The sequence below is a fragment of the Vibrio campbellii CAIM 519 = NBRC 15631 = ATCC 25920 genome (assembly GCF_002163755.1).
Classification (GTDB): Bacteria; Pseudomonadota; Gammaproteobacteria; order Enterobacterales; family Vibrionaceae; genus Vibrio; species Vibrio campbellii.
In genome coordinates this window covers 2,766,539-2,881,881 of sequence record NZ_CP015863.1, presented here as the reverse complement: position 1 = coordinate 2,881,881, position 115,343 = coordinate 2,766,539, and the positions used below count along the sequence as shown (strand labels likewise).

General features: G+C 46.2%; 102 protein-coding genes, 17 tRNA genes, 4 rRNA genes, 1 other RNA gene and 2 pseudogenes (2 of these 126 running past the window's edge). 68 read left to right on the top strand and 58 right to left on the bottom strand.

The window, feature by feature from the left end; all coding sequences use genetic code 11:
• Positions 1–144 carry the 3' portion of a 1-acylglycerol-3-phosphate O-acyltransferase gene (locus A8140_RS13865; RefSeq protein ID WP_005535403.1) on the top strand. The gene continues 582 nt to the left of window position 1, outside the view, so only the last 144 of its 726 coding nucleotides appear in the window; the start codon falls outside the window, past its left edge; it ends in the stop codon at positions 142–144.
• An 85-nt stretch (positions 145–229) separates the two neighbouring features.
• Here the strand turns inward: A8140_RS13865 and A8140_RS13860 are convergent, their stop codons facing one another.
• The 6 genes from A8140_RS13860 to arcA all read right to left on the bottom strand — a co-directional run bounded on the left by A8140_RS13860 (position 230) and on the right by arcA (position 4,861).
• Positions 230–619 (bottom strand): RidA family protein, encoded by a 390-nt coding sequence (locus A8140_RS13860; protein ID WP_005432832.1) that lies wholly within the window; start codon positions 617–619, stop codon positions 230–232.
• Positions 620–784: 165 nt separating this feature from the next.
• Positions 785–1,246: an aspartate carbamoyltransferase regulatory subunit gene (pyrI, locus tag A8140_RS13855; RefSeq protein WP_005448817.1), complete on the bottom strand. Its 462-nt coding sequence runs from the start codon at positions 1,244–1,246 to the stop codon at positions 785–787.
• Between the two features lie 17 nt (positions 1,247–1,263).
• The gene (gene pyrB, locus A8140_RS13850; protein ID WP_005441998.1) at positions 1,264–2,193 is read right to left on the bottom strand and encodes an aspartate carbamoyltransferase; all 930 of its coding nucleotides are present in this window, start codon (positions 2,191–2,193) and stop codon (positions 1,264–1,266) included.
• A gap of 90 nt (positions 2,194–2,283) precedes the next feature.
• Positions 2,284–2,409: a hypothetical protein gene (locus A8140_RS25895; RefSeq protein ID WP_005432831.1), complete on the bottom strand. Its 126-nt coding sequence runs from the start codon at positions 2,407–2,409 to the stop codon at positions 2,284–2,286.
• Between the two features lie 69 nt (positions 2,410–2,478).
• The gene (locus A8140_RS13840; protein ID WP_005534268.1) at positions 2,479–3,483 is read right to left on the bottom strand and encodes an ornithine carbamoyltransferase; all 1,005 of its coding nucleotides are present in this window, start codon (positions 3,481–3,483) and stop codon (positions 2,479–2,481) included.
• Between the two features lie 157 nt (positions 3,484–3,640).
• Positions 3,641–4,861, bottom strand: coding sequence for an arginine deiminase (arcA, locus tag A8140_RS13835; protein ID WP_005432859.1), 1,221 nt, complete (start codon positions 4,859–4,861; stop codon positions 3,641–3,643).
• Between the two features lie 583 nt (positions 4,862–5,444).
• Here arcA and rraB point away from each other — a divergent pair.
• The gene (gene rraB, locus A8140_RS13830) at positions 5,445–5,861 is read left to right on the top strand and encodes a ribonuclease E inhibitor RraB (protein ID WP_005432867.1); all 417 of its coding nucleotides are present in this window, start codon (positions 5,445–5,447) and stop codon (positions 5,859–5,861) included.
• A 171-nt stretch (positions 5,862–6,032) separates the two neighbouring features.
• A complete protein-coding gene (locus A8140_RS13825) occupies positions 6,033–6,833 on the top strand; it encodes a glycosyl hydrolase 2 galactose-binding domain-containing protein (protein WP_005534266.1) in 801 nt (266 codons plus the stop codon).
• A 16-nt stretch (positions 6,834–6,849) separates the two neighbouring features.
• On the opposite strand, the gene A8140_RS13820 is transcribed toward A8140_RS13825, so the two are convergent.
• The 5 genes from A8140_RS13820 to pepA all read right to left on the bottom strand — a co-directional run bounded on the left by A8140_RS13820 (position 6,850) and on the right by pepA (position 13,522).
• Complete coding sequence (locus A8140_RS13820) at positions 6,850–7,755, bottom strand: bifunctional helix-turn-helix transcriptional regulator/GNAT family N-acetyltransferase (RefSeq protein ID WP_005534264.1); 906 nt, start codon at positions 7,753–7,755, stop codon at positions 6,850–6,852.
• A 115-nt stretch (positions 7,756–7,870) separates the two neighbouring features.
• Complete coding sequence (locus A8140_RS13815) at positions 7,871–8,269, bottom strand: DUF2061 domain-containing protein (protein WP_005432839.1); 399 nt, start codon at positions 8,267–8,269, stop codon at positions 7,871–7,873.
• A gap of 226 nt (positions 8,270–8,495) precedes the next feature.
• The gene (locus tag A8140_RS13810) at positions 8,496–11,354 is read right to left on the bottom strand and encodes a valine--tRNA ligase (RefSeq protein ID WP_005534261.1); all 2,859 of its coding nucleotides are present in this window, start codon (positions 11,352–11,354) and stop codon (positions 8,496–8,498) included.
• A gap of 94 nt (positions 11,355–11,448) precedes the next feature.
• Positions 11,449–11,898 (bottom strand): DNA polymerase III subunit chi, encoded by a 450-nt coding sequence (locus tag A8140_RS13805; RefSeq protein WP_005534259.1) that lies wholly within the window; start codon positions 11,896–11,898, stop codon positions 11,449–11,451.
• A 115-nt stretch (positions 11,899–12,013) separates the two neighbouring features.
• A complete protein-coding gene (pepA, locus tag A8140_RS13800) occupies positions 12,014–13,522 on the bottom strand; it encodes a leucyl aminopeptidase (protein WP_005534257.1) in 1,509 nt (502 codons plus the stop codon).
• 199 nt (positions 13,523–13,721) lie between these two features.
• Between pepA and lptF the strand changes: the two genes are divergently transcribed.
• Positions 13,722–14,822, top strand: coding sequence for an LPS export ABC transporter permease LptF (gene lptF / locus A8140_RS13795; RefSeq protein WP_005534255.1), 1,101 nt, complete (start codon positions 13,722–13,724; stop codon positions 14,820–14,822).
• A 3-nt stretch (positions 14,823–14,825) separates the two neighbouring features.
• Positions 14,826–15,896, top strand: a complete 1,071-nt coding sequence (gene lptG, locus A8140_RS13790; protein ID WP_005534252.1) for an LPS export ABC transporter permease LptG — start codon at positions 14,826–14,828, stop codon at positions 15,894–15,896.
• 89 nt (positions 15,897–15,985) lie between these two features.
• Here the strand turns inward: lptG and A8140_RS13785 are convergent, their stop codons facing one another.
• On the bottom strand, positions 15,986–16,465 hold the full coding sequence (locus tag A8140_RS13785) for an RDD family protein (protein WP_005534251.1): 480 nt from the start codon (positions 16,463–16,465) through the stop codon (positions 15,986–15,988).
• Between the two features lie 236 nt (positions 16,466–16,701).
• On the opposite strand from A8140_RS13785, the gene A8140_RS13780 reads away from it, so the two are divergent.
• Positions 16,702–17,367, top strand: coding sequence for an SDR family NAD(P)-dependent oxidoreductase (locus tag A8140_RS13780; RefSeq protein WP_005534250.1), 666 nt, complete (start codon positions 16,702–16,704; stop codon positions 17,365–17,367).
• Positions 17,368–17,544: 177 nt separating this feature from the next.
• Positions 17,545–17,629 (top strand) — tRNA-Leu (locus A8140_RS13775).
• A gap of 598 nt (positions 17,630–18,227) precedes the next feature.
• Here A8140_RS13775 and cod read toward each other — a convergent pair.
• Positions 18,228–19,511 (bottom strand): chitin oligosaccharide deacetylase, encoded by a 1,284-nt coding sequence (cod, locus tag A8140_RS13770; RefSeq protein ID WP_005534249.1) that lies wholly within the window; start codon positions 19,509–19,511, stop codon positions 18,228–18,230.
• A gap of 248 nt (positions 19,512–19,759) precedes the next feature.
• On the opposite strand from cod, the gene A8140_RS13765 reads away from it, so the two are divergent.
• The 16 genes and pseudogenes from A8140_RS13765 (at position 19,760) to A8140_RS13690 (ending at position 34,512) form a co-directional block, all read left to right on the top strand.
• Positions 19,760–20,065 carry a PTS sugar transporter subunit IIB gene (locus tag A8140_RS13765; RefSeq protein ID WP_005534247.1) on the top strand — a complete coding sequence of 102 codons (306 nt, stop codon included), beginning with the start codon at positions 19,760–19,762 and terminating at the stop codon, positions 20,063–20,065.
• 88 nt (positions 20,066–20,153) lie between these two features.
• Positions 20,154–21,488: a PTS sugar transporter subunit IIC gene (locus A8140_RS13760; protein WP_010450374.1), complete on the top strand. Its 1,335-nt coding sequence runs from the start codon at positions 20,154–20,156 to the stop codon at positions 21,486–21,488.
• Positions 21,489–21,535: 47 nt separating this feature from the next.
• Positions 21,536–21,847 carry a PTS lactose/cellobiose transporter subunit IIA gene (locus A8140_RS13755; protein WP_005432874.1) on the top strand — a complete coding sequence of 104 codons (312 nt, stop codon included), beginning with the start codon at positions 21,536–21,538 and terminating at the stop codon, positions 21,845–21,847.
• Between the two features lie 10 nt (positions 21,848–21,857).
• Positions 21,858–23,180 carry a 6-phospho-beta-glucosidase gene (locus tag A8140_RS13750; protein ID WP_038862576.1) on the top strand — a complete coding sequence of 441 codons (1,323 nt, stop codon included), beginning with the start codon at positions 21,858–21,860 and terminating at the stop codon, positions 23,178–23,180.
• Between the two features lie 17 nt (positions 23,181–23,197).
• Positions 23,198–23,953, top strand: coding sequence for a chitin disaccharide deacetylase (gene chbG, locus A8140_RS13745; RefSeq protein ID WP_005534245.1), 756 nt, complete (start codon positions 23,198–23,200; stop codon positions 23,951–23,953).
• Between the two features lie 105 nt (positions 23,954–24,058).
• Complete coding sequence (locus tag A8140_RS13740) at positions 24,059–25,057, top strand: LacI family DNA-binding transcriptional regulator (protein ID WP_005534243.1); 999 nt, start codon at positions 24,059–24,061, stop codon at positions 25,055–25,057.
• A 141-nt stretch (positions 25,058–25,198) separates the two neighbouring features.
• Positions 25,199–26,449: pseudogene (locus A8140_RS13735) on the top strand (HD-GYP domain-containing protein).
• Positions 26,450–26,934: 485 nt separating this feature from the next.
• A 16S ribosomal RNA gene (locus A8140_RS13730) occupies positions 26,935–28,487 on the top strand.
• A gap of 67 nt (positions 28,488–28,554) precedes the next feature.
• Positions 28,555–28,631: transfer RNA gene (locus tag A8140_RS13725), tRNA-Ile, on the top strand.
• Between the two features lie 43 nt (positions 28,632–28,674).
• Positions 28,675–28,750, top strand: a tRNA-Ala gene (locus A8140_RS13720).
• A 295-nt stretch (positions 28,751–29,045) separates the two neighbouring features.
• Positions 29,046–31,935: ribosomal RNA gene (locus A8140_RS13715) — 23S ribosomal RNA — on the top strand.
• A 94-nt stretch (positions 31,936–32,029) separates the two neighbouring features.
• A 5S ribosomal RNA gene (gene rrf / locus A8140_RS13710) occupies positions 32,030–32,146 on the top strand.
• 101 nt (positions 32,147–32,247) lie between these two features.
• Positions 32,248–32,323, top strand: a tRNA-Thr gene (locus tag A8140_RS13705).
• A gap of 57 nt (positions 32,324–32,380) precedes the next feature.
• Positions 32,381–32,497 (top strand): 5S ribosomal RNA (gene rrf, locus A8140_RS13700).
• The 16S, 23S and 5S rRNA genes sit together here with 4 tRNA genes alongside, the layout of an rRNA operon.
• Before the next feature lie 31 nt (positions 32,498–32,528).
• A tRNA-Asp gene (locus A8140_RS13695) sits at positions 32,529–32,605 on the top strand.
• 470 nt (positions 32,606–33,075) lie between these two features.
• A complete protein-coding gene (locus A8140_RS13690) occupies positions 33,076–34,512 on the top strand; it encodes an NAD-dependent succinate-semialdehyde dehydrogenase (RefSeq protein ID WP_080619588.1) in 1,437 nt (478 codons plus the stop codon).
• Between the two features lie 147 nt (positions 34,513–34,659).
• On the opposite strand, the gene A8140_RS13685 is transcribed toward A8140_RS13690, so the two are convergent.
• The 16 genes from A8140_RS13685 to mutY form a co-directional block, all read right to left on the bottom strand.
• Positions 34,660–34,735, bottom strand: a tRNA-Asn gene (locus tag A8140_RS13685).
• A 21-nt stretch (positions 34,736–34,756) separates the two neighbouring features.
• A tRNA-Thr gene (locus tag A8140_RS13680) sits at positions 34,757–34,832 on the bottom strand.
• A gap of 40 nt (positions 34,833–34,872) precedes the next feature.
• Positions 34,873–34,948 (bottom strand) — tRNA-Asn (locus tag A8140_RS13675).
• 21 nt (positions 34,949–34,969) lie between these two features.
• Positions 34,970–35,045, bottom strand: a tRNA-Thr gene (locus A8140_RS13670).
• Between the two features lie 51 nt (positions 35,046–35,096).
• Positions 35,097–35,172, bottom strand: a tRNA-Phe gene (locus A8140_RS13665).
• Between the two features lie 233 nt (positions 35,173–35,405).
• Positions 35,406–37,031 carry a methyl-accepting chemotaxis protein gene (locus A8140_RS13660; RefSeq protein ID WP_005537198.1) on the bottom strand — a complete coding sequence of 542 codons (1,626 nt, stop codon included), beginning with the start codon at positions 37,029–37,031 and terminating at the stop codon, positions 35,406–35,408.
• A gap of 292 nt (positions 37,032–37,323) precedes the next feature.
• Positions 37,324–37,399, bottom strand: a tRNA-Asn gene (locus A8140_RS13655).
• A 42-nt stretch (positions 37,400–37,441) separates the two neighbouring features.
• A tRNA-Phe gene (locus A8140_RS13650) sits at positions 37,442–37,517 on the bottom strand.
• 7 nt (positions 37,518–37,524) lie between these two features.
• Positions 37,525–37,600 (bottom strand) — tRNA-Thr (locus A8140_RS13645).
• A gap of 69 nt (positions 37,601–37,669) precedes the next feature.
• Positions 37,670–37,745, bottom strand: a tRNA-Asn gene (locus A8140_RS13640).
• A gap of 43 nt (positions 37,746–37,788) precedes the next feature.
• Positions 37,789–37,864: transfer RNA gene (locus A8140_RS13635), tRNA-Phe, on the bottom strand.
• A gap of 7 nt (positions 37,865–37,871) precedes the next feature.
• A tRNA-Thr gene (locus tag A8140_RS13630) sits at positions 37,872–37,947 on the bottom strand.
• Positions 37,948–37,998: 51 nt separating this feature from the next.
• Positions 37,999–38,074 (bottom strand) — tRNA-Phe (locus A8140_RS13625).
• Positions 38,075–38,183: 109 nt separating this feature from the next.
• Positions 38,184–39,314, bottom strand: a complete 1,131-nt coding sequence (gene mltC, locus A8140_RS13620) for a membrane-bound lytic murein transglycosylase MltC (protein WP_038863707.1) — start codon at positions 39,312–39,314, stop codon at positions 38,184–38,186.
• Between the two features lie 86 nt (positions 39,315–39,400).
• Complete coding sequence (locus tag A8140_RS13615) at positions 39,401–39,673, bottom strand: oxidative damage protection protein (RefSeq protein WP_005425792.1); 273 nt, start codon at positions 39,671–39,673, stop codon at positions 39,401–39,403.
• Between the two features lie 19 nt (positions 39,674–39,692).
• Positions 39,693–40,769: an A/G-specific adenine glycosylase gene (gene mutY, locus A8140_RS13610; protein ID WP_005534934.1), complete on the bottom strand. Its 1,077-nt coding sequence runs from the start codon at positions 40,767–40,769 to the stop codon at positions 39,693–39,695.
• Between the two features lie 203 nt (positions 40,770–40,972).
• Here mutY and trmB point away from each other — a divergent pair, with 203 nt between their 5' ends.
• From trmB to glsB, 3 genes are all read left to right on the top strand, one after another.
• Entirely contained in the window at positions 40,973–41,692 is a 720-nt protein-coding gene (trmB, locus tag A8140_RS13605) for a tRNA (guanosine(46)-N7)-methyltransferase TrmB (protein ID WP_005534932.1), read from the top strand.
• Positions 41,693–41,703: 11 nt separating this feature from the next.
• Positions 41,704–42,732, top strand: a complete 1,029-nt coding sequence (locus A8140_RS13600; RefSeq protein ID WP_005534930.1) for a TRM11 family SAM-dependent methyltransferase — start codon at positions 41,704–41,706, stop codon at positions 42,730–42,732.
• 102 nt (positions 42,733–42,834) lie between these two features.
• Positions 42,835–43,755, top strand: a complete 921-nt coding sequence (gene glsB, locus A8140_RS13595) for a glutaminase B (protein WP_005425799.1) — start codon at positions 42,835–42,837, stop codon at positions 43,753–43,755.
• A gap of 206 nt (positions 43,756–43,961) precedes the next feature.
• Here the strand turns inward: glsB and hemW are convergent, their stop codons facing one another.
• The 7 genes from hemW to A8140_RS13560 all read right to left on the bottom strand — a co-directional run bounded on the left by hemW (position 43,962) and on the right by A8140_RS13560 (position 48,912).
• Positions 43,962–45,134, bottom strand: a complete 1,173-nt coding sequence (hemW, locus tag A8140_RS13590; RefSeq protein ID WP_005534928.1) for a radical SAM family heme chaperone HemW — start codon at positions 45,132–45,134, stop codon at positions 43,962–43,964.
• An 18-nt stretch (positions 45,135–45,152) separates the two neighbouring features.
• Entirely contained in the window at positions 45,153–45,755 is a 603-nt protein-coding gene (locus A8140_RS13585) for an XTP/dITP diphosphatase (protein WP_005534926.1), read from the bottom strand.
• Positions 45,756–45,860: 105 nt separating this feature from the next.
• Positions 45,861–46,292, bottom strand: a complete 432-nt coding sequence (locus A8140_RS13580) for a DUF4426 domain-containing protein (protein WP_005534924.1) — start codon at positions 46,290–46,292, stop codon at positions 45,861–45,863.
• Positions 46,293–46,351: 59 nt separating this feature from the next.
• Positions 46,352–46,642 carry a DUF167 family protein YggU gene (gene yggU / locus A8140_RS13575; RefSeq protein ID WP_005425805.1) on the bottom strand — a complete coding sequence of 97 codons (291 nt, stop codon included), beginning with the start codon at positions 46,640–46,642 and terminating at the stop codon, positions 46,352–46,354.
• The gene (locus A8140_RS13570; RefSeq protein ID WP_005534922.1) at positions 46,642–47,199 is read right to left on the bottom strand and encodes a YggT family protein; all 558 of its coding nucleotides are present in this window, start codon (positions 47,197–47,199) and stop codon (positions 46,642–46,644) included. Before A8140_RS13570 ends, yggU begins: the two co-directional genes overlap by 1 nt.
• Before the next feature lie 53 nt (positions 47,200–47,252).
• Entirely contained in the window at positions 47,253–48,071 is an 819-nt protein-coding gene (gene proC, locus A8140_RS13565) for a pyrroline-5-carboxylate reductase (protein ID WP_005534920.1), read from the bottom strand.
• Between the two features lie 130 nt (positions 48,072–48,201).
• The gene (locus tag A8140_RS13560) at positions 48,202–48,912 is read right to left on the bottom strand and encodes a YggS family pyridoxal phosphate-dependent enzyme (protein WP_005534918.1); all 711 of its coding nucleotides are present in this window, start codon (positions 48,910–48,912) and stop codon (positions 48,202–48,204) included.
• A gap of 28 nt (positions 48,913–48,940) precedes the next feature.
• On the opposite strand from A8140_RS13560, the gene A8140_RS13555 reads away from it, so the two are divergent.
• Both A8140_RS13555 and A8140_RS13550 read left to right on the top strand, forming a co-directional pair.
• Positions 48,941–49,981 carry a type IV pilus twitching motility protein PilT gene (locus tag A8140_RS13555; RefSeq protein WP_005534915.1) on the top strand — a complete coding sequence of 347 codons (1,041 nt, stop codon included), beginning with the start codon at positions 48,941–48,943 and terminating at the stop codon, positions 49,979–49,981.
• A 31-nt stretch (positions 49,982–50,012) separates the two neighbouring features.
• Entirely contained in the window at positions 50,013–51,119 is a 1,107-nt protein-coding gene (locus A8140_RS13550) for a PilT/PilU family type 4a pilus ATPase (RefSeq protein ID WP_005425812.1), read from the top strand.
• A gap of 224 nt (positions 51,120–51,343) precedes the next feature.
• On the opposite strand, the gene ruvX is transcribed toward A8140_RS13550, so the two are convergent.
• The 8 genes from ruvX to metK all read right to left on the bottom strand — a co-directional run bounded on the left by ruvX (position 51,344) and on the right by metK (position 57,996).
• Positions 51,344–51,769, bottom strand: coding sequence for a Holliday junction resolvase RuvX (gene ruvX, locus A8140_RS13545; protein WP_005425820.1), 426 nt, complete (start codon positions 51,767–51,769; stop codon positions 51,344–51,346).
• A 47-nt stretch (positions 51,770–51,816) separates the two neighbouring features.
• Positions 51,817–52,380, bottom strand: a complete 564-nt coding sequence (locus tag A8140_RS13540) for a YqgE/AlgH family protein (RefSeq protein WP_005534912.1) — start codon at positions 52,378–52,380, stop codon at positions 51,817–51,819.
• Positions 52,381–52,508: 128 nt separating this feature from the next.
• Positions 52,509–53,459 carry a glutathione synthase gene (gene gshB / locus A8140_RS13535; RefSeq protein ID WP_005425823.1) on the bottom strand — a complete coding sequence of 317 codons (951 nt, stop codon included), beginning with the start codon at positions 53,457–53,459 and terminating at the stop codon, positions 52,509–52,511.
• Positions 53,460–53,473: 14 nt separating this feature from the next.
• A complete protein-coding gene (rsmE, locus tag A8140_RS13530) occupies positions 53,474–54,205 on the bottom strand; it encodes a 16S rRNA (uracil(1498)-N(3))-methyltransferase (RefSeq protein WP_005534910.1) in 732 nt (243 codons plus the stop codon).
• Positions 54,206–54,351: 146 nt separating this feature from the next.
• Entirely contained in the window at positions 54,352–55,047 is a 696-nt protein-coding gene (endA, locus tag A8140_RS13525; RefSeq protein WP_005534908.1) for a deoxyribonuclease I, read from the bottom strand.
• Between the two features lie 150 nt (positions 55,048–55,197).
• Positions 55,198–55,695 (bottom strand): SprT family zinc-dependent metalloprotease, encoded by a 498-nt coding sequence (locus A8140_RS13520; protein WP_005534907.1) that lies wholly within the window; start codon positions 55,693–55,695, stop codon positions 55,198–55,200.
• A 67-nt stretch (positions 55,696–55,762) separates the two neighbouring features.
• Positions 55,763–56,560, bottom strand: coding sequence for a DUF2189 domain-containing protein (locus tag A8140_RS13515; protein WP_005534905.1), 798 nt, complete (start codon positions 56,558–56,560; stop codon positions 55,763–55,765).
• A 281-nt stretch (positions 56,561–56,841) separates the two neighbouring features.
• Positions 56,842–57,996 (bottom strand): methionine adenosyltransferase, encoded by a 1,155-nt coding sequence (metK, locus tag A8140_RS13510; RefSeq protein WP_005534903.1) that lies wholly within the window; start codon positions 57,994–57,996, stop codon positions 56,842–56,844.
• Positions 57,997–58,364: 368 nt separating this feature from the next.
• On the opposite strand from metK, the gene tkt reads away from it, so the two are divergent.
• Complete coding sequence (gene tkt, locus A8140_RS13505) at positions 58,365–60,374, top strand: transketolase (protein ID WP_005534901.1); 2,010 nt, start codon at positions 58,365–58,367, stop codon at positions 60,372–60,374.
• A gap of 50 nt (positions 60,375–60,424) precedes the next feature.
• On the opposite strand, the gene A8140_RS13500 is transcribed toward tkt, so the two are convergent.
• A complete protein-coding gene (locus A8140_RS13500) occupies positions 60,425–60,661 on the bottom strand; it encodes a hypothetical protein (RefSeq protein ID WP_005534899.1) in 237 nt (78 codons plus the stop codon).
• 198 nt (positions 60,662–60,859) lie between these two features.
• Between A8140_RS13500 and epd the strand changes: the two genes are divergently transcribed.
• The 4 genes from epd (at position 60,860) to mscS (ending at position 65,767) form a co-directional block, all read left to right on the top strand.
• Positions 60,860–61,897, top strand: a complete 1,038-nt coding sequence (gene epd / locus A8140_RS13495) for an erythrose-4-phosphate dehydrogenase (protein ID WP_005531601.1) — start codon at positions 60,860–60,862, stop codon at positions 61,895–61,897.
• Positions 61,898–62,050: 153 nt separating this feature from the next.
• On the top strand, positions 62,051–63,211 hold the full coding sequence (locus tag A8140_RS13490; protein ID WP_005436484.1) for a phosphoglycerate kinase: 1,161 nt from the start codon (positions 62,051–62,053) through the stop codon (positions 63,209–63,211).
• Between the two features lie 152 nt (positions 63,212–63,363).
• The gene (fbaA, locus tag A8140_RS13485; RefSeq protein ID WP_005531604.1) at positions 63,364–64,440 is read left to right on the top strand and encodes a class II fructose-bisphosphate aldolase; all 1,077 of its coding nucleotides are present in this window, start codon (positions 63,364–63,366) and stop codon (positions 64,438–64,440) included.
• A gap of 460 nt (positions 64,441–64,900) precedes the next feature.
• Complete coding sequence (gene mscS, locus A8140_RS13480; protein ID WP_005531607.1) at positions 64,901–65,767, top strand: small-conductance mechanosensitive channel MscS; 867 nt, start codon at positions 64,901–64,903, stop codon at positions 65,765–65,767.
• Between the two features lie 62 nt (positions 65,768–65,829).
• Here mscS and A8140_RS13475 read toward each other — a convergent pair whose 3' ends face one another.
• Together A8140_RS13475 and A8140_RS13470 are read right to left on the bottom strand one after the other, a co-directional pair.
• Positions 65,830–66,312, bottom strand: a complete 483-nt coding sequence (locus A8140_RS13475) for a YbaK/EbsC family protein (RefSeq protein ID WP_005531609.1) — start codon at positions 66,310–66,312, stop codon at positions 65,830–65,832.
• A gap of 24 nt (positions 66,313–66,336) precedes the next feature.
• Positions 66,337–66,966: a LysE/ArgO family amino acid transporter gene (locus A8140_RS13470; protein WP_005531611.1), complete on the bottom strand. Its 630-nt coding sequence runs from the start codon at positions 66,964–66,966 to the stop codon at positions 66,337–66,339.
• A 142-nt stretch (positions 66,967–67,108) separates the two neighbouring features.
• Between A8140_RS13470 and A8140_RS13465 the strand changes: the two genes are divergently transcribed.
• A complete protein-coding gene (locus A8140_RS13465; RefSeq protein ID WP_005531613.1) occupies positions 67,109–68,005 on the top strand; it encodes a LysR family transcriptional regulator ArgP in 897 nt (298 codons plus the stop codon).
• Between the two features lie 254 nt (positions 68,006–68,259).
• Entirely contained in the window at positions 68,260–68,955 is a 696-nt protein-coding gene (locus tag A8140_RS13460) for an oxidative stress defense protein (RefSeq protein ID WP_005531615.1), read from the top strand.
• Between the two features lie 76 nt (positions 68,956–69,031).
• Here the strand turns inward: A8140_RS13460 and serA are convergent, their stop codons facing one another.
• From serA to A8140_RS13435, 5 genes are all read right to left on the bottom strand, one after another.
• Entirely contained in the window at positions 69,032–70,261 is a 1,230-nt protein-coding gene (gene serA / locus A8140_RS13455) for a phosphoglycerate dehydrogenase (RefSeq protein WP_005531617.1), read from the bottom strand.
• A gap of 259 nt (positions 70,262–70,520) precedes the next feature.
• On the bottom strand, positions 70,521–71,177 hold the full coding sequence (gene rpiA, locus A8140_RS13450; RefSeq protein WP_005531619.1) for a ribose-5-phosphate isomerase RpiA: 657 nt from the start codon (positions 71,175–71,177) through the stop codon (positions 70,521–70,523).
• 58 nt (positions 71,178–71,235) lie between these two features.
• Complete coding sequence (locus A8140_RS13445) at positions 71,236–71,829, bottom strand: 5-formyltetrahydrofolate cyclo-ligase (protein ID WP_005531620.1); 594 nt, start codon at positions 71,827–71,829, stop codon at positions 71,236–71,238.
• 5 nt (positions 71,830–71,834) lie between these two features.
• A non-coding RNA gene (gene ssrS / locus A8140_RS13440) (6S RNA) lies at positions 71,835–72,019 on the bottom strand.
• Positions 72,020–72,027: 8 nt separating this feature from the next.
• Positions 72,028–72,336, bottom strand: coding sequence for a cell division protein ZapA (locus A8140_RS13435; protein ID WP_005531622.1), 309 nt, complete (start codon positions 72,334–72,336; stop codon positions 72,028–72,030).
• Positions 72,337–72,586: 250 nt separating this feature from the next.
• Here A8140_RS13435 and A8140_RS13430 point away from each other — a divergent pair, with 250 nt between their 5' ends.
• The 3 genes from A8140_RS13430 to A8140_RS13420 are packed head-to-tail and all read left to right on the top strand — an operon-like array spanning position 72,587 to position 75,621.
• Positions 72,587–73,165: a YecA/YgfB family protein gene (locus tag A8140_RS13430; protein WP_005531624.1), complete on the top strand. Its 579-nt coding sequence runs from the start codon at positions 72,587–72,589 to the stop codon at positions 73,163–73,165.
• A gap of 40 nt (positions 73,166–73,205) precedes the next feature.
• Positions 73,206–74,384 carry a 2-octaprenyl-6-methoxyphenyl hydroxylase gene (ubiH, locus tag A8140_RS13425; protein ID WP_005531626.1) on the top strand — a complete coding sequence of 393 codons (1,179 nt, stop codon included), beginning with the start codon at positions 73,206–73,208 and terminating at the stop codon, positions 74,382–74,384.
• 28 nt (positions 74,385–74,412) lie between these two features.
• The gene (locus tag A8140_RS13420) at positions 74,413–75,621 is read left to right on the top strand and encodes an FAD-dependent 2-octaprenylphenol hydroxylase (protein WP_005531628.1); all 1,209 of its coding nucleotides are present in this window, start codon (positions 74,413–74,415) and stop codon (positions 75,619–75,621) included.
• 79 nt (positions 75,622–75,700) lie between these two features.
• On the opposite strand, the gene A8140_RS13415 is transcribed toward A8140_RS13420, so the two are convergent.
• The 3 genes from A8140_RS13415 to ygfZ form a co-directional block, all read right to left on the bottom strand.
• Entirely contained in the window at positions 75,701–75,907 is a 207-nt protein-coding gene (locus tag A8140_RS13415) for a DUF1107 domain-containing protein (RefSeq protein WP_005531630.1), read from the bottom strand.
• 653 nt (positions 75,908–76,560) lie between these two features.
• Positions 76,561–77,034 (bottom strand): aminoacyl-tRNA deacylase, encoded by a 474-nt coding sequence (locus tag A8140_RS13410; RefSeq protein WP_005531632.1) that lies wholly within the window; start codon positions 77,032–77,034, stop codon positions 76,561–76,563.
• Complete coding sequence (ygfZ, locus tag A8140_RS13405; RefSeq protein WP_005531634.1) at positions 77,027–77,995, bottom strand: tRNA-modifying protein YgfZ; 969 nt, start codon at positions 77,993–77,995, stop codon at positions 77,027–77,029. The genes A8140_RS13410 and ygfZ overlap by 8 nt, the downstream gene beginning before the upstream one ends.
• Positions 77,996–78,231: 236 nt before the next feature.
• On the opposite strand from ygfZ, the gene A8140_RS13400 reads away from it, so the two are divergent.
• Positions 78,232–78,492 carry an FAD assembly factor SdhE gene (locus tag A8140_RS13400; RefSeq protein WP_005429937.1) on the top strand — a complete coding sequence of 87 codons (261 nt, stop codon included), beginning with the start codon at positions 78,232–78,234 and terminating at the stop codon, positions 78,490–78,492.
• A 136-nt stretch (positions 78,493–78,628) separates the two neighbouring features.
• The gene (locus A8140_RS26110; protein ID WP_079400975.1) at positions 78,629–78,880 is read left to right on the top strand and encodes a hypothetical protein; all 252 of its coding nucleotides are present in this window, start codon (positions 78,629–78,631) and stop codon (positions 78,878–78,880) included.
• 34 nt (positions 78,881–78,914) lie between these two features.
• Here the strand turns inward: A8140_RS26110 and nadB are convergent, their stop codons facing one another.
• Entirely contained in the window at positions 78,915–80,522 is a 1,608-nt protein-coding gene (nadB, locus tag A8140_RS13390; RefSeq protein WP_005531639.1) for an L-aspartate oxidase, read from the bottom strand.
• Positions 80,523–81,080: 558 nt separating this feature from the next.
• Between nadB and rpoE the strand changes: the two genes are divergently transcribed.
• The 11 genes from rpoE to acpS all read left to right on the top strand — a co-directional run bounded on the left by rpoE (position 81,081) and on the right by acpS (position 90,285).
• Positions 81,081–81,659: an RNA polymerase sigma factor RpoE gene (rpoE, locus tag A8140_RS13385; protein WP_005449784.1), complete on the top strand. Its 579-nt coding sequence runs from the start codon at positions 81,081–81,083 to the stop codon at positions 81,657–81,659.
• 26 nt (positions 81,660–81,685) lie between these two features.
• Positions 81,686–82,312, top strand: coding sequence for a sigma-E factor negative regulatory protein (locus A8140_RS13380; protein WP_005449785.1), 627 nt, complete (start codon positions 81,686–81,688; stop codon positions 82,310–82,312).
• Positions 82,309–83,274 (top strand): sigma-E factor regulatory protein RseB, encoded by a 966-nt coding sequence (gene rseB / locus A8140_RS13375; RefSeq protein WP_005531641.1) that lies wholly within the window; start codon positions 82,309–82,311, stop codon positions 83,272–83,274. The genes A8140_RS13380 and rseB overlap by 4 nt, the downstream gene beginning before the upstream one ends.
• Positions 83,271–83,741, top strand: coding sequence for a SoxR reducing system RseC family protein (locus A8140_RS13370; RefSeq protein WP_005531643.1), 471 nt, complete (start codon positions 83,271–83,273; stop codon positions 83,739–83,741). Before rseB ends, A8140_RS13370 begins: the two co-directional genes overlap by 4 nt.
• 127 nt (positions 83,742–83,868) lie before the next feature.
• On the top strand, positions 83,869–85,662 hold the full coding sequence (gene lepA / locus A8140_RS13365) for a translation elongation factor 4 (RefSeq protein ID WP_005531645.1): 1,794 nt from the start codon (positions 83,869–83,871) through the stop codon (positions 85,660–85,662).
• 104 nt (positions 85,663–85,766) lie between these two features.
• Positions 85,767–86,666 carry a signal peptidase I gene (gene lepB, locus A8140_RS13360; protein WP_005531647.1) on the top strand — a complete coding sequence of 300 codons (900 nt, stop codon included), beginning with the start codon at positions 85,767–85,769 and terminating at the stop codon, positions 86,664–86,666.
• 21 nt (positions 86,667–86,687) lie between these two features.
• Positions 86,688–87,365 carry a ribonuclease III gene (gene rnc, locus A8140_RS13355; protein ID WP_005531649.1) on the top strand — a complete coding sequence of 226 codons (678 nt, stop codon included), beginning with the start codon at positions 86,688–86,690 and terminating at the stop codon, positions 87,363–87,365.
• A complete protein-coding gene (era, locus tag A8140_RS13350; RefSeq protein WP_005531651.1) occupies positions 87,358–88,320 on the top strand; it encodes a GTPase Era in 963 nt (320 codons plus the stop codon). Before rnc ends, era begins: the two co-directional genes overlap by 8 nt.
• Positions 88,321–88,432: 112 nt before the next feature.
• On the top strand, positions 88,433–89,164 hold the full coding sequence (gene recO / locus A8140_RS13345; protein ID WP_005426504.1) for a DNA repair protein RecO: 732 nt from the start codon (positions 88,433–88,435) through the stop codon (positions 89,162–89,164).
• Complete coding sequence (gene pdxJ, locus A8140_RS13340) at positions 89,161–89,892, top strand: pyridoxine 5'-phosphate synthase (RefSeq protein WP_005426507.1); 732 nt, start codon at positions 89,161–89,163, stop codon at positions 89,890–89,892. Before recO ends, pdxJ begins: the two co-directional genes overlap by 4 nt.
• Before the next feature lie 12 nt (positions 89,893–89,904).
• Positions 89,905–90,285, top strand: a complete 381-nt coding sequence (acpS, locus tag A8140_RS13335) for a holo-ACP synthase (RefSeq protein ID WP_005531654.1) — start codon at positions 89,905–89,907, stop codon at positions 90,283–90,285.
• Positions 90,286–90,374: 89 nt separating this feature from the next.
• Here the strand turns inward: acpS and barA are convergent, their stop codons facing one another.
• Positions 90,375–93,173, bottom strand: a complete 2,799-nt coding sequence (gene barA, locus A8140_RS13330; RefSeq protein WP_005531656.1) for a two-component sensor histidine kinase BarA — start codon at positions 93,171–93,173, stop codon at positions 90,375–90,377.
• Positions 93,174–93,365: 192 nt separating this feature from the next.
• Between barA and rlmD the strand changes: the two genes are divergently transcribed.
• The 13 genes and pseudogenes from rlmD to rpoS all read left to right on the top strand — a co-directional run bounded on the left by rlmD (position 93,366) and on the right by rpoS (position 107,537).
• On the top strand, positions 93,366–94,685 hold the full coding sequence (gene rlmD / locus A8140_RS13320) for a 23S rRNA (uracil(1939)-C(5))-methyltransferase RlmD (protein WP_005531659.1): 1,320 nt from the start codon (positions 93,366–93,368) through the stop codon (positions 94,683–94,685).
• 127 nt (positions 94,686–94,812) lie between these two features.
• Positions 94,813–97,032 (top strand): GTP diphosphokinase, encoded by a 2,220-nt coding sequence (gene relA / locus A8140_RS13315; protein ID WP_005531661.1) that lies wholly within the window; start codon positions 94,813–94,815, stop codon positions 97,030–97,032.
• A 204-nt stretch (positions 97,033–97,236) separates the two neighbouring features.
• The gene (gene mazG, locus A8140_RS13310) at positions 97,237–98,034 is read left to right on the top strand and encodes a nucleoside triphosphate pyrophosphohydrolase (protein WP_005531663.1); all 798 of its coding nucleotides are present in this window, start codon (positions 97,237–97,239) and stop codon (positions 98,032–98,034) included.
• 151 nt (positions 98,035–98,185) lie between these two features.
• On the top strand, positions 98,186–99,826 hold the full coding sequence (locus A8140_RS13305) for a CTP synthase (RefSeq protein WP_005531665.1): 1,641 nt from the start codon (positions 98,186–98,188) through the stop codon (positions 99,824–99,826).
• 78 nt (positions 99,827–99,904) lie between these two features.
• Positions 99,905–101,206, top strand: a complete 1,302-nt coding sequence (gene eno, locus A8140_RS13300) for a phosphopyruvate hydratase (protein WP_005531667.1) — start codon at positions 99,905–99,907, stop codon at positions 101,204–101,206.
• A gap of 355 nt (positions 101,207–101,561) precedes the next feature.
• Positions 101,562–101,843 (top strand): cell division protein FtsB, encoded by a 282-nt coding sequence (ftsB, locus tag A8140_RS13295; RefSeq protein WP_005452106.1) that lies wholly within the window; start codon positions 101,562–101,564, stop codon positions 101,841–101,843.
• 1 nt (position 101,844) lies between these two features.
• Positions 101,845–102,555: a 2-C-methyl-D-erythritol 4-phosphate cytidylyltransferase gene (gene ispD, locus A8140_RS13290; protein WP_005531669.1), complete on the top strand. Its 711-nt coding sequence runs from the start codon at positions 101,845–101,847 to the stop codon at positions 102,553–102,555.
• Between the two features lie 14 nt (positions 102,556–102,569).
• Positions 102,570–103,046 carry a 2-C-methyl-D-erythritol 2,4-cyclodiphosphate synthase gene (gene ispF, locus A8140_RS13285; protein ID WP_005425365.1) on the top strand — a complete coding sequence of 159 codons (477 nt, stop codon included), beginning with the start codon at positions 102,570–102,572 and terminating at the stop codon, positions 103,044–103,046.
• A gap of 45 nt (positions 103,047–103,091) precedes the next feature.
• Positions 103,092–104,135 carry a tRNA pseudouridine(13) synthase TruD gene (gene truD / locus A8140_RS13280; RefSeq protein ID WP_005531671.1) on the top strand — a complete coding sequence of 348 codons (1,044 nt, stop codon included), beginning with the start codon at positions 103,092–103,094 and terminating at the stop codon, positions 104,133–104,135.
• Positions 104,135–104,911, top strand: a complete 777-nt coding sequence (surE, locus tag A8140_RS13275) for a 5'/3'-nucleotidase SurE (protein WP_005531673.1) — start codon at positions 104,135–104,137, stop codon at positions 104,909–104,911. Before truD ends, surE begins: the two co-directional genes overlap by 1 nt.
• On the top strand, positions 104,911–105,537 hold the full coding sequence (locus A8140_RS13270; RefSeq protein ID WP_005531675.1) for a protein-L-isoaspartate(D-aspartate) O-methyltransferase: 627 nt from the start codon (positions 104,911–104,913) through the stop codon (positions 105,535–105,537). The genes surE and A8140_RS13270 overlap by 1 nt, the downstream gene beginning before the upstream one ends.
• Before the next feature lie 14 nt (positions 105,538–105,551).
• Positions 105,552–106,475 carry a peptidoglycan DD-metalloendopeptidase family protein gene (locus tag A8140_RS13265; protein WP_005531677.1) on the top strand — a complete coding sequence of 308 codons (924 nt, stop codon included), beginning with the start codon at positions 105,552–105,554 and terminating at the stop codon, positions 106,473–106,475.
• A gap of 80 nt (positions 106,476–106,555) precedes the next feature.
• Positions 106,556–107,537: pseudogene (gene rpoS, locus A8140_RS13260) on the top strand (RNA polymerase sigma factor RpoS).
• Positions 107,538–107,625: 88 nt separating this feature from the next.
• Here the strand turns inward: rpoS and mutS are convergent.
• The gene (gene mutS / locus A8140_RS13255) at positions 107,626–110,187 is read right to left on the bottom strand and encodes a DNA mismatch repair protein MutS (RefSeq protein ID WP_005531681.1); all 2,562 of its coding nucleotides are present in this window, start codon (positions 110,185–110,187) and stop codon (positions 107,626–107,628) included.
• An 85-nt stretch (positions 110,188–110,272) separates the two neighbouring features.
• On the opposite strand from mutS, the gene pncC reads away from it, so the two are divergent.
• The 4 genes from pncC to alaS all read left to right on the top strand — a co-directional run.
• Positions 110,273–110,755 (top strand): nicotinamide-nucleotide amidase, encoded by a 483-nt coding sequence (pncC, locus tag A8140_RS13250; RefSeq protein WP_005531683.1) that lies wholly within the window; start codon positions 110,273–110,275, stop codon positions 110,753–110,755.
• A 200-nt stretch (positions 110,756–110,955) separates the two neighbouring features.
• Positions 110,956–111,999 carry a recombinase RecA gene (recA, locus tag A8140_RS13245; RefSeq protein WP_005531686.1) on the top strand — a complete coding sequence of 348 codons (1,044 nt, stop codon included), beginning with the start codon at positions 110,956–110,958 and terminating at the stop codon, positions 111,997–111,999.
• 206 nt (positions 112,000–112,205) lie between these two features.
• Positions 112,206–112,673 (top strand): recombination regulator RecX, encoded by a 468-nt coding sequence (recX, locus tag A8140_RS13240; RefSeq protein ID WP_005531688.1) that lies wholly within the window; start codon positions 112,206–112,208, stop codon positions 112,671–112,673.
• Between the two features lie 142 nt (positions 112,674–112,815).
• Positions 112,816–115,343, top strand: the 5' portion of a protein-coding gene (alaS, locus tag A8140_RS13235; protein WP_005531690.1) for an alanine--tRNA ligase. Its footprint extends 70 nt past the window's final position; only the first 2,528 of its 2,598 coding nucleotides appear in the window; its start codon is at positions 112,816–112,818; its stop codon lies beyond the right edge, outside the window.

Here is a 115,343-nt window from a genome sequence, read left to right as displayed (position 1 = left end):
GTGATAATTGAGATGTTGCCACCAGTTAGCACTGAAGGTTATGGCAAAGAGGGCGTACGTGAGCTAGCGAATATTTGCCGCGAGCAAATGAAAGAGAAGTTGGCTGAGTTGGATGAAGAAGTAAAACAGCGCGACGCAGCTTAAGTTTTACAGCGACATCATCGCCAAAAGACAATAAAAAAACGGGTAGCCTGAGCTACCCGTTTTTTATGTTAGTCAGCCTGCGCAATTATTTGCGAACTGCGATTGCTTCAATCTCGATGCCAACATCTTTAGGTAGACGAGCGACTTCTACACAAGAACGTGCAGGGTAGTTTGCTACTTCGTGCTCATCGAAGAACTTACCGTAAACTTCGTTTACTGTACCGAAGTCGTTTAGGTCTTTCACGAATACTGTCATTTTAACGATGTCAGTCACTTTAAGGCCTGATGCTTCAACAACAGCTTTTACGTTTTCTAGAGATTGACGAGCTTGCTCTGCGATGTCTGCAGACACTTCACCTGTCGCTGGGTTTACTGGGATTTGGCCAGAAGTTAGAACCATGTTGCCTAGATCTACGCCTTGAACGTAAGGACCGATTGCTGCTGGTGCAGACTCAGTGTGAAGTACTTTCGTCATTTGAATTGTTCCATCTGTTTAGGGGAATAAAGAGTTTACTTAAGCATCTTGAGCGTTCTTAAGAAGAGTCAGTTTGCCTTTAAACATGAAGTACGTAAAGAGCAAAATACCCCGCAATAGCGGGGTATCAGTTAATTTATCGTTAGCAAGATTCGAAGCGGGAAATTAACGCTCAGTCACGATCTCACGCGCGAAGACTTTCTCACAGTATTTACACTTCAGGCGTATTTCTTCCTTCTTCTCGAACACTTGGAAGCTGCTCGCAACCGGCTCATTGTGTGTAATACAGTTGCTGTTCGGACATTCAAACACGTTGTTGATTCGCTCAGGAAGTTCCAGCGCTAGCTTCTTCACCACTTCGTAGTTTTCGATTTGGTTTACGGTCGCATGTGGTGCGTAAAGTGCTAGCTTGCTTGCCTGCTCTTCGTTGATGAACACGTTCTCAATCTTCAGCAAGTCTTTATGACCGAGTGCAGACGAAGGCAGGTTCAGACCGATGGTGACGCGTTGAGAAGAGTTGTGCATATCGAACAGCTTCAGCACCTTGATACCAATTTGTGCAGGAATGTGGTCGATTACCGTGCCGTTCTTGATTGCTTCTACCTGCAATTGAGTTTCTTTAGCCATGTCTTTTTCTCCCTCGATTACAGAGTTTCGTTAAGAACCAGTGCCAACAACGCTTGGCGTGCGTAAACGCCGTTTTCTGCTTGTTGGAAGTAGTAAGCGTGTGGTGTGACGTCGACGTCTGTGGTGATTTCATCCACACGAGGCAGTGGGTGCAGTACTTTCAAGTTCTCACGCGCGCCTTCTAGTAGTGCCGCTGTTAGGATGTAAGCTGACTTGATGTGCGCGTATTCAGATTCATCGAAGCGCTCTTTCTGCACGCGAGTCATGTACAGGATATCTAGCTCAGGAATCACGCTTTCCATGTCTGTGTGCAGACTGTATTGGATACCTGCTTCATCAAGTTCTTCACATAGGTAATCAGGCATCGCAAGTGCTTCTGGTGCAACGAAGAAGAAACGGATGTTATTGAACTTCGCCAATGCTTGCGTCAATGAGTGTACGGTGCGGCCGTACTTTAGGTCACCAACGAACGCAACGTTCAGGTTGTCTAGACGACCTTGTGTTTCTGCGATGGTGTATAGGTCGAGTAGCGTTTGCGTTGGGTGTTGGTTTGCGCCATCACCTGCGTTGATAACGGGTACGCCGTTAGAAAACTCAGACGCCAAGCGCGCAGCGCCTTCTTGAGGGTGGCGCATTACGAATGCATCAACGTAAGAAGAGATCACTTGAACTGAGTCAGACAGCGTCTCGCCTTTTTTCGCCAGAGAGGTGTTACCACCGTTATCAAAACCAATAACATCACCACCGATACGTTGAATCGCTGTTTCGAACGACAGACGAGTACGCGTGGATGGCTCAAAGAAACAGCTCGCTACAACCTTGTTTTTAATCAGTTCTGGACGAGGTTCTTTTTTTAGCTGACCTGCAGTTTCTACAATCAGTTCCAGTTCTTCACGTGAAAGCTCTGGAATAGAGATGATGTGCTTCTGGTAAAGCGAGTTCGCCATGATCTTCTTCCCTATAACAGTGGTGACTATCCCCAAAATTCACCGCGATGGAATTTTAGGCATAAAAAAACCTCCCCAATTGGGGAGGTTTTAAAATTCAATAGAATTAACGAAAATAACAGCACGTAAGCGTAGTCGCTTAGCTAGAGCAAATCGCGTTTTTACGTCAGCAATCGGCGTGGTCATTTCGTAATCCTCAGACAAATTGCCGAGCATTATACGCTTAACTTTCGTGAGCGCAAGCGATTACATCATGGTTTTTGTTACCATTTTTAATGCTTTGGTTTAGCTGCCTAAGGTTGCCACCATCACCGCTTTAATCGTGTGCATGCGGTTCTCGGCTTCGTCGAATACGATAGAGTATTCAGACTCAAACACCTCTTCGGTGACTTCAAGCCCTTTCATTCCGTATTTCTCTGCTACCTCTTTACCCACGGTTGTTTCATCGTTGTGGAAGGCTGGCAGGCAGTGCATGAACTTCACATGAGGGTTACCCGTTTGCTTAATCAGATCCATATTGATTTGGTAAGGTGTCATCAGCGCAACACGCTCATCCCAAGCCTCTGCAGACTCACCCATCGAGACCCAAACGTCGGTGTATAGGAAGTCACAGCCTTTAACACCTTCTTCAACGTTTTCCGTTAGCGTGATTTTCGCGCCGGTTTGTTGGGCAATTTCTTGGCAAGTTGCCACTAATGCTTCTTCTGGCCAGAACGCTTTTGGTGCCACAAGGCGGATGTCCATGCCCATTTTTGCTGCGCCAACCATGAGTGAATTACCCATGTTATTGCGAGCATCACCAAGGTAGGCAAACGTCATATCATGCAGTTGTTTCCCACGTCCGTGCTCTTTCATGGTCAGGAAGTCTGCAAGGATTTGGGTCGGGTGGAACTCATCCGTTAAACCGTTCCAGACAGGTACACCAGCATAAGTACCAAGCTCTTCAACGATCGATTGACCAAAGCCACGGTATTCGATGCCATCGTACATGCGACCAAGAACGCGAGCGGTGTCTTTCATCGACTCTTTATGACCGATCTGCGAGCCAGAAGGACCGATGTAAGAGACTTGAGCGCCTTGGTCAAAGGCCGCGACTTCAAACGCACATCGGGTACGAGTAGAAGATTTCTCAAAGATTAGTGCGATGTTTTTACCTTGAAGTTTCTTCTGCTCTGTTCCTGCATATTTAGATTTTTTTAGCTCTGCAGACAGTTCGAGCAAAAACTGGATTTCTTTGGTTGAGAAGTCCAATAGCTTCAAAAAGTTGCGATTACGTAGATTGAAAGCCATAGCTCGTCCCTTAGGTCGTTTGGTTGATAAAGAATAAAAGCATTAAAACATATAAATGCTCTTATTGTGAATAATTATTTCAGTTGAAAACAAAAAAAGGTTGATGCATTCACATCAACCTTAGTCTCAATTGGTTTTATTTGGTGGGAGAGGTTTCTCAAATATCGTCACGTTCGATTGGACAGCTCATACAGCGTGCACCACCACGACCGCGACCAAGTTCGTTACCCGGAATAGTCAGGACTTCAATGCCAGCTTTGTCGTACTTCTCGTTAGTGTAGACGTTACGTTCGTAACCAATCACAACACCAGGTTTCACCGTCAGTACGTTGTTGGCATCGTTCCATTGCTCTCGTTCAGCTTCGTAGCTGTCACCACCGGTTGTGATGATCTTCAATTGGTCTAAGCCAAGTGCCGATTCGATGGCATGCAGATAGTTGTGTGATGCTTCGACATGCATTTCACCGTTGCCTTTAGGTGTTAGGCGCCAAGTATCTAAATCTTTACGCATGATTTCTGGGTATACCGAGAAAGTGTCCACATCCATATGCGTCATGACCGTATCAAGGTGCATGCACGAGCGGTGTTTTGGTAGGTCGATAGCAATCACTTCTTTCGCCTGACCAGATTTAAACAGGCTTGCCGCTAAGTTTTCGACACCTTGCGGAGTTGTACGCTCAGACATACCAATCAGAACGGCACCTTTACCGATAACCAGTACATCACCACCTTCAACGTTGGCATTGTCGTAGTGCTGGTCTTCATCACCAAAGTAGTTAATGAAGTCTTGACCAGCGAAGGTTGGGTGCCAGCGATAAATCGCACGCAGATGGTTGGTTTCGCGTTGACGTGCAGGCATCATCATTGGGTTAAGAGAAACGCCGCCGTATACCCAGCATGACGTGTCACGGGTAAAGAGGTGGTTTGGCAGAGGCTCGATCACGAAATCCAGTGGGCGCTTCATCTTCGGCAACATTGATGAAGATTTGATTGGCAGTTCGGAGTAAGCCAAGCCGCCAAGAAGAATGCTTGCTAGGTGCTCATCGTCCATCTCTGCGAAGTACTGACGTAAGTCACGAGCGAAAGTCGGACCGTAACGGAAGTCAGAGATCTGAGTGTTCAACAACCATTGTTTTGCTTCTGGAACCGCAAGGGTTTCAACCAGTAGATCATGAAGCAATAGTACTTCGACATCTTGTTCACGCAGTGTGCGCGCAAATGCGTCGTGTTCTTCACCTGCTGCTTCTACCGCCAATACGTCATCAAACAGTAGCTCATGGCAGTTCGATGGCGTTAGGTGGGTGAGGGCGCGCTCTGGGCGGTTTAATAGAACTCGTCTTAGTTGACCAACTTCTGATCCAACGTACAGCTTACTCATTTTGCATCCTTACAAATATTCCAGCCGTTAGTTATGACAAGCTTGGTGCAAAGATGCAAGTCCTAGAACTTTGCTTATATATTGCAAAAATATCATTTTTTGGCGTTATATTTTGTAAATGGTTCCTTGGTGTATTTTAATTCTATATTTTGTTGTTTGTTCATGATTTTAAAAAGTGCGTTTTTATTCTTTTTCGTTCGAGAAAGGAGTCATACATCAATAGTGCATAAAAAGTGCATAACCATTCTGAAATATGCAGTTTTTAGCTTTCTTTTATTCGTTAGGTCAGAATTACCGAGCCGTTGCTGTATTCACTCCAAGATCATAAACACGCAAACAAGTCTAAAATTACTCGTCTTAGGTTCAATTAGGATCTTCTGAATATTAAAGATTAGCTGTTTTTGTTAATTTTTTGTTTCTGTGAGCGGGGTTTAGATTTGCGAGCAAAAATTATCATCAAGAATCACCGCAGTTTGGTGTTTGTTTGTGGCTTTTCATCGCAATCCGTGCCATATTTCACCGCATTAACGTACTCAGTTTAGAGTATAGTGTTTCCATCAAGTAACTAATCTGGAGCCAAAACATGTCTCACGAAGATGAATATCTATCAGTAGAAGAATTAATTGAGATTCAAAAGGAAGAGACTCGCGATATCATTGCAGCATTGCTAGAAGACGGCAGCGATCCAGATTCACTATACGAAATCGAGCACCACCTATTTGCTGAAGACTTCGACACACTAGAAAAAGCGGTTGTTGAAGCGTTCAAGATGGGCTTTGAAGTTCTTGAAGCTGAAGAAACAGAAGATGAAGACGGCAACAAGCTACTTTGCTGTGATGCAACAATGGAATCTGCACTAAACGCAGAAGCGATTGATGCTCAGGTTGAGAAACTGGTTCATCTTGCAGAAAAATACGACATCATTTACGACGGTTGGGGGACTTACTACGAAGGCGAAGATGCGCTTTACCCTGAAGAAGATGATGAAGACGAAGAGTAATCCTCTTACTCAATCTAAGAAGCCAGCGTTTATCGCTGGCTTTTTTGTGCCTTAAAAATGATAACTGTGGCTAACGATAAATAATTCTCATTTAGTTTCTAGGCATATTGCCTATAACCCTAAGCAACTTGAGTATATAATGCGTGAAAATTGATCTAGCTCAAGGTGTATATGCAACTCTCACTCGCCGGTTTATGGCAAGTCTCTCCACTGACGGACCTTTCTATCCCACAGGATGACATTACTTTCCCTGCTCCTTTGAGTCAGGTATTGCCTACTGAACTGACTGAAGAAGCGATTCGTCAGCAAGAGTGGCACCTGATGCACGACATTGAAGTGGACGAATCCATGCTGGCATTCCCAGCGGTAGAAATGGTGTTAGGTGGTGTGGATTACCATGCTGAAGTGCGTTTGAACGGAGTAGCCTTGTTCGACTGTGACGGTTCACAAAGCGTGTACAAGAAAGACATTCGTCCGTTCATGCAGATGGGACGTAACCGTTTTGAGATCCTGTTCCTTGAGGAAGAAGAAGATCTTCTGCTGGATGAGGATAAACCAGAGTTGTGCTCACTTGCGGATCATGAATACCAACAGAGTGATGAGCGCTTAGGGGTATGGCAAGAGCCGTATCTGCAGTTTATTCGCAATGTGCGTTTAGACCGTGTAGCAACCGAGCAGATTTGGCACCACGGTGGTGGTTGTGAGTTTAAGGTAGACTTGTACTATCAAACTTTTGCGCCGGGCTTAGTATCGGCATCGGTTAAGTTTAATGGCATGACTTACCATATTCCTATCGATGTCCGAGCGGATCATGCGAGTGCTTTATTCCAGATCGAAGCACCAAAGTATGCCGATCTTAATGATCCCGATCCAAAAGATCTCTACGAACTCGTGGTGGATTTGGATGGGCAGCGCCAAGCATTTACAGTGGCGCTTAGCCAAGAGCTCTGTGTTACCCATCTTGTACTTTAAGTTTGGGGATAAAACGCTACATCGTCTTAAGCATCACGACTTCACATGCATCATGCCCTGTTTGTCCTAGCGGGGCATCGAGATGCTCAAAGCCTAGTTTTTCATACAAGCCTACCGCTTCTCTTAGACATTCTGTCGTTTCTAAATAACACTGCTGATACCCAAACTGTTTCGCCAGTTGTAAGCTCAATGCGACGATGCGTTTGGCTAAACCGTGCCCTCGTGTTTGAGGTAAGAAGTACATCTTTTGCAGCTCACACACATCTGGCTCACCAGCTAATGGTGCAAAGCCGCCACCACCCACAATCTCGCCTTGGTATTCGACCACCCAATAAGCCGCACCTTGTTGGTCGTAAACCGAGTACATGTCATCAAGCGTTGGATCGGCCACACCATAACCTTTGTCTGCGGTTAAACCGTATTCTGCAGAGACTTTACGAATCACATCTGCAACTTGCGAGTTATCTGCTTTGGTAAGAGGCCGAAGAACGTATTCCTCAGCCTGACACACTTTTGTTAGCCCTTTTAGGTAAGTCTCTAGACCAAGTTTGAGTTGCTCTTGCTCGCTGTCATCGAGTTGGGTAAGCAGTTGTTCAAAGAAGCTGTTTTGCTGTTGGTCTAGTTGCGATAACGCCTGTCGCCCTTGCTCTGTAAGCGCGACAAGTTGGCTACGTTTGTCTTTTGGGTTTTCGATGCTCTCAACCAAGCCTAATTTAATCAGACCAGTAACGGTTCGGCTCGCATTGGACTTGTCGACATTAAGCTGCTGTGCCAGTTGATTTATGGTCAACGGCTGCAGCTGGATTTCACCTAACGCGTGCGCTTGCACTGGAGTGAGAGCGACATCGCCGCATTGTTTATCGAGCATACCAAGCAATCGGACGGCTTGACGGGAATAGTGTCGAAGTTGACGAGCATTCATTATTACTTACCTCTAAAAATAAAGTTGCGCACCGCAATTAAATTAATTGCGGTACGCAACTTTGTCAATGGTAAATGTTATTTTGCTCGTTAGGAGGCGTATTGGGCCTCCATGTTTAAGCGTGTTGGTGCAAACAAAACTGTGGTGCTTGGTTATCTGATTTACGCATCCATACTTTCTCGTGGAAGTAGTAAGCCACTGTGTTCAAGCTTGGCTCTAGCATCGCCATGATACCGCCGACAAACGCATCACCTGTTAGTAAGTAAACCACACTAAAGGCAACACTGAAGTGGATAGTAGCAAAGCTTGCGGTTTTTAATTTGGTCATCCACTGACGAGCTTTAAGCGCTGGAACTTTTGCCCATGCCTTTTCATGAAAATAGAAAGCGACGGTGTTCACTGAGGGCTCAATCATGGCAATTAAACTACCAATTAGAATGTCGCCAGTAAGCACGTAAGCGACACTAAACGCGATAGTAAAATGGAGTGCTGCAAAGGTTAGTGTCTTTTTCATGATAATTACTCAATCGTTGTGTTGTTTCGATAGGTCTATTATTGAGAATTATTATCATTAAATCTAATGGGCAGTTAAGATTAGTTTGATAGGTAAAAACTATTGAACAGGAAGCAGAGCAGGAGAGAAGAGTGAATATATTTGAAAGCTTTCCGAGCAATAAAATGCAAAAAGGGTTGATGCTTTCACATCAACCCTTTGATTCTTTTACTCTAGTCTTTAGCGATTAAAGTGCAGCGATCGTTGTCTTCTGCTCTTCTAGCTTAGCTAGTGTTTCTTTGTAGCCTTCAAGCTTCTCACGCTCTTTAGCAACAACTGCTTCAGGTGCTTTCGCTACGAAGCCTTCGTTACCTAGTTTGCCTTCGATACGCTTGATTTCGCCGTGAGTTTTCTTAATTTCGCCATCCAGACGAGCAAGCTCAGCGTCTTTGTCGATCAGACCCGCCATTGGGATCATCAGCTCAGACTTAGCAACCAAGGCTGTTGCACACGCTGGCGTTTCTTCGTCAGCAGCAAGTACGCGTACAGATTCTAGTTTCGCTAGAGACATCAGTACTTGTTTGTTTGCTTCAAGACGCGCTGCGTCTTCTGCGTTTGCAGCTTTCAGCATAACGTCAAGCGGCTTACCAGGGTTGATGTCGTATTCAGCACGTAGGTTACGGATGCTGGTAATGAACGCTTTCACCCATTCAATATCGTCTAGCGCTTCTTGGTTGAAGTTTGCTTCGTCGAATTGAGGCAGTGCTTGAAGCATGATTGTCTCACCTTCTACACCTTCAACTAGTGGCTTGATGCTTTGCCAGATAGTTTCAGTGATGTAAGGAATCACTGGGTGAGCCAGACGTAGAGTCTTCTCAAGAACCGTGATTAGTGTACGGCGAGTACCACGCTGTTGCGCTTCAGTTCCTTTCCATAGAACTGGTTTAGTTAGCTCTAGGTACCAGTCACAGAATTGGTTCCAGATGAATTCGTAAAGCGTGTTAGACGCCATATCTAGACGGAAGTTGTCGATATGGTTGTTAAACGCTTTCGCTGCAAGTTCAAACTGAGACTCGATCCACTTGTCCGCTAGTGAGTATTCAATCTCACCACCGTTGAAGCCACAATCTTGCTCTTCTGTGTTCATCATTACGTAACGGCTTGCGTTCCATAGTTTGTTACAGAAGTTACGGTAACCCTCAAGACGCTTCATATCCCAGTTGATATCACGACCTGTTGATGCCATTGCTGCAAGAGTGAAACGTAGTGCGTCTGTACCGTATGCTTCAATACCGTTTTCAAACGTCTTACGAGTGTTCTTCTCGATCTTCTTCGCTAGCTGAGGCTGCATCATGTTGCCACAACGCTTCTCTACTAGAGACTCTAGGTCGATACCATCGATCATGTCGATTGGGTCAAGTACGTTACCTTTCGACTTAGACATCTTGTCGCCGTTTTCGTCACGGATTAGGCCAGTAACGTAAACCGTCTTAAATGGTACTTGTGGTTTGCCGTTTTCGTCTTTCACGAAGTGCATGGTCATCATGATCATGCGCGCAACCCAGAAGAAGATGATGTCGAAACCCGTTACTAGTACGTCTGAAGGGTGGAATACTTTCAGGTCGTCAGTTTGCTCTGGCCAACCTTGAGTACCGAACGTCCATAGTGCAGAAGAGAACCATGTATCCAGTACGTCTTCGTCTTGGTGAAGTTCAATTACTGACTCTAGGTTGTTGTTCTTACGTACTTCTTCTTCGTCACGACCTACGTAAACATTGCCTTGGTTATCGTACCAAGCTGGGATGCGGTGACCCCACCATAGCTGACGAGAGATACACCAGTCTTGAACGTCACGCATCCAAGAGAAGTACATATTTTCGTATTGCTTAGGAACGAATTGGATGTCGCCGTTTTCTACTGCTTCAACTGCTGTTTTCGCTAGAGGTGCAGTACGTACGTACCATTGGTCAGTTAGCATTGGTTCGATAACCACGCCACCACGGTCGCCGTAAGGAACTTGTAGATCGTGATCTTTCACTTCTTCAAGTAGACCTAGCTCGTCGAATTCAGCAACGATAGCTTTACGAGCGGCAAAACGCTCAATACCGTGATACTTAGCTGGTAGCTCAGTGCTGTAAGCGTCGCTTGCTTCGCCGTTGGTGTTGAATACTTCAGAAGCGTCACGGATGTTCGCGTCGAAAGTCAGAATGTTGATCATTGGTAGCTGGTGGCGCTTACCAACTTCGTAGTCGTTGAAGTCGTGCGCAGGTGTGATTTTCACACAGCCAGTACCTTTTTCCATATCTGCGTGCTCATCGCCCACGATTGGGATGCGACGATCAACGATAGGAAGGATGATTTCTTTACCGATAAGATCTTTGTAACGTGGATCTTCTGGGTTAACCGCAACACCAGTATCGCCTAGCATGGTCTCTGGACGAGTGGTTGCAACAACGATGTAGTCTTTGCCATCCGCTGTTTTAACGCCATCCGCTAGTGGGTAGCGGAAGTGCCACATGTTGCCTTTGGTGTCTTTGTTCTCTACTTCTAGATCTGAAATCGCTGTGTGTAGTTTTGGATCCCAGTTAACTAGACGCTTACCGCGGTAGATTAGATCGTCTTCGTATAGACGTACGAATACTTCTTGAACAGCGTTAGATAGACCATCGTCCATCGTAAAGCGCTCGCGATCCCAGTCTACAGATGCGCCAAGACGACGAAGCTGCTTAGTGATAGTGCCGCCAGATTCGCCTTTCCATTCCCAGATTTTGTCGATGAAGGCTTCACGACCGTAATCGTGTTTTGTTTTGCCTTCTTCTGCAGCGATCTTACGCTCAACAACCATCTGAGTTGCGATACCTGCGTGGTCCGTACCTACTTGCCAAAGAGTGTTTTTACCCTTCATGCGCTCACAACGGATAAGCGTATCCATGATCGTATCTTGGAACGCGTGGCCCATGTGTAGGCTACCAGTGACGTTCGGTGGCGGGATCATGATGCTGTATGATTCTTTAGTAGTGTCACCGTGTGGCTTAAAGTAGCCTTTCTCTTCCCAAGTCTGATACAGAGCTTGTTCGATTGAAGTTGGGTTGTATGTCTTTTCCATAGCGCTCTTTTAATGGATACGTTGATGGTTGAATCTAAGTCAATCTTTATAAGTGAACTCTCTGAGTGGAGAGCTTAACTATAAGGATTGACCGTTAAGGATATTGAATTTCGATCGTTTGCAGTTGATAACCTGCCTGACGGTAAATTTTATACCTTTCTCTTGCGAGCTGTTTAGCTTTTTCTTCGCAAGGCACGAAGTCTACCACTTGAGCAAACTTGTTCGCAAAGGTTGTCTCATTTTCCGCCAAATTAATTACCAGCTTACGATTCCAGTTAGGTTTTACACCTTCATGGCCGATTTCAATATTGGTGGCGTATTTCGGTCCTTCGCCTACAAGATTATGTGCCATGAACTTGTCTGCATCAATTTGCCAAAAGGCTTCAGCGAGCTGCTCGGCATGCGGTTTGTCTTTGCAGTTCAGATACACTTTTGCGCCTTGGCGAGCAAAGTGCTGAGCCAAAAAAACAATGTATTCCTCAAAGCCAGCCACCGTTGCTTGCGGGCTCTCTTCGTTAATGATGTAGAAGGTTGCAGTTTGCATCATTCTCTCACTTGCAGTTGGTCTCTTCCTTAAACCATATTAAATCCGATTTTCAATCAAGAAAATCGAGGTAATAAAAAAGGGCCTTGCGGCCCTTTTAGATGTTGTTCAGAAATTACTCTTCTGTTTCTTGGCCGCTGCGGTTCAAAAGGAATTGGACAAGCATTGAGACAGGACGGCCCGTTGAGCCTTTCGCTGCGCCTGACTTCCACGCAGTACCTGCGATATCAAGGTGTGCCCAGTTGTACTTTTTAGCAAACTTAGACAGGAAGCAACCTGCAGTAATAGTACCAGCAGGACGACCACCAATGTTTGCCATATCAGCAAATGGGCTCTTCAACTGCTCGTGGTACTCGTCTGCCATTGGTAGACGCCATGCACGGTCACTTGCTTGCTCAGAAGCGTTTACTAGCTCATGAGAAAGTGGGTTGTGGTTAGAGATTACGCCGCTGATATGGTGGCCTAGTGCAATAACACAAGCACCAGTTAGCGTTGCAACGTCTACTACGCAATCTGGTTCGAAACGCTCTACGTAAGTCAGTGCGTCACAAAGAACAAGACGACCTTCCGCATCCGTGTTCAGAACTTCTACCGTTTGACCTGACATGGTTGTTAGGATGTCACCTGGACGGTAAGCGTTGCTGCCTGGCATGTTTTCACAGCCTGCTAGAACACCAATAACGTTAATTGGTAGGTTTAGCTTCGCTAGCGCTTTCATTGTTCCGAATACAGATGCTGCACCACACATGTCGTACTTCATCTCATCCATACCTTCACCAGGTTTTAGAGAGATACCGCCTGAATCGAACGTAAGACCTTTACCGACAAGTACGATAGGTTTTGCTTCTGACTCTGGGTTACCTTTGTATTCGATAATCGACATCATTGATTCGTTCTTCGAACCACGACCTACGGCTAGGTAAGATGTCATGCCCAGTTTTTCCATCTCTTGCTCACCAATGATCTTGGTGGTTACGGTTTCGTAATCGTCAGCAAGGCGGCGTGCTTGAGAAGCAAGGTACGCAGGGTTTGCGATGTTTGGTGGCATGTTGCCAAGATCTTTTGATGCTTTCACACCAGATGCGATAGCTAGACCGTGAGTGATTGCTTTCTCACCTAGGTTTAGTTCACGACGCGTTGGTACGTTGAATACTAGCTTACGCAGTGGACGACGAGTTTCTGGCTTAACGCTCTTGAACTGATCGAATGTGTAAAGACCATCTTTAGTCGCTTCTACTGCCTGGCGAACTTTCCAGTAAGTATCACGACCCTTAACGTGCAGTTCAGTTAGGAAACACACTGCTTCCATAGAACCTGTTTCGTTAAGTGTGCTGATCGTCTTTTGAATGATTTCCTTGTACTGGCGCTCGCCTAGCTCACGTTCTTTACCACAACCTACAAGCAGAACGCGCTCTGACAAAACACCTGGTACTTGATGCAGTAGCAGCATCTGACCAGGTTTACCCTCTAGATCACCACGGCGAAGTAGTGAACTGATGTAACCGTCACTGATTTTATCAAGTTGCTCGGCTACTGGAGAAAGGCGACGTGGTTCAAACACACCAACAACGATACATGCGCTACGTTGTTTCTCTGGACTGCCACTTTTAACACTGAACTCCATGCGTACTCCTACATCCTGAAGACAAATTGCTCTAAATGTTAGATAATGATCGCTTACTTGTTGAATTTAAGCTCAGGTCTTACCAACAGAGCTGATTTAAGCGCTAACATCTAGTTTATAATTTTAAAAAAATAAATGGTTCAACGGGAAACTATAGTGATTCGACCAAAAAAACAAGTTTTGTATAGGTAATTTCAGCGTGATTATTGTTAGATATTTGATCCGCGAAACACTCAAGAGCCAATTTGCGATTTTCTTCGTGCTTTTTTTGGTATTTTTGAGCCAGAAGTTTATCAGTGTTCTTGCGAAGGCTTCTGACGGGGATATTCCTGCTGGATTAATTTTCTCAGTGGTTGGTTTAAACATGCCAGCAATGGGACTATTAATGCTGCCATTGAGTTTATACATCGGCATATTGATCACATTTGGTCGCCTATATGCGGAAAGTGAAATCGTGGTGATGAACGCGACAGGCATCGGAAACAAGTTCTTGGTGCAGGCCGCGCTGTGCCTGGCAATCATTACTTCCGGTGTGGCGGCGTTCAATGCTCTTTGGCTATCGCCTTGGTCGCAAGACCGCGTAGAGCAACTTTACGATCAAGTTGAAGCCGAAAACAGCGTAGACTTACTTCAGAAAGGTCAGTTCCAAGGGACACCGGATGGATCTTCTGTTGTCTTTATTGATGACATCAAAGACAGCACGCTCAGCAATGTGTTTGTCGCACAGATGCGCCCTCGTGACTCTATCTTGCCTAGCGTCATGTTCTCTTCTTCTGGTGAAGTAAAAGAACTGGCGGATGGTCGTCAGATCATCACCATGCATGAGGGGACGCGTTATGAAGGTGTGCCGACTCGTGTTGAGTACATGGTGACTAAGTTCGATCAATATGAAGGGGTGATTGGCCAGCGAGAGGTGAAGCAAAAGGGACGTGATTGGGAGGCGTACCCAACGCTAGACTTGATTGGTCACCCAGATCCTGAAGCACAAGCTGAGCTGCAATGGCGTATTTCGCTGTTCGTTTGTATTCCACTGTTAACCATGCTGGTCATTCCTTTGTCTGCGGTAAACCCGCGTCAGGGACGCTTCGCTAAAATGGGCCCGGCTATCTTGATTTACCTCGCGTACTTCCTGGCAATCAGTGCGACGAAATCTGCGCTCGAGGAAGGCACTTTTCCTGCAGCTATTGGTATGTGGCCAATCAATGCGATGTTACTGATTGTCGCTATCTTAGCCAACATGATGGACAGTGTTCCCGTTCGAAGAATGAAAGACAAATTTCGCAAGAAGAGGCTCGCATAGGCAGTGTTTAAACTCTTAGATCTTTACATCGGTAGAACCATCATCTCTACCACCGCCCTTGTCCTGGCGACCTTTGTCGGCTTGTCGGGCATCATTAAATACGTCGAGCAATTACGCAAAGTGGGGCGTGGTGCTTACGACTTAATGCATGCGCTTTATTTTGTATTGTTAAGTATTCCCCGCGATATCGAAATGTTCTTCCCAATGGCGGCGCTACTGGGCGCTTTGATTGGTTTGGGCATGTTGGCATCAAGCTCTGAACTTGTGGTTATGCAAGCGGCGGGCTTCTCTAAGTTGGATATCGGTTTATCAGTGCTTAAGACCGCGGTGCCATTGATGCTTATCGTCATGACGTTGGGTCAATGGGGCGCACCTGAAGCGCAAAAGATGGCGCGTGACCTACGTGCATTTGCTTTGTCTGGTGGTAGCATTGTATCAGTGCGGGCTGGGGTATGGGCTCGTGATGCCAATGACTTCATCTTTATCGGAAAAGTGGAAGATGACAAACTCTACGGTTTGAACATGTGGCGTTTCGATGAAGATAAGAAACTAGATAAAGTCATCTTTGCTGAAGAAGTGGATTACCAGCAAGACAACAACTGGTTGATGCGTTACGTACAGGTCACGGATATGGAGAATGAGAACGTCATTACCAAGCGTGACGTAGAGCAGATGGAATGGCACACCTCGCTCGCGCCAGATAAGCTTGCGGTTGTAACGGTAAAGCCAGAAGAGCTTTCTCTAAGCGGTTTGTATGATTATGTGAGCTACTTGAAAGCGACAGAACAAGATGCTTCACGTTATGAACTGGCATTTTGGCGTAAGCTTTCTCAGCCGCTTTCCATCGCGGTCGTGATGCTGATGGCGCTGTCCTTTGTATTCGGACCATTGCGTAGCGTGACTATGGGAGCGAGAGTGCTCTCGGGGGTAGTTGCAGGTTTTACCTTCTACATATCCAGTGAGTTCTTTGGACCGCTAACCTTGGTATATGGCATTCCGCCTGTATTCGGTGCATTAGCCCCTAGCATGGTGTTCCTAGCAATCGCGGTATCCTTGCTAAGAAGAAAACTGTAGGTTTTCAAAAGCGATAAACATAAAAAAGGAAGGCATAGTGCCTTCCTTTTTCTATTCTGCTTTTGCTGTTTCGCTATTTTGCTGTTTCGCTATTTTGGTTTCGGTAAGACAACAACTTCGGTTTTTGCCCAAATATCGTGGAAACCACGCTTTTGTGGGTCAATTGGCACCGTTAAGTTTGCCAAGCCGAAGCCAGATGTCGCTAAGCGAATTAGTGCCTGAGTAATCGTAATTGGTGCGCCATCTTTACTGTTACGGATTTGCATTTTCCAAGCTCGCATCCCTAAGGTTTGGCCCGCGCGAGTCCAGAAGAACACAAAGAAGTAGATCCACACCACTGCAAGATACAGTGTAAATAGTGGGCTTAATACTGGATGCTTTCCTAGCATGTCTGCTGCATCCACATATTCTCCGTAGCTCAACAAGCCTGCCGCGTTAAGCGCAAAAACAATCGCCATTACCACGCCTGCAGCCATCATCTCAATCGCGAGGATAATCAGTGTGTCGTAAAATAACGCTGCGAGTCGGCGGAAAAAGCCTGCTGGTGGAAGAGTTGTAGAAGTAGTCATAGTTCCATCACTTACCTTTAAAATTGTGCGTCAGAATATAGATTCCATCAGCTTGTGAAAAGAGAGCTAACGCACAGAGTCTCTAATTACGGGCAAATCACAAGTGCTTTATCGCTAATCAAGCACTCAATAAAGCAACCGAGTTCAAACTTCCTACCATGCAACCTGTGAAAGCCCCAAGCATGGGTTACCTTGCTTAGAACACAAGATTACGAATGATGTGATAGAGGTACAAGATGATCGTAATTACAGGCGCAAGCAGTGGTTTAGGTGCACAGCTCGCTAAGTTGTATGATGCCCAAGGCGAAGAAACACTGTTAACTGGCCGCAGCGAAAAGAAGTTAAATACGCTTGTTCAATATCTCTCAAGTAAAGCTCAGGTGCGAAGTTGTGATCTGATCGACGCATCGCAAGTGGAGAATTTATTTGATGAGTTACCTCAAGCGCCTACTACCGTGATTCATTGTGCGGGAAGTGGTTATTTTGGTTTGTTGGCCGAGCAAGACCCACAAGAGATTCAAAAGCTGATTGAAAACAATCTCACCTCCGCAGTTCATGTCCTAAAAGAGTTGGTAAAGCGTTATCAAGAGCAGCCTGTAAATGTTGTGATGGTGATGTCGACAGCGGCACAACAGCCAAAGGCACAAGAATCGACTTATTGTGCGGTGAAGTGGGCAGTTAAAGGTTTGATTGAGTCTGTTCGTATGGAGTTAAAAGGTAAACCAATGAAAATTGTTGCCGTATATCCAGGTGGTATGGCAACCGAGTTTTGGGAAACGAGTGGTAAGTCATTAGATACGAGCAGCTTTATGAGTGCCGGTGATGCGGCGAGAATGATCCATGGTGCGCTATCTAATATTGGTAATGGTTACGTTTCGGATATTACCGTTAATCGTTTATAGGGTTTAATGGTTGGTGTTATAACAAAGTGAAATGGCAGACTTAGCTAAGATGAGATCTCCTTTGTCACACTTTGTGGCGAAATTATCAGCAAACGATAGTTATTTAAGGTTTTTCTGCTTGCGCAGGTCAAAAGCTTCCGTATAATGCCAACCATCAAAGGGCAATAGTCCAGAGATGCCGGTGTGGTGAAATTGGTATACACGACGGATTCAAAATCCGTTGCCTTCGGGCGTGGCGGTTCAAGTCCGCCCACCGGTACCATATTTTAAGACAGAGCCTCGACGAAAGTCGGGGCTTTGTTGTATCTGAGGTTTGTGAATTCAAATCCAGCGTGGCGGCAGGAGTGCCTGCCCAGTCAAGTCATCCTCCGATACCATACATAGAAAGGTCGCTTTTATGGCGGCCTTTCGTCTTATTGGGCGTTTGAAAATAGTAGAAGAATGCTAGTTAGCGTTGCCTTCGCGGTGGCGGCAGGAATGCCTGTCCAATCAACTCCGCCCACCAGTACCATATTTTCAGACAGAGCCTCGACGAAAGTCGGGGCTTTGTTGTATCTGAGGTTTGTGAGTTCAAATCCAGCGTGGCGGCAGGAGTGCCTGCCCAGTCAAGTCGCCCACCGGTACCATACATCGAAAGGTCGCTTTTATAGCGGCTTTTCGTCGTTTTGGGCGTTTGAAAATAGTAGAAGAATGTTAGTTAGCGTTGCCTTCGCGGTGGCGTCAGGAATGCCTGTCCAATCAAGTCCGCCCACCGATATCATATGTTTAAGGCAGATCCTCAACGTTATGATTCCTCAAAATAAAAAAAGCGCGAGGGGTATGCCTCGCGCAAACTACTACATGGTGATAGTAGGAACAGCCTATAGAGTTGTGAACAAGGTGTTCTGAGTGCTTGGAGTCCAATCCGCTTGCGATACGTGTGGTACGTTGACTAGGTAGCGGAGACCTTGGTAAGTCACGACATCACCAGCTTCATAAGCAACGTTTAGTGTCCAGTTAGTTGCAGGATCGGCATTTGTCCAAAGGCTAGACGTTGAAGACGGTGCCCAATCCTGTTGTGCGACGTGCGTTGTAACCGCTTTATAAACAGTACCTGAGTGCGTTACGTAATCACTAGCAACGTATGCCTGGCCAACTTGCCAAACTGGTGTGTAGTTATCCATGGTATCGAAAATGTATCCTGCTTCTTTTGCGATTTGGATAAACTTAGCCAGCCTCGGTAAGTTTTTGGTTGCTCCCATGCCGCGTTTGCCATCTTCGAATAAGAACTCATGTGTTAACACGATAACTTTGTCTGCGTGTAGCGGAGTACCACAAGGGAATTCCTGCGCTTTGGAGTTGATAGGATTGATCGTTGTTGGCGCACAGCTGTTAAGAGCGGCGTCGACATAGCCTAGGAAAGGTTCTGCTTCCGTCAAACTGTTTGCTGGCATTGCAATGCCCCAGTTCTCCGGTGCCCAGTCGAGATCCCACCCATGAGTTTGATAGCCTTTATTCGCAAGAATATTTTGTACTTCAATGGAAGCTTTTACACTGTTTGATGGATTATCGGTGTCACACACATAGCCTGGTTCCCAAGGCTTTAGATCGTCAGAAGTTGCACACAAGCCATCCGCTTTGAAGTTCTTTGTTACACGCCAACCATTGGTGTAAGGCAATCGTGCAAACTCTTCACCGCGATAGTTTGGATAACTGTTGATATTCGGCAAGTATCTTTCCAATACAGCTAAGTTCTCGGCAAACGTACCCGCATCATAAACAGGATCTTGGTAAGAGTTAATTTGATGATCGCCGGTTGCATTACACTCAGCACCGCTATTTGGGCCAAATTCTTCGACACAGTTATGGATCATGTGGGCGTAACTATGGTTAGCAACGATATGCCCAGTATCTAGAGCAAGTTTAAGTGCTTCTAAAGCACGATCCTCATTCTCATCTCCAATACCGTCCAAGTGCCAAGCGTTAAAGTAGAAAGTACCTTTAACTCCTTGTTGATTAAGCACATTAATAACGTCGATAGACGCATTAATCGGACCGTCATCAAAGGTCAAATAAATGGTGCCTTTGGGTGCTTCTTGGGCATAAGAGAATTGAGATAGCGCAGAGCCTAAAAGTGTAACCATAGCCAGTTTTGTTAATTTCATTTTCTATTCCTTTGTTGAAATTAATTATGACATTGTCAGTAGTGAAATATTGATAGTTATAAATGTAATTAAGTGATTTTTGTTATTTTGTTGGCTTTTATCCTAGACCTAATTAATTAATAAAAAATAGGCTGTATTTTTCAAAATGGGATTTGGTTCACGAACAATGCAACCGGTTGCGCTTTTTTGCGTTGGTTATTTTTGCTACAGTTTTTGTAGATTGAAATTTACACAACGGGAGTAAGGCTATGAAAAAAATTCTTTTATGCTGTAGTGCTGGTATGTCGACCAGTATGCTTGTAAAGAAAATGGAGCAAGCTGCTGAAAAGCAAGGGCTTGAGTGCAAGATTGATGCGTTGTCGGTAAACGCATTTGATGAAGCGATCAGAGAGTACGATGTGTGTTTGCTTGGTCCTCAGGTGCGATTCCAACTAGAAGAACTGCGTAAAACCGCACAAGAGCATGGCAAAAATATTGATGCTATTTCTCCACAAGATTATGGAATGATGAAAGGGGAAGAAGTATTACAACAAGCATTAGAAATGATTAACTAATTCAATAACTTTAAATAGAAAGAAGAATATCCACTAAATATAAATGTTTGGTGTGGGATTCTTTTGTCTAAAAATAAGGATGGACTCTATGAAGCTTTATGATGCGATTATAGGAATAGTCGAAAAGCATATAGCCCCTATTGCGGCAAAAGTGGGAAATCAACCCCATGTTAGAGCAATGAGAGACGGATTTATTGTGGCAATGCCGTTTATTATTGTTGGTAGTTTTATCTTAATTTTTGCTTTCCCACCATTTGCTGAAGACACCACATTTACACTCGGGCGAGTCTGGTTAGACTTCGCCACCACACATTTCGATACCATTATGATGCCCTTTAATATGTCGATGGGGATCATGACTATATTTGTCTCGCTTGGGGTTGCCTATAGCTTAGCCAAAGCGTACAAAATGGATGGGATCACCAGCGCGGTATTATCACTGATGAGCTTCCTTTTGGTTGCTGCTCCAGCTAAAGATGGCGCACTAGCTATGAAGCACATGGGCGGTACCGGAATCTTTACCGCGGTAATGTGTGCCTTCTTTGCGGTTGAGCTCTACCGCTTTATGAAAAAGCACAACATTACGATCCGCATGCCAGAGCAAGTACCACCTGCAATCGCTCGCTCTTTCGAGGTCCTTTTGCCTGTACTCGCTATATTCCTAACCTTGTATCCGCTGAGTATTTTTGTTCAAACTCAATATGACATGCTGATCCCTGATGCGGTTATGGCAATGTTCAAGCCACTGATCAGTGCATCGAATACCTTACCTGCAATCATTGGTGCATTGCTGGTGTGTCAGCTACTTTGGTTTGCTGGTATTCACGGTGCGGCGATTGTGGTGGGTCTTCTATCGCCAATCTTCCTTACCAACATCAGCGCTAACATTGATGCGTTTGTTGCGGGCCAACCAATTCCAAACGTATTCACTCAACCATTCTGGGATTTCTATATCTTTATTGGTGGTTCGGGCGCAACACTTGCGCTAGTGATGCTGATGTCATTTAGCCGTTCCGCGCACCTTAAGAGTATCGGCCGAATGAGTGCTGTGCCGGGTTTCTTCCAAATCAATGAACCTGTGATTTTTGGTAGCCCAGTAGTAATGAACCCAATCCTGTTTATTCCCTTTGTATTTGCGCCAATCGTTAACGCAACTATTGCTTACTTTGCAGTACAGCTTGGCTTTGTGGGCATGGGGGTTGCGACTACACCTTGGACAACGCCTGCATTGATTGGTGCTTCATGGGGTAGTGGTTGGACGTTCTCACCAGTGCTGTTGGTGATTGGCCTACTGATTCTTGACCTCTTTATTTATTTGCCGTTCTTCAAGATGTTTGAGAAGCAGGTGATGGAACAAGAGTTACCTACTAGCAAAGAAAGTAAGGATGCTGAACAGCCTTCTGGCGAAGGCGTGACTGCTTAATAGTAATTGGGCTGTCACATGGCAGCCCATGTTTCTGGAGAGAAAAGATGGAACAAGAATTAGTCGTAATGGAAATTATCTGTAATGCAGGTGAAGCCAGAAGTTTGAGCTATGAGGCATTGCGTTTATCGAGAGAGAAGGATTTTTCAGCCGCAGAGGAAAAGCTTTCTCAAGCAAGAGAGTGCATCAACAAAGCCCACCTGATTCAAACCCAACTAATTGAAGAAGATCAGGGTGAAGGCAAAGTGCCAATGACCTTGGTTATGGTACACGCTCAAGATCATTTGATGACGACCATCTTAGCGCAAGAAATGGCAGTGGAAATTGTCGCGTTGAATAAGCAGTTAGCAGAAAAATAAGGACGTCGCTATGCCAAGAAATGCAATTAAACTCGCCATTATTGGTGGTGGCAGTAGTTATACCCCAGAGCTTGTTGAAGGCGTAATAAAACGTTTGGAGTTCTTGCCTGTAAAGCAAATGCACTTTGTGGATATTGAGTCTGGCGCGGAGAAATTGGAGATCATTAAAGGCTTAGCACAACGAATGGTCGACAAGGCAGGGGCGGATATTGAAATCAAAGCGAGCTTTGATCGCCGAGATGCGATTAAAGACGCTGATTTTGTTATGACTCAGTTCCGCGTTGGTGGCTTGGCTGCGCGAGCGAATGATGAGCGCATTCCGATTAAATATGACGTTATAGGTCAGGAAACAACAGGGCCGGGTGGCTTTGCCAAAGCGCTGCGTACTATTCCGGTTATTCTTGATATTTGTAAAGACATTGAAGAGCTAGCGCCTAATGCGTGGATGCTCAACTTTACTAACCCTGCAGGTTTGGTATCAGAAGCGGTCAGTAAATACACCAACGTAAAGAGCATTGGTTTGTGTAACGTTCCGGTGTCTATGGAAATGATGATTGCTGAAATGATGGATTGCGAGCCGAAAGAGCTTCAACTTGAGTTTGCAGGTTTAAATCATCTTGTTTGGGTATTGAAAGCGTGGCTTAAAGGCAAAGATATTACTCAAGCCGTACTGGAGAAAGTTGGGGATGGCGCTAACTTCAGTATGAAGAATATCTGGGAAGAACCGTGGGATCCGGCATTTCTTAAAGCGCTTGGAGCCATTCCTTGCCCGTATCATCGTTACTTCTATCAAACCGATGCGATGTTAGCAGAAGAAAAGCAGAGTGCAGGTGAGCAAGGCACGCGAGCAGAGCAAGTTATGGCGACAGAGAGTGCTCTATTTAAGCTGTATCAAGACCCGAATTTAGACTACAAACCAAAAGAGTTGGAAGAGCGAGGCGGTGCCTATTACTCAGATGCGTCATTAAACCTCGTCGACTCAATTTATAACAACCGTAACAGTATCCACGTAGTGAATGTGTTAAACAATGGGTCTATCAATGGCTTACCTGATGATGCAGTGATCGAGTGTAGTGCTGTAATTGGAAGTTGGGGAGCGAAGCCGCTTGCGGTTGGTGAGCTATCAAGCAATATCAAAGGCTTACTTCATCAAGTTAAAGCTTATGAGCAACTCGCTATCGAAGCAGCAGTTGAAGGAAGCTACGACAAAGCACTAATGGCGTTAACCAATAACCCACTTGTTCCAGATATTAGTCGAGCCAAGTCCATATTGGATGAGATCTTAGCAGTGAACGCCCCTTATCTACCTCAATTCAAATTAACAACGTTATAGAGCGAGGAGACACGCCAATGAAAGTAATCTTTAATGCCGATGATTTTGGTTTAACTCCCGGTGTGAATAAAGGCATTGTTAAAGCCCATCAACAAGGAGTGGTTCGTTCAACCACTATGATGGTGGGTATGGATGCTGAACAACATGCCGTGGAATTAGCAAAGCAAAATCCGAACTTAAAGATTGGCGTGCATTTGCGTTTTACTGCAGGTGCCCCGGTAACAGGGCACCTGAATCTTACCAATGGTCAAACGCAGTTTGTTAGTTACGATGAGCTATGGAAGAAACAAGATTTTGAAGAAGAGGTGGTTTACCAAGAGGCAATCGCCCAAGTTGAGGCATTTCTAAAATTGGGATTGTCTCTGAGTCATTTAGATAGCCATCACCATGCGCATACACACCCACAGTTGCTTCCTGTGATTCGCAAAGTTGCTCAGATATATAAAGTGCCTTTGCGCGGCAGCGGCTTGTGCCATACAGAGAGTAAGGTGAAGTACTACTTTACCGATGAGTTTTATGATCAAGGAGTTAGTTTGGGTGGCATCATGAAGCATTTGTTGGGCTTGAAAGCTAGATATGATGTGGTTGAAGTGATGTGTCATCCGGCTGAGGCGGATCAATCCTTATTATTGAAAAGTAGCTATGCCTTGCAAAGAGAGCTGGAACTTCAAGTGCTGACTTCTCCAATACTGAAACTAGAATTTGCTCAGCATGGTATGACAGTCACGGATTACTCGGCTCTCATTTCTTCAAGTAAAGTCGTCAGTGTATGATTAAGGCTGTCAGCATCGACCCCTATACACCTTACGATTTGCTGGCAGCCACTTTTTTGTATTATCACCACGAATAAAACATAAGTAGTTGGATCTAGTTGTATTATGGCAAGGATAAAAGATGTAGCCGAACTTGCGGGAGTAAACCGTTCCACCGTGTCTCGCATTATTAATGGGGAAGGCAAGTTCCGCGATGAGACGAGAAAGAAAGTTGAAGCTGCTATGGCGGAGCTTAACTATCGCCCAAGCGCTATTGCTCGTTCACTGGCGACTTCATCTAGTAACATGGTCGGCCTCTTGGTTACTTACTACACGGGTGGATTCTTTGGTGAGATGATGGAACAAGTGCAGACCGAATTGGACATGCATAAGAAATTTCTGATTACTGCGCAAGGCCACCATTCTGCTGAAGGGGAACGAGAAGCGATCCAACGCTTTAATGACCTACGTTGCGATGGCTACGTGCTTCACAGTCGTTACCTATCTGATGATGACTTGCGAGAACTTGCAAAGCTGCCAACACCATTTGTGTTGCTCGATCGTTATGTCGAAGGCCTAGAGGAGCGTTGCGTCACCTTCAACCATCACCACGCCAGCCGAATTGCCGTTGAACATTTAATTGCTGGTGGTCATAAAAATATTGCCTGTATCACAGGCCCCTCTCAACGTCATAACAGTTTATTGAGAAAGCTCGGCTATGTTGATGCGATGAAAACTGCTGGTATTGATATAGACGAGAGCTGGTGTGAAGAAGGCAATTACGGACGTCAAAGTGGCTATGACGCAATGGCCGCTATTTATCATCGACATCCTGAAGTGACGGCTGTGTTTTCATGTAGTGAAGAGATGACGGTCGGAGCAATGCAGTTCTTGCATGAAAAACGCATATCAGTACCAGAGCAAATCTCATTAGTAAGTTTCGATAGTGTGGATTTATGTGAAAGTCTCTACCCTACGGTATCAGCTGTTCATTTTCCTATCAGTGATATGGCAAGAGTCGCTGTACAAACGTTAATGGGTTTAATTAAAGACCAGCAATTACATACCAAGCCAGTATTTGAAGCGGAACTAAAACTTCGTAAAGCAGACCGAACACTTTCGTAACTCTATTTCTAACTCTAATCTTTGCAAGTTTGTTGATGGCATGCACAGAGCTGCTTTATTCACTCCCCTTATTGGTGAATTCATTTATAAAATCTAATAGTATTAGATGCTTATCATCAAACTCTTATCAGCAGTGGAACAGTGGCAGCAATTAAACTTACAGTGGATCGTATTCAGCCCGGGTTACATATCCGTCTTCCGCTAAAGTGGAACGATCACCCGTTTCTACTCAACAGCTTCAAAATTAAAGACCAAGAACAAGTGGAGATGATCCGTCATCTTGGCGTGAAGTTCGTATATTTTAGTCCTGATCAAAGCGATGCCTCCCCTTTACCGGCGAATCAACCTCAAGCAGAAATAAAGCAAGACCATGCGTTAGATCTTGAAGCGCAAAAACTATGGCAAGAAAAACAAAAGCGAATTGAAAAGCTGAGTGCTTATCGTCGTCGCGTCATCCAATGTGAAAAAGAATTCGAACGCTCGCTTGCTCGCATGCGTTCAGTTATGACCAAGATTCGCAACCGTCCTACTGATGCAGTAGGGGAAGCGAAGCAACTCATCGATGATATCGTTGAGAAGTTAATGTGTGATGACAATGTGACTCTTCATTTGATGAGCGGAAAGAATGAATTTGAAGGTATCTATTTCCACTCTCTTAACGTTGCTGTTATTGCGATGATGATTGGGCGAGCTAAGGGTTAATCTGCAGAGCAACTCAAAGCGCTTTCTTTTGCGGCTTTGTTCCATGATATGGGCAAAATCAAAATTCCAACAGCCATATTAAGGAAGCAAGTTCCCCTCAGTGAACCTGAAAGCAACTATCTAAAGCTGCACACCAAGTATGGCTTAGATATGGCTAATCAGATTGAAGGCTTTCCAGAAAGTGCAAAGACGGTAATAGTACAGCATCACGAGCTTCGTGATGGCTCAGGTTACCCTGAAGGTCTAAAAGGAGATGAGATTGATGAACTTGCACAAGTGATTATTGTAGCTAAGGCTTTTGATAATCTGTGCCATACCCCGGTTCCTGCTGAGCAAAAAATCCCATATACGGCACTTTCCCACTTATATAAGAACTGCAAACACCTATATAAAGAAGAGAACCTTAATATCTTAATTAAGTTTATGGGGGTGTTCCCTCCAGGGACTGTGGTTCAGCTTTCTAATAATATGGTGGGTTTGGTTATCTCAGTGAATGCATCTCATCTATTGTTTCCGAATGTACTGGTCTACGATCCAGAGGTTCCAAGAACTCAAGCGCCAATTATTGACCTTGCATCAAAGGATATAAAAATAGTTAATGCGATTCATCCATCTAAATTGCCGGAAAAAATCAAAGAGTACCTCAATCCGCGTTCACGCATTTCTTACTTCTTCGATAGTGATGAGTAGTTATCCACAGCTTTTTGTGGGTAAATTGTAGAGATCCTGAGTTTTATTACTGGGTAATTTTAAGGTTGGATGGAAAGTATCCATTTGGCATGTTTTTTTAGAAAAAATGCATTTTTAGTATTGCCAAAGAAAATCTTCTCCCTATAATGCGCATCCATCGACACGGCAGACGCCATAAGGCTTCAGCAGAGTCGGAGAGGTAAAAAGCTTCTACGAAAAATTAGTTGAAAAAGTGTTTGACACTCTCAATTATCTCGTTAGAATGCACCTCCGCTTTGAGAGAAAAACTTCTTGATAAGCAAGCTCTTTAAAAATATAGACCTATCAATCTGTGTGGGCACTCGTTGATGATAATCCAATTAGAAGCTTCGGCTTCAAATTAGGTTTCAATGAAACGAAGTGACCATTGAATCGAAAGATTCAGCACAGTCAATTCAAACATTACTTATGTAATGTTCAGTATTCATTGAGCCGAACAAAATCTTAAATTGAAGAGTTTGATCATGGCTCAGATTGAACGCTGGCGGCAGGCCTAACACATGCAAGTCGAGCGGAAACGAGTTATCTGAACCTTCGGGGAACGATAACGGCGTCGAGCGGCGGACGGGTGAGTAATGCCTAGGAAATTGCCCTGATGTGGGGGATAACCATTGGAAACGATGGCTAATACCGCATAACGCCTACGGGCCAAAGAGGGGGACCTTCGGGCCTCTCGCGTCAGGATATGCCTAGGTGGGATTAGCTAGTTGGTGAGGTAAGGGCTCACCAAGGCGACGATCCCTAGCTGGTCTGAGAGGATGATCAGCCACACTGGAACTGAGACACGGTCCAGACTCCTACGGGAGGCAGCAGTGGGGAATATTGCACAATGGGCGCAAGCCTGATGCAGCCATGCCGCGTGTGTGAAGAAGGCCTTCGGGTTGTAAAGCACTTTCAGTCGTGAGGAAGGTAGTGCAGTTAATAGCTGCATTATTTGACGTTAGCGACAGAAGAAGCACCGGCTAACTCCGTGCCAGCAGCCGCGGTAATACGGAGGGTGCGAGCGTTAATCGGAATTACTGGGCGTAAAGCGCATGCAGGTGGTTTGTTAAGTCAGATGTGAAAGCCCGGGGCTCAACCTCGGAATTGCATTTGAAACTGGCAGACTAGAGTACTGTAGAGGGGGGTAGAATTTCAGGTGTAGCGGTGAAATGCGTAGAGATCTGAAGGAATACCGGTGGCGAAGGCGGCCCCCTGGACAGATACTGACACTCAGATGCGAAAGCGTGGGGAGCAAACAGGATTAGATACCCTGGTAGTCCACGCCGTAAACGATGTCTACTTGGAGGTTGTGGCCTTGAGCCGTGGCTTTCGGAGCTAACGCGTTAAGTAGACCGCCTGGGGAGTACGGTCGCAAGATTAAAACTCAAATGAATTGACGGGGGCCCGCACAAGCGGTGGAGCATGTGGTTTAATTCGATGCAACGCGAAGAACCTTACCTACTCTTGACATCCAGAGAACTTTCCAGAGATGGATTGGTGCCTTCGGGAACTCTGAGACAGGTGCTGCATGGCTGTCGTCAGCTCGTGTTGTGAAATGTTGGGTTAAGTCCCGCAACGAGCGCAACCCTTATCCTTGTTTGCCAGCGAGTAATGTCGGGAACTCCAGGGAGACTGCCGGTGATAAACCGGAGGAAGGTGGGGACGACGTCAAGTCATCATGGCCCTTACGAGTAGGGCTACACACGTGCTACAATGGCGCATACAGAGGGCAGCCAACTTGCGAGAGTGAGCGAATCCCAAAAAGTGCGTCGTAGTCCGGATCGGAGTCTGCAACTCGACTCCGTGAAGTCGGAATCGCTAGTAATCGTGGATCAGAATGCCACGGTGAATACGTTCCCGGGCCTTGTACACACCGCCCGTCACACCATGGGAGTGGGCTGCAAAAGAAGTAGGTAGTTTAACCTTCGGGAGGACGCTTACCACTTTGTGGTTCATGACTGGGGTGAAGTCGTAACAAGGTAGCGCTAGGGGAACCTGGCGCTGGATCACCTCCTTACACGATGATTACTCACGATGAGTGTCCACACAGATTGATACGGTTTATACGAAAAAGAGACGATACTGGGTCTGTAGCTCAGGTGGTTAGAGCGTTCGCCTGATAAGCGAGAGGTCGGTGGTTCGAGTCCACTCAGACCCACCAATTCCCTTCCCAAGGAATTGGCATACAGTATCGACACCTTGATGGGGCTATAGCTCAGCTGGGAGAGCGCCTGCCTTGCACGCAGGAGGTCAGCAGTTCGATCCTGCTTAGCTCCACCATCTTTAAGCGCATTCGATGAGTGCTTTTAAAAATGGTTTTCATTAGAAAATCTAGCTCTTTAACAATTTGGAAAGCTGACAAAACAAACTTTTAAGTTTGTTTGTAAAGTTCTCAAAGTATTCTTAATTGAATACTCCAAACAACACATTCAAGTGTTCTTGGGTTTTGTTTTACTGTTTAAGTAAAACGAAACATATTTGAGTCCGGCAAAATCGAAAGCTATCTCGCTCATTCAAATAATGAGATAGCAACTTTGGTTGTTTAACTTCAATTCGAAACTCCTTCGGGTTGTATGGTTAAGTGACTAAGCGTACACGGTGGATGCCTTGGCAGTCAGAGGCGATGAAGGACGTATTAACTTGCGATAAGCCCAGATTAGGTAGTAAAAACCATTTGAGTCTGGGATTTCCGAATGGGGAAACCCACTAGCATAAGCTAGTATCGCTGCGTGAATACATAGCGCAGCGAGGCGAACCGGGGGAACTGAAACATCTAAGTACCCCGAGGAAAAGAAATCAACCGAGATTCCGAAAGTAGCGGCGAGCGAAATTGGACTAGCCCTTAAGCTTTTTATGCGTCAGGTGAAACTTCTGGAAAGTTGTGCGATACAGGGTGATAGCCCCGTAACCGGCAACGCATTTAAAGTGAAATCGAGTAGGGCGGGACACGTGATATCCTGTCTGAATATGGGGGGACCATCCTCCAAGGCTAAATACTACTGACTGACCGATAGTGAACCAGTACCGTGAGGGAAAGGCGAAAAGAACCCCTGTGAGGGGAGTGAAATAGAACCTGAAACCGTGTACGTACAAGCAGTAGGAGCACCTTCGTGGTGTGACTGCGTACCTTTTGTATAATGGGTCAGCGACTTATATTCAGTGGCAAGGTTAACCATCTAGGGGAGCCGTAGGGAAACCGAGTCTTAACTGGGCGTTCAGTCTCTGGATATAGACCCGAAACCAGGTGATCTAGCCATGGGCAGGTTGAAGGTTGAGTAACATCAACTGGAGGACCGAACCGACTAATGTTGAAAAATTAGCGGATGACTTGTGGCTAGGGGTGAAAGGCCAATCAAACCTGGAGATAGCTGGTTCTCCCCGAAAGCTATTTAGGTAGCGCCTCGGACGAATACTACTGGGGGTAGAGCACTGTTAAGGCTAGGGGGTCATCCCGACTTACCAACCCTTTGCAAACTCCGAATACCAGTAAGTACTATCCGGGAGACACACGGCGGGTGCTAACGTCCGTCGTGGAGAGGGAAACAACCCAGACCGCCAGCTAAGGTCCCAAATTACTACTAAGTGGGAAACGATGTGGGAAGGCTCAGACAGCCAGGATGTTGGCTTAGAAGCAGCCATCATTTAAAGAAAGCGTAATAGCTCACTGGTCGAGTCGGCCTGCGCGGAAGATGTAACGGGGCTAAGTAGTAAACCGAAGCTGCGGCAATGCACTTTAGTGCATTGGGTAGGGGAGCGTTCTGTAAGCGGTTGAAGGTGTGTGGTAACGCATGCTGGACGTATCAGAAGTGCGAATGCTGACATGAGTAACGATAAAGGGGGTGAAAAACCCCCTCGCCGGAAGACCAAGGGTTCCTGTCCAACGTTAATCGGGGCAGGGTAAGTCGACCCCTAAGGCGAGGCCGAAAGGCGTAGTCGATGGGAAACGGGTTAATATTCCCGTACTTCTTACAATTGCGATGGGGGGACGGAGAAGGCTAGGTGGGCCTGGCGACGGTTGTCCAGGTTCAAGTGCGTAGGCTGAGAGATTAGGTAAATCCGGTTTCTCTTAAGGCTGAGACACGACGTCGAGCTACTACGGTAGTGAAGTCATTGATGCCATGCTTCCAGGAAAAGCCTCTAAGCTTCAGATTGTAAGGAATCGTACCCCAAACCGACACAGGTGGTCGGGTAGAGAATACCAAGGCGCTTGAGAGAACTCGGGTGAAGGAACTAGGCAAAATGGTACCGTAACTTCGGGAGAAGGTACGCTCTCGACGGTGAAGTCCCTCGCGGATGGAGCTATTGAGAGTCGCAGATACCAGGTGGCTGCAACTGTTTATTAAAAACACAGCACTGTGCAAAATCGTAAGATGACGTATACGGTGTGACGCCTGCCCGGTGCCGGAAGGTTAATTGATGGGGTTAGACTTCGGTCGAAGCTCTTGATCGAAGCCCCGGTAAACGGCGGCCGTAACTATAACGGTCCTAAGGTAGCGAAATTCCTTGTCGGGTAAGTTCCGACCTGCACGAATGGCGTAATGATGGCCACGCTGTCTCCACCCGAGACTCAGTGAAATTGAAATCGCTGTGAAGATGCAGTGTACCCGCGGCTAGACGGAAAGACCCCGTGAACCTTTACTACAGCTTGGCACTGAACATTGACCCTACATGTGTAGGATAGGTGGGAGGCTTTGAAACTAGTACGCCAGTATTAGTGGAGCCGTCCTTGAAATACCACCCTTGTAGTGTTGATGTTCTAACGTCGACCCCTTATCGGGGTTGCGGACAGTGCCTGGTGGGTAGTTTGACTGGGGCGGTCTCCTCCCAAAGCGTAACGGAGGAGCACGAAGGTGGGCTAATCACGGTTGGACATCGTGAGGTTAGTGCAATGGCATAAGCCCGCTTGACTGCGAGAATGACAATTCGAGCAGGTGCGAAAGCAGGTCATAGTGATCCGGTGGTTCTGAATGGAAGGGCCATCGCTCAACGGATAAAAGGTACTCCGGGGATAACAGGCTGATACCGCCCAAGAGTTCATATCGACGGCGGTGTTTGGCACCTCGATGTCGGCTCATCACATCCTGGGGCTGAAGTCGGTCCCAAGGGTATGGCTGTTCGCCATTTAAAGTGGTACGCGAGCTGGGTTTAGAACGTCGTGAGACAGTTCGGTCCCTATCTGCCGTGGGCGTTGGAAGATTGAAGGGGGCTGCTCCTAGTACGAGAGGACCGGAGTGGACGAACCTCTGGTGTTCGGGTTGTGTCGCCAGACGCATTGCCCGGTAGCTAAGTTCGGAATCGATAACCGCTGAAAGCATCTAAGCGGGAAGCGAGCCCTGAGATGAGTCTTCCCTGATACTTTAAGTATCCTAAAGGGTTGTTCGAGACTAGAACGTTGATAGGCAGGGTGTGTAAGCGTTGTGAGGCGTTGAGCTAACCTGTACTAATTGCCCGTGAGGCTTAACCATACAACACCCAAGGGGTTTTGATGGACTCAAAGCAAGAACGAATTGAATGTGTATAAATAGAACTTAAAATCAGCTTTCCGAATTAAAGAATTTGCTTGGCGACCATAGCGATTTGGACCCACCTGACTTCCATTCCGAACTCAGAAGTGAAACGAATTAGCGCCGATGGTAGTGTGGGGCTTCCCCATGTGAGAGTAGGACATCGCCAGGCTTTAAATTTAGTTTTTACCTTTCTAAGAAGGTGAAGACAAAAGTTAAGAGAGCCCGTTTGAAAAAGCGGGCTTTTTTAGTCCTCAAGGACACAGATAATGTGCTGATATGGCTCAGTCGGTAGAGCGCATCCTTGGTAAGGATGAGGTCCCCAGTTCGATTCTGGGTATCAGCACCATTTACTGTTTGTTTTACGCTTTAAGTTAAAGCTTAAAACAAAACGTAAAGAATTTTGCTTGGCGACCATAGCGCTTTGGACCCACCTGACTTCCATTCCGAACTCAGAAGTGAAACGAAGTAGCGTCGATGGTAGTGTGGGGCTTCCCCATGTGAGAGTAGAACATCGCCAGGTTCTTATTTAGACTCCAGAGTCTAACCAGTGCGGAGCGGTAGTTCAGTTGGTTAGAATACCGGCCTGTCACGCCGGGGGTCGCGGGTTCGAGTCCCGTCCGCTCCGCCACTTATTCAGACAAAGCCCTAGCAGAAATGCTAGGGCTTTTTCGTTTGCGCTATTATTTTGGTCTACGGCCAACGAGTCCCGCTCGTGTGCGAGTCCAATTGCGTGCAAGCCCAGCCGCTCCGCCACTTATTTAGAAACCCAGTCTCCGGACTGGGTTTTGTCGTTTTAGAGAACATGATTTTCTCTTGTTGGAAATTAAGTCTCACAAGGCTTTGTCTGTAGTCTACAAGCTTAACCATTTATTCAGATAAGGCTCTGTATACGCATTCCAGCCTTTTGAACAGCTACTCCGTCATTTTGGTTACCTTCTTCAATAGTAGCTATCTCAGTTGGCGTTCTCTTATCGGCGTCACCAGTTAACCCAACTGGGTCATAACTTCTCATATTTACGCTGAAGAAAACTTTGTTTGCTTTACTCTTATTTGTCAGAAGGATTAACCTAGTAAAGGTTCTTATGGGAGTACAACCTAGTGATGCAGCAGATAAAAAGTGAAACGCTAAGAGTCTTATTCGAAAGCCTGTCTTCTCAAGATGGGATTGCCGTTATTAATCCTGCGACTGAGCAAGAACTGATTCGCTTAAAGCCTAGCTCTTTGGATGAGTTAGACGTGCAAATAGAAGCGTGTAAATCGGCTCAGCTCGACTGGGCAAAACTCAGCGCTAAAGCACGCTCCGCTTCCTTGAAAAAGTGGTTCCAATTGCTTGTAGAGCATACGGAAGACATCGCGAACATCATTACTTTAGAACAAGGTAAACCTCTTACTGAAAGCCGTGGAGAAGTCGCATACGGCGCATCTTTTGTTGAATGGTTCGCAGAAGAGGCTAAGCGTGCCTATGGTGAGGTTATTCCTGCTCCTTCGGTAGATAGACGTCTCTCTACCATCAAACAGCCTGTCGGCGTGTGTGCGGCGATTACGCCATGGAACTTCCCTATTGCAATGATCACACGAAAAGCGGCGCCTGCTTTGTCTGCGGGGTGTGGGATGATCATTAAGCCTTCTGAATTAACACCTTTAACTGCGCTGGCTGTGGTGGAGCTTGCTCACCAGGCTGGTATCCCTAAAGCTCTATTGTCTACTGTTGTTTCTGAACAGGCTGCAGAGTTTGGTGTCGTTTTGAGTACCGATCCTCGTATTAAGAAGATCTCTTTCACTGGTTCTACACGTGTCGGTAAGATCTTAATGAAGCAGGCAAGTGATACGGTTAAAGCCGCTTCTATGGAATTGGGTGGTAACGCACCTTTTATTGTTTTTGACGATGCAGATTTAGAAGCAGCAGCGAATGGCTTGATTGCGTCTAAGTTTCGTAATGCCGGACAAACCTGTGTGTGTACCAACCGCTTGTATGTGCATCAGAGCGTGAAAGAGGCGTTCTTAACTAAGCTTCTTGATAAAGTGGGAAGCCTAACGGTCGGCAATGGTCTTGAGGAAAATACAACCCTTGGTCCTGTGATCACAATGGCTTCTAAGCATCGTCTAGAGGCAGTGATCGATCAGGCAGTACAAGAAGGAGCAACGATGCTTAACCAGCCTCAAAAATGCTCTGGGCGCTTTATGGAGCCTGTTATCTTAGATAATGTGGAACAGGGCATGGCGATCGTGCAACAAGAGCTGTTTGGCCCAGTTCTGCCAGTTATTAGTTTTGATGCCGATGAACAAGTGCTCTCGATGGCGAACGACACAGAATATGGTTTAGCTTGTTACTTCTACACCGACAGCTTGAAGCGCATCATCAAATTTAGTGAAGGTTTGGAATATGGCATGGTGGGGGTAAATGAAGGAATTATCTCTACGGAAGTGGCCCCCTTTGGTGGGATCAAAGAATCAGGCATTGGTCGTGAAGGGGCTAAACAAGGCATGGATGAGTATCTAGAGACGAAGTACATCTGCCTTGGTGGTTTGAGCTAGCCTTCTGTCTAGAGACGATACAAAAGAGAAAGCTAGGTATATCACCTGGCTTTTTTGTTTATTGAGATAAAGTGGGATGAAGAGGGGAGCTGCGAGTTTTCTTCAGATGCAAAAAAACCGCATCAAGTGATGCGGCTTCTTCTAATTTGGCTCCTCCTACTGGACTTGAACCAGTGACCTGCGGATTAACAGTCCGTCGCTCTACCAACTGAGCTAAGGAGGAATTATCTTGTTTAAGAATAAATGGTGCCGACTACCGGAATCGAACTGGTGACCTACTGATTACAAGTCAGTTGCTCTACCTACTGAGCTAAGTCGGCACATTTTCGTTAATAAGTAATCGACTTACTAACAGAAATATGGCTCCTCCTACTGGACTTGAACCAGTGACCTGCGGATTAACAGTCCGTCGCTCTACCAACTGAGCTAAGGAGGAATTATCTTGTTTAAGAATAAATGGTGCCGACTACCGGAATCGAACTGGTGACCTACTGATTACAAGTCAGTTGCTCTACCTACTGAGCTAAGTCGGCGTACCGTTATTCTTTCTATTGTTCGTGTTAGACACCAACAATTTTAAATTGTGGTGCCCGGAGGCGGAATCGAACCACCGACACGAGGATTTTCAATCCTCTGCTCTACCGACTGAGCTATCCGGGCGACGAGGTGTATTAAAAGGCTTTTCGGCTTTCAGGTCAACAATAAAATTAAAATAAAATATCGTTTGATGAATTTGTGCTCGGAGTGGGCTGTTTTTATGCATTTTGAGCAGCAATGCGCCATGTTTTAAGCGCTGTTTTAATAATGATAGGGCGCTCACCTTCAGAATAAAGGCGATAAAAACAAAAAAGCACGTCTGAAAACGTGCTTTTTATTGAACAATTGACTTTAAACTAGTGCTTTACTGAGAACTTGTTCACCCAACCTTCAAGTTCATCCGCTAAAGATGCCAATGTTTGCGTGCTTGATTGACTCTCTGTTACTACCGCATTTAGCTGACTACCACTTTCTTCAATCAGGTTAATGCGGTGTGCAATGTCATCACTCACTTGCGTTTGTTCCGCTGCAGCCGTAGCAATTTGTTGACTCATGGCTGTAATAGACTCTAGAGCTGTAACTATTTGTTGTAGCGCTTCTGAGGCGTTCATAGACTCAGTTACCGTGCTTTCACTGGTTTCGGCACAGATTTCCATTGTATGGATAGCATTGCGCGAACCTTCTTGAAGGTTAGAGATCATCTGTTGAATCTCTTTTGTGCTGTCTTGTGTGCGTCCTGCTAGGTTTCGCACCTCATCTGCTACTACCGCAAAGCCTCGACCTTGTTCACCTGCACGAGCTGCTTCAATGGCGGCATTCAACGCCAGTAGGTTAGTTTGCTCAGCAATATCGCCGATTACGTCGAGAACTTTCACGATGCTATTTACATCTTGGTCAAGATCCGCAACCGCTTTGCTGGCCGTATTTAGCTGAGTAGCCAAGCCTTGAATATTATCTACCGTACTATGGATCAATGATTGCGTGTGTTGGCTTTGTTTGTCTGCTTCATCGGTGTTATGTGCAGTGTCACTTGCCGAGCTTGCAACATGGTTAGCTGAAGAAGCCATTTCTGTCATCGCTGTTGCGATCATTGCCGTCGACTGCTGCTGAGACATGGTTAGATCAGCGATCGAATTAGAGCGAGACTCTACGGCTGATAGCTCTGAACGTAATGCGCGCATTGATTCGTCTAGGTTCGTTACCATCTTAGCCAGAGATTGACTCATCTCTTGCACTGCGCCATAGATGCTGTCTTTAGGGGCTGTGTGTTCAAAGCTGGCTTGGATATCTCCCTGAGCAACGGCTTGAACCGCTTCACGTACGTCATTTGGCTCGCCGCCGAGTAGATTAAGCATTTTACGGATAGAGATAATTAGGCCGCTTAGAATCGCGCCTGCAATCGCTAAACACAGTGCCAGCTGCCAGTGCGCCGTTGACCAGAAGCGAGCATTGACTTCATTAAACCCGATACCAGTGCCTACCACCCAGTTCCAATGTGGTGTTTTCTCTGCGATAGAGTGCTTTTCTTCGACCGTTCCATCTGGTTGTTTCTGTGTCCAGGTGTATTCAACGATTTGACCTGTCTTACGGCCCAGTACATCCAAAATCAATTGGCCGACACTGTTGCCATCACCATCGCGGAAATCGTGGAAACTGGTACCGTGCAGTTGCGGATCAAGCGGTGCCGCCACGAAAATCATGTTCTCGTCTGCAACATAAACGTATTCGTTGTCTTTGTAGATATTGTTACGAAGTAGGCGGGTCGCCAGCGCTTTGGCTTCATCTTCTGGCATCTTGCCTTCCACGGCCATTTGTTCAACTTCAGTCAGAATGCTGTAGGCACTCTTAAATAGCTCAGTAACTCGAGCTTTGTTATCAAGATTACTTGCTACGCGCAGTGTCCATAGACCTGTCGCGGTTAGAGCAAGCAGGGCAACCAATATGATTGCAGATAATAAATAGGCTTGAGTTTTTAATTTCATAGTTAGCTCACAAGGCGTGTTACGTACTATGCAATGCATAGCTTATTAGGGGGCGTAATAATAAATTCATCATATTGAACTTGTATACAAGCGCCTATGCGGTCGTGCTGAAACTATGATTTAGATTAAATTTTTAGCGTGAAATAAGTGTTTTTTATCAATGGTGTCTGAGTTTATAACGAAGTTTCGAGAGGGGATTGATAGTAAAGGAAGGGAGGGAAGTGAAAGTAGAGGGAGATTTTAGAATTGCAGATAAGAAAAAAGCCAAGTCCGAAGACTTGGCTTTCAAAGTTGGCTCCTCCTACTGGACTTGAACCAGTGACCTGCGGATTAACAGTCCGTCGCTCTACCAACTGAGCTAAGGAGGAACTATTCTGTTTGTGTCTTGCTTTAAGCAAGTGCACCAAATATGGTGCCTCGAGGCGGAATCGAACCACCGACACGAGGATTTTCAATCCTCTGCTCTACCGACTGAGCTATCGAGGCAAAAGAATGGTGCCGACTACCGGAATCGAACTGGTGACCTACTGATTACAAGTCAGTTGCTCTACCTACTGAGCTAAGTCGGCGTACCGTTTTCTTTTTTGAAGAGTAAACTCTTCTTTTTTAGAATCTCATTTACATGAAACTCTAGAATTTGGCTCCTCCTACTGGACTTGAACCAGTGACCTGCGGATTAACAGTCCGTCGCTCTACCAACTGAGCTAAGGAGGAACTATTCTGTTTTGTGTCTTACTCTAAGCAAGCGCACCAAATATGGTGCCTCGAGGCGGAATCGAACCACCGACACGAGGATTTTCAATCCTCTGCTCTACCGACTGAGCTATCGAGGCAAAAGAATGGTGCCGACTACCGGAATCGAACTGGTGACCTACTGATTACAAGTCAGTTGCTCTACCTACTGAGCTAAGTCGGCGTACCGTTTTCTTTTTAACTGTTCGTGCTAAGCACCAACAATTTTAAATTGTGGTGCCCGGAGGCGGAATCGAACCACCGACACGAGGATTTTCAATCCTCTGCTCTACCGACTGAGCTATCCGGGCAACGGAGCGCTATTAAACGGATTTTCCTGCTTTGCGTCAACCACTTTTTTTAAATAATTTCAAAAAAGTGGTTGTTCGAACGCTTTTTATTCAACTGTCGGAAAAAAGTTTACCCTGCGTTAAATTCCTTTTTGAAATTTGTAACTTTTTCTAGGTAACGACGTGCTTCTGCGTTCGGGTGTTTCTTGGTTAGTGCCCAATAAACTTGGTTTGGCTGCAAAGAATTTAAATCTTGCATCGCACGTTTGCGATCAGTTCGATGGAAAGTGTTTAAAACACCACCAGTTCCGCCGTTGTAAGCAGAAATCATGCTGTACTCCAACGAGGTTGGGTGCTGTACATCTTTCAAATAACGGTTTTTAAGGATGTAAAAGTAAGCCGTTCCAGTATCAATGTTATTTTCTGGATTAAACAAATATTCAGGGCTTGGTTGCCCAGAACGGTTCTTCACCAGCTTGAATACATCACGGCCAGCTGTTTTCGGCACAACCTGCATCAATCCATACGCATTAGCCCAGCTTACTGCGTATGGGTTAAAGCTACTTTCGGTTTTGATGATGGCATAAATCAAATCTTCAGGGATGTCGTATTTCTTCGAGGCACGACGCACAATGTCTGCGTATTGGTAACTACGCTGTGAGAAGTGGTCTTCTACCATTGGGATTTCCACGTAATACGCTTTCTTAAAGTCGACATCTTTGGTTTTAACTTGATTAGCAATCAAGTAATCGGCAAAGCGATTCGCGCGCCATGACCATTGAATGGGCTTTTTGTCTTGATCGACAACTTGATTGTAAAGAAAGGGCTGGCCTTCCAATTTAATCTCTTTAGAAGAGAACAAGTCGACACTAGCCGGATCATCTGGCGTTAAAAGTGTGGTGATAATGGCGTTCTTAAGGTGTTTTTGTGGCTCTGTTGGAGAAACCGTTTCGATGGTAATCACACCTTTTTGGAAGTCGACTTCTGCACGACTCAAGTAGTTATCGATGTATTTTACGTAATTGCTTTTACCTGCGACTTTAACTTCACGTTGGCCCCAGCGCTTTTTAATGTTGCCAGAGAAGCTGCTGATCAGTGCATCGAGAGCATCGGTGTCTTTTTCAAACTGTCCCGGCAGTTCTGCTAGGTTGTTGGCAAAACGGTTGGTTGGCTCGTAATTGACGTCGTAAATTTGCTCGACGAATTCGCGGCTACAACCTGCCATTAAGAGTGCGGTAGCAATAAAGGCAATTTTTTTCATAACTATTGAGATGGCTTTGTGGGCTCTAATATAAAAATGACACCACAAGGCTGGTTGTGATGTCATTGTTTTAAAGCAAGTTTGCTTTATTCGCTTGGCGGCGTGTAGCCTTCGATGTGAACATCTTTACCTTCGAACAAGAAATTCACCATTTCGGTCTCAAGTTGTTTGCGATGTTCAGGATCCATCATGTTGAGCTTCTTCTCGTTGATCAACATAGTTTGTTTGTGCTGCCACTGAGCCCAAGCTTCTTTCGAGATGTTATCGAAAATGCGTTTACCTAGTTCACCTGGGTAAAGTTGAAAGTCTAGACCTTCGCCTTCTTTCTTTAGTCGAGCACAAAAAACAGTGCGGCTCATAATGACTCCTTGCAATTAATTAACGAAGTTCGTGGGGTAGTGCTTCCAGTAGTAGTTTTACTGGTGCAGCTAAACCGACTTCTTCAGGTTTAGATAAGTTATACCAAAGACCTTTGTTACCTTCCATCACCACATTGGGTTGCTTTGACAGGTCAATCAAAATCGGTGTGATATCGAGATGGTAATGGCTGAATGTATGACGAAACGTAATCAGAGTTTCTCGATGTCTAATATCGTTGGCTTGAATACCACGTTGTTCCAGTAGTAACTCAATATCGCTCTCTACATCAATATGCTCGGTTTGCGGGAAGCAAAATAGCCCGCCCCAAATACCTGTCTGCGGTCTTTGTTCTAGCCACACTTCGTGACTATCACCATTTTTGTGGTGCAGCATAACGAAACGTGTCTGCTTAACCGGCTTGTCTTTTTTCGGCTTCTTACCTGGGTAATCAAGCACATTACCTTGTTTCTTTGCTACACAAAGTTCGTTGACCGGACACAAGGTGCATTTAGGCTTACTGCGGGTACACATCATGGCACCCATATCCATCATGGCTTGGTTGTACTTGTCGACGTCTGTTTGTGGCGTGTGCGTTTCTGCGATCTCCCACAATTGATTTTCGACTTTTTTTTGTCCCGGCCATCCATCCACGGCAAAACAGCGTGAAAGTGTGCGCTTTACGTTACCGTCTAATATCGCATGTGGCTGTTTATAGACAGACGAAAGAACCGCAGCGGCGGTGGAGCGACCAATCCCCGGTAGGGCATTCATCTGCTCTAGGTCTAGAGGAAACTCACCATTGTATTTATGGGCGACCTCTTTTGCGGCTTTATGAAGGTTACGAGCACGTGCGTAATAACCTAAGCCGGTCCAAAGGTGCAACACTTCATCTTGCTCAGCATTGGCAAGATCGACCACGGTCGGGAAGCGCTCCAGAAAGCGTTGGTAATAAGGAATAACCGTAGTGACCTGAGTTTGCTGAAGCATGATTTCAGACAACCAGACACTATAAGCGGTCTTGTTTTGTTGCCACGGAAGATCTTTTCTTCCATATGCGTCATACCATTCTAAGATGGCACTGGCGAAAGGTGTCACGACTTGCTCTGTATTCTATTATTGGTTAGGAGCAAAATTGCACCACAGATTGTGGTGTAAGTACAACAGATAAACTGTGGGGATATTGTGTCTGGTTTGTTTGCTTTTGGGCTGCCATAGTCCGATAGCTCAACAAATACTTGCACCTAAGTGAATTCTTTGGATAATCCCCGCTTTGATTAATCAATGTGCAGGCAAAATCAATGAGTGAAGTAACCACTAACGAATACAACGAAGACGGTAAAATGATCCGTAAAATCCGCAGTTTCGTGCGTCGCGAAGGTCGTCTAACTAAGGGCCAAGAAAATGCGATGAACGAGTGCTGGCCAACAATGGGTATCGACTACAAAGCAGAAATTCTTGATTGGAAAGAAGTGTTTGGCAACGATAACCCAGTAGTGCTTGAGATCGGCTTTGGTATGGGTGCTTCATTGGTTGAAATGGCAAAGAACGCGCCAGAGAAAAATTTCATCGGTATCGAAGTTCATAGCCCAGGCGTTGGTGCTTGTCTTGCAGATGCTCGCGAAGCGGGTATCACGAACCTACGTGTAATGTGTCACGATGCGGTAGAAGTATTCGAACACATGATCCCGAATGGCAGCCTAGCAACGCTACAACTGTTCTTCCCAGATCCATGGCACAAAAAGCGTCACCACAAGCGTCGTATCGTACAGCTTGAGTTCGCTGAAATGGTTCGTCAGAAGCTTATCCTTAATGAAGGTGTCTTCCACATGGCGACAGACTGGGAAAACTACGCTGAGCACATGATTGAAATCATGAACCAAGCACCTGGTTTCGAAAACATCGCTGAAGAAGGCGACTTCATTCCTCGTCCAGAAGAGCGTCCACTGACTAAATTTGAAGCTCGCGGTCACCGTCTAGGCCACGGTGTGTGGGATATCAAATTCAAGCGTACTGCTTAAGGAGCCAGTAGATGTACCACTACGCGATATTAGCGAATCCGGGTCATAACCGTATTTACTTTGATAGCGCAATGACGATTGCATGTTCTGAGCTGAAAGCGATTTTAGCGTCGGAAGGTGTTGAAGTAACTGAAATTGGCAACAAAGACGTGGGTCTTCCTGCTGCACTTGTGTTCTCTTGCGAAACCGAACTAAGTGAAGCACAGGCCGGCAAGATTGCTGCGTCATCTATCTACTACGCGCTATTTGAAGTGCGTGAAGATGGCTTATTACGTCCAATTCAGGCGCCTGCATTCAATACTTTCCCTGAGAGCATGAGTCAGATCCTGCGTTACACAGGTAAAACAAACGAGCAGTTTACGCGTTTGATGGTGAACCTAGGCGTCAGTGCTGCCAACACGGGTAGTGCGCAATTGACGCTGATGGATCCTATGTGTGGTAAAGGTACAACACTGTTTGAAGGTTTGATCCACGGCTTGAACGTTGTGGGTGTTGAGATCAACCAGAAATGGGTTCAAGAGATCCAAACCTTCATCGTTAAGTTTATGAAGAACGGTCGCTTTAAGCACAAAGTGAGCAAAGAAAAGCGCACTTCTGGTGGTAAAAAAGTGGCAGATGGCTTCGTGGTTGAGGCAGCAGCGGACAAAGACGATTACAACAAAGGTAATCTTCAAACAATGAAGCTGTACTCATCAGATACGCGTATTGCAGACCAAGTTGTGAAGAAGAACTCAGTAGATGTGATGGTGTCTGACTTGCCTTACGGCGTGCAGCACGGCAGCAAAAATGCCAAAGACAGCAAACTGAACCGCAGCCCACTGGAGCTTCTAAAAGAGGCTCTGCCTGCATGGAAAGTGGTGCTGAAGAAGCAAGGTTCTGTGGTGCTGTCTTTCAACGAATTCACCTTGAAGTGGAAAGACGTGGCGGCATTATTTGAAGAGCAAGGGTGGAAGGTACTTTCAGAAGAGCCTTACATCGGTTATCTTCACCGTGTTGATCAATCCATCAACCGCAACATCATTGTGGCAATAAAACCATAATCGACTTGAGTCGAGTAAATTCCATGGAAAAGCCAACGTCCGCGTTGGCTTTTTTTACCTCTGAACTCAGCTATTTGGGTTCTTGTGACAAGAAGGTAGCAGATGAAACCTACAGCGCAAATTTTGACAGACATTCTGGCGGAAGTTCGCCCATTAATTGGCCAAGGCAAAGTGGCCGACTACATTCCCGCATTGGCAAAAGTACCCAATACTAAGCTGGGTATCGCGGTATACACCAATGAAGGTGAAGTGATTAAAGCGGGCGATGCAGAAGAGTCGTTTTCGATTCAGTCGATCTCAAAAGCGTTGAGCCTGACTCTGGCAATGTGCTTGTACAAGCAAGAAGAGATCTGGTGTCGTGTAGGTAAAGAGCCTTCTGGTCAGGCGTTTAACTCGATGATCCAGTTAGAGATGGAGCAGGGCATTCCACGTAACCCGTTCATTAACGCCGGTGCTATTGTGGTAGCTGATTTGCTGCAAAGCCGTCTCTCTGCGCCGCGTCAGCGTCTATTGGAATTTGCTCGTCAGCTATCTGGTGACACTCATATTGTGTACGACAAAGTGGTTGCCGCGTCTGAAATGATGCATGGCGACCGCAACGCTGCGATTGCGTACTTGATGCGTTCATTTGGTAACTTCGAGAACGAGGTTATCCCCGTTCTGCAAAACTACTTTCATGCTTGTGCGTTGAAGATGAGCTGTGTCGATCTGGCGAAGACCTTTAGCTACTTAGCCAATAAAGGCACGTCGGTACAAACGGGTAAGCCTGTCGTGTCACCAACGCAAACCAAGCAGTTGAATGCATTGCTAGCAACTTGTGGCTTGTACGATGGTGCTGGTGAATTTGCTTACCGCGTTGGTATGCCGGGTAAGTCTGGTGTTGGCGGTGGCATCATCGCTGTCGTTCCGGGTGAAATGACGATTGCTGTTTGGTCTCCAGAGCTTGATGCATCTGGTAACTCACTCGCTGGTACTAAAGCGCTTGAGCTGCTTGCCGAGCGCATTGGTCGTTCGATTTTTTAAAAGCGCTTTGCACTTGGATATGGGAACGGACTTCGTCCTTGTGGATTCGGGACTTAGGAACGCTTCGCTTTAGATAAGTGTTGTTACGAATAAAAGAAAGGGTTGGCGTTTGAGCGCCAACCCTTTTAGTTTCTGCCTAGGTAAATGTAGCCATACATTCTGTTTCTCGAAGGACCCAGTCCGTTTCCGAATCTCGATTCCCTTTCTTATTCCTCTTCCGCCATAAAGGCTTCGAGCAAATCATTGAGGAACAGCTTACCTTTCTCGGTAATTTGCCAGTGAGTCTCGGTTTCACTCAGGTAACCCATCTCAAGCGCCCAATCGATAGTCTCTTGAATTGAGCTCAACGGCAGACCTGTCGTATCGATGTAGTCTTGTTTCGGGCACGCCTCCATTAAGCGGAAGCGGTTCATAAAGAACTCAAACGGACGATCTTCATCAGCCACAAGCTGTTCACTATCCAAGTACGGCTTCACCATGTTTTGGTATGCCATCAGATAGCCACGTGGGTGCTTGACCTTAGTGGTACGGACGATGTGACCATCAGCAAAGCTCAGCTTACCGTGTGAGCCGCAACCAATGCCAAGGTAGTCACCAAAGCGCCAATAGTTCAGGTTGTGCTGACACTGATAGCCCGGCTTGCTGTAACCTGAAATCTCGTATTGCACGTAACCTGCTGCTGCCAGCTTCTCATGTCCTTGTTCGAAGATATCCCACAAGTCATCGTCATCTGGCAGAGTCGGTGGCTTGTAGTAGAACATGGTGTTTGGTTCGATGGTCAGCTGATACCAAGAGAGGTGCGGCGGCGCCAACTCAATCGCTTTATCCAAATCTGCCAAGGCTTGTTCGATGCTTTGATCAGGTAAACCGTGCATGAGATCGAGGTTAAAGCTGTTCAAACCGATTTGGTGCGCCAGCTTAGCAGCATTGACGGCTTCGTCTTGACCGTGAATACGCCCCAAACGCTCCAGCTTCTGTTGTTCAAAGCTTTGCACGCCGATAGAGATTCGCGTTACACCAGCCTTGCGATAGCCAACAAAACGCTCTGCTTCAATGGTGCCTGGGTTAGCTTCCATGGTGATTTCGATTTCAGGCTTGAACGGAATACGCGCTTCAATACCTTTAAGTAGACGCTCGATGCCTTCTGCCGAAATCAAACTCGGCGTACCACCACCAATGAAGATTGAATGCAGTGGACGTGGCGCTTCGTTAAGACGGTATTTCTCAATGTCGGTATCCAAATCTTCAAGAAGGGCATTGATGTACTCTTCTTCTGGGATCTCGGCTTTGAGCGCGTGAGAGTTAAAGTCGCAATACGGGCACTTTTGTACACACCATGGGATGTGTACATACAAGCTCAGTGCAGGGGGCGTTAGCATGGTCTAATTCGCTCGTGATTACTGAGACACTTGCTCAGACAGTTGAGCAAACAACGATTTGAGTGCTTTACCGCGGTGAGACAGTTGTTTTTTACGTGCTGGCTCAAGTTCGGCAGACGCGCAGTTGTCTTCAGGTACGAAGAAGATTGGGTCGTAGCCAAAGCCATTTTCACCATGTGCTTCAGTTAGAATGCGACCTTCCCACTTACCGTGACAAACGATAGGGGTTGGATCGTTCTCGTGACGCATCAAAACCAATACACAGTGGAAACGAGCGGTGCGCTCTGTTTCTGGTACGCCTTCCATTGCTTTAAGTAGCTTCTCTAGGTTCTCTTGGTCAGAGGCCTTTTCACCCGCATAGCGTGCAGAGTAAATGCCCGGAGCGCCTTTCAAGAAATCAACTTCTAAGCCAGAGTCGTCCGCAATCGCAGGAAGACCCGTTTCTTGTGCTGCATGGCGAGCTTTGATGATCGCGTTTTCGATGAAAGTCGTGCCAGTTTCTGCTACTTCAGATACGTTGAATTCACTTTGCGCCAATACTTCAAAACCGAAGTCAGACAGCAGATCTGCCATCTCACGAACTTTGCCTTGGTTGCCTGTTGCTAGCACTATCTTTTTCATGGTCGTCTCTTTCTGTAGCGATAAAGGGAGAACGCAGTGTTCTCCCTGATTAAATTAGTTCTAGGGTTATGATGTTCTAAAAGCTTTTAGATCATCGCAACCTAATTACTCTTCGACATAAAATTTCTGGGTGAATTTAAGCTTACCTGAGCCTTTGTTTCCAGCTTTAACGTCAATATCGAAGGTAAAAGTTTCTTCGTTGGTGATACCGAGCTCAGCTAGGTAGTAAATCGCATCGCCTTCTTTCACTTCACGGAAGGTGAGCTTTTGCGTTTGACCGATAAGGTTCTTTGCCTGCCCACTGATTTCTGCTTCAACGGCTGGCTTACCCAGAGAGGCACTATCGATCACGCTGATGTTCAGTACTGCATTGTAGCCATTACGCTTGATGTCGTAGCTACGGGCGATCTTGGGAGTTAAAAAGGTTGAGTTAAACGCGATGTAGTGGACCTCGATGTCTTTCATGGTTTTGAACTGACCTGCCATGCTTGGTAAAGACAACAGGCTGATCAGTAGGGCGGTAATCCATTTGCTCATTATCACTTCCTCGAATCGGACACTTTATTATTGGTACGAATTTCGTAAATAAAAAGCCATCAAATGATGGCTTTAATTTCTGTAGGTATTTGCACTGGGGATTCTATCCGAATTTGTTTATGACGTCCCAGTTCACCTTTTTCTATGTGAACCAAACCTTTAGCAACTTTAAATTGTTTGGCTAAAAACTTGGTTAAGTGCGCATTCGCTTTACCATCGACAGGCGGCGCGGTGATGGCAATTTTGAGCTCTTCACCATGCAAGCCGACGATCTTGTCGCGGCTTGCTTTTGGTTGGATGTAGAGCCGAAGCACCACATCCTCGCCATCATGCCAAACTGCTTCTGACATTATAGTTGATACCAGATAGGACCAATCATGTCGCCCATTAGGAAGTTAGCGAATTGTAGGCCGATGAACAACACAAGCACGCTTAAATCGAAGCCACCCATTGCAGGAATGATGCGGCGGATTGGTGCTAGCATTGGTTCAGTTAGCTGGTGGAATACGTATTCGATAGGGCTGCGACCTTGGCTAACCCAGCTCAGGATTGCGCGGATCAGTAGTACCCAGAACAACAAGCCGCCAGCAGCCTTCATCAGAGACAATAAGCCTAGGAATAGGAAATCCATGCTGAATGAAACTGACCCGCTAGAAGCGATCAGGATCAGCGCAACAAACTTAAGCACACACAGTACGTAAGCGAACAGTACCGTCGCTAGGTCGATGCTGCCGATGGATGGGATCAAACGGCGCAGCGGTCCTACAACCGGTTGGGTTGCTTTGACGATAAACTGCGAGAATGGGTTGTAGAAATCTGCACGAGCAGCTTGCAACCAAATACGCAAAATCACGACCATGATGTACAGGTCAAATAGGGTTGAGATGAGAAAACTCATTGAATTCATAAGGTACCCTTAACAAGTAAGTGAGTGACACAGAGTGGGTATCACTCAAGTCATTAAAACAGTTTTTCCATTTCTTCAGCGCGAGCAACCGCAGCTTGCATTGCTTTCGCCACAATATCAGACAGTTGGTGCTCGTTGAACGTACGTAGTGCTTCTGCCGTTGTGCCGCCTTTTGATGTGACGTTCTCGCGCAGTGTAGAAAGCTCAGTTTGTGGGTTTTCTACCACCATACTTGCTGCACCAAGTGCGGATTGTTGCACTAGCGTGCGAGCCGTGTCTTTATCGAAACCTTGAGCAATCGCTTCTGCTTGCATCGCTTCCATAAACAGAAAGAAGTAAGCCGGTGCGCTGCCTGCCGCTGCAATTACGTTATTGATGCCAGATTCTTGTTCAACCCAGCATACCTTACCGCAGGCTTGCATTAGCTCTGCCGCGAAAGCTTTATCTTTTTCTTGCACATGTTCAGGCGCATAAAGACCACTCATGCCCAAACCAAGTTGCGATGGTGTATTTGGCATCACGCGAACCAAGTTGAGCTTAGTCGCTAGCATGCCATCCAAACGTGAACAGTTGATGCCCGCAGCGATGGAGATAACCAGTTTGTCACTGAAGTCGATAGATTGCAGTGGTTTACACACGTCTTCCATCATTTGTGGTTTCACAGACAATACCACAACATCCGCTTCTGTCGCGGCTGCGATGTTATCGCTGGTGGTACGGATGCCAAAGTCTTGCTCAAGAGGTTGGCGACGCGTCTCTGATGGGGCGGTTGCAATGATGTTCTGTGCTGGGTAGCCATTTGCTACAAGACCAGAAACAATCGCACGCACCATGTTTCCTGCGCCGATAAAGGCAATCTTTTTATGTTCCATATGTCTGATTTCCAAATATAAATTCTTACAATTTGTTGTGCGCTCATGTGTATAATTGCACCACTTTGCTATGACTGCCTAAAGAAAGGCGGTCAGACTCAAATTCACAGTGTCTAACAACGAGTCGCTTTTATTGCTGTTTGCTGTAGTCGCGCGCGCCAAAAATCGCCGTGCCGATGCGCACCATGGTGCTACCTGCTTCGATGGCTGCATCCATGTCACCGCTCATCCCCATGGACAGCGTGTCGACATCTGGGTATTGCTGAGCTAGTTTTTGCTTTAGCTCCTCAAGTTGTTTGAATGCGCGAAGTTGTGATTTGTAATCTGGCTCGTTGGCAGGAATCGACATCAACCCTCTTAACGTGAGGTTTGGCAGGCGAGAAATCAACTCAGCCAGCTCGAATATTTCTGCATCGGCGACGCCAGATTTTGATTCTTCACCACTGGTATTAACTTGAATCAGAACTTGTAGCGGTTTTAGCTCGCTTGGGCGTTGGTCATTGAGGCGCTGAGCGATCTTAGCGCGATCGATGGTGTGAACCCAATCGAAATGTTCAGCAACAGGGCGTGATTTATTGGATTGAATTGGACCAATGAAGTGCCATTCGATTCGATTATCTGGATAATGCTCGGCAAAGTGCTGAACTTTACTGACGCCCTCTTGGACGTAGTTTTCACCAAACGCCTCTTGGCCAGCTTGGTAAGCTTCGAGAATTGCCTCGACAGGTTTAGTTTTGCTTACTGCTAGAAGTTGCACTGACTCTGGAGAACGACCGCACTTTTGTTCGTCGTGTCGAATTTGAGAGGTGATATGTTCAATGTTTTGTTGAATACTACTCATAGCTGTACTTTAGACTTAAGGATTTTAAATGGATATCACTGAGTTACTGGATTTTAGTGTAAAACATAATGCTTCGGATCTACATCTTTCTGCAGGTGTACCACCAATGGTTCGTATTGATGGTGATGTAAGAAAACTGGGCATTCCAGCGTTTACACACCAAGAAGTGCACCGTTTGGTTTTTGAAATCATGAACGATGCGCAGCGCAGTGAGTTCGAAGAAAAACTCGAAGTCGACTTTTCATTTGAATTGCATAACGTTGGCCGTTTTCGTGTCAACGCTTTCAACCAATCTCGCGGTTGTGCGGCGGTCTTCCGTACCATCCCAAGTAGCATTCCAACACTGGAAGAGCTAGAAGCTCCTGAGATCTTCAGAAAAATCGCCAATGCGGAAAAAGGTTTGGTACTGGTTACTGGCCCAACGGGTTCTGGTAAATCGACTACCTTGGCTGCCATTGTTGACTACATTAACCGTAATCACAATAAGCACGTCCTAACAATTGAAGATCCGATTGAATTTGTTCACACCAACAATAAGTGTCTGATCAACCAACGTGAAGTAAACCGTGATACACACAGCTTCCAAAACGCGCTACGCAGCGCGCTGCGTGAAGACCCGGATGTGATCCTAGTTGGTGAGATGCGTGATAAAGAAACCATCAGTTTGGCGCTGACGGCTGCTGAAACGGGTCACCTTGTTTTCGGTACACTGCACACTAGCTCGGCAGCGAAAACCATCGACCGTATTATTGACGTCTTCCCTGGTAGCGACAAAGACATGGTGCGTTCGATGCTGTCGGAATCATTGCGTTCGGTTATCGCGCAAAAACTTCTGAAACGTAACGGCGGCGGTCGTATCGCGTGTCATGAAATAATGATGGCAACGCCTGCGATCCGTAACCTTATCCGTGAAGATAAAGTCGCTCAGATGTATTCGATCATTCAGACTGGTGCGGCGCATGGTATGCAGACCATGGAGCAGAATGCTCGTCAATTGATGGCGCAAGGCATGGTATCGCGTGAAGAAGTGGATAAGAAAGTTGAAATTGAAGCGCAGCAATTCTCGTAACGAATTACTCAGGAAATAGCGAATACGGACGATGGATCTGAATAAATTTCTCGAAGGCATGTTGGCGTTAAAAGCGTCGGATCTCTACATCACTGTCGGTGCTCCGATTTTGTTTCGTGTGGATGGTGAATTGCGCCCGCAAGGCGATAAGCTGACTGAAAATGATGTCGCCTTGTTACTTGACAGTGCAATGGAACCAGAGCGACGCCAGGAGTTTCGTAAAAGCCGTGAGTCTAACTTTGCCATTGTCCGTGATTGCGGTCGTTTCCGTGTCAGTGCCTTTTTCCAACGTGAATTGCCGGGAGCCGTTATTCGTCGTATTGAAACCAATATTCCGACGTTTGAGCAACTTAAGTTACCTTTGGTACTGCAAGACCTTGCTATTGCCAAGCGTGGTTTAGTGCTGGTGGTTGGTGCCACTGGTTCTGGTAAGTCGACCACTATGGCGGCGATGACGGGTTATCGCAACAACAACAAAACGGGTCACATCCTGACGGTAGAAGACCCGATTGAATTTGTGCACGAGCACAAGCGTTGCATCGTGACACAGCGTGAAGTTGGCCTAGACACCGACAGCTATGAAGTGGCGTTGAAAAACTCGTTACGTCAGGCGCCTGATATGATTTTGATTGGTGAGATCCGTAGCCGAGAAACGATGGAATACGCGATGACCTTTGCTGAGACTGGTCACTTGTGTATGGCGACACTGCACGCCAACAACGCGAACCAAGCGCTGGAGCGTATTTTGCACCTAGTGCCGAAAGATCAGAAAGATCAGTTCTTATTTGATCTGTCGATGAACTTAAAAGGTGTGGTGGGTCAGCAGTTGATCCGTGATAAGAACGGTCAGGGGCGTCATGGCGTGTTTGAGATCTTATTAAACAGTCCACGTGTTTCTGATCTGATCCGTCGAGGTGACCTGCATGAATTGAAATCGACCATGGCTCGCTCTAACGAGTTCGGGATGTTGACCTTCGACCAATCGCTCTACAAGTTGGTGATGCAAGGTAAGATCAGCGAAGAGGATGCATTGCACAGTGCAGATTCAGCCAACGATCTACGTTTAATGTTGAAGACGCAACGCGGTGAAGCCTTCTCTACAGGCACGCTGGCGAATGTTAAGATCGATATGGATTAATACCAATCGTAGTAAATAACTGGTCATTCTAGCTTGTTAAAATACTCGATAACTGCGTTGCAATTTTTGATTGTAGAATAACTACTTATCGAAAAATTGCGCCTTGTTCTCAAGCATTTTCCCTACGCTATTTCTGAGCACTTATTTACTGTGATTGGTATAATCGACTCCAGAAACGAAAAAGGTTGGCAGAAGCCAACCTTTTTTATTTGTGCCTGAAATGTCTACTCACCCCAAAGGCTTTCAAACCAGCTCTCAAGAATTACTACCGCGGATTGGCAGTCGATATTGCCTTTTGATAGCGCCTTGTAGCCACCCATACTGAACAGTTCTGCACGTGCTTCTGCCGTTGATAGGCGTTCATCATGCAATTCAACAGGTAAACCGTAACGACCATGCAGACGGTTGGCGAACTTCTTCGCTCGCGGCGTGATGGTCTCTAGGTCTTTACCATGTAAGTCTGTCGGCAAACCCACCACTAATAGGTCTGGTTGCCACTCTTTAATTTGCTTTTCGATATCATCCCAGTTTGGAATGCCGTCATTCGCTTTGAATGCTTTTAGCGGTGAGGCTGTGCCTGTGACTTCTTGCCCGATGGCACTACCAATGCTCTTGGTGCCGAAATCGAAGGCCATGATTGTACGTGACATAAGGAGTCTCGAATCTAAATAAATGAAAGTAGTGGTTGTGTACGTCTTTAAGCGTGGCCAGCATCCGCAGATAGTTGGCTCGGATCGATGCCAAGCTTTTCGACTGCTTTTTTCCAGCGATCGATAATCGGTGTATCGAAAATGATCTCTGGTGCCGCTTCGATGGTCAGCCAAGAGTTCTCAGCCAGCTCGGTTTCTAATTGACCCGCACTCCAGCCTGAATATCCCAGTGCTACTAAATAATCACTTGGTTCAGCCTCTGTCCCTAGTACCGACAAGATGTCTTTAGACGTAGTCACCGCCAGTTCGTCGGTCATTTGAATACTTGATTCGTAGTAGTCTTTTGGTTTGTGCAGGATAAAACCACGATCTTCAGAAACGGGACCGCCGTTGTATACCGGTCTATCCAAGCTTGCTTCAAACAGTCGAGGGTGCACAGGTTGCACTTCGACTTGATTGAGCATGCTGCCTACTGTGATGTCGACAGGAGCGTTGATCATCAACCCCATAGCGCCTTCTTCGTTATGTTCACAGACGTAGATAACGCTATTCTGGAAGTAGGGATCTTTCATTCCCGGCATGGCAACTAAGAAATGGTTTGTGAGGTTCATTCTCATCTCGACCTTATAAGACTATTAAAATACTTAAGCAAACATCATGCTTTTACCCTTACGGGTATGTGCATGAGTTTGCTTAAGTTAATCCACAACGCTCTTTATTAACTGTAATACAGTTTGAGTTATTCGCCTTTCACTCGGCGCTCAATCGCGTCCATTAGCTTACCTGTGATAGAAATATCAAAAGCAGCTTCAATTTCACGAATACAGGTTGGGCTGGTTACGTTGATTTCCGTTAGCTTGTCGCCAATCACGTCAAGACCCACAAAGATAAGACCTTTTTCTTTTAGTGTTGGTGCGACTGCTTGAGCGATCTTCATATCAGTTTCACTTAGTGGACGAGCTTCACCCGTGCCGCCAGCCGCTAGGTTGCCACGCGTTTCACCTTTTGCTGGGATACGAGCAAGGCAGTAAGGCATTGGCTCACCATCAACTACTAGGATGCGCTTGTCACCGTTGCTAATGTCTGGCACGAAGGTTTGCGCCATTGCGTAGTTTTGGCCGTGGTTCGTCAATGTCTCGATGATTACCGATACGTTTGGATCGTTCTCTTTCACGCGGAAGATAGATGCGCCGCCCATACCATCAAGTGGTTTTAGGATCACATCACCGTGTTCTTCACGGAAAGCTTTAATCTTCTCTGCTTTACGCGTCACGATGGTAGTTGGCGTTAGTTCTGGGAACCAAGCGGTGAACAGTTTCTCGTTACAGTCGCGTAGGCTTTGTGGCTTGTTCACGATCAGTGCGCCTTGCTCTTCAGCACGCTCAAGGATGTAAGTTGCGTAGATGTACTCAGTGTCGAACGGAGGATCTTTACGCATTAGCACTGCATCAAGCTCAGACAGTTCGATAGTCTGCTCTGATTTGAATTCGTACCAGCCGTTTGGATCTTCTTTAAGCTCAACCACTTTAGTGTCTGCGATTGCTTTACCTTGGTCTAGGTGCAGATCGTTCATTTCCATGTAGTGTATTTCGTAGCCGCGGCGTTGCGCTTCAAGCATCATGGCAAAGCTAGAGTCTTTTTTGATGTTAATGGACGAGATTGGGTCCATTACGATACCGAGTTTGATCATTATTTTTCTCCGTTTTAACCAAGATCGCCGAAACGAACTTGTAAAGCTGTAATTGCTGTCAGAGCCGCTGTTTCGGTGCGCAAAACGCGAGGACCGAGTAGCGTCTCTTCAAATTGGTATTCGCGAGTCATGTCGATTTCGTCAGAGGATAGACCGCCTTCAGGGCCGATCAACAGACGAACTTTTTCAACAGGTGTTGGCAGGGTGTTGATAGAGTATTTAGCGCGTGGATGAAGGTTTAGTTTCAAGCCGTCGTACTCTTCTTGGCACCACTCTTCTAGGCTCATGATAGGGCGAATTTCAGGTACTACGTTGCGACCACACTGTTCACACGCACTGATCGCAATCTTTTGCCACTGAGCCAGTTTCTTCTCAAAACGTTTTTGGTCTAGTTTCACACCACAACGTTCAGAGATCAGCGGTGTAATCGTATTAACGCCAAGTTCTACTGATTTTTGGATGGTGAATTCCATCTTGTCGCCACGCGAAATAACCTGACCAAGGTGAAGATCAAGTGGTGACTCAATGCTGCTTTCTACGCGTTCAGAAATCTCAACCATCACATTCTTTTTGCTGACTTCACTGATGACTGCTGGGAATTCTGCACCGCTGCCGTCAAACAGCAGGACTTCTTGCCCTTCTTTCATGCGCAGCACGCGACCAATATGGCCGGCTGCATCGTCGCTCAGAGCAATGACGCCAAGTTGTTGAATGGTTTCTGAATGATAAATTCGAGGGATACGCATAGTGTTTCGATTTCCTGCATACGCGAGTGTTTAGACACTAACATGGATGCTTTCCACCGAAAAAACAAGGGGCAAGAGGCGTTTCCATTGCAGTAAATGATAACGCCTCAAACTACGAAGGTGTATCGCGGTAATCGCAGGAAGAATTACAGTGCGCGACAAGCCTCTTGAACGAATGGGTTGTGGTTGCCTTGAATCTTAGCAATGCGCTCATCACGCTCACATTCCCACTTGTCTGCAGGGTAGGATTTGTTCCAAGCACTCATTAATTGAGTTTGTTGCTTAGACAGTTTGAAGCCGTACTCTTTACTCATGTAGAGGTAAGTACGCGCAATTGAACCACGCGCGCGATCGGGCGGCATGACTTTACGCTGCTTAAAGTTAACTTGCATTTCACAACGACCGTAGCTGACGCCGTCCATACCGTTCCACTGGCTGAAGTTGTAGTTCGAACGGTCACCGTTTACCTCACCAATTGCTGGAGTCAGGTTGTGGAGATCGGCTTCCATTGATTTGAAGACGTTGTCGTTTCTTGTGCAGTTTTTGCGCCCACCATTTTGCCAACATTGACGCTGGTGGCCGAATTGCCAAGCAGGGACAACGTGTTCCCATTCGATGCGCGATGCGCGTTTTTCTTGTTTACGAACTTGGTAGCCGCATGAAGCAAGGTCGGGTATGCCTTTCTTACCTTGCCATTTGATGTCACAACCACAGTAGAAGCTGGTTGGGTGATCGGCGTATATTTTTACCGCTTCACGCTTAGCCGCAGAGAAAGAGCTTGGAGGCGCAGCAATTGCCGCACTAGAAAGCGCAAGCAGGAATAAAGAGAACAGGTATTTCATGATTAAAGTCTTTATAAAGTATGACTTTATTCATTCTAACACGCACAAATGGGCTTTAGTGATGAGTAAATAAACAATAACGGGTAAAAAGAGAGACTTTGAGAGCGAATGTCTCTCTTTCTGGAATGAAAAAGTGGGAAATTTGGGGCTTTAGGAGAGCTGAGTGCCTGTAAAGCTCAGCGGTTGGCGGCATTTCTGGCATGAGTATACCGCTTCTTTGCGAAGAACTTTGTTATGGCGACGAATGGACAACGGATAAGTCATACAACCACAGCGGTATTCAAAGGTTTTACCTTGTACAGAGGCAACATCGAAACTGTGCGTTGTCTTAGCTGGAACTTTGAACACGGCTTCCATTACGCCTTGCCACTCTTTTCCGTGCGGGCGAACTCGACCGTAAACTTGATAAGTAATGAGATGCGCGACTTCGTGTGGGATTACTTCTTTGAGAAACGCTTGAGGGTTTTCTTTAAAGAGTTTTGGGTTCAAGCGAACTTCATTCAGCTGTAAATAGGCTTTGCCTGCGGCTTTGCCACGTACATTGAAAGTCAGAGATGGAATTGGAAAAGAACGTTTGAAGGCTTGTTCTGCCATCGCGATGCAATTTGCCATCACCTGTTTGGCTTTGTAGCTCAGTTCTATATCCACGACTTACCCCGTTCACCCAATAAAAAAGCCCCCGCGTTTGCGAGGACTGGATCATAGCATCAGTCTTTTAAGGCGTGTGCTTTTTCTTTATCGTCGCGTGGTAAGCATGCCATGTACCATAGCCTAGGATTGGCATGGTGAAGAGCATACCAATACCGTACGTCGCAAAGCCGATTAAGATACCACCACAAATAATGGCAGCCCATACAATCATCGCTGGAATGTTGGATTTTACCGCGTTAAAGCTGGTGAAAACGGCGGTCATCATATCAACGCGGCGCTCCATCATCAGCGGGATGGAGAAAGCAGAAATGCTGAAGACCACGCAAGCCAGGACAAAACCAACGAGTGAACCAATAACTAAGAAAGGTAAGAATTCAGTCAGTGGAGCACCTTGTACAGAAGGGTATAGCGCATGAAGTAGTGCAGCAATTCGCATCCAGAAAATCATACACACTACGAGCAATACGGCGAACGCCCATTGAGAGGTCGAGTTACGCCCAATGGCTTTCATTGAGTGGAATAAGCTTGGTTTGTGCCCACGCTCTCTTTCCCAGCTTGCGTCATATAAGCCGAGTGCTAGAAATGGACCGATTAGCATGTAAACAATCAAGCTCGGCATTACGACAAGGTGCGTGCCTTGCCATTGAACCAGAAGCACGATACCAATCGCAGCGGCCATGAAGCAGATGCCGTAAAAGGCACTAATAATTGGCATGCGAACGAAGTCATGCAGGCCCTGTGCGAGCCAATGAAATGGTGCAGAAAGATTAACAGTGTTGCATGGAATGGTTCTGGCGTATTCGTTATCTGGGACTTCCTTTCGTTTATTTTGGAAGTCGGATGGATTCACGGTACGAGGCATAACTCCTCCTTGATTTAGTCCCACGGTGGCACCTAGGCCATAAAAGATGTACGGCTGACGTTTTTCATGACTCTTTTAGCCACGTTTGCCCGCATCATCTTTCTTTACGTTATATGCATCGAAAAGTGCATTTAACATTATGTTAACTATTGGCGGAGATGAGGCAATTTACAAATAATTGCTGAACTTTTGTTCACAGTACAAATGAGGGAGAAGAGGAAGGGGAGAAACAAAAAGCCCCCGCCAGAGGCGAGGGCTTTATTGATTCTTGCGTGGCTCGATTACTTGATGCCAGCGAAGTCACGTAGAAGTTCAGCTTTATCAGTTGCTTCCCATGGGAATTCTTCGCGACCGAAGTGACCGTATGCTGCTGTCTGCTTGTAGATTGGTTGCAGCAGGTTAAGCATTTCTTGTAGACCGTATGGACGTAGGTCGAAGTTTTGACGAACCGCTTCAATGATGATGTCGTGAGATACTTTTTCAGTACCGAACGTTTCAACCATGATAGACGTTGGATCAGCAACACCGATTGCGTAAGAAAGTTGGATTTCACAACGGTCAGCCATGCCAGCTGCTACGATGTTTTTCGCTACGTAACGTGCTGCGTAAGCTGCTGAGCGGTCTACTTTCGATGGATCTTTACCAGAGAATGCACCGCCACCGTGACGAGCTGCACCGCCGTAAGTATCTACGATGATTTTACGACCAGTTAGACCACAGTCACCCATTGGGCCACCGATAACAAAACGACCGGTTGGGTTGATGAAGAAGTTTGTGTCTTTAGTGATCCACTCTGAAGGCAATACTGGCTTGATGATCTCTTCCATTACTGCTTCACGTAGGTCAGGTGTTGTTACTGAATCGCAGTGCTGAGTTGAAAGAACAACTGCATCGATACCAACAATCTTACCTTGGTCGTATTGGAACGTGACTTGAGATTTCGCATCTGGGCGAAGGAAATCTAGTTTACCGCTCTTACGAACTTCAGCTTGTTTTTGAACAAGACGGTGAGAGTAAGTAATTGGAGCTGGCATTAGGATTTCAGTTTCGTTAGTTGCGTAACCAAACATGATGCCTTGGTCGCCCGCACCTTGCTCTTTAGGGTCTGCTTTATCAACACCTTGGTTGATGTCTGGAGACTGCTTACCGATGGTGTTTAGAACCGCACACGAGTTCGCATCAAAGCCCATATCAGAGTGAACGTAACCAATTTCACGAACAGTTTCACGAGTGATTTCTTCGATATCAACCCATGCAGAAGTCGTTACTTCACCACCAACCATAACCATGCCGGTTTTAACGTAAGTCTCACAAGCAACACGTGCTTTTGGGTCTTGCTCTAGAATTGCATCAAGAACTGCGTCAGAGATTTGGTCTGCGATTTTATCTGGATGACCTTCTGATACCGACTCAGAAGTGAACAGGTGCTTAGCCATGATAGCTCCAATCTTAAGGTTTACTCATGGCTAACTAACGCAAGCTTGCCACGAAAAATACAATACAGTTTGTAGGTGTTTCTACATCTAGACGTCTATTTTAATTTCCCACGGTCGAATTACAAGCTCTTTTTCTATTTGAATTCGTCTAGCTTATTACCCAATCGTTTGCTTTTGATGGGGGGAATTTTTAATAAATGGTCCATTAAGTGCGAAAAGGTTGAGTTAAAACCTCAAAAATGGTGAGTAAAACGTTTGCAGTCAGATTTTGGCTTTGAGAGAATGTTGCCCGCACTTTTATACCCAGTACTCTTGGTTAATGTGCCCACATTCCTTTATCAATTCGCTTAATGCACTCAGGAGCAGACATGTCTTCTCGTAACGTTCTTTCAAACAAAGAGCTCGCAAATGCAATCCGCGCTCTTAGCATGGATGGTGTTCAACAAGCTAACTCTGGCCACCCAGGCGCACCTATGGGTATGGCTGATATCGCTGAAGTTCTTTGGCGTTCTCACCTAAACCACAACCCAGCTAACCCAGAGTGGGCTGACCGCGACCGTTTCGTACTGTCTAACGGCCACGGCTCTATGCTGATTTACTCTCTACTGCATCTGAGTGGTTACGAGCTGTCTATCGACGATCTTAAGAACTTCCGTCAGCTTCACTCTAAGACTCCTGGTCACCCAGAGTACGGCTACGCACCTGGTATCGAGACAACAACGGGTCCTCTAGGTCAAGGCATCACTAACGCAGTTGGTATGGCGATGGCTGAGAAAGCGTTGGCGGCTCAGTTCAACAAAGAAGGCCACGACATCGTTGACCACTTCACTTACGTATTCATGGGCGACGGCTGTCTGATGGAAGGTATCTCGCACGAGGCATGTTCTCTTGCTGGTACACTAGGCCTTGGCAAACTGATCGCATTCTGGGACGACAACGGCATCTCTATCGATGGTCACGTTGAAGGTTGGTTCTCTGACGACACGCCTAAGCGTTTTGAATCTTACGGTTGGCACGTAATCCCTGCTGTAGATGGTCACGATTCTGAAGCGATCAACGCAGCAATCGAAGCGGCAAAAGCAGATCCACGCCCTACGCTTATCTGTACTAAAACTATCATCGGTTTTGGTTCTCCAAACAAATCAGGTTCTCACGACTGTCACGGTGCGCCACTAGGTGCGGAAGAAATCGCAGCAGCGCGTGAATTCCTAGGTTGGGAACACCCAGCATTTGAAATCCCTGCAGACGTATACGCTGAGTGGGATGCTAAAGCGGCAGGTTCTGAAAAAGAAGCGGCTTGGAATGCTAAGTTTGAAGCATACGCAGCGGCTTACCCAGCAGAAGCAGCAGAGCTTAAACGTCGTCTAAACGGCGAACTTCCAGCTGAGTGGGAAGAGAAAGCAAACCAAATCATTGCTGACCTTCAAGCAAACCCAGCGAACATCGCATCACGTAAAGCATCTCAAAACGCATTAGAAGCGTTTGGTCAAATGCTTCCAGAATTCATGGGCGGCTCTGCTGACCTAGCGCCTTCTAACCTAACCATGTGGTCTGGTTCTAAGTCTCAAGAAGCGAACGACTTCTCTGGTAACTACATCCACTACGGTGTACGTGAATTCGGTATGACAGCGATCATGAACGGTATCGCGCTACACGGCGGTTTTGTTCCTTACGGCGCAACATTCCTGATGTTCATGGAATACGCACGTAACGCTATGCGTATGGCTGCTCTGATGAAGATTCAGAACATCCAAGTGTACACGCACGACTCTATCGGTCTTGGCGAAGATGGCCCAACTCACCAACCAGTTGAGCAAATGGCGTCTCTACGTCTGACTCCAAACATGAGCACGTGGCGTCCATGTGACCAAGTTGAGTCTGCAGTAGCATGGAAACTAGCGATCGAACGTAAAGATGGCCCATCGGCGCTTATCTTCTCTCGTCAAAACCTGGCGCAACAAGAACGTACTGCTGAGCAAGTAGCGGACATCGCGAAAGGTGCTTACATCCTGAAAGACAGCGATGGTAAACCTGAGCTAATCCTTATTGCGACAGGTTCTGAAGTTGAACTAGCAGTGAAAGCGGCTGAGCAACTAACCGCTGAAGGTAAGAAAGTGCGCGTTGTTTCAATGCCATCAACAGATGCATTCGATAAGCAAGACGCAGCTTACCGTGAGTCAGTACTGCCATCAGACGTAACGGCACGTATCGCTGTAGAAGCGGGCATTGCTGACTTCTGGTACAAGTACGTTGGCTTCGACGGTCGCATCATCGGTATGACAACATTCGGTGAATCTGCACCAGCTGACCAACTGTTCGAAATGTTTGGTTTCACTGTAGAAAACGTAGTGAACACAGCAAAAGAACTGCTAGCGTAAGCTTACGAAGATAAAAGAAAAACCGAGCGTTAATGCTCGGTTTTTTGTGCCTATTCAAATTCTTTTCCCCAATTGTCCTTCTCTTTGTGTCCACATTCCTTGCAGGTGACATAGCGATCCATATCGTAATAGTGGCCGCCGTTCAGCAGGGTATGAGCCCAAAGCTTTAACGTTCCAAGAATTGATTTATCCGTATCATAACGACTTGGTTTACGGACCAGCACTTCAGAGTGTGGTGTTTCTCTATTGCATCGCTTGCAAAAGTGAGCAGCGGGAAAACCTGACATACGCATTTCCTTTGGTGGTCAAACAAGGAGCTAAAGTGCCAAACGAAACATGTAACGTCAGAACTCAATATATTGGTGATATGAATATTCCGGGAAGTGAAAAGATAGTTTACCGCGAGTGAGATCACTTACTTAATGCGCTTAGCCTCCGTATCAGGTACTATCTGTGACACAAATTTTTGGTGAGGCGAAGGATAAATGCTAAAAGTTGCGATCAATGGATTTGGACGTATCGGTCGTAATGTACTGCGAGCAGTATATGAGAGCGGTAAGCATCAGCAGATAAAAGTTGTGGCGGTTAATGAACTCGCGCAACCCGAAGCGATGGCACATCTTCTTCAATATGACACCAGTCATGGCCGCTTCGGAAAGAAAATCTCGCACGACCAAGAACACCTCTATGTTCACCACGACAGTAGTGAATACGATCCCATTAGAATCCTTCACCTTGCTGAAATTGAACTCTTGCCATGGCGTGACTTAGAAGTCGACATCGTGCTCGATTGTACTGGTGTTTTTGGCTCACAAGCAGACGGCCAAGCTCATATTGAAGCTGGCGCGCAAAAAGTTCTGTTTTCACATCCTGGCGCAAGCGATCTCGATAACACCATTATCTACGGTGTGAACCACGAAACCCTCAAAGATGAACACCGCGTGGTGTCCAACGGTTCATGTACCACCAACTGTATCGTTCCTATCATCAAAGTATTAGATGAGGCCTTTGGCATTGAGTCTGGCACCATCACCACGATTCACTCTTCAATGAACGATCAGCAAGTTATCGACGCTTACCACAATGATTTACGTCGTACGCGTGCAGCCAGTCAATCCATCATTCCTGTCGATACTAAGTTGCATAAGGGTATTGAAAGAATCTTCCCGAAATTTTCCAACAAATTCGAAGCAATTTCGGTTCGAGTTCCGACAGTTAACGTCACTGCGATGGATTTAAGTGTCACAATTAGTACAAATGTGAAAGTTAATGACGTAAATCAAACCATTGTTAACGCATCTCAGTGTACATTACGTGACATTGTTGACTATACTGAATCGCCGCTCGTTTCCATCGACTTTAACCACGATCCCCATAGTGCAATTGTGGATGGAACTCAGACAAGAGTGAGTAACGGGCAACTCGTTAAAATGCTCGTTTGGTGCGATAACGAATGGGGCTTTGCTAACCGGATGCTGGATACCGCCTTAGCAATGCAAGCTTCTTCACAAGTGGAGCAATAATGGTGAAGAGGCGATGGAGAAATTTTTTATTTTAAGCCTTGAAATAAATCTGACGTATCTCCATATCTGTAACCAGTTTGAAGAATTAACGGGCTTGGCAGGATTGCCGAGTTTTTAAAAACTTTAATTATTTAATATTTGAGAGGACACATCATGTCTGTAATCAAGATGACTGACCTGGATCTTGCAGGTAAACGTGTATTTATCCGTGCTGACCTAAACGTGCCAGTAAAAGACGGTAAAGTAACTTCAGATGCACGTATCATCGCATCTCTTCCAACTATTAAGCACTGTCTAGAAGCAGGCGCTAAAGTTATGGTTACTTCTCACCTAGGTCGCCCAACTGAAGGTGAATACGCTGAAGAGTTCTCTCTACAACCAGTAGTTAACTACTTAAACGATGCACTAGACTGCGAAGTTAAACTAGCGAAAGACTACCTAAACGGTCTAGAACTAAACGCTGGTGAACTCGTTGTTCTAGAAAACGTTCGCTTTAACAAAGGCGAGAAGAAAAACGAAGAAGAACTATCTAAGCAATACGCTTCTCTATGTGACATCTTCGTAATGGACGCATTCGGTACAGCTCACCGTGCACAAGCATCTACTCACGGTGTAGGCATGCACGCAGACGTAGCATGTGCTGGTCCTCTACTAGCAAACGAACTAGAAGCACTGGGCAAAGCAATGGACAAGCCAGCTCGTCCAATGGTTGCTATCGTAGGTGGTTCAAAAGTTTCTACTAAGCTAACTGTTCTTGAGTCTCTATCTAAAATCGCTGACCAACTAGTTGTTGGCGGTGGTATTGCTAACACATTCATCGCAGCTGCTGGCCACAACGTTGGTAAGTCGCTATACGAAGCAGACCTAGTTGAAACAGCTAAGAAGCTAATGGACGAGTGTGCAATTCCAGTAGCAACTGACGTTGCATGTGCGAAAGCATTCGATGAGAACGCAGAAGCTGAAATCAAGCACGTTTCTGAAGTACAAGACGACGACATGATCTTCGACCTTGGTCCAGATTCAACTGCTGAACTAGCAGAAATCCTTAAGAACGCTAAGACTATCCTTTGGAACGGTCCAGTAGGCGTATTCGAATTCAAGAACTTCGAAGCTGGTACTAAAGGCATCTCTGAAGCTATCGCAGCTTCTGAAGGTTTCTCTGTTGCAGGTGGTGGTGACACGCTAGCAGCTATCGACAAGTTCGGTATCAAAGCTGACGTATCTTACATCTCTACTGGCGGCGGCGCTTTCCTTGAGTTCGTAGAAGGTAAAGTACTTCCAGCAGTTGAAATGCTAGAAGCACGCGCTAAGTAATATTAGTAAAGCGGGAGTCCTCTCCCGCTTTCTTGTTTGCTGCAACGAGAGTGGAACTCTGCTAAAATAGCTCCAGTTGTGAGCAAACGTTTGCAAGATTTTCAATTTAACAAGTTTTGTTTATAAAACGACAGATAAATAGGATTACATCCATGTCTAAGATCTTCGACTTCGTAAAACCAGGTGTTATCTCTGGCGATGACGTTCAGAAAGTATTTGAAGTAGCAAAAGAGAACAACTTTGCACTTCCAGCAGTAAACGTTGTTGGTACTGATTCTGTAAACGCAGTACTTGAAGCAGCTGCAAAAGTTAAAGCTCCAGTTGTTGTTCAGTTCTCTAACGGCGGCGCAGCTTTCTTCGCTGGTAAAGGCGTTAAACTTGAAGGTCAAGGTGCTCAAATCCTTGGCGCTGTAGCTGGTGCTAAATACGTTCACGCTGTAGCTGAAGCTTACGGTGTGCCAGTAATCCTACACACTGACCACGCTGCTAAGAAACTTCTACCATGGATCGACGGTCTACTAGACGCTGGTGAAGAGTTCTTCGCTCAAACTGGTAAGCCTCTATTCTCTTCTCACATGCTAGACCTTTCTGAAGAGTCTCTAGAAGAGAACATCGAAACATGTGCTAAGTACCTAGAGCGCATGGCTAAAATGAACATGACAATCGAGATCGAACTTGGTTGTACTGGTGGTGAAGAAGACGGCGTTGATAACTCTGATATGGACGCATCTGAGCTTTACACTTCTCCAGAAGACGTTGCTTACGCATACGAGAAACTAAGCGCTGTTTCACACCGCTTCACTATCGCAGCATCTTTCGGTAACGTACACGGCGTTTACAAGCCAGGTAACGTTGTTCTAACTCCAACTATCCTACGTGACTCTCAAGCATACTGTGCAGAGAAGTTCGGTATTGCACCAAACGCTCTAAACTTCGTGTTCCACGGTGGTTCTGGTTCTACTGAAGCAGAAATCCAAGAGTCTATCGGTTACGGTGTTATCAAAATGAACATCGATACTGATACACAGTGGGCAACTTGGGATGGTATCCGTCAGTACGAAGCTGACAACCGCGATTACCTACAAGGTCAAATCGGTAACCCAACTGGCGAAGACGCTCCAAACAAGAAGTACTACGATCCACGCGTATGGCTACGTGCTGGTCAAGCTTCAATGGTAGCTCGTCTAGAGAAAGCTTTTGCTGACCTAAACGCAGTAGACGTACTATAATTCGTCTTACCTGAGTTTTTAAAAACCCGCTCTTAGAGCGGGTTTTTTTTTATGTCTAGCCAATGAGACAATTCGGATTCTCTCTCTTGTGGCAATTGATAACTCGGTCAACTGCTATATGATCACCTTACTTCATATCCCTTCTGTTTTTGGTGCAAATTTCGAAACCAAGCGCATTTCAGCACCAAGTGGTATAAAACCAAGTAAAAAATGTGGCGAAATGTAAATCCATTGCTTACTCTGTAATATGACGATATCAGAAAACTCTGATAACACTTTGTTTTGTAGGTCTTTGCGAAACTCTGACTTTGCAAAATTTCAGTGTTGAGATATTGTGCCAAAAATCTGACAGTGTTCAGGAAAACAATAGGGATGTTGTTGTGAATAAGAACCTATAAAAAACATGGTTCATAAGCCAGCGGCAATTAGATTTATATATCTTTATTTTGAGGATACGAATATGGCAGGTGAATCGATGGGTATCGATACCTCTTTAACGGATGGTTTGAGCAAAGCTGAAACATGGCTAAATAACAACTCAGATCTTCTTATTCAGTACGGTGTAAACATCATCTCTGCACTGCTGATCCTATTTATCGGTAACATTATCGTTAAAGCGGTAGCAAACAGCGTTTCAAAAGTGCTTGAAAAGAAAAAGATGGACAAAGCGGTTGTTGAATTCGTCAACGGTCTAGTTCGTTACCTTCTATTTGTTATCGTACTTATCGCGGCACTAGGTCGTGTAGGTGTTCAAACTGCATCTGTAGTTGCGGTAATCGGTGCGGCAGGTCTTGCTGTTGGTCTTGCTCTGCAAGGCTCACTATCTAACTTCGCTGCGGGTGTATTAATTGTTGCATTCCGTCCATTTAAGTCTGGCGACTATGTAGAAATCGGCGGTGTGGCAGGTAGCGTTGAAGCAATTCAAATCTTCCAAACAGTACTAAAAACACCAGACAACAAAATGGTTGTTGTACCTAACTCGTCAGTTATTGGCGGCGCAATCACTAACTACTCTCGCCACGCGACGCGTCGTGTGGATCTAGTGATTGGTGTTTCTTACAAAGCGGATCTTAAGCAAACTAAACAAGTGATTCGTGAAACGCTAGAAAAAGACCCTCGTATCCTGAAAGATCCAGACATGACGATTGGTGTGTTAGCACTAGCAGATTCTTCAGTTAACTTCGTGGTTCGTCCATGGTGTAAAACAGCTGACTACTGGGACGTTTACTTCGATTCTACTCTAGCAATCAAAGAAGCGTTGGATGCAGCTGGTATCGAAATTCCATTCCCACAAATGGACGTTCACTTGAACAAAGTAGAAGCTTAATCCCTTCGATTGAGAACATAAAAAAGCGAGGCGTTAGCCTCGCTTTTTTGTTTCTAGGATTTTTATATTTCTAACAGAGTATTACTGCCGGCAAGGAGCATACGTTTAAGTTCGCTACCTGCGAAGCCAAAGGTGAACTCGGGTAAACCTGGTGTATAGAGCAACTCATCGTGTTGGTAGAGTGCCGTATCGACGATAATAGTGACATGCTCAGGTAAGCCAATAGGACAAACTGCACCGGGTACACAGCCTAGCTGTTCAACCATTTCATCGTCGCTGCAAATTGAAGGTCGTTTACCTGTAATGGCTTTGATTTGCTTGGAGTCTAAACGTGAGTCCTTGTCGGTTAGGTATACGGCATAACCTTGCCCTTTTAGCTTGAGAAAAAGACTCTTAGTATGCGTGCCAGTCCAACCGAGTTGTGCGGCGACTTTGATGTCGGTTTCGAAGTCGAGAATGGCTTCATGCTGCCACTCTCGAAAGGGGATGGAGAGCGCATTAAATCGCTCTCGATTGAGTTGATAGATTTTTTCCAGTGACTCCATGTCGTGTTTCTTTCCTATTTGTCTTTACCAGTATTTGGTGACTAACTCATTCGTAAGTACAAAAGCGATAGTAAACATCATAGCGGCAACCGCAATATCGATGCCTTTCTTCACTTTCGGTTTTGAGAGTGTCGGGCCCAGCTTCGCTGCGCCTAATGACAACGTGTAGAACCATACAAATGACGCCATGATGGTGCCCATTGCAAATGCGATACGATCGTTGCCTTCGAACTGACCACCGATAGAACCTAAGATCACCACAGTATCCAAGTAGAGGTGTGGGTTCAAAACGGTAACCGCCAGTGCGCCAAGAATCACGGTGCGGCGCCCGCGCGCAACCACTTCACCTTTCGACTCCGAAGCGTCTGCGGGTTTGAATGCACTCTTTAATGACAGTAAGCCGTAAACGCTCAAGAAAGCAATGCCACCTAATGTTACCGATGTCAGTAGGATTTCATTTTGCGACAGAATTGCACCGCCACCGAAAATGCCGAGCGAAATGAAAAGCATATCTAGGATGCTACAGATGGTCGCGGTCGTCAGGTGATGTTGGCGCTTAATACCTTGGTTAAGGACGTACGCATTCTGCGCACCGATTGGAATGATCATCGTCGCACCTAAACCGAATCCTTGTAATAACACCCAAAAGCTCACAACACACCTCAAAAATTTAGCAATAGAACAACAGAGGAGTGGAAGATAAAGCTTTTATTTAAATAAGTATAATTAATGATTTTAATATATTATTAGCTTTGCTTATCTTTTGGCTTTGGCGTTTATTAGGGAGGAAAAACACGTGCGAGGATTGGATTATAAGTGGATAGAGGCTTTGGATGCGGTGGTACACCAAGGCAGTTTTGACCGAGCAGCGGAGCACCTTTTTGTTTCGCAATCAGCCATTTCCCAGCGTATCAAGCAACTCGAGAAATATCTCGCTCAGCCGGTTCTTATTCGTGAGCAACCACCCAAGCCAACCCCGATAGGTAAGAAGTTACTCGGGCTTTATCGCCGTGTCAGGCTCCTTGAGCATGAAATCCTACCAGAACTCAAAAACGACACCACAACACGCCCTGTACAGCTTTCATTAGCAACCAATGCAGATAGTCTTGCGACATGGCTGTTACCTGCGCTGCAGGATGTAATGAAGCATCGTCAAGTAGAGCTTAAGTTAACCATCTACGGTGAGTCGCGCTCAATTGAAAAACTCAGAAGTGGTGAGGTCGCTGGGGCAATCAGTTTGGAATCTCAAGCCATCCCGGGCTGTCGAGCGGATTACCTTGGTCGCATTGATTATGTTTGTGTCGCCAACCCTGAGTTTTATCAGCGATATTTTACAGAAGGCGTGAATAATCAAACACTGGCTAAAGCGCCAGCAGTCTCTTATGACCAATACGATGATTTACATAAGAAGTTTTTGACTGAACACTTCAACGTTAGGCCAGACAGCGTGATTCATCACAACATCAGTAGTTCTGAAGCTTTTCTTAAAATGGCATTAGCTGGAGTCGCTTATTGTTTGATTCCTCGATTGCAGATCACTGATGAATTAGAGAATGGCGAGTTAATCGATATTACACCGGGCTTTTTAATGTCTTATCGAATTTACTGGCATCACTGGCAGTTAGAAACGGGTGTGCTTCAAGAGATCTCACTAGCGATTGTAGGTTACGCGCAACAGCACCTTCCGCAATAAGTTCCCAACTGACTCGCGTATTAAACGGAAATCACTGCGAAGTAACACAGTCAAAGTTGTGTTAGAAGTCGCGTAGGGCGCTTGGATAATTGGCAGAAGTTTCTATGATGAGTCTATATACACTCCAGTTCATTGGTGTCTCTTATTGTTCGAGTTTAGACGCCAATTCATTCGCCAAGGCATTCATCGAGTATCTCGCCTGAACTCCGGCATGTGGAGTGACTTCAATCTTTCAAAACGGATGGATTTATCGAATGAAACTGTCTTTATGTTTATTGGCCTCAGTACTCAGCCTTACCAGCATTTCTGTTTTTGCGAATGATGTGCCGAATTTTGCCCATGTATCAACCACGGGTTACGGTGAAGTGGTTGCAACACCAGATATGGCAACCTTCTCTGTAAAAGTTGTTGATACGACAATGACGGCTGAGCAGGCGAAACAATCGGTTGATAATACGGTTGATGAGTTTCTGAAGAGCCTAGCCGATGCTGGTTTATCGAAAGACAACATTACCAGCTCAAACTTGTACTTAGCGCCTCAGTACCACTACCCGAAATCTGGGAAAGCGGAACTGGTTGGTTACCGAGCGTCACGCAGCATTGATGTAACCGTCAGTGATTTAGCGAATTTGAATGAATACTTGGACATGGCGCTTAAGGCGGGCATCAACCAAGTCGACAACATTCAGCTTAAAGTGAGTAACCAATCTGAGTACCAGCAAAAGGCACGCATGGCAGCGATTAAAGACGCGCAAAGCAAAGCGGCCTCTTTAGCGACGGGTTTTGATAAGAAGCTAGGTGATGTGTGGCAGATCAATTATAACCAAATGCACGCTCGCCCTGTACTGATGCGCTCGATGGCAATGGATGCGAGAGAGAGCTCTAACAGCTACCAAGACTCTACACTCGTGATTCGTGACCAAGTTGATGTGGTTTACAAGCTTAAATAAGCCCAGTTAAACACGATGAATAGAAACAGAAAAGGCAGGGAAGTCCCTGCCTTTTTTTATGTTCATTAATCCGCGATTAGTGAAGGATACGAGCACGAATTGTGCCTTCGATGCCTTTTAGTTTCACCAGTGCTTCTTCTGAGCGAGACGTCTCAACATCGATAACTACGTAGCCGATCTCTGCTGCCGTTTGTAGGTACTGACCCGCGATGTTAATGCCTTCTTCTGCGAAGATGGTGTTGATTTGCGTTAGGATACCTGGGCGGTTTTTGTGGATGTGCAGTAGACGCGAGCATTCACGGTGTTCAGGCAGTGATACTTCTGGGAAGTTCACGCTTGATAGGGTTGAGCCGTTATCTGAGTATTTCGCCAGTTTACCTGCTACTTCAACACCGATATTCTCTTGCGCTTCTTGCGTTGAGCCACCGACGTGTGGAGTTAGGATGACGTTGTCGAACTTCTGCAATGGAGACTCAAATGCATCCGCATTGGTTTTCGGTTCTACAGGGAATACATCAATCGCAGCCCCCGAGGTATGGCCGGATTCTAGGCTATGGCATAGCGCAGGGATGTCGACCACGGTACCACGTGCTGCGTTGATAAAGATTGCACCGGGCTTCATGCGTGCAAACTCTGCTTCACCCATCATGTTCTTAGTTTCTGGTGTTTCAGGTACGTGCAAAGAGATCACGTCACACTTGTTTAGTAGCTCACTCATGGTGAACACTTGCGTTGCATTACCTAGAGAAAGCTTGTTTTCGATATCGTAGTAGTAGACACGCATGCCCAAGTTTTCTGCGATGATACCCAACTGAGTGCCGATATGACCGTAACCGATGATGCCCAGACGCTTACCACGTGCTTCGTAAGAGCTGTCTGCACTCTTTTTCCAAACACCGCGGTGTGCGAGTGCATTCTTCTCTGGGATACCACGAAGAAGTAGTAGGATTTGACCAAGTACGAGCTCTGCTACGCTGCGCGTATTTGAGAATGGTGCGTTAAAGACAGGTACACCGCGTCGCGCTGCTGCGTCTAGGTCTACTTGGTTGGTACCGATACAAAAACAGCCAATCGCGACCAGCTTGTTTGCCGCATTGATCACTTCTTCTGATAGGTTCGTTCGGGAGCGGATTCCGATGAAGTGTACGTCTTTTACTGCTTCAATCAGCTCTTCTTCTGGAAGGGAACCTTTGTGATATTCAATGTTGCTGTAGCCAGCTGCTTGAAGAACTTCAACTGAAGAAGGGTGAAGTCCCTCGAGCAAGAGGATCTTAATCTTTTCTTTTTCCAGTGAAACTTTGGCCATTTTTCTCGTCCTTAAAATGGAAAGGTGGGCTAATGTGGCGCACATAAAGCAAAACCATTAAAAAGGGGATAATCAACAGTTTTGTCGGAAGACAAACGTTTCCCTGTGCGTCTTCTGCTCAATAAAGTAACAAAAATTTTTTGCTTTGGGTAAGAAAATTACGGAATAAGGCATGATTTTCTTAGAAAAAGGAAGAAAAAACGGCGCCCTAGGGCGCCGTCTGTAATGAAATAACAGAAAATTTAAATCATCTAATGATTTATTCTTCTATTTTCGCACCTTCTGGTGTGCCAGTGATAACCACGTCAGCACCACGGTGAGCGAATAGACCCACAGTTACCACACCTGCAATGCCGTTGATCTTGTCTTCAAGCTCTTTCGGGTTGTTGATTTGCATGTTGTGTACGTCTAGGATTACGTTACCGTTGTCCGTTGTTACGCCTTCACGGTATGCAGGGTCACCGCCGAGTTTAACCAATTCACGAGCCACGTAAGAACGCGCCATTGGGATAACTTCTACAGGAAGTGGGAACTGGCCAAGTACGTCAACTGCTTTTGTGCCGTCAACGATACATACGAATTTTTCTGAAATAGCCGCAACGATCTTTTCACGAGTCAGTGCAGCACCGCCGCCTTTGATCATTTCACGTGCTGAGTTGATTTCATCTGCACCATCAACGTAGATATCTAGCATTGCTACGTCGTTACACTCATAAACCTCAATACCAAGCTCTTTTAGACGCTCAGTTGAAGCAACAGAGCTAGACACTGCACCCTTGATATCATCTTTGATACTGCCTAGGGCATCGATGAAGTGATTCACGGTAGAGCCAGTACCAACACCGACAATGCTGCCTTTCTCAACATACTTAAGTGCTGCCCAACCAGCCGCTTTCTTCATTTCATCTTGAGTCATGCCAATCTCCTGAATAGATGTTCGTTAACGTTTGCGGCGTGATTATAGCGGGTAAGTGTTACTTTTCCCATTGCCAGATTTGGCTTGGAGTCACGATCTTAGGCAATGGAATATCCCAATTTTCAACAGGTAGACGTTCAACGTGCTGACAATCGTGGGCAATACCGATAGGTTTGGCGCCTTCGCCAGTACTAAACCAGCGTGAGAGCGTACGGTCGTAGTAGCCTCCGCCCATACCAAGGCGATGGCCAACGCTGTCGAATCCTACTAGCGGCGTACAGATAACATCAAGGTCACGCACTGGTTTGAGGTGACGAATATCCAGCGCAGGTTCTAAGATTCCGTATTTGTTGTACACCAGCTGATCATCATTGAGATACTGCAAAAAGAGTAACTGACCTTTCGAGAAAGGGTGGATGACGGGCAGGTAAATCGACTTACCTTGCTGCCATAGTGACTCTATTAGAGGTTTGGTGTCTAACTCGCCATCGGCGGAGAGGTAGATGGCAATGTGTTGTGCGGTTTTGATTTCCGGTAATTGTGAAAATTGGTGAATCAGATCGAGCCCTGCTTGAAACTGAGTGTCACTACACAGCGCATTGCGTTTTTCACGGATAAGTTTGCGGAATTCTTGTCGAGATAGGTCTGACATAGAGAGGATACCCCAGGGTGCCGTTGAGGATTGTGGCCCTTGAACCAGCTGGTTCAAGGCGGATCAGCAATGATAACCGTAGGCTTCTCGGTGCATGCCAAGCTTGCTCAATAGCTATCAAGTACTAACCCTTAGGTATTGCTTATCGGCTCAGGGACTTAAATCCAACTGACGCACACCCCAGGGTAAATTTGGTATCTACTGCTGTCCTTGCGTAACTTTACTAAGCGCGCTTTCTAAAGACGCGGTGAGCTTTTCCATTCGCTCAGTCATTTCTTGTTGCTGACCATTAGATTCGTATGACTTGGTGTGCAATTCATAACAAATGTTCAACGCAGCAAAAGTCAGTAGCTGAATTTCATTGGTTACCTTAGTACGCTCGCTCATCTCTTTCAATCGACGATCAAGATCTTTAGCCGCTGTAATTAGTGACTCTTCTTGCCCAGCTGGACAATTGACTCGTGTCATTTTGCCAAGGATTTCAACGTCGATCGCTTGATTGCTCATGATGAATAAACTCTATATTCGCGCTATCTAAGGCGTTGCGTTATACAACTACCGAGGAGGAAACTATAGGAAAAGCGCTATTAAGATTCAAGCATTTCCCATCACAGAAAGAAAAATGGTGAAGTGATCACTCAGGAATTGGGCAAATTGTCTAAATGCTGTCCAAAATTGAATTTGATAGCCGTTTCAGCCGACTAGGCTTGATGGTAGGATATGTCGATACATTATTACGCAAGAATGAGCCAAGATTATGAGTGAAATCACCCTTCCTGAATACCAATCTATTGCTGCCGAACTTAAATCCGCAAGCCTTGCTGTGACACCAGCAGAGTTGCACGGTCTACTTGTTGGCATGCTAAGTGGTGGATTGGCGATTAACGACCAAACCTGGCAACCGATTCTGTTTGATTACACCAACGAAGGCATGGGCTGGCCATCAAGTGCATTAGGGTTGGCACAAAGTGTGTTCCAAGTAACGGTAAACGAGCTAACTGGCACTTCTATGGAATTGTCGCTGCTGCTTCCTGATGAAGAGGGTGAAGAAGGTTTGTTTGCTCTAGCTGATGGCGTGTCTGACTTTGTGAACCACTTTATCTCTGGTATGGGGTTAGCGGGGATTGCAATTGATAAAGCCTCAGACGATGCGAAAGAAGCGTTAACTGATCTAGAGGAAATCGCCAAGCTGGGCATTGATGAAGATGATGACCTAGGCGAGCAAGCACTATTGCTAGAGCAAGTAATCGAACACGTAAAAGCCTGCGTATTAACTATTCATGCAGAGTTTGGTGCTCGTCCTGAGAGCAACGAAAACAAACCAACGATTCATTAATCACTCGTTCTCCATTATCGAATAGCTTCTAGAGGTTAGCATGAGGCAATATGATGTTGTAATTGCTGGTGGTGCCATGGCAGGGGCCACACTGGCGCTGGCAATCGACCGTTTATCCAAAGGCGCACTGAAAATTGCGGTTGTCGAGCCTTTTAAAGCCCAATCGGATCAACATCCTGGGTTTGACTCTCGCTCGATTGCTCTGTCCTACGGTACGGTCAACATCCTGCGTCACTTACAGTTGTGGTCTGCCATCGAGCCTTGTGCTACCCCAATTGAACATATTCATGTTTCTGACCGCTCTCATGCGGGCATGACCGAAATTACCAAGCATGAAGTTGGCGTTGAAGCGCTTGGCTACGTAGTGGAACTCGCCGATGTTGGCCGTGTCTACCAAGAGCTTTTGGATAAGAGTGAGGCGATCACCCTGTTTTGCCCTGATTCGGTTGCGAACATCGAGCGTGAGCAAGACAAAGTACACATTGAACTGAGCAGCGGTGAAAAGCTTGAAGCTAAATTGCTGGTGGCTGCCGATGGGGCAGTATCGCAATGTTGTCAGCAAATCGGCCTAGAGTTGTCTGAACATGATTTCGACCAAGTGGCAGTGATTGCGAACATTGTGACGCAAGAGCCTCATCAAGGTCGTGCTTTTGAACGTTTTACTGAAAATGGTCCAGTCGCACTGCTGCCGATGAGTGACAACCGTATGTCGTTAGTATGGTGCCTTCGTCTTGAAGAAGCGCAAACCGTGGTGAACTTGTCCGATGCAGAGTTTCTTGAGCGCTTGCAGAACGATTTTGGCTGGCGACTAGGTGCGATGGAGAAAGTTGGACAACGCGCGAGCTATCCGCTTCTTCTTCGTCATCGCAAGCAAAACATTTCGCACCGTTTTGCTATTGTCGGCAATGCCGCACAGACGCTTCACCCGATTGCAGGGCAAGGCTTCAATCTTGGTATTCGTGATGTGGCATCTTTAGCGGAAGAGGTTGTGAAGCAAGCTGAAGACGTGGGTCGTTACCAAGGCTTAATGCGATTTAGCCAACGCCGTGAAGACGATCGCAGCGAAACGATTTGGCTAACCAGCTCTCTCGTGCATATTTTCTCAAATGATTTACCGGCGATGCGAATTGGGCGTAATCTTGCCCTCGCAACGATGGATAACCTTTCTACTTTTAAGCAGCCGCTGCTACGCCATACACTTGGTTTAGTGAAACGATAAACGGCAACGAATTAGGTAACAAATAGCAATGATGCAAAGTGTAGATATCGCCATCATCGGCGGTGGAATGGTCGGTTTAGCATTAGCGGCCGCTTTTAAGGACAGTGACCTGCGTGTGGCCGTTATTGAAGGTGCAGTACCAAACGACACACTCAACGAACTACCAGATGTTCGCGTATCGGCGTTAAGTCGTTCCAGTGAAACCATCCTTCGCAACCTTGGTGCGTGGCAAGGTATCGAGCAGCGTCGTGCCTCGCCATACTATGCGATGGAAGTATGGGAGCAAGACAGTTTCGCTAATATCGCATTTGATGCGCAGAGCATGGCTCAGCCTGATCTCGGTCATATCGTTGAAAACCGTGTGATTCAATTAGCGCTGTTAGAGCAAGTTCAAAAGCTCGATAACGTGACGCTGTTTATGCCTGCTCGTTGTGCAACGCTTGCGGTGGGTGAGCAAGAAAGCTGGCTAACGCTCGACAATGGTCAAGCTATGACAGCGAAGTTGGTTGTTGGCGCAGATGGTGCAAACTCTTGGCTGCGTAACCAAATGGATATACCACTAACGCATTGGGATTACGGTCACAGTGCCCTTGTTGCGAACGTGAAAACCGCAGACCCACACAATAGTGTTGCTCGTCAGATTTTTACACCGCAAGGTCCATTGGCTTTCCTGCCAATGTCTGATCCACACATGTGTTCGATTGTTTGGTCTACCGAACCAAATCGCGCAGAGCAATTGCTGGCGATGAACGAGCAAGAGTTCAATAAGTCACTGACTAGCGAATTTGATGTGCGCTTAGGTTTGTGTGAAGTGGTTGGCGAACGTGCTGCATTCCCACTTAAGATGCGTTATGCACGAGACTTTGTGGTTGAGCGCGTGGCTTTAGTTGGCGATGCTGCACATACCATTCATCCGCTGGCGGGGCAGGGTGTCAACCTTGGCTTACTAGATGCTGCGAGTTTAGCGCAAGAAGTATTGGCGCTGTGGAAACAAGGGCAGGACATTGGCACCAAACGTAACCTACGTGGTTACGAGCGTTGGCGTAAAGCTGAAGCGGCGAAGATGATCGCAGCAATGCAAGGCTTCCGTGATCTGTTCTCTGGGGAGAATCCTGCCAAGAAGCTGGTCCGTGGTATTGGTTTGAGCCTAGCAGGACAGTTGCCGGGGGCAAAAGACGAAATCATGAAACGTGCATTAGGTTTGAAAGGCAACTTGCCGGAACTGGCGCGTCAATAAACGCCTCTCTCGCTTGGCGAATAAAAGACACAAAAAAGGCTGGTTAATCCAGCCTTTCTTATTACATCGATGTTTTAAGCTAAGCGTATGCGCATCTGAGCTTCATAATCTCTTGGTTAATCTCTTTTACTGCCTGAAAGTGACGCTTCTCAGCTTTTTCTGGCAGTATCAATTTTCCGTTATCAAACTCGAACTTACCGACTCCGTAAATATAAATTCTTCCCTTAAAAAGACGACTTATGTGTTTAGCAATCATACCTGGTGTATAGCGCTTAAACAGTCTCATATTTACTCTTCCTTATCTCTTACCTAGCCCAATCATTCTACGTTTCTCACGTAAAAATTATTGTGACAGCAATAGTATTAAGTGCAGTTGAGCTCTTTTGCTTTAGAGATTTGTGCTGCCTTAGACAAATTGACAGAGTCATATCTCAAATAGCGTGAGGATTACCTCAAAAAATCATTGTCGAAGGAACCTGTCCTTGAGTCCTCCTGTTCTTATTTGGTGCATTAAGCAACAGCTTTGTTACAGAATTAAGAATAGAAGGAAAATGATTGTTTGCGAAATGTTTTTACTCAATGGGGTGCATTTTGTTCGTTTTGATGAGGTTGAAACCTCAAATGCATTGCTTTCATTGAGTTAGAGGAATTAAAAAGGAAAAAGTTCCACGCAAAAAAAAAGCCCGCTTCGGCGGGCGAATAGTCACAGATGCATTACACAAAAGTGGACGACTGACTTAATGAACGCTGTCATACAAGTCAGCTGATTCACTTTATGTTGATTAAGTCGTTGTTGAAAACTTAACCAACAAATTCAGCATATACGAGTTTTCTATGTATGACTATTTATGTTTTTAAAGTGATTAAAAATTCTTCAATGTAATCGGCGAGATATGAGTGAGATCACGCAGGAGTAAGAATCCTGCGCTCGATTACATGTTAGCGGCAGATATCAGCCATGGTTGGTTGGCACAATTGGATGAGATCATCGATGGACAGCGCTAAGCCTGCCATGCGATCACCGCTGCTAATGGTGATTTCTTTTTCTTCAAGCAAACTTGGGTCAAACACGATCGGCATGTAGCGTTTTAAAAGTAGTGGCGTGACAGTACCAATCTTGTATCCGGTAATCGCTTCTACGTCCGCTTGAGCAACACACGTCATACGACGGCACTGCAGTAGTGCGCGTACCTTCTTTGGATCAACGCTACGATCACCTGGAGCACAGGCAAGTGCATATTGGTTCCCCATATCGCGCAAAAGAATCGCTTTGACCATTTGAGAAGGGCGAATGCCGCGTTGTTGCGCGGCATCCTCAATGGTTGTTGCTGGCTTTTGATGAGGAAGAAGGCGGAACTCGATATTCTGGTCCGCCAAAAACTGCATCAAAGGGGTATGAATGGTATTACTCATCGTCAAGACTGTACGGTAGTGCTGCGATTTCCCATTCGCACTCTGGCTGAGTAACCAAGCGCAGACGAGTGTCATCGTCTAGGTTGTTTGGTAACACAATGAGACCCATCGCTTGGTTGTCGCTGAATTGGTAATGTGTGAGCAATGCGCCTACTGAACGCCAGTTTTCACCGACACTACGTTCCAATTCGATCGCACCCTCACCTAAGGCTTCAGCGGTTGCACCTTTAACAATATACATTGCACGTTTGTTGGTGCCGCGGTATTTCGCGCGTGCTACGGTTTCTTGGCCTGTGTAGCAGCCTTTCGTAAAGCTGATGCCGCCGAGCGCTTGTACGTTTAGCGCTTGTGGAATGTGCTCGTTTTGCGCGTCTGCTGCGACGTATGGTAGTGCCGCTTCAATATCGAAACGGGTCCAAAGTTCATGAGTGGTCAGTGTTGCTTGGCTGTCTTCCAATAACGATTGTGCTGCTTCTGCTGTAAGCGCAAGCAACCAGCGGTTTAAAGCAACTTTGACTGCAGTGCCACCTTCAACAGTACGCACTTCGCCAGAATCAGCATTTAATGTTGAGATGAACGCATCGGCATTCTCACCAGCGACACCTAGCACAACGTCGCTAGACTCTTCGATGGTCACTTTCGAAAACACCGCGTACTTCTTGATTTCTTTCAGTTCCACTTCAATCGCTGATTTCGGCTGAACCATTGCGTAGCCATCGTTATGGTGGAATAGTCGGAAGACGCTCCACACTTTACCTTTCGCATCACAATGGGCACCCAACATTGATTGGTCTTTCTCAAGAGAAACCACATCACAAGTAACTTGGCCGTGTAGGTATGACTTTTTGTCATCCCCGACCATGGTGATCATGCCTAGGTTATCCAATAGCGAGACAGACAGCTCAGGTAGTGCGTCTTGTGTCGATAGGTTCAGTGGTGAAAAGCGAGTTTGCCATTCCATGATTACAATGCCTTTTTAAGATATTTTTCAGCTATGTTAAATGCAGAATCGGTATTTGTCAGCACTCAATATATCCACGCAATTTTAAGGTGTTTGGCGTTGCTGAACGTTTGTTTATTAAATGCGTTCAGGATTTGCAGCGACTTGGCTACATATTGTGACCCGCACACTAGTGACGTTGCACATCCCTTGTTACACTCCGCACTAAGAACAAGACATCTATGAAGGAATACTGAATGTACACTGCGGAAGAAAAGGCGCGTATTAAATGGGCTTGTCGTCGTGGCATGCTTGAGCTTGACGTGGTGATTATGCCGTTTTTTGAAGAGTGCTTTGATGCACTGAATGAGCAAGAGCAGCGTGATTTTGTCTCACTATTAGAATGTGATGACCCAGATCTGTTTACTTGGGTAATGGGACACGGTCGCAGCGAAAACCTAGGTCATGCATCGATGGTTGATAAAATTGTCGCGCACAACCTCAGCAAGGTTCGTTAATCTCAAGGTTAACACTTCTCTATACGCCCAAATTGCCAACCAACTTCTTCTCCTAGGTTGTGTTTGGGCGCTTATCTGTTCTGACATCCCACTCGTCTTATCAACTTATCTGTTATTACTGATTCTCCGTTGCCAATTGCAAGGTGGCTTTGTCGTGCCTTCTGCTTGTGGTTGCTGGTATTTACATCGTGATGGCACGGTACGTAATGACAAGCAAACCTCCACATTATCTAGTGTTGATGTTTCGGCTACGGCGTTCAAAGTGACATTTGAATTAACGTCGGGGGAAAGTGCGACAATCTGGCGAGACAGCTGTGAGGATGTGGCTTATCGCCAACTGTGTTTGATATTACGTCAATGGAAAATGGGAGCCGAAGCCCCCATTTGATCTTGTATCTGACGGTTACTGTTTAGTGCCAGAGCTATTTGTTTGGTGTAAGAATTGTTGGACCACTATTTTCTAGCTGGTTTGGATAATCCAAGGTGTAGTGCAGACCACGACTTTCTTTACGCTGCATCGCGCAACGCACCATCAGCTCAGCGACTTGCAGGAGGTTACGTAGCTCTAGCAAGTTGTTCGATACGCGGAAGTGGCTGTAGTACTCGTACGTTTCTTGTTGCAGCATTTGGATACGACGTAGAGCACGTTCAAGGCGCTTATCAGTACGAACGATGCCCATGTAATCCCACATAAACAGGCGCAGCTCATGCCAGTTATGTTGAATGATCACTTCTTCATCACTGTTGGTCACTTGGCTTTCATCCCAACATGGAACCTGCGGTGCTAGTTCTACTTCGTTGTGATGTTTAAGAATGTCTTTGGCTGCCGACCATGCGTAAACCACACACTCAAGTAGTGAGTTCGATGCCATACGGTTCGCACCGTGCAAGCCTGTGTAGCTCACTTCACCAATCGCGTAGAGGTTCTTCAGGTCGGTATGACCGTTTTGATCGACCATGACGCCACCGCACGTGTAGTGCGCTGCTGGTACAATTGGGATCGGTTCTTTAGTCATATCGATACCCAAATCCATCAAACGAGAGTAGATGGTTGGGAAATGCTTAGTAATGAAATCCGCTGGCTTATGGCTGATGTCGAGGTACATGCAGTCAGCACCTAAGCGCTTCATTTCGAAGTCGATCGCGCGAGCCACGACGTCACGTGGAGCAAGCTCTTTACGCTCGTCGAAATCCGGCATAAAACGTGAACCATCAGGACGACGTAAATACGCGCCTTCTCCACGCAATGCTTCTGTCAGTAAGAAGTTGCGCGCTTCTGGGTGGAACAGACAGGTCGGGTGGAATTGGTTGAATTCCATGTTCGCAACGCGACAACCTGCGCGCCAGGCAATTGCAATACCATCGCCGGATGATACGTCTGGGTTAGACGTGTATTGGTAAACTTTGGAAGCGCCGCCCGTTGCCAGTACAACAAATTTAGCGCGAACAGTTTCTACCTGCTCTTCGTTGCGGTTCCAAATATAAGCACCAATGATCTTGTTTTTGTCGCCGCCGATTTTATCTTCGGTGATCAAATCCAGAGCATTATGACGTTCAAGAACATGAATGTTTGGGTGGCTGTGTGCGTTGTCTTGCAGAGAGGTTTGCATTGCCATGCCAGTTGCATCGGCAGCGTGCAATATACGGCGACGGCTGTGACCGCCTTCGCGAGTTAAGTGATAGCGTGGTTCATCGTCAGAATCATCGTCTTCACGATCAAATGGTACACCGCCATCAATCAACCATTGCACGCACTCTTTTGAGTTTTCCGCGATGAATTTAACGGTCTCTTCATCACAGATACCATCCCCGGCAATTTGCGTATCTTCAACGTGAGACTCAATGGTGTCCGACTCATCAAATACGGCAGCGATACCACCTTGCGCGTAATACGTTGCGCCTTCGCTGCGCGGTCCTTTACTCAGAACCATCACCTTACAGTGGTTTGCGACACGTAAAGCCAACGACAAGCCCGCGGCGCCACTCCCTACCACTAACACATCACATTCATGTTCACGATTTGTGTTCATATTACTTTTACAATCCCAAGCTAAGGTAACAAGGTTACCTTGTGTATATTTTGCACACCATGTGCATTCCATTAACGCGACATCCGTCGCTAAGGGCTAAGTTGGGAGACGTATCGAAATCGGCGTTACTTTGGTGACTTCAGCCACTCTTGTTTTTCCATGCTTTGGGCATGAGGATGCTTCCTGAGTTTTGTTTGCAACGCGATGTTCTGATAGCCATTAGCCATGCAAATGAAAAGTAATAGTTTGTCAATGCCATTGCTTTTCTATGCTCTACCCAGCACAATCTGGGATAGAGATCATCCATTATACCCATTTCCCCATCAGTATGCTCGCTTGTCAAAACGAGACTTAAGTCGGACGAGGAGCGGGATTTGGCTAATGACATCACACTGTGAAAAAACAATGACAAAAAATTTGAGAAACCATGGAACTTTCTCATTCACGTCGGAGTCACAATAGTGCTCAAGTAAGCAGTGGTGTCAATACTACGTTTTGCATAATTAGTACCCATATCTGAGAAGAGTAGGGGCATAACAAATAGGAGTATCCGCTCGAATGAACGAGCAGCTGACCGATCAAGTATTGATTGAGCGAGTTCAGAATGGCGATAAGCAAGCATTCAACCTGCTGGTAACAAAGTACCAGAACAAGGTATGTAACCTTATCTCCAGATACGTAAGTAATCCTGGCGATGTACCAGATGTAGCACAAGAAGCGTTTATCAAAGCTTACCGAGCTATCCCTAGTTTTCGTGGGGAAAGTGCGTTTTACACGTGGCTGTATCGCATTGCTGTGAATACTGCGAAAAATCACATTGTTGCCCAAGGTCGTAGACCGCCAGCAACAGACGTGGATGCTGAAGAAGCTGAATTTTACGAAACAGGTAATGCACTTAAAGAAATTTCGAACCCTGAGAACTTAACGTTGTCCAAAGAATTGCAACGGGTAGTGTTCAGTGCAATCGAAGCCTTACCTGAAGATTTAAAAACCGCAATGACTCTGCGTGAGCTTGATGGCTTAAGCTACGAGGAAATTGCTGAAGTAATGGATTGCCCGGTGGGAACGGTACGATCGCGTATCTTCCGTGCTCGTGAGGCGGTGGAAAAGAAAATTAAACCTCTTTTGCAGCGCTAGTACAAGTGATAACTATGGTGAAAATAATGGCTGACAAAGAAAAACTTTCAGCTCTCATGGATGGAGAATTGGTCGATAAGGCTTTAATTCAAGAATTAGAGCAAGACCAAGAGAGCCGTGATGCTTGGCAGAACTATCACCTAATTGGTGATGTGATGCGAGGCGAAGCGCCAGCAAAGCCAGAGTGGAATATTGCTGAAAGCGTAGCGTTAGCGTTAGAAGACGAGCCTGTGCATCGTGCTATCGATTCGCGCAGTGCTAACGTAATTTCAATTAACGACGCGCCAAAAGAGTCGCAACCAGAGCCACAAAAAGCGAAACGCCAGTTGCCTGCATGGTTGACTCAGTTTGGTCAAGTAGCCGTTGCTGCGTGTGTGTCACTTGTTGTGATACTAGGCGTACAGCAGTATGGTGGTAGCGACCCAATGTCGCCGCAAGCAGACCAACTTCCTGTACTTCAGACTGTGCCATTCGCGGGCAGTGCTGAACCAGTAAGCTTGACGCGTGAATCCGTAGAGCGTTCAGTTGGTGAAGCAAATATGCAAGAGCAACGCAAACGCGTTCATGCTATGCTTCGTGACTACGAATTGCAGCTAAGAATTAACAGTGATGCGTCTCAGCAAGATGCACATCTGACTCCGGATATTGAATGAAAAAATTTCTGATCAGCGCTTGCGCTCTGTTCAGTCTGATGTCTTCGCAAGCCTTTGCTGGTGATAAGCCAGCGGAGGCTTTATTGCATCAAATGAGCGAGGCGAGCAAGAATTTAAGCTACGAGCTCTCTTATATCCTTATCAAAAAGAACAGCATTGAACCTTTGCTGTATCGTCATGCGACTCACGACAAAGACCAGTACGCACACCTTGTGTACTTAAGTGGTCCCGTACGTGAAGTGATCCGTCGCGGCACTGAAGTAAGCTACATCGAAACTGGCGCAGAACCGTTTACCATTGAATCGGGTAAAATGGTCGCTCCCATCATGCCAATGCTGAATGCCAATATTGACGAGCTAAACTTGTACTACGACTACGTAAAAGTGGGGCGTGCGCGTGAAGCTGGCGTACCAACACAAGTACTGCGCATTGTGCCAAAAGATGGCTTGCGTTATTCATATGTGTTGTGGATTGATGAGAAGAGCCATTTGCCACTGCGTGCTGACCTAGTTGACCGCGATGGTGAAATGCTTGAGCAGTACCGTACTATCTCTTACTCAGTAAACCCTAAGATTGCTGAGTTGATGAGTGGCTTAGAAGAAGTTCAGTTGCCGGCGGTTCTGACAATGCCAAAAGGTGATATTGGAACGAGTAACTGGAATGTAGGTTGGACGCCTGAAGGTTTCCATCCAAATGAACTGAATCGCTACCGTATGGCAGTGACCGACCAAATGGTAGAAAGCCAACTGTACTCTGATGGACTATTTAGTTTCTCTGTGTATGTAGCGAACAAAGACGAGCACTCGTTGAAAGGCCAGCTGGTTCGTCAAGGTCGTCGCACGTTGCATAGCTTTATAAGCGGCAATCACGAAATTTCCGTCGTTGGTGATATTCCACCGGCAACGGCTCAGCGTATCGCACAATCGGTCACTTTTAATGTAACAAAGAGTGAAGTGCAATGATGACTGCATTGGCTACCGTGACGGGTGTTCACCGTCACGGTCATCAATACGATGTCGATCTCAGCTGTGAGCAACAAACTAGTTGTAGCAGCTGTTCATCGCAAAAAAGCTGCGGCACAGGCGTGGTTACCAAAGCGATTGGTAACAAAACGCTGTCGTGGCATTTGCGTACTCCAAAATCCGTCAAAGTTGGTCAAGTCGTGGAAATTGGTTTTCCTGAATCAAGCCTGATCAAATCTGCTATGGCTGTCTACCTTCTTCCTCTGTTTGGTTTGATTCTCGGTGCCGTGATTGGCAACTTCCTGCTTGCACCTTTAACGGCAGGTGGTGAGGGTATTACTATCCTATCCTCGGTGTTGTTTGCGGCTGGTGGTATGTGGCTCGCAAAACGTGTGTCACGCCCGCTTGAAGATGAGTCAAAGCGCCAAGTTACCCTTATTCGAGTTCTCGGTGAACCTATTCAATAAGTTCTAGACTTTAAATAAGGTGCGCCCGTTAACGAAATTGGGTAGAATCTGCCAACTTGATTGAAATGCCGTCAACTGACGGCTTTCTTACTGTCCCTATTTGTAAAGAGTTAGTTACCCTAAATCTATGAAGCACATTCGTAACTTTTCGATTATCGCCCACATCGACCATGGTAAGTCGACCCTATCTGACCGTCTAATCCAAGTTTGTGGTGGATTAAGCGATCGTGAAATGGCCGCACAGGTTCTGGATTCAATGGATCTTGAACGTGAGCGTGGTATCACCATCAAATCTCAGAGTGTGACGCTGAACTACACCGCTAAAGACGGCGAAACGTACCAGTTGAACTTCATCGATACTCCGGGACACGTTGACTTTGCGTACGAAGTATCACGTTCTCTAGCCGCTTGTGAAGGTGCGCTACTGGTGGTTGATGCAGGTCAGGGTGTAGAGGCTCAAACGCTAGCTAACTGTTACACCGCGATCGAAATGGATCTTGAGGTTGTGCCAATCCTAAACAAGATTGACCTACCAGCTGCTGATCCTGAGCGTGTAGCGGAAGAAATTGAAGAAATCGTTGGTATTGATGCAATGGAAGCTACCCGCTGTTCTGCAAAGACAGGTATCGGTGTAGATGATGTTCTAGAAAACATCGTATCAGCAATTCCAGCACCAGAAGGTGATCCAGATGCGCCACTTCAAGCGCTGATCATCGACTCATGGTTCGATAACTACCTTGGCGTTGTTTCTTTGGTTCGTATTAAAAACGGCTCACTGAAGAAAAACGACAAGATCAAAGTAATGAGTACAGGCCAAACTTGGGGTGTGGACCGTCTAGGTATCTTCACGCCTAAGCAAGTGGACACTGATGTTCTGCGTACTGGCGAAGTAGGCTGGGTAGTTTGTGGTATCAAAGACATCCTAGGCGCACCAGTAGGTGATACGCTGACGCTAGCGAAAAACGGCAGCGAGAAGCCACTTCCAGGCTTTAAGAAAGTAAAACCTCAGGTATACGCGGGTCTATTCCCGGTATCTTCTGACGATTACGAAAACTTCCGTGACGCACTAGGTAAACTTAGCCTAAACGATGCATCGCTATTCTACGAGCCAGAAAACTCAGCAGCACTAGGCTTTGGTTTCCGTTGTGGTTTCCTAGGCATGCTGCACATGGAAATCATCCAAGAGCGTTTAGAGCGTGAATACGACCTAGACCTAATTACAACGGCACCAACGGTAGTTTACGAAGTAGAGCAAACTAACGGTGAGACAATGTACGTTGATAGCCCAGCAAAACTGCCAGCGGTTAACGACATCGAAGAGATCCGTGAGCCTATCTCGCGCTGTAACATCCTAGTACCAGCGGACTACCTAGGTAACGTAATCACGCTATGTGTTGAGAAGCGTGGTGTTCAGGTGGACATGGTATACCACGGTAACCAAGTTGCGATCACTTACGACATCCCAATGGCAGAAGTGGTACTGGACTTCTTCGACCGTTTGAAGTCGACATCACGTGGTTACGCGTCTCTGGATTACAACTTCCAACGCTTTGAAGCATCGAACATGGTACGTGTAGACGTACTACTGAACGGCGACAAAGTGGATGCGCTAGCGCTGATTACGCACAAAGATCAGTCTCAGACTCGTGGTCGTCAGCTTGTTGAGAAAATGAAAGAGTTCATTCCTCGTCAGATGTTCGACATCGCGATCCAAGCGGCTATCGGTAACCACATCATCGCGCGTTCTACAGTGAAACAGCTACGTAAGAACGTAATCGCGAAATGTTACGGTGGTGACGTGAGCCGTAAGAAGAAACTTCTGAAGAAACAGAAAGAAGGTAAGAAACGTATGAAGCAGATCGGTAACGTAGAGCTGCCTCAAGAAGCGTTCCTAGCAATTCTTCACGTTGGTAAAGACTAGAGTTGAACTATCTCGTACTCTTGTCTGTCATAAGACGTTAGATAGTAAAATAAGTGAAAGGGTTTCGGCTCTTTCACTTTCGTATTTTTAGATAAGGGAATTTAATGGCGAATACATTCTCACTGATTCTAGTTATCGTGACTTTGGTAACTGGCGTAGTTTGGCTACTAGAAAAGCTCGTGTTTGCGAAAAAACGTCAAGCGAAAGTAGCGGAGATCCAAGCGCAAACAACAAATGGTCTGGATGCGGTGACGCTACAAAAAGTAGAAAGCCAACCGTGGTGGGTAGAGAACAGTGTGTCTATCTTCCCAGTGATTGCATTCGTATTGGTATTACGTTCTTTTATCTATGAACCGTTCCAAATACCTTCAGGCTCAATGATGCCAACCCTACTAGTAGGTGACTTCATTTTGGTGGAGAAATACGCGTACGGATTGAAAGATCCAGTATGGCGCACTCAGCTAGTGGAAACTGGCAAGCCAGAACGTGGCGACATCGTAGTATTCAAATATCCACCTCAGCCAAACATTGACTACATTAAGCGTGTGGTTGGTTTGCCAGGCGATACTGTTCGTTACTCTGCGGATAAGCAGGTATGTATTCAGTCGAAAGGTGAATCAACTTGTAAGCCAGTTAAGTCGAGCAATGTTGAAGAGAGCCCATTCATCCAAAATGGCATTCCTCTGATTCAGATGAATGAAAAATTGGGTGAGGTTGAACACCAAATTCTGGTGAATCCACTCGCTCGTGATCGTGTGCAGAACTACCAGCCACGTCCAGGTGTTAACGAGTGGGTTGTACCACAAGGTCAGTACTTTGTTATGGGTGATAACCGTGACAACAGTGCAGACAGCCGTTACTGGGGCTTTGTTCCAGAAGCAAACTTAGTCGGTAAAGCTGTTGCGATCTGGATCAGCTTCGAGTTTGATCGTGGCGCAGACAGCGTTCTACCTTCATGGATTCCAACTGGTGTGCGTTTCAACCGCATCGGTGGTATTCACTAACCATTCAAATATCGAGAGAGTATGAATTCTCCAATTGAGAAACTAGAGAGAAAGCTCGGCTACCAATTTAAGGATGCTGGGCTTATCAACTTGGCGCTGACTCACCGCAGCGCCAACAGTAAGCACAATGAACGTCTTGAGTTTCTGGGCGATTCAATTTTAAGTTTTGTCATCGCTGATGATCTGTACCATCGTTTCCCGAAAGTGAACGAAGGTGACATGAGCCGTATGCGCGCGACCTTGGTACGTGGGCACACATTGGCGGAACTGGGTCGTGAATTCGATCTAGGAGATTATTTAAAATTAGGTCCAGGTGAATTGAAGAGTGGCGGATTCCGCCGAGACTCTATTCTAGCCGATGCGGTAGAAGCCATTATTGGTGCGATTTACCTTGATAGTGATATTGAAGCCGTGCGCGGTATTGTACTGAGCTGGTACAACTCGCGTCTTGAGGCGATCAAGCCTGGCGTATCACAAAAAGATCCCAAAACTCGCCTACAAGAGTTCCTGCAAGGCAGAAGAAAACCGCTGCCTGTCTACACAGTGACTAATATTAAAGGTGAAGCGCACAACCAAGAGTTCACGGTTGAGTGTGACGTAGCAGGTGTGGATAAGCCTGTAATCGGTAAAGGCACCAGCCGCCGCAAGGCAGAACAAGCGGCTGCAGAAACGGCACTTGAGCAATTAACGAATGGCTGATAACGAATTCGATATCGATGCGTTTTTCGCATCACACGGTGAAGTAAGTTCACCAGAAAACCAACACTGTGGCTTCATTGCGATTGTTGGTCGTCCAAACGTAGGTAAGTCGACACTTCTGAACAAAATCTTGGGTCAGAAGATTTCGATCACGTCTCGTAAGCCGCAGACGACGCGTCACCGCATTATGGGTGTGGACACAGACGGCGATTACCAAGCGATCTACGTAGATACACCAGGGCTTCACATTGAAGAGAAGCGCGCGATTAACCGCTTGATGAACCGTGCGGCAAACTCATCTCTAAGTGATGTGAACCTAGTGTTCTTCTTGGTGGATGGTACGCACTGGACGAACGACGACGAGATGGTGCTGACTAAGCTTCAGAAGTCGAACTTCCCAGTTGTGCTTTGTGTGAACAAAGTAGACAACGTGCAAGATCGTAATGAAGTGATGCTGCACATGATGGACATGTCGAAGAAGATGGACTTCGTTGACGTTGTGCCAATCTCTGCAAAACACGGTAAGAACATTGAAGTACTGCGCAAGCACGTACGCGATCACCTACCGAAAGCAACGCACCACTTCCCAGAAGAATACGTGACGGACCGCTCTCAGCGTTTCATGGCATCAGAAATCGTACGTGAGAAGTTAATGCGCTTCACGGGTGATGAGCTGCCATACTCAGTAACAGTTGAGATTGAGCGCTTCGACTACAACCCAGAAACCGACGGTTTCCATATCAACGCCCTAATTCTTGTTGAACGTAATGGTCAGAAGAAAATGGTTATTGGTAAAGGCGGCGAGAAGATCAAGACAATTGGTCGTGAAGCGCGTCTAGATATGGAAGAGCTATTCGGTCGTAAGGTTTACCTAGAGACTTGGGTAAAAGTGAAATCTGGTTGGGCAGATGACGAACGTGCTCTGCGCTCACTAGGTTACATCGACGACCTGTAAGTTTGGTAACGAAGACACTTCGTTCCAACATCGACTAAAATATAATATCGATTAAAATAAGGAGCCGCTTGGCTCCTTATTTTTTATTACCGACTTAGGCACACTGATTGAAATGAGCAACCAGTCTTCAGAAGGCTTCCAGCGCTGCTTTGTATTGCACCGACGCCCTTACAGTGAATCGAGCTTGATCCTTGATGTATTCAGCGAGGAGTATGGTCGTATCACGTTGATGGCGAAAGGCGCGCGCAGCAAACGCTCCAATCTGAAAGGGGCATTACAGCCCTTCACACCACTATTGCTGAAATGGTCCGGCAAAGGTTCGATGAAAACCTTACGTCAGGCTGAGCCAATCAGTTTGGGTTTGCCGTTGTTCGGGATAAACCTTTACTCCGCAATGTACGTAAATGAATTAGTCGGGCGCGTGTTAATGGCGGAAGTGCCGATGCCTGCGCTGTTTCATGATTATCTGCATGCACTAACGGAATTGGCTCAGAGTGATAACCCTGAACCGGGCTTGCGTCGTTTTGAATTGGCCCTGTTGTCTTCAATGGGCTATGGCGTCGATTTCTTGCATTGTGCCGGGACGGGGGAGCCTGTCGATCCTGAGATGACTTACCGTTATCGTGAGCAAAAGGGATTCATCGCTTCAGTAAGGCGCGACAACCTGACATTTTTAGGTAATGAATTGATTGCGATTAGTGAACGGCGATTCGTCACTAAAGAGCAATTAAAAGCGGCGAAACGCTTTACACGTATGGCATTAAAGCCGTATCTTGGCGGCAAACCTTTAAAAAGTCGCGAATTATTCATTCAGACATATCGAGCACGGAGTAACGGAAAATGAGCTCAATCTACTTAGGCGTTAATATCGACCATATTGCCACTCTACGTAATGCACGTGGTACTAAATACCCAGATCCAGTTCATGCTGCTGAGATCGCAGAGCGTGCCGGTGCTGACGGTATTACCATCCACCTACGTGAAGACCGTCGCCACATTCTAGATCGTGACGTTCGCATCTTACGTGAAACCATTCAAACTCGTATGAACCTTGAAATGGCAGTAACGGACGAGATGGTTGAGATTGCGCTACAAACTAAGCCTGAGTTCGTTTGTCTGGTTCCTGAAAAACGTGAAGAGTTGACCACAGAAGGTGGTCTGGATGTTGTCGGTCAACTTGAGAAAGTGAAAGCGGCAACGCAAAAACTGACCGAAGCGGGCATCAAAGTATCTCTATTTATTGATGCTGACCGTCAACAGATCGATGCGGCAAAAGCTTGTGGCGCACCTTACATTGAGCTTCACACTGGTCACTACGCAGACGCGACAACAGAAGAAGATCAGCAAGATGAGCTGAAGAAGATCGCAGCTGGCGCGAGCTACGCTGATGACCTAGGCATCATCGTAAACGCAGGTCACGGTCTGACTTACCACAACGTTGCACCAATCGCGGCACTGCCAGAAATCTACGAGCTGAACATCGGTCACTCGATCATTGGTCGTGCGGTTTTCGATGGTCTAGAAAAATCTGTGGCAGAAATGAAAGCCATCATGGTTGCGGCTCGTAAGTAATCAGATTTAAGCATGGCAATTTTAGGATTAGGCACTGACATCGCAGAGATTGAGCGCATTGAAAAAGCGCTCGGTCGAACGGGGGAGCCCTTCGCAAAGCGTATTTTGTCGCAAGATGAAATGATAAAGTTTGCTGAACTGAAGCAAAAAGGGCGCTACCTTGCAAAGCGTTTCGCAGTAAAAGAGGCGGCCTCAAAAGCGTTAGGAACTGGCATCGCAAAAGGCGTGACCTTCCATGATTTTACGGTTTCGAATGATGAGTTCGGTAAACCGGTATTGACCATATCCGGTGTGGCGAAACAAATCGCCGAGTCGATGGGCGTCAACCATGTTCATCTGTCGATTTCGGATGAACGCCATTACGCGGTCGCGACGGTGATTTTTGAATCCTAATTTGTCTGATTACGGATTAATAACCGAATACGAAAAAGCCAGAGTCGATGCTCTGGCTTTTTTATGGCTCTGATTTACCCAGTTATTCTCTACTGTTCAAGGTAGAGTTTCGCTGTCGTGGTGACCTTGATCATCTCATCTTGAAGTTCAAACATTTCTGGTTCGATGTCTTCGATGTCAGCACCCGAGCGCAGTGCTTGTTCTAAGGTTGCACACAGAGACTTTAATCTCGGCACGCCACAGTAAGAGCTGCTGCCGTGAAGTTTATGTACCACATGGATAAGATCATCATGCGAGAAGTCTTCTTTTTCTAATGCTTGATCGACCACTTCTTCCACCTCAGGAATAAAATCAATCAGCATGCGTAGCATGTCTTTAGCTAAGTCTTCTTTGTTGGCACTCTGCTTTAACGCTGCTTGCCAGTCGATGATGACATCTTGCTGTGGTTTTTCTGGTGCTGGTGGTGCAGTCTCCACAACAGGTTCGACATAAGAAGGCGCGATTTTGTCGACACTCTCAGTACAGGTATTTGGGTTCCAATGAACCAAAACCTGTTGCAGTACATGCTCTTCGATTGGTTTGGTTAGGTAATCATCCATACCCGCAGCCAGTAGTCGGTCACGCTCGCCCGCCATGGCATGCGCGGTGACTGCAATCACTGGGGTGTCTTTGTTCAGCTCAAGCTCTTTAATGTGCTGACAAGCGGTCACACCGTCCATCAATGGCATTTGAATGTCCATGAAGATGAGATCGTATTTCTTCTCAGTTGCGAGATTCACCGCTTGCTGACCATTGCTGCATGCCGTTACCGTTTCTACACGTTCTCTTAGTAGCGCAGAGATCAGTTTCAAGTTGGCAGGGTTATCGTCGACCGCTAGTACCGTCAGTGGTAAACGTTCATTCACCACTGGCTCAATTGGTGCAATCACCGCTTGAGGCGTTTCGACGTGATCCGTGATTAGGCTTTGTAGAAGCTTACGGCGTGATAATGGCTTGGTCAGACATTGGATCTGATGGTCGTTCATCACTTGATCTGCCAGTGCCAGTTCGGTACTCGGCGTACCCATGATCACACTCGGAGCCATGCGTTTGGCTTGCTCAATCCAAGCCGCTACCGATTGATCATCGTAGGTTTGGTTGGCAGCCAAGTTCAACAAGACGTAATCGTAGTTCTCGTCGTTTTCTGGCAGAGAAGAGCGGTAGGTCACCAAAATGCCTTCTTGGCTCAGGATCTGTTGAGTCACTGACGCCGCTTGCATGTTAGGTTCAACCAACAGCAATTGCTTACCAGTTAGTAGTTCGACTTCAATCAGATCGCTCATTGGCATTTCAGTTGAGTGCAAGCGAACCGTAAACCAGAAGGTAGAACCTTGGTGTAGGCGACTGGTTAGACTGATTTCGCCGCCCATCTGGCTTACCAGTTTCTGAGTGATAACCAGACCCAGACCGGTACCACCATAGCGACGTGAAATACTTGCATCCGCTTGGCTAAACGCTTGGAATAACTGCGCTTGCTGACGTTCTGAGATACCAATACCCGTATCGCGCACCATGAATTGCAGTTCGACCGAATCACCAGATTGTGAGCGCATCTCAACGCTGATGTCGATATTACCCCGCTCAGTAAACTTGATGGAGTTGCCGACCAAGTTGGTGAGAATTTGTTGGATACGAAGTGGGTCACCTACCAAACCTTGCGGGATCTTCGGATCCACTTTCAAGGTGATCTCCAAACCTTTCTCGTGCGCGCTGGTGGCTTGTAGGTTGATTACTTCTTCTAAGCTTTCACGGAATTCAAACGGAATGTTTTCCAGTGCTAGCTTACCGGCTTCCAGTTTCGAGAAGTCGAGGATGTCATTGATGATGTTCAGTAGGTTGTTCGCCGACTTCTCAATCGTCTGCAAGTAATCCGTTTGACTGTTCGATAGCTGTGTTTTCAGCATCTGGCGGGTAAAGCCAATTACGCCATTCAATGGGGTACGAAGCTCGTGAGACATGTTCGCCAAGAATTCAGACTTCACTCGGGCTGCTTCTTGGGCACGCTTCTTCGCGATGTCCAACTCCACGTTCTGAATCTCTAGCTGTTCCAGAGTCTCACGCAAGTCTGATGTCGCTTGGTCTATACTGTGCTGCATCTCAACGTGGTATTCCGAAAGCGAGACCGCCATGGCGTTGATACCATTTTTCAGTTGGTCCAACTCACCGTGCATTTTGCCTTCGATACGCACATCAAGGTGACCACGACGAATGCGGTCCACAACGTTCTTCATGTGGGTGATCGGCTGGGTTACATCATGCATGAGGCGAGAGGCGAACACACTCGCGAGACCAAGACCAAGGATCAACACCAAGAAGGCAGAGAAGACTTCTTGATATTGCTGCAAGCGAAGTGACGAAAGATCCATTTCTACGGCGATGTAGCCGATGGCTTTTGTGCCCTGATTCTCATTTGAGAGCTCCGAAAGATAGTGACCTTCAGATAGAATCGGCACGCGCAGAATAAGCGAGTTATCGAAGATTTCCGAGTCCCCTAACTGAGGGATCGGCTTATCCTTCGGGAACATCAGAGCTTCAAAATTGGGATGGAAGTTAGAAGTGACGAAAAGCTCATGATTTTCATCGAACACCGCGATACTACGAACCAGTTTCGAGTTTTTGCGGTGGGCATAACTGATAAGGCGACGAACGGCCTCGCGGCTTTCGGAAAGCAGGTGAGTTTCACTGGCAATCGCAAGCGGTTCGATAATGCTATTACCTGTGGTGATAACTTGTTTCTCTAGGTCTTGGTAGCGGTTGAATGAGAAAAAGCCGCTCAGTAATAAACCAATAATAAGAGTGGGAGCGAGAGTTAGTGTAATTACACGTGCTCTTAAGCCATATCTGGTCATGTTATCTAATTACATCGGAGTCTGGATATGGGAAAATAACGCATTATTTCTCAAGCGCACGATAAAGCCTTGAGCAAAAAAGTGACGTCACCGGATAAACGGTAAGCATAATCAAGTCACTCGAATCACACAACGGCTGCAAGCAAGAATAGTGAAGCAGTAGAGCAATTAGACACAAATCAGGCACAGAGCATGGCACGTATCTTTCAACCTAAAAAGAAAACGCAATTGAATACCCGTCACCAAGCGGTGCAAGTAGAGCGTTTGGATCACCACGGCGCAGGCATTGCTTACCTTAAGAAGAAACCATTATTTATTGATGGTGCGCTACCGGGTGAGGAAGTGGTAACCCAATTGGTGGAAGAAAAGAGCAAGTTCGCTCGCGGTAAGTTGATTAAAATCCTTAAACCGAGTGAAGCTCGCGTGGAGCCATTTTGTCCCCATTACCATGAGTGTGGTGGCTGTGATCTGCAGCATTTGAACTATGACCAACAATTGACGCACAAGCAGCAAACGCTTCGCCAGTTGATGAGAAAATTTGCCGGCAGTGATATCGAGTTGGATGCACCTGTGTTGGGTGAGTCTCTTGGCTACCGTCGTCGTGCTCGTGTGAGCTTGTTCGTAGATAAAAAGACTCGTCAGTTGCACTTTGGTTTCCGTAAAAAGCAGAGTAAGCAAATCGCACAGGTGACGGATTGCCCAGTGCTTGCACCTGAGTTAAATGTGCTATTGCCAGAGATCTACTCGACGTTAAAAGCGTTTAAGAAGCCAGAGCAACTTGGTCACGTAGAGTTGGTGCTAGGTGATAATGGTCCATGCATTACATTGCGTCACCTAAACAAGCTGACTGAAAAAGAAACCAATACCTTAGTGAAATTGGCGAAGCGTCACCAGGCATCGCTCTGTTTGATGCCTGAAACGGATCAGCTTGATTTGGTTGAGGGCGAAGTGCCTTTCTATCAAGAACCCGGTGTTACTGTACCATTTACGCCGAATAACTTTATTCAAGTGAACCAAGCGGTAAACCAGAAAATGGTTGCTCAGGCTGTGGATTGGTTAGACCCAAAAAGTGACGAGCGAGTGTTAGATTTGTTCTGTGGCTTGGGTAACTTCAGTTTGCCTATCGCGAAACGTGCAAAACACGTAGTTGGCGTAGAAGGTGTGGCAGAAATGGTGGAAAAGGCAGCAAACAATGCATCTTTGAACCAAATCAATAACGCTCGATTTTATCACGCTAACCTTGAGCAAGATTTTGAAGGGCAAGTTTGGGCGGCTGAACAATTCGACAAAGTGCTGCTTGATCCAGCACGTGCGGGTGCGAGTGGGATCATTGATCAAGTTTCTGTGCTTGGCGCACGCCGTATAGTTTATGTTTCTTGTAATCCTGCTACCCTTGCAAGGGATAGTCAGAGCTTGCTGGAGCAAGGCTACCAATTAACCAAATTAGGTATGCTGGACATGTTCCCTCATACCAGCCATCTAGAGTCGATGGCACTGTTTGAAAAGTCCTGATAATTGGGACTTTATTGATCACTTACTCGTGGAGGGTGGTCAATAAGCCAACGCTTAAGGCTTGGCACAAGAACTAACCTGGATGGTGTTAGTCAAACCACACAAATATAATAATTAGGATGATGAGATGGTTGCGGTAAGAAGCGCGCATTTAAACCAAGATGAACAGTTTGAACTTGAAAACTGGGTGGCTAGCCTAGGTCAAGAGAAGAACACAGCGAAACGCTTAACCGAAGTGTATCGTGACTGCCAATCTGTGTTGGCGGATAACGAGCAGGCGGAGCTTTTATTGTGGCGTGGACGAGAGATGATCGAAATCTTGATCACCTTGTCGATGGATAAAGCGACACTCGTCGCTGCGCAACTGTTCCCTTTGGTCTCAAGTGATGCTTTTGATAGAGAACTCCTTGAGGAAAAATACAGCAAAGAAATCATTAAGCTGATCGATGGCGTCGACGAAATGGCGGCAATCGGCCAGTTGAATGTAACGATGGATGGTGGAGCTGCCTCGTCTCAAGTCGATAACGTTCGTCGCATGCTGTTGGCAATGGTGGATGATTTCCGTTGCGTGGTTATCAAGCTGGCAGAACGTATCTGTAACCTGATTGAAGTAAAAAAAGCGCCGGACGAAGTTCGTCGTGCAGCGGCAAAAGAGTGTGCAAACATCTATGCGCCTCTGGCAAACCGCCTTGGTATTGGTCAGCTGAAGTGGGAAATCGAAGATTACGCCTTCCGCTACCAACAACCAGAAACCTACAAGCAAATCGCGAAGCAATTGGCTGAGCGTCGTATTGTCCGTGAACAATACATCAAAGACTTTGTCGACGACCTTACCCAAGAAATGACCGTATGCGGCATCAACGCAGAAGTCAGTGGTCGTCCAAAGCACATCTACAGTATCTGGCGCAAAATGCAGAAGAAGAGTCTGGCGTTTGATGAATTGTTTGACGTACGAGCGGTACGTATCATCGCTGACAAACTTCAAGACTGTTATGCCGCTCTGGGTGTGGTTCACACCAAATACAAACACTTACCAAGCGAGTTCGACGATTACGTAGCAAACCCGAAACCAAACGGTTACCAGTCTATCCATACCGTGATTCTTGGCCCTGAAGGTAAGACCATCGAGATCCAGATTCGTACTAAAGAAATGCACGAAGATTCTGAGCTCGGTGTTGCAGCACACTGGAAATACAAAGAAGGCGCAAGCAGTCGCAGCGGTTACGATGAGAAGATCACGTGGCTACGTAAGCTACTCGATTGGCAAGAAGAGATGTCCGACTCTGGTGAGATGCTGGATGAGCTACGTAGTCAGGTATTTGATGACCGCGTGTATGCCTTTACCCCACGTGGCGATGTTGTCGACCTACCAATGGGCGCAACCCCGCTCGATTTCGCTTACCACATTCACTCAGAAGTGGGTCACCGTTGTATCGGTGCCAAAGTGGCGGGTCGTATCGTCCCGTTCACTCATAAACTGCAAATGGGCGATCAGGTTGAAATCATCACTCAGAAAGAGCCAAACCCTTCACGTGATTGGTTGAACCCGACGCTGGGCTTTGTGACGTCGAGCCGAGCACGTGCGAAGATCAACGCATGGTTCCGCAAACAAAGTCGTGAGAAGAACTTAGAAGCGGGTCGTGAAATTCTAGAGCACGAACTGGCGAAAATCGGCGCGACACTGAAAGATGCTGATAACTACGCGCTGAAACGCTTTAACGTCAACAGCGCTGATGAATTGTATGTTGGTATTGGTAGTGGTGACTTGCGCATCAACCAGATCATCAACCACATCAATGCGTTGGTAAACAAACCAACCGCGGAAGAGGAAGACCAGCAAGCGCTAGAAAAACTGCAAGAAGCAGAAAATCGTGCTCCAGCACAAAGTCGTCCGAAGAAAGATGCGGTTGTGGTAGAAGGTGTCGATAACTTAATGACGCACCTAGCGCGCTGTTGTCAGCCGATCCCAGGTGATGAGATCTCAGGTTACATCACTCAAGGTCGTGGTATTTCGGTGCACCGTACTGACTGTGAGCAACTAGAAGAACTTCGTCATCACGCACCAGAACGTATCATTGATACCGTTTGGGGTAGCGGCTTTGTCGGTTCTTACATCTTGACGGTTCGTGTTGAAGCGATGGAACGTGGTGGTCTACTAAAAGACATCACAACGCTATTTGCGAACGAGAAAATCAAAGTCACCAGCATGAAGAGCCGAGTCGATTACCGCACGCAAATGTCGATCATGGACTTTGATCTTGAAGTGACCAACCTTGAAGTGTTCTCACGCGTTTCGAAGCGTGTTGAGCAGATTAAGGATGTAATGTCGGTGAAGCGCTTAGGCTAAAATTCTCGTCATACTTGAAGCTGATAGCGTTGTTGCCTACGCTCACTCGATCCATCACATAGGCAGGCTATGCTCAGGAGTCTCGCTCGCTTGCCGCCTAGCTACAGCTTCAATTATTTAGAGAATTGATCAACATATAACAAAGGTGAGTGGTTTTGGCCGCTCACCTTTTTCTTTAGATAGAAAGTTTTAAAGGAACAGAAAATGAGTCATCCAATTGAACAGTTAGAACAAATCATGTCGAAGCTGCGTGACCCAGAAAGCGGTTGCCCTTGGGATTTAAAGCAGACCTTCGACACCATTGTTCCGCACACTATCGAAGAAACCTACGAAGTGGTGGATGCGATTCAAAACCGTGATTGGCCGAACTTGCAAGAAGAGTTGGGTGACTTATTGTTCCAAGTGATTTTCTACAGCCAAATAGCGAAAGAGCAGGGATTGTTCGAGTTTTCTGATGTGGTGGAAACCGTTAACGAGAAGCTGACGCGTCGCCATCCTCATGTTTTTTCAGAAGTAGAGTTCGATTCTGAAGAAGCGATTAACGCAAACTGGGAATCGGAAAAAGCGAAAGAGAAAGCACAAGTAGGCAAAGCTGAAGAAAGTATTCTAGACTCAATACCAAACTCTCTACCTGCGCTTTCGCGTGCTACAAAGATCCAGAAAAAGTGCGCAAAATTTGGCTTCGATTGGGATTCGCTTGGCCCGGTTGTAGGCAAAGTGCAGGAAGAAATTGAAGAGGTAATGGAAGAAGTGCTTCAAATTACGCCGGATGAGGAAAAAGTCGAACTTGAATTAGGCGATCTTTTATTTGCTACCGTGAACCTGTCTCGTCACTTAGGGAAAGACCCAGAAGTAGCACTGGCAAAAGCCAACTTAAAGTTCTCGAAACGTTTTAAAGGCATGGAAACTAAAGTTGCAGCGCACGGTAAACAGCTCACAGACTTTACTCTAGATGAACTCGATTCCATGTGGGATGAAGTGAAATGGGAAGAGCGAAGCTGAAATTGCATGAATACTCGAATTTGATTTGAAGCAAAAAATAAAAAATTACGGTGTGATAGATTTCACGTTGTGGCGGTTAGGAGCTTCTGGTATATTTACGTCCCGTCCAGAAGCACTCCATTTCCCTCATTCAACCAATTTCAGGTTAAACATGACGACAAATTACATTTTTGTTACTGGCGGGGTTGTATCCTCTCTAGGTAAAGGTATTGCAGCAGCATCTCTTGCCGCTATTCTAGAAGCTCGTGGTCTTAAAGTGACTATGATGAAGCTTGACCCTTACATCAACGTTGATCCAGGCACAATGAGCCCAACTCAACACGGTGAAGTGTTCGTTACGGAAGATGGCGCAGAGACTGACCTTGACCTTGGTCACTACGAGCGTTTCATCCGCACCAAGATGACTAAGCGTAACAACTTCACTGCTGGTCGTGTTTATGCAGACGTACTACGTAAAGAACGTCGCGGTGATTACCTAGGTGCAACCATTCAGGTTATCCCTCACATCACTAATGCTATCAAAGACCGCGTAATCGCAGGTTCTGAAGGCCATGATGTTGCTATCGTTGAAGTCGGTGGTACGGTAGGTGATATCGAATCACTACCATTTATGGAAGCTATCCGTCAGCTTGCTGTAGAACTAGGCCGTGAACGCGCAATGTTCATGCACCTAACGCTAGTTCCTTACCTAGCAGCTGCAGGTGAAGTGAAAACTAAGCCAACTCAGCACTCTGTTAAAGAGCTGCTGTCTATCGGTATCCAACCAGATATTCTAGTTTGTCGCTCTGATCGTATGATCCCAGCGAACGAGCGTAAGAAAATCGCTCTTTTCTGTAACGTACAAGAAAAAGCAGTTATCTCAATGAAGGACGTAGATTCTATCTACAAGATCCCTCAACTTGTTAAGTCTCAAGGTCTAGATGACCTAGTTTGTGCTCGCTTTGGTATCAACGCACCAGAAGCTGACCTGTCTGAATGGGAACAGGTTATCTATGAAGAAGCGAACCCAACTGGTGAAGTAACTATCGGTATGGTCGGTAAATACATCGAACTACCAGATGCTTACAAGTCAGTAAACGAAGCACTTAAACACGCAGGCTTGAAAAACCGTCTAAACGTCACAATTAAGTACGTAGACTCTCAAGATGTTGAGACGAAAGGCGTAGAAGTACTTGAAGGTCTAGATGCAATCCTAGTACCTGGCGGCTTCGGTGACCGTGGTATCGAAGGTAAGATTCGCGCAGCACAATACGCTCGTGAAAACAAAGTACCTTACCTAGGTATCTGTCTAGGCATGCAAGTAGCACTTATCGAATACGCGCGTAACGTAGCGGGTATGGAAGGTGCACATTCAACAGAATTTAACAAAGACACTAAGTACCCTGTGGTAGGTTTGATCACTGAATGGGTAGACGGCGAAGGTAAAGTTGAAGAACGTACTGAAACGTCTGACCTAGGTGGTACGATGCGTCTTGGTTCACAGCTATGTCACCTAGAAAAAGGTACGAAAGCTCGTGAACTATACGGCAACGCGACAATTCATGAGCGTCACCGTCACCGTTACGAAGTAAACAACAATCTTCGTCCGCAAATCGAAAAAGCAGGTCTGAAAGTATCTGGCCTATCAGCGGATAAGAAACTAGTGGAAATGATTGAGAACCCAGCTCACCCATGGTTTGTAGCGGCTCAATTCCACCCAGAATTCACCTCGACGCCTCGCGATGGTCACCCACTATTCGCAGGTTTCGTTAAAGCTGCTGGCCAAAACGCTCGCGGCGAATTCGAGAAGTAAAAGGATACGGGCAGCGGCGAAGGTTGTGCTGCTGCCCTTTAAAATTGACATTTATATTTGAAACGAGAGGAAACATTAATGTCTAAGATCGTTAAAGTTCTAGGTCGTGAAATCATCGACTCACGTGGTAACCCAACTGTAGAAGCTGAAGTACACCTAGAATGCGGTTTCGTAGGTATGGCAGCAGCTCCATCTGGCGCATCTACTGGTTCTCGCGAAGCGCTTGAGCTACGTGACGGTGACAAAGCCCGTTTCCTAGGTAAAGGTGTTCTTAAAGCTGTTGAAGCTGTAAACGGCGCAATCGCTGAAGCTCTAGTTGGCAAAGACGCTAAAGACCAAGCTGCAATCGACGCAGTAATGATCGAACTAGACGGCACTGAAAACAAATCTAAGTTCGGTGCGAACGCTATCCTAGCTGTTTCTCTAGCAAACGCTAAAGCTGCTGCAGCAGCTAAAGGCATGCCTTTATACGAGCACATCGCTGAGCTAAACGGCACAGCTGGTCAGTTCTCTATGCCTCTACCAATGATGAACATCATCAACGGTGGTGAGCACGCAGACAACAACGTTGACATCCAAGAGTTCATGATCCAACCAGTTGGCGCTAAGACTCTTAAAGAAGGTCTACGTATCGGTGCAGAAGTATTCCACAACCTAGCTAAAGTTCTTAAGTCTAAAGGCTACAGCACTGCAGTTGGTGACGAAGGTGGTTTCGCTCCAAACCTTAAGTCTAACGCTGAAGCTCTAGAAGTTATCGCAGAAGCTGTTGCAGCTGCTGGTTACGAACTAGGTAAAGACGTTACTCTAGCTATGGACTGTGCTGCATCTGAGTTCTTCGACAAAGAAGCTGGCATCTACAACATGAAAGGCGAAGGTAAAACTTTCACTTCTGAAGAGTTCAACCACTACCTAGCTGAGCTAGCTAACCAATTCCCAATCGTTTCTATCGAAGACGGTCTAGACGAGTCTGATTGGGCTGGCTTCAAGCACCAAACTGAACTACTAGGTGACAAGCTTCAACTAGTAGGTGACGATCTATTCGTTACTAACACTAAGATCCTTGCTGAAGGTATCGAGAAAGGCGTAGCTAACTCTATCCTTATCAAGTTCAACCAAATCGGTTCTCTAACTGAGACTCTAGCTGCAATCAAGATGGCTAAAGACGCAGGTTACACAGCAGTAATCTCTCACCGTTCTGGCGAAACTGAAGATGCAACTATCGCTGATCTAGCGGTAGGTACAGCTGCAGGTCAAATCAAAACTGGTTCTATGAGCCGTTCTGACCGTGTTGCTAAGTACAACCAACTTATCCGTATCGAGGAAGCTCTAGGTGAGCGCGCTCCTTTCAACGGTCTTAAAGAAGTTAAAGGTCAAGCTTAATTCTTAACTGAATTAACAGCTTAACTTAAAGCTTTTGTAAACGCCTCGCACTTGCGGGGCGTTTTTGTATCTGACATATGGGAACGGGCTTTGCCCTTCAGGAACGCTTCGCTTCGAGAGCACTTCACTTGGAGATATAAGGAAAGACTTTGCTTTTTGATGTCTTTCGCTCACGTTCACTTGTCATTCCATAGAACGACGAAGGAGAGAGTAGGGAAGTCTCTTTGTTTCATTTTGCTGCTTTTTTCCTGTAAGGAGCGTGTGAGTCTCTTTTTATGCCCTAGAGCCAATCACGCATTTATGCTATATATGTCACCTTATCTAATCCCTTCCGGTACAGAATGTTAGCAACGATATGCGAATCTTTGTTATAGCCCTTACGTTACTGTTTGGCTGGCTTCAATATACCCTCTGGTTTGGCAAAAACGGGGTCTCTGACTACTACACAGTAGAAGATGAAATTGAAGTGCAGCAACAAGTAAACAGCAAGCTGCAAGCTCGTAATAACGAGATGTTCGCTGAGATTGATGACTTACGACAAGGTCTTGATGCAATCGAAGAACGTGCGCGTCATGAACTTGGTTTGGTTAAAGATGGCGAAACCTTCTACCGAATTGTCGATGAGGAAGAGCATTAATATGTTGGATACTAACACTCCAACCCATATTGCCATTGTGCCAGCAGCTGGTGTTGGCAGCCGCATGAAGGCAGATCGCCCAAAACAATACCTGTTGATTGACGGCAAAGCGGTACTGGAACATACCGTAGAGAAACTGCTTTCTCACCCAAAGATTTCTAAGGTTGTCGTGGCTATTACCGACGGCGACCCATACTACCCTGAACTGTCCATTGCTCAACATCCTGATGTGATTCGTGTAGCTGGTGGCAAAGAAAGGGCAGACTCTGTGTTATCAGGGCTAAACTATGTAAGTACACATCTAGAAAGCGAGTGGGTATTAGTCCACGACGCGGCAAGACCGTGTGTATTAACATCCGACATTGACCGTTTGATTGATGTTTGTTGCGCTCATCCTACGGGTGGCATTCTCGCGTCTCCAGTGAGAGACACGATGAAGCGAGCAAACGCGGCACAAAATATCGATCATACGGTAGATAGAGAAGCATTGTGGCATGCACTGACTCCACAAATGTTTAAAACTCAGCAGCTTACCCAAGCGCTGGCTGACGCATTGGAACAAGGTGCAACCATTACTGATGAAGCTTCGGCTTTGGAGTGGTTAGGCGAGAAGCCTGCACTTGTTCAAGGGAATGCGAATAATATTAAAATTACTCAGCCAGAAGATCTTGCGCTAGCCGAGTTTTATCTCAGCCGTGAGCGCGGCGAATAAAGAAAGGATAAAAAATGATTCGAATTGGTCATGGTTTCGACGTACATAAATTCGGTGGTGAAGGTCCGGTAATCATTGGTGGCGTAGCGATCCCTTACGAACAAGGTTTGATTGCACACTCTGATGGTGATGTTGCGCTGCATGCGTTAACGGATGCCCTGCTTGGCGCGATTGCTGCAGGCGATATTGGTCGTCACTTCCCTGATACGGATGACAAATGGAAAGGCGCAGATAGTCGTGAACTACTGAAAGACGTTTACCGTCGAGTCAAAGAGCAAGGCTACCGTCTTGGTAATGCAGATGTCACTATCATGGCACAAGCGCCGAAGATGGCACCGCACATTGACGCAATGTGTGCTGCCATTGCCGAAGACCTCGAAACCGACATTAGCAACATTAACGTAAAAGCAACGACGACAGAGCGTCTTGGTTTTACTGGACGCAAAGAAGGCATTGCAACGGAAGCAGTTGTACTTCTGTTTAAGCAATAATTAGCAATTTGCTCCTCTAAGCTGTGATATCAGCGGAAATACATCATGTCAGACATTTTATCTTCATTGGCTTACCTAACAGGTAAGCCAGTTGCATCTGCAAAAATCAAAGCGCAACCAGAGCACTTTCAGGTTCGCGAAGATTTAGGTTTTGCCTTTACGGGTGAAGGCGAGCACTTAATGGTTCGTATCCGTAAAACAGGTGAGAACACCAGTTTTGTTGCTAACGAACTAGCAAAAGCCTGTGGTGTTAAGTCGAAAGACGTTAGCTGGGCGGGCCTTAAAGACCGTCATGCTGTGACCGAACAATGGCTAAGTGTGCATTTACCAAAAGGTGAAACGCCAGATTTTTCAGCATTTTTGGCGCAATACCCAAGCATCGAAATCCTTGCAACGGATCGTCACAATAAAAAACTGCGTCCTGGAGATCTAGTAGGGAACGAGTTCGTGGTGACTTTGTCTGAAGTGACAGATGTAGCGGATGTTGAGCAACGCCTTGAAAAAGTGAAACAAGTAGGTGTGCCGAACTACTTTGGTAGTCAGCGTTTTGGTAACGATGGCAACAACCTTGAAGAAGCACGTCGATGGGGGCGCGAGAACGTTCGTACCCGTAATCAAAACAAGCGTAGCATGTACCTGTCAGCAGCTCGTTCATGGATCTTCAACCGCATTGTTTCCGCTCGCCTGGAGAATGGTGTGTTTGACAAGTTCATCGATGGTGATGTGGCACAGACAGCTTCTGGTACTCAGTTAGTTGACGCAAGCAACATGGCTGCTCTACAAGCGCAATTTGCTCAAGGCGAAGTGGCGATTACTGCTGCACTGGCGGGTGATAACGCGCTACCAACTCAAGCGGATGCGCTAACCTTAGAACAACCGTTCTTAGATGAAGAACCAGATTTGATGGCACTGATTCGTGGTAACCGCATGCGTCACGACCGCCGCGATATCGCACTCAAGCCACAAAACCTAGCTTGGACGGTCGATGGTAATAACATCACGATGACATTCTCGCTGGATGCGGGTTCATTTGCGACCTCAATCGTGCGTGAGTTGGTCATCGAAGAAAAGGTAGAAAGAGAATATTAATGGAAATGGATTCACACAACGCGAAGCCATTAAGAATACTACTCAGCAATGATGACGGTGTTCATGCTCAGGGAATTCATGCGCTTGCTGATGAGCTAAGAAGCATTGCTGAAGTGACGATCGTTGCGCCGGATAGAAACCGCTCTGGTGCTTCTAACTCATTGACATTAGAGCAACCACTGCGTGTTACCGAGATAGCGCCGAAGACCTTCTCTGTGCAAGGTACACCAACAGACTGCGTGCACTTTGCGCTGAACGAGTTGATGAAAGATGACCTGCCAGACCTCGTGCTATCAGGCATCAATCACGGCGCAAACCTAGGTGATGACGTGTTGTACTCCGGTACGGTGGCTGCTGCGATGGAAGGACATTTCCTGGGCGTGCAGGCGATCGCTTTTTCTCTAGTCGGTAAACAACATTTTGAATCGGCTGCTAAAATTGCTCGCCAGTTGGTTGAGCAGCATCTGATTCGCCCAATTCCAACCAACCGTCTATTGAATGTGAACGTCCCTGATCTTCCGTTTGAAGAGCTTGGTGAGATTGAAGTGACTCGCTTAGGTGCGCGTCATCACGCTGAGAATATGATCAAGCAGAAAGATCCGCGTGGACATGATATCTATTGGCTCGGTCCTCCGGGCAAAGAGCAAGATGCCGGTATCGGTACGGACTTTTACGCGATTGAACATGGCTTTGTTTCAATCACGCCACTGCAAGTCGATCTCACTGCTCATGAGTCGCTGCGCGCAATGGACAGTTGGTTAAAGGAAGAGAATTAATGACTAACCCACATGCTGACAGGTTGATAGCATTTCTTATCTCCAGTGGCATCAGTGATCAACGAGTGTTGGATGCGATTTATCGACTGCCACGTGAGAGCTTTGTCTCACAAGCAATGATGCACCAAGCGTACGACAACAATGCGTTGCCGATTGGTCAGGGGCAAACCATTTCTCAGCCTTACATCGTTGCAAAAATGACAGAGCTGCTCGATTTGAAATCGGACAGCAATGTTTTAGAGATTGGCACGGGCTCGGGCTACCAAACAGCAGTCCTTGCTCAAATTGTTGATCATGTCTGTTCAGTTGAACGCATTAAGTCTCTGCAATGGGATGCTAAGCGTCGTCTGAAACAACTGGATATCTATAACGTCTCTACTAAACATGGAGATGGTTGGCTCGGATGGGAAGCGAAAGGCCCGTTTGATGCGATTATCGTCACTGCGGCAGCGGAAAGTGTTCCCCAAGCACTTTTATCCCAGCTGAAAGAGGGCGGTAAGATGATCATTCCTGTTGGTGAAGAAGAGCAACAACTATTAAAAATTGAACGTCAGGGTGAACAATACCTGTCGACCGTGGTAGAAATGGTAAGATTTGTGCCATTAGTTGCAGGTGATTTAGCTTAAGGGTTAAAGACTAGGTGAAGAAGTTATTACATCGTTTTGGTATTAGCTGTTTGTTGGCTGCGGGACTGGTTGGTTGCGCGGCTCACTCACCTGCACCTGTTTCTAGCTTAAACAAAGATTACTCAGCGGTTGAACGTGGCAGCTATAGAGGGAGTTATTACGAAGTAAAGAAAGGTGATACCCTTTATTTTATTGCCTACGTCACAGATAAGAATGTAAATGATCTTGTTCGTTACAATGAATTGTCTGCGCCTTACACGATTTTTCCGGGGCAGAAGCTAAAACTTTGGGCCCCGAAATATGTCGCACCTAAATATGGCCATAAAGTGGAACCCGTTGTAGCTCCGGTAGTTGCGGTGAAACCTGCTCCAGTGACTAAAACATCAACAGCATCAAAGTCGTCAAATTCAAGTAAAAGCTCTACTCAACAACCTAAGCCAACTACGACTCAAGTTGCACAAAAACAGCCGCCAAAGAAGGTTGAACAATCCAAACCAAAGGAGTATGTTGGGTCAAAAGGTAACCAAAATGTTAAACCAAAACCACCAGTAACTACGGCGAAAAACGACAAAGTATCTAAGTGGTTATGGCCAACAAAAGGGAGAGTAATCAAGAATTTCTCAGCGGGAGAACAGGGAAATAAAGGCATTGACATCGCAGGACAGCGTGGTCAGCCTATCGTTTCAACCGCAGCCGGCACAGTTGTGTACTCAGGTAATGCGCTACGAGGTTATGGCAACCTAATTATAGTGAAGCATAGCGACAATTATTTAAGCGCATACGCACACAATGACAGATTGCTGGTTTCAGAAGGACAAAGTGTTAAGAGCGGACAAAAAATTGCGACCATGGGTAGTTCAGGTTCTAAATCCGTCAAACTTCACTTTGAAATTCGCTACCAAGGTAAGTCAGTGAATCCAAAGCGCTATTTACCTTAAAACTTTGAATAACAACTTGCGACATCATTTAGCGACATATTGAGTTGTCATGTCTTGCTAACTCGCCAGGGGGAGGCGTTATGAGTATCAGCAACACAGTAACCAAAGTTGAAGAGTTCGAATATGACAATGCATCAACGGAAGGCATTGCTAACAACGAGCTTGAAAAAACATCCAACCAAAACAGCAGCACGCGAAGAATTCGACGCGAGCAGCAAGAGCCTAGATGCTACTCAGCTTTACTTAGGCGAAATTGGTTTTTCACCTCTACTTACGGCTGAAGAAGAAGTACTTTATGCTCGACGTGCGCTGCGTGGCGATGAAGCTGCTCGCAAACGTATGATCGAAAGTAACTTGCGTCTTGTAGTGAAGATCTCTCGTCGATACAGCAATCGTGGTCTAGCACTTCTTGATCTCATTGAAGAAGGTAATTTAGGTCTGATTCGTGCGGTAGAGAAGTTTGATCCAGAAAGAGGCTTCCGTTTCTCAACTTACGCGACGTGGTGGATTCGCCAAACGATCGAACGTGCGTTGATGAATCAAACTCGTACAATCCGTCTGCCAATTCATGTGGTTAAAGAGCTGAACATTTATCTTCGTACTGCGCGTGAACTTTCTCAGAAGCTCGACCATGAACCAACAGCAGAAGAGATTGCTGCACAGTTAGATATCCCAGTAGAAGACGTAAGCAAAATGCTTCGCCTTAATGAGCGCATTAGCTCTGTCGATACACCGATTGGTGGTGACGGCGAGAAAGCGCTACTGGATATTATTCCTGATGCCAACAACTCGGATCCTGAAGTTTCCACTCAGGACGATGACATCAAATCTTCATTGATCCATTGGCTAGAAGAGCTGAATCCAAAACAGAAAGAAGTGCTAGCGCGTCGTTTTGGTCTGCTTGGCTATGAGCCATCAACACTTGAAGAAGTGGGACGTGAGATTGGCCTAACACGCGAACGTGTTCGTCAGATCCAGGTGGAGGGTTTACGTCGACTACGCGAGATCTTGATTAAACAAGGTCTGAATATGGAAAACTTGTTCAACGTAGAAGACGACTAAACAAAGACCGCTGTAGAGGCGAATTCAGAATAAACAAAAGGCTATGGGTGACCATAGCCTTTTTGCTTTTACAGGATCACTTCAGAAACTAGAGCATCTTCTTCAAGCGGTAAAGTTCTTCCAATGCCTGACGCGGCGTTAGATCGTCAGGATCGATGTTCGACAATGCTTGTTCAACATCACTTGGCTCTGGGATCAGACTAAGTTGGTTTGCCACATCAACAGTACTCGGACGAGGTGAGTCAGTTCCTTGACCTAATTGTTCAAGCTGCGACAGTTTGTGACGTGCGTTCTTGATGACTGGTTTTGGAACGCCCGCTAAACCAGCAACTGCTAAACCATAAGACTTGCTTGCCGCGCCTTCTTGAACTGCGTGCATAAAGGCAATGCTGTCTCCGTGTTCTACTGCATCAAGATGAACATTGGCTAAGTTTGGCAGTAGGTTTGGTAGCTCAGTCAGTTCGAAGTAGTGCGTTGCGAACAGCGTCATTGCGCCAATTTGAGTTGCAAGCCATTCAGCACTTGCCCATGCCAAAGAAAGACCATCGTAAGTACTGGTACCACGACCGATCTCATCCATTAGCACCAAGCTGTTCTTAGTTGCGTTGTGAAGAATGTTGGCTGTTTCAGTCATTTCTACCATGAAGGTTGAGCGACCAGAGGCCAAATCATCAGACGCACCGATACGAGTAAAGATACGATCCAAAGAGCCGATACGAGCCGATTCTGCAGGTACGTATGAACCAATGTGAGCCATCAAAGCAATCAATGCGGTTTGGCGCATATAGGTCGATTTACCACCCATGTTTGGACCAGTTATAATCAGCATCTTACGGTTTGAGCTTAGTTCAATAGGGTTAGCGATAAATGGTTCGCTGGTTACTTGCTCCACGACAGGGTGACGACCTGCTTGAATGCTAATGCCTGCTTCTTTGTCCAATGTTGGGCGGCAGTAATCAAGTGAATCTGCACGCTCGGCTAGGTTTTGTAGTACGTCTAACTGAGAAATCGCTGAAGCAAGGTTTTGCATCTTCTCAAGGTTTGGCATCAACAAATCAAATAGCTCTTCCCACAGTTTTTTCTCAACTGCTAGCGCTTTTGATTTGGAGTTCAGTACCTTGTCTTCGTGCTCTTTCAACTCAGGAATGATGTAGCGTTCTGCGTTTTTCAGCGTTTGGCGACGTACATAATGTGGTGGAACCAAGTGGCTTTGCCCACGACTAACCTGAATGAAGAAACCGTGTACAGCGTTGTAGCCAACTTTTAGGGTGTCGATACCATGACGTTCGCGTTCGTCAGCTTCGAGTTTTTCTAGATACTCGGTTGCACCGTCTGCAAGTTTGCGCCATTCATCAAGCTCAGCATTGTAGCCCTCTGCAATCACGCCCCCTTCACGAATAACCACTGGCGGGTTTTCTTTGATTGCGCGCTCGAGTAAATCACATACCTCATCTAATGGTGCAGCAAACTGAGCTAGCTTTTTAAGGTATGGGTGAGCTAGAGAAGAAGTGACAGCTTCCAACTCTGGCAGTTGCTGCATCGCATGGCGCAGACGAGCCATATCGCGCGGACGTGCCGAGCGAAGTGCCAAACGAGCGAGGATACGTTCAATATCACCAATTTGTTTGAAGATTGGTTGAATGTCGGTGAACAAGCTTTGATCTTTGATTTCACCAATCGCATCAAGACGGTTGTTAAGGGTATCAACACAGCGCATTGGCTGGTGCAACCAACGTTTTAGCATACGGCTGCCCATTGGGGTCGCACAGTGATCGAGCACTTCAGCTAGCGTGTTATCAGTGCCGCCTGATAGGTTTTGCGTCAGCTCTAAGTTGCGACGTGTAGCGGCATCAAGAATGACAGAGTGATCTTGGCGATCAAACGTCAATGAACGAATGTGCGGTAGGGCAGTGCGCTGAGTATCTTTTACGTATTGGATCAAACAACCCGCAGCACACAGACCGAGTGAAGCATGCTCAACCCCAAAGCCTACCAAATCGCGCGTACCAAATTGTTGGTTCAATTGCTGTTTAGCGGTATCTAGCTCGAACTCCCAGACCGGGCGACGACGGTTACCGTTACGGTTCGACATCAAATGTACGGGTTCAAAATCTTCTGGGAAGAGTAACTCACGAGGTGCGGTGCGTTGCAGCTCTGCGGCCATCGCTTCTTCGGTTTCCGGCTCGATTAGTTGGAAACGACCCGAAGTTACATCCAATGTCGCGTAACCAAATTTACCATTATGATGGTAAATCGATGCAATCAGGTTATCGATACGCTCAGACAATAGCGCTTCATCAGTCACAGTACCAGGCGTAACAATGCGTACTACTTTACGCTCAACCGGGCCTTTACTTGTTGCTGGATCGCCAATCTGCTCACAGATAGCCACAGACTCACCAAGCTGAACAAGTTTAGCTAGATAACCTTCTACCGCATGGAATGGAACACCAGCCATCGGGATAGGTTCACCTGCCGACGCACCACGTTTGGTCAACGAAATATCAAGCAATTGAGATGCGCGTTTAGCATCGTCGTAGAAGAGTTCGTAGAAGTCGCCCATGCGGTAAAACAGCAAGATTTCTGGGTTCTCGGCCTTTAGCTTGAGATATTGCTGCATCATCGGAGTGTGTTTTTGTTCAGCTTTCACAGGTAAGTACTTTTGTTTATTTCCGTAGCGGCTTAGGATACGTGAATCCCTATCAAGTAAAAAGAGACAAAGGGCATTTTTGGCTATGGAAAGAGCAACAAAATTGAGTGCCGATTTAGGCGCATTATTGGCTAAACACGGACATATTTTAACGACTGCAGAATCATGTACAGGCGGTGGTGTTGCAACCGCCATTACTGACATTGCTGGTAGTTCAGCGTGGCTTGATCGCGCGTTCGTCACTTACAGTAACGAGGCTAAAATGGAGATGCTTGGCGTACAGGCTTCAACATTAGATGTGCATGGTGCAGTGAGTGAGCCAGTTGTGATTGAAATGGTGCAGGGCGCAATTAGAAACTCAAATGCCACCATCGGCGTATCCATCAGTGGTATTGCAGGCCCGGGAGGAGGCAGTGAAGAGAAACCTGTCGGTACAGTCTGTTTTGCTTTTGCTGATAACCAAAGTTGGCAGCAAGTAGAAACCATGCATTTCACTGGTGACCGTGCAAAAGTTCGCAAAAAAGCGGTCGAGCATGCACTGACTCAATTGCATCAACATCTGCTCTAGAATTTCTGAAATTGTTTTAGCCCAGCGTTGATAAGGGCTAGAGCAAATTATGGCTATAAGTCAGCCAAATTTTTTTCATACAGGTATAGACACTGTATGAATCAACAGTATAATAACTTTCATTGCTGAGCAGTTCTTCTGCTTAAGAAAAATGAATTACTATTCGTCGCCCAAAGAAGATGAATAAATCGGAGAAAGTAATGGACGAGAACAAACAGAAAGCGCTCGCCGCTGCGCTAGGTCAAATTGAAAAGCAATTCGGTAAAGGCTCTATCATGCGCCTTGGTGATAACCGCGCAATGGACGTAGAAACCATCTCAACGGGTTCTCTTTCTCTTGATATCGCTTTGGGTGCTGGTGGTCTACCAATGGGTCGTATCGTAGAAATCTACGGTCCAGAATCTTCAGGTAAAACAACGCTAACTCTTGAGCTGATTGCTGCTGCACAACGTGAAGGCAAAACTTGTGCGTTTATCGACGCAGAGCACGCGCTAGACCCTGTATACGCGATGAAACTTGGCGTTGATATCGATGCACTATTGGTTTCTCAGCCAGACACTGGTGAGCAAGCGCTAGAGATCTGTGACGCACTTGCACGTTCTGGTGCTATCGACGTTATGGTTGTCGACTCAGTAGCAGCACTAACACCAAAAGCAGAAATCGAAGGCGAAATGGGCGACAGCCACATGGGTCTTCAAGCACGTATGCTTTCTCAAGCGATGCGTAAGCTAACGGGTAACCTAAAGCAATCTAACTGTATGTGTATCTTCATCAACCAAATCCGTATGAAGATTGGTGTGATGTTCGGTAACCCAGAAACAACGACTGGTGGTAACGCACTTAAGTTCTATGCTTCTGTTCGTCTAGATATCCGTCGTACTGGCGCAATCAAAGAAGGTGACGAAGTAGTAGGTAACGAAACACGCATCAAAGTTGTTAAGAACAAGATTGCTGCACCGTTTAAAGAAGCGAACACGCAAATCATGTACGGCCAAGGTTTCAACCGCGAAGGCGAACTGATTGACCTAGGCGTGAAGCACAAGCTAGTTGAAAAAGCGGGTGCATGGTACAGCTACCAAGGTGACAAGATCGGCCAAGGTAAAGCAAACGCTTGTAACTACCTACGCGAAAATCCAGAAATCGGTAAGACTATCGATGCTAAACTGCGTGAAATGCTACTTTCACCAGCACTACCTGAAGCACCAGAATCGGGTGAAAAATCAGAGCAAGAAGAAGAGTTTTAATCTTCTGATTGAATCATATTGAACAAAGCCCTGCTATGCGGGGCTTTGTTGTATCTGCTGAAATCAAAACCGAAAAAACAAAGGGCAGATTAATATCAATTAGAGTAGGTAAGCGATCAGAACTAGCGCGTTAGTAAGCTAGAGGGAGCGGTTATTTACTACGATTGTTATAGAGCCTGTACAGCAAAAATAGTTTTAGGATCACCATGTACCAAAAGCGTCAAGCGCCGACCTTATCCAGCAAAGAAGCGGCTATCCAATTATTAAGCCGTCGAGATCATGGGCAATACGAGCTATACCAAAAGTTAGCTCTAAAAGGTTATGAAGAAGCAGACATCGAAGTGGCCATTAATTTTTGTCTCGACCACAATTATTTGGATGATCTGCGTTATGCAAAAAGCCAAGTGCGCCAGCATGTTTACAAAGGTCACGGTGAGCGTCGCATTCGTCAAGAATTGAACCAAAAGCGTGTGGCAGAATCCATCATTGATATGGCGATGGCAGAAGAGCCACAAGACTGGTTTGAACTGGCAAAAATGGCTGCAGAGAAGAAATTCAAAGGAATAAAAGCCAAAGACCAGAAAGAGTACGCTAAACAGGTGCGATTTCTGCAATATCGTGGCTACAGTTTTGACCAAATCAGCTATGCGCTGAGCTTTGAGGACGAAGATTAGCGGTGAATGGTTCACGCTGATTTTTGTTTTGCTTCAAATTTTTTCTTCTACCCCCTCTTTTCCGTAAGAAAACTAGTCGTAGCTGATTGCATGATCTACAATACGGCAAAATTCTAACTCGACTATTTTCAGGAAGAGCTGCATGTACATGAGCACTGATGAGGTTCGTAACGCGTTCCTCAAGTTCTTTGAGAGCAAAGGACACCAAATCGTAGAAAGTTCATCGTTAGTTCCACATAACGACCCAACCCTGCTGTTCACAAACGCGGGTATGAACCAATTTAAAGATTGTTTCTTAGGCTTAGAAAAGCGAGCCTACACTCGAGCGACTACGGCTCAACGTTGTGTACGTGCTGGTGGTAAACACAACGACCTGGAAAACGTTGGCTTCACTGCTCGTCACCACACATTCTTTGAAATGCTAGGCAACTTCAGCTTTGGCGATTACTTCAAAGAAGACGCGATTGCTTTCGTATGGGAATTTCTAACGGAAACTCTTAAGTTGCCAGCAGACCGTCTACTAGTAACGGTTTACGAGACAGATGACGAAGCATTCGATATCTGGAACAAGAAAGTAGGCGTTCCAGCAGACCGCATTATCCGCATTGGCGACAAGAAAGGTGGTAAGCCATTTGAGTCAGACAACTTCTGGCAAATGGGTGATACTGGTCCTTGTGGTCCATGTACTGAAATCTTCTACGATCACGGTGAGCACATTTGGGGTGGCCGTCCTGGCACGCCTGAAGAAGATGGTGACCGTTTCATCGAGATCTGGAACAACGTATTCATGCAGTTCAACCGTCAAGCAGACGGCACTATGGAACCGCTACCAAAACCATCGGTAGATACGGGGATGGGTATCGAGCGTATCTCTGCAATCATGCAGGGCGTTCACTCAAACTACGAAATCGATGTATTCCAAGCTCTCATCAAAGCCGCTGCTGAAGTGATCGGTTACGAAGACCTATCAAACCAATCGCTACGCGTTATTGCTGACCACATCCGTTCATGTTCATTCCTGATCGTTGATGGCGTGATGCCTTCAAACGAAGGTCGTGGTTACGTTCTGCGTCGCATCATCCGTCGTGCAGTTCGTCACGGTAACAAGCTGGGCGCACAAGGTGCATTCTTCCACAAATTGGTTGGTGTACTAGCTGAAATCATGGGTACGGCTGGCGAAGAGCTGAAGCGTCAACAAGCTGTGGTCGAAAAAGTATTGCGTATCGAAGAAGAAAACTTCGGTCGTACACTTGAGCGTGGTATGGCGATTCTAAACGAAGCATTAGATAACATTTCTTCGCAAGGAACGGACGGTAAAGTACTAGACGGCGAAACCGTATTTAAACTTTACGATACTTACGGCTTCCCAGCTGACTTAACTAACGACGTTGCACGTGAGCGTGAGTTCGCTATCGACGAAGAAGGTTTTGAGAAAGCGATGGAAGAGCAGCGTCAACGTGCGCGTGAAGCTGGTAACTTCGGTACTGACTACAACGCAGCAATCAAAGTTGATACGCAAACAGAATTCTGTGGTTACACAGGTACTAAAGGCTCTAGCTCTGTAGCAGCGATGTTCGTTGAAGGTAACGAAGTAGAATCACTATCTGCAGGCGATAAAGCAATCATCGTACTTGGTGAAACACCATTCTACGCTGAGTCAGGCGGTCAATGTGGTGACGCTGGTGAAATCCGCACTGAGTCTGGTGTATTCCGTGTTGAAGACACTCAAAAGCTAGGTAACGCAATCGCACACCACGGTGTAATGGCTGAAGGCGTGCTAGCGAAAGGCGACGAAGTTGCAACTATCGTTGACGCTGAGCGTCGCGCAGCTATCTCTCTAAACCACTCAGCAACGCACTTGCTACACGCAGCGCTACGCCAATTGCTTGGTGAGCATGTTACTCAGAAAGGCTCACTAGTGAAAGCTGATGGTCTACGTTTCGACTTCTCACACCTAGAAGCCGTAACTGCAGCAGAATTGAAAGAAGTTGAGCGTCTAGTTAACGCGCAAATTCGTCGTAACCACGTGATTGAAACCAACGTGATGGACATTGAGTCTGCGAAGAAGAAAGGCGCAATGGCATTGTTCGGTGAGAAGTACGACGACGAAGTACGCGTGCTGTCTATGGGGGATTTCTCGACTGAGCTTTGTGGTGGTATCCACGCTTCAAGCACTGGTGACATCGGTCTATTCAAGATCACATCTGAAGGTGGTATCGCAGCAGGTATCCGCCGTATCGAAGCGGTAACGGGTGAAGGTGCGCTAGACGCAATCGAAGCTCAAGCGGCTAAGTACGAAGAGAAACTGGTTGAATCATCACAGAAAGCGAAATCTCTAGAGAAAGAAATCCAAAAACTGAAAGACAAGATGGCAGCAGCAGAAAGCGCGAACATCATGGGTAAAGTTCAGGATATCAACGGTACTAAAGTACTGATTGCAGCTCTAGAAGGCGCAGATAACAAGAACCTACGTACTATGGTTGATGACATCAAAAACCAAGTAGGTAGCGGCGTTATCCTTCTTGCAAACGTGAACGATGACAAGATCGGTCTGATTGCAGGTGTAACCAAAGACCTTATCGGCAAAGTGAAAGCGGGCGACCTAGTTAAGATGGTTGCTGAGCAAGTTGGTGGTAAAGGTGGTGGTCGTCCAGATATGGCTCAAGCAGG

Bases quoted from the DNA above. Each gene is read 5' to 3' on its own strand.
- yggU (WP_005425805.1), bottom strand. From the start codon at position 46,642: ATGTCAGAAGCAGTTTGGCATGATGGCGAGGATGTGGTGCTTCGGCTC.
- rsmE (WP_005534910.1), bottom strand. From the start codon at position 54,205: ATGCGTATCCCTCGAATTTATCATTCAGAAACCATTCAACAACTTGGC.
- A8140_RS13760 (WP_010450374.1), top strand. From the start codon at position 20,154: ATGAAGCTTTATGATGCGATTATAGGAATAGTCGAAAAGCATATAGCC.
- epd (WP_005531601.1), top strand. From the start codon at position 60,860: ATGCTAAAAGTTGCGATCAATGGATTTGGACGTATCGGTCGTAATGTA.
- A8140_RS13755 (WP_005432874.1), top strand. From the start codon at position 21,536: ATGGAACAAGAATTAGTCGTAATGGAAATTATCTGTAATGCAGGTGAA.
- rnc (WP_005531649.1), top strand. From the start codon at position 86,688: ATGAATTCTCCAATTGAGAAACTAGAGAGAAAGCTCGGCTACCAATTT.
- hemW (WP_005534928.1), bottom strand. From the start codon at position 45,134: ATGCTAACGCCCCCTGCACTGAGCTTGTATGTACACATCCCATGGTGT.
- A8140_RS13560 (WP_005534918.1), bottom strand. From the start codon at position 48,912: ATGAGTAGTATTCAACAAAACATTGAACATATCACCTCTCAAATTCGA.
- pyrI (WP_005448817.1), bottom strand. From the start codon at position 1,246: ATGGCTAAAGAAACTCAATTGCAGGTAGAAGCAATCAAGAACGGCACG.
- pyrB (WP_005441998.1), bottom strand. From the start codon at position 2,193: ATGGCGAACTCGCTTTACCAGAAGCACATCATCTCTATTCCAGAGCTT.
- A8140_RS13445 (WP_005531620.1), bottom strand. From the start codon at position 71,829: ATGTCAGACCTATCTCGACAAGAATTCCGCAAACTTATCCGTGAAAAA.
- tkt (WP_005534901.1), top strand. From the start codon at position 58,365: ATGTCTTCTCGTAACGTTCTTTCAAACAAAGAGCTCGCAAATGCAATC.
- pncC (WP_005531683.1), top strand. From the start codon at position 110,273: ATGGAAAGAGCAACAAAATTGAGTGCCGATTTAGGCGCATTATTGGCT.
- proC (WP_005534920.1), bottom strand. From the start codon at position 48,071: ATGGAACATAAAAAGATTGCCTTTATCGGCGCAGGAAACATGGTGCGT.
- mazG (WP_005531663.1), top strand. From the start codon at position 97,237: ATGAGTCATCCAATTGAACAGTTAGAACAAATCATGTCGAAGCTGCGT.
- relA (WP_005531661.1), top strand. From the start codon at position 94,813: ATGGTTGCGGTAAGAAGCGCGCATTTAAACCAAGATGAACAGTTTGAA.
- A8140_RS13415 (WP_005531630.1), bottom strand. From the start codon at position 75,907: ATGAGACTGTTTAAGCGCTATACACCAGGTATGATTGCTAAACACATA.
- eno (WP_005531667.1), top strand. From the start codon at position 99,905: ATGTCTAAGATCGTTAAAGTTCTAGGTCGTGAAATCATCGACTCACGT.
- A8140_RS13750 (WP_038862576.1), top strand. From the start codon at position 21,858: ATGCCAAGAAATGCAATTAAACTCGCCATTATTGGTGGTGGCAGTAGT.
- metK (WP_005534903.1), bottom strand. From the start codon at position 57,996: ATGGCTAAGCACCTGTTCACTTCTGAGTCGGTATCAGAAGGTCATCCA.
- trmB (WP_005534932.1), top strand. From the start codon at position 40,973: ATGAGTGAAGTAACCACTAACGAATACAACGAAGACGGTAAAATGATC.
- A8140_RS13580 (WP_005534924.1), bottom strand. From the start codon at position 46,292: ATGAGCAAATGGATTACCGCCCTACTGATCAGCCTGTTGTCTTTACCA.
- A8140_RS13555 (WP_005534915.1), top strand. From the start codon at position 48,941: ATGGATATCACTGAGTTACTGGATTTTAGTGTAAAACATAATGCTTCG.
- A8140_RS13380 (WP_005449785.1), top strand. From the start codon at position 81,686: ATGGCTGACAAAGAAAAACTTTCAGCTCTCATGGATGGAGAATTGGTC.
- mscS (WP_005531607.1), top strand. From the start codon at position 64,901: ATGGCAGGTGAATCGATGGGTATCGATACCTCTTTAACGGATGGTTTG.
- A8140_RS13765 (WP_005534247.1), top strand. From the start codon at position 19,760: ATGAAAAAAATTCTTTTATGCTGTAGTGCTGGTATGTCGACCAGTATG.
- A8140_RS13660 (WP_005537198.1), bottom strand. From the start codon at position 37,031: ATGAAATTAAAAACTCAAGCCTATTTATTATCTGCAATCATATTGGTT.
- A8140_RS13805 (WP_005534259.1), bottom strand. From the start codon at position 11,898: ATGCAAACTGCAACCTTCTACATCATTAACGAAGAGAGCCCGCAAGCA.
- gshB (WP_005425823.1), bottom strand. From the start codon at position 53,459: ATGATCAAACTCGGTATCGTAATGGACCCAATCTCGTCCATTAACATC.
- A8140_RS25895 (WP_005432831.1), bottom strand. From the start codon at position 2,409: ATGCTCGGCAATTTGTCTGAGGATTACGAAATGACCACGCCGATTGCT.
- A8140_RS13840 (WP_005534268.1), bottom strand. From the start codon at position 3,483: ATGGCTTTCAATCTACGTAATCGCAACTTTTTGAAGCTATTGGACTTC.
- A8140_RS13475 (WP_005531609.1), bottom strand. From the start codon at position 66,312: ATGGAGTCACTGGAAAAAATCTATCAACTCAATCGAGAGCGATTTAAT.
- truD (WP_005531671.1), top strand. From the start codon at position 103,092: ATGTCAGACATTTTATCTTCATTGGCTTACCTAACAGGTAAGCCAGTT.
- A8140_RS13780 (WP_005534250.1), top strand. From the start codon at position 16,702: ATGATCGTAATTACAGGCGCAAGCAGTGGTTTAGGTGCACAGCTCGCT.
- A8140_RS13860 (WP_005432832.1), bottom strand. From the start codon at position 619: ATGACGAAAGTACTTCACACTGAGTCTGCACCAGCAGCAATCGGTCCT.
- arcA (WP_005432859.1), bottom strand. From the start codon at position 4,861: ATGAGTAAGCTGTACGTTGGATCAGAAGTTGGTCAACTAAGACGAGTT.
- chbG (WP_005534245.1), top strand. From the start codon at position 23,198: ATGAAAGTAATCTTTAATGCCGATGATTTTGGTTTAACTCCCGGTGTG.
- recA (WP_005531686.1), top strand. From the start codon at position 110,956: ATGGACGAGAACAAACAGAAAGCGCTCGCCGCTGCGCTAGGTCAAATT.
- glsB (WP_005425799.1), top strand. From the start codon at position 42,835: ATGAAACCTACAGCGCAAATTTTGACAGACATTCTGGCGGAAGTTCGC.
- A8140_RS13270 (WP_005531675.1), top strand. From the start codon at position 104,911: ATGACTAACCCACATGCTGACAGGTTGATAGCATTTCTTATCTCCAGT.
- A8140_RS13370 (WP_005531643.1), top strand. From the start codon at position 83,271: ATGATGACTGCATTGGCTACCGTGACGGGTGTTCACCGTCACGGTCAT.
- era (WP_005531651.1), top strand. From the start codon at position 87,358: ATGGCTGATAACGAATTCGATATCGATGCGTTTTTCGCATCACACGGT.
- A8140_RS13550 (WP_005425812.1), top strand. From the start codon at position 50,013: ATGGATCTGAATAAATTTCTCGAAGGCATGTTGGCGTTAAAAGCGTCG.
- A8140_RS13430 (WP_005531624.1), top strand. From the start codon at position 72,587: ATGAGTGAAATCACCCTTCCTGAATACCAATCTATTGCTGCCGAACTT.
- recO (WP_005426504.1), top strand. From the start codon at position 88,433: ATGAGCAACCAGTCTTCAGAAGGCTTCCAGCGCTGCTTTGTATTGCAC.
- A8140_RS13820 (WP_005534264.1), bottom strand. From the start codon at position 7,755: ATGAATGCTCGTCAACTTCGACACTATTCCCGTCAAGCCGTCCGATTG.
- rraB (WP_005432867.1), top strand. From the start codon at position 5,445: ATGTCTCACGAAGATGAATATCTATCAGTAGAAGAATTAATTGAGATT.
- ruvX (WP_005425820.1), bottom strand. From the start codon at position 51,769: ATGTCACGTACAATCATGGCCTTCGATTTCGGCACCAAGAGCATTGGT.
- ispD (WP_005531669.1), top strand. From the start codon at position 101,845: ATGTTGGATACTAACACTCCAACCCATATTGCCATTGTGCCAGCAGCT.
- recX (WP_005531688.1), top strand. From the start codon at position 112,206: ATGTACCAAAAGCGTCAAGCGCCGACCTTATCCAGCAAAGAAGCGGCT.
- pepA (WP_005534257.1), bottom strand. From the start codon at position 13,522: ATGGAGTTCAGTGTTAAAAGTGGCAGTCCAGAGAAACAACGTAGCGCA.
- A8140_RS13740 (WP_005534243.1), top strand. From the start codon at position 24,059: ATGGCAAGGATAAAAGATGTAGCCGAACTTGCGGGAGTAAACCGTTCC.
- A8140_RS13435 (WP_005531622.1), bottom strand. From the start codon at position 72,336: ATGAGCAATCAAGCGATCGACGTTGAAATCCTTGGCAAAATGACACGA.
- endA (WP_005534908.1), bottom strand. From the start codon at position 55,047: ATGAAATACCTGTTCTCTTTATTCCTGCTTGCGCTTTCTAGTGCGGCA.
- fbaA (WP_005531604.1), top strand. From the start codon at position 63,364: ATGTCTAAGATCTTCGACTTCGTAAAACCAGGTGTTATCTCTGGCGAT.
- ygfZ (WP_005531634.1), bottom strand. From the start codon at position 77,995: ATGGAATGGCAAACTCGCTTTTCACCACTGAACCTATCGACACAAGAC.
- A8140_RS13490 (WP_005436484.1), top strand. From the start codon at position 62,051: ATGTCTGTAATCAAGATGACTGACCTGGATCTTGCAGGTAAACGTGTA.
- lepA (WP_005531645.1), top strand. From the start codon at position 83,869: ATGAAGCACATTCGTAACTTTTCGATTATCGCCCACATCGACCATGGT.
- ubiH (WP_005531626.1), top strand. From the start codon at position 73,206: ATGAGGCAATATGATGTTGTAATTGCTGGTGGTGCCATGGCAGGGGCC.
- A8140_RS13615 (WP_005425792.1), bottom strand. From the start codon at position 39,673: ATGAGCCGCACTGTTTTTTGTGCTCGACTAAAGAAAGAAGGCGAAGGT.
- rlmD (WP_005531659.1), top strand. From the start codon at position 93,366: ATGGCACGTATCTTTCAACCTAAAAAGAAAACGCAATTGAATACCCGT.
- A8140_RS13785 (WP_005534251.1), bottom strand. From the start codon at position 16,465: ATGACTACTTCTACAACTCTTCCACCAGCAGGCTTTTTCCGCCGACTC.
- A8140_RS13585 (WP_005534926.1), bottom strand. From the start codon at position 45,755: ATGAAAAAGATAGTGCTAGCAACAGGCAACCAAGGCAAAGTTCGTGAG.
- ftsB (WP_005452106.1), top strand. From the start codon at position 101,562: ATGCGAATCTTTGTTATAGCCCTTACGTTACTGTTTGGCTGGCTTCAA.
- A8140_RS13410 (WP_005531632.1), bottom strand. From the start codon at position 77,034: ATGAGTAATACCATTCATACCCCTTTGATGCAGTTTTTGGCGGACCAG.
- surE (WP_005531673.1), top strand. From the start codon at position 104,135: ATGGAAATGGATTCACACAACGCGAAGCCATTAAGAATACTACTCAGC.
- serA (WP_005531617.1), bottom strand. From the start codon at position 70,261: ATGGCCAAAGTTTCACTGGAAAAAGAAAAGATTAAGATCCTCTTGCTC.
- A8140_RS13305 (WP_005531665.1), top strand. From the start codon at position 98,186: ATGACGACAAATTACATTTTTGTTACTGGCGGGGTTGTATCCTCTCTA.
- A8140_RS13540 (WP_005534912.1), bottom strand. From the start codon at position 52,380: ATGAACCTCACAAACCATTTCTTAGTTGCCATGCCGGGAATGAAAGAT.
- A8140_RS13400 (WP_005429937.1), top strand. From the start codon at position 78,232: ATGTACACTGCGGAAGAAAAGGCGCGTATTAAATGGGCTTGTCGTCGT.
- cod (WP_005534249.1), bottom strand. From the start codon at position 19,511: ATGAAATTAACAAAACTGGCTATGGTTACACTTTTAGGCTCTGCGCTA.
- acpS (WP_005531654.1), top strand. From the start codon at position 89,905: ATGGCAATTTTAGGATTAGGCACTGACATCGCAGAGATTGAGCGCATT.
- rpiA (WP_005531619.1), bottom strand. From the start codon at position 71,177: ATGACTCAAGATGAAATGAAGAAAGCGGCTGGTTGGGCAGCACTTAAG.
- A8140_RS13420 (WP_005531628.1), top strand. From the start codon at position 74,413: ATGATGCAAAGTGTAGATATCGCCATCATCGGCGGTGGAATGGTCGGT.
- A8140_RS13515 (WP_005534905.1), bottom strand. From the start codon at position 56,560: ATGCCTCGTACCGTGAATCCATCCGACTTCCAAAATAAACGAAAGGAA.
- lepB (WP_005531647.1), top strand. From the start codon at position 85,767: ATGGCGAATACATTCTCACTGATTCTAGTTATCGTGACTTTGGTAACT.
- mltC (WP_038863707.1), bottom strand. From the start codon at position 39,314: ATGAAAAAAATTGCCTTTATTGCTACCGCACTCTTAATGGCAGGTTGT.
- A8140_RS13815 (WP_005432839.1), bottom strand. From the start codon at position 8,269: ATGAAAAAGACACTAACCTTTGCAGCACTCCATTTTACTATCGCGTTT.
- A8140_RS13460 (WP_005531615.1), top strand. From the start codon at position 68,260: ATGAAACTGTCTTTATGTTTATTGGCCTCAGTACTCAGCCTTACCAGC.
- rpoE (WP_005449784.1), top strand. From the start codon at position 81,081: ATGAACGAGCAGCTGACCGATCAAGTATTGATTGAGCGAGTTCAGAAT.
- A8140_RS13825 (WP_005534266.1), top strand. From the start codon at position 6,033: ATGCAACTCTCACTCGCCGGTTTATGGCAAGTCTCTCCACTGACGGAC.
- nadB (WP_005531639.1), bottom strand. From the start codon at position 80,522: ATGAACACAAATCGTGAACATGAATGTGATGTGTTAGTGGTAGGGAGT.
- rseB (WP_005531641.1), top strand. From the start codon at position 82,309: ATGAAAAAATTTCTGATCAGCGCTTGCGCTCTGTTCAGTCTGATGTCT.
- A8140_RS13600 (WP_005534930.1), top strand. From the start codon at position 41,704: ATGTACCACTACGCGATATTAGCGAATCCGGGTCATAACCGTATTTAC.
- A8140_RS13500 (WP_005534899.1), bottom strand. From the start codon at position 60,661: ATGTCAGGTTTTCCCGCTGCTCACTTTTGCAAGCGATGCAATAGAGAA.
- ispF (WP_005425365.1), top strand. From the start codon at position 102,570: ATGATTCGAATTGGTCATGGTTTCGACGTACATAAATTCGGTGGTGAA.
- A8140_RS13570 (WP_005534922.1), bottom strand. From the start codon at position 47,199: ATGAATTCAATGAGTTTTCTCATCTCAACCCTATTTGACCTGTACATC.
- pdxJ (WP_005426507.1), top strand. From the start codon at position 89,161: ATGAGCTCAATCTACTTAGGCGTTAATATCGACCATATTGCCACTCTA.
- barA (WP_005531656.1), bottom strand. From the start codon at position 93,173: ATGACCAGATATGGCTTAAGAGCACGTGTAATTACACTAACTCTCGCT.
- A8140_RS13810 (WP_005534261.1), bottom strand. From the start codon at position 11,354: ATGGAAAAGACATACAACCCAACTTCAATCGAACAAGCTCTGTATCAG.